The 115343-nt window shown below is 52.6% G+C and carries 107 protein-coding genes, 2 tRNA genes and 1 rRNA gene (1 of these 110 running past the window's edge); 50 read left to right on the top strand and 60 right to left on the bottom strand.

Annotated elements, in window-relative coordinates:
* A protein-coding gene (locus FDW96_RS03680) for a luciferase-like monooxygenase (RefSeq protein ID WP_137365223.1) crosses the window boundary here: on the top strand, nucleotides 1–437 show its end. The gene continues 571 nt to the left of window position 1, outside the view; only the last 437 of its 1008 coding nucleotides appear in the window; its start codon lies off the left edge, out of view; it ends in the stop codon at nucleotides 435–437.
* 87 nt (nucleotides 438–524) lie between these two features.
* Here FDW96_RS03680 and mtr read toward each other — a convergent pair whose 3' ends face one another.
* The 12 genes from mtr to FDW96_RS03620 all read right to left on the bottom strand — a co-directional run bounded on the left by mtr (nucleotide 525) and on the right by FDW96_RS03620 (nucleotide 14392).
* On the bottom strand, nucleotides 525–1769 hold the full coding sequence (gene mtr, locus FDW96_RS03675; RefSeq protein ID WP_061382515.1) for a tryptophan permease: 1245 nt from the start codon (nucleotides 1767–1769) through the stop codon (nucleotides 525–527).
* A gap of 145 nt (nucleotides 1770–1914) precedes the next feature.
* Nucleotides 1915–3831 (bottom strand): ATP-dependent RNA helicase DeaD, encoded by a 1917-nt coding sequence (gene deaD, locus FDW96_RS03670; protein WP_137365222.1) that lies wholly within the window; start codon nucleotides 3829–3831, stop codon nucleotides 1915–1917.
* The gene (yrbN, locus tag FDW96_RS03665) at nucleotides 3824–3904 is read right to left on the bottom strand and encodes a protein YrbN (RefSeq protein ID WP_010723222.1); all 81 of its coding nucleotides are present in this window, start codon (nucleotides 3902–3904) and stop codon (nucleotides 3824–3826) included. Before yrbN ends, deaD begins: the two co-directional genes overlap by 8 nt.
* A 106-nt stretch (nucleotides 3905–4010) precedes the next feature.
* The gene (nlpI, locus tag FDW96_RS03660; protein ID WP_003024982.1) at nucleotides 4011–4895 is read right to left on the bottom strand and encodes a lipoprotein NlpI; all 885 of its coding nucleotides are present in this window, start codon (nucleotides 4893–4895) and stop codon (nucleotides 4011–4013) included.
* 109 nt (nucleotides 4896–5004) lie between these two features.
* Entirely contained in the window at nucleotides 5005–7140 is a 2136-nt protein-coding gene (gene pnp, locus FDW96_RS03655) for a polyribonucleotide nucleotidyltransferase (RefSeq protein ID WP_005131812.1), read from the bottom strand.
* A gap of 246 nt (nucleotides 7141–7386) precedes the next feature.
* Nucleotides 7387–7656 (bottom strand): 30S ribosomal protein S15, encoded by a 270-nt coding sequence (rpsO, locus tag FDW96_RS03650; RefSeq protein ID WP_000059465.1) that lies wholly within the window; start codon nucleotides 7654–7656, stop codon nucleotides 7387–7389.
* Nucleotides 7657–7929: 273 nt separating this feature from the next.
* Nucleotides 7930–8874: a tRNA pseudouridine(55) synthase TruB gene (gene truB / locus FDW96_RS03645; RefSeq protein ID WP_042311264.1), complete on the bottom strand. Its 945-nt coding sequence runs from the start codon at nucleotides 8872–8874 to the stop codon at nucleotides 7930–7932.
* Nucleotides 8874–9278, bottom strand: coding sequence for a 30S ribosome-binding factor RbfA (gene rbfA, locus FDW96_RS03640; RefSeq protein ID WP_003024988.1), 405 nt, complete (start codon nucleotides 9276–9278; stop codon nucleotides 8874–8876). Before rbfA ends, truB begins: the two co-directional genes overlap by 1 nt.
* Nucleotides 9279–9424: 146 nt before the next feature.
* Nucleotides 9425–12115, bottom strand: coding sequence for a translation initiation factor IF-2 (infB, locus tag FDW96_RS03635; RefSeq protein ID WP_042311268.1), 2691 nt, complete (start codon nucleotides 12113–12115; stop codon nucleotides 9425–9427).
* Nucleotides 12116–12139: 24 nt separating this feature from the next.
* On the bottom strand, nucleotides 12140–13627 hold the full coding sequence (gene nusA / locus FDW96_RS03630; RefSeq protein ID WP_042311270.1) for a transcription termination factor NusA: 1488 nt from the start codon (nucleotides 13625–13627) through the stop codon (nucleotides 12140–12142).
* A 28-nt stretch (nucleotides 13628–13655) separates the two neighbouring features.
* Complete coding sequence (gene rimP / locus FDW96_RS03625; RefSeq protein ID WP_042311367.1) at nucleotides 13656–14108, bottom strand: ribosome maturation factor RimP; 453 nt, start codon at nucleotides 14106–14108, stop codon at nucleotides 13656–13658.
* A gap of 207 nt (nucleotides 14109–14315) precedes the next feature.
* A tRNA-Met gene (locus tag FDW96_RS03620) sits at nucleotides 14316–14392 on the bottom strand.
* Nucleotides 14393–14726: 334 nt separating this feature from the next.
* Here FDW96_RS03620 and argG point away from each other — a divergent pair.
* The gene (argG, locus tag FDW96_RS03615) at nucleotides 14727–16070 is read left to right on the top strand and encodes an argininosuccinate synthase (protein WP_042311271.1); all 1344 of its coding nucleotides are present in this window, start codon (nucleotides 14727–14729) and stop codon (nucleotides 16068–16070) included.
* Between the two features lie 196 nt (nucleotides 16071–16266).
* Here argG and FDW96_RS03610 read toward each other — a convergent pair.
* From FDW96_RS03610 to FDW96_RS03600, 3 genes are all read right to left on the bottom strand, one after another.
* Nucleotides 16267–16353, bottom strand: a tRNA-Leu gene (locus FDW96_RS03610).
* Between the two features lie 9 nt (nucleotides 16354–16362).
* Entirely contained in the window at nucleotides 16363–16695 is a 333-nt protein-coding gene (gene secG, locus FDW96_RS03605; RefSeq protein ID WP_006687886.1) for a preprotein translocase subunit SecG, read from the bottom strand.
* Between the two features lie 167 nt (nucleotides 16696–16862).
* Entirely contained in the window at nucleotides 16863–17756 is an 894-nt protein-coding gene (locus FDW96_RS03600) for a LysR family transcriptional regulator (protein WP_061382517.1), read from the bottom strand.
* A 148-nt stretch (nucleotides 17757–17904) separates the two neighbouring features.
* Here FDW96_RS03600 and iadA point away from each other — a divergent pair, with 148 nt between their 5' ends.
* On the top strand, nucleotides 17905–19038 hold the full coding sequence (iadA, locus tag FDW96_RS03595) for a beta-aspartyl-peptidase (RefSeq protein ID WP_061382518.1): 1134 nt from the start codon (nucleotides 17905–17907) through the stop codon (nucleotides 19036–19038).
* Nucleotides 19039–19048: 10 nt separating this feature from the next.
* Complete coding sequence (gene dcuC, locus FDW96_RS03590; protein ID WP_137365221.1) at nucleotides 19049–20512, top strand: C4-dicarboxylate transporter DcuC; 1464 nt, start codon at nucleotides 19049–19051, stop codon at nucleotides 20510–20512.
* Nucleotides 20513–20560: 48 nt separating this feature from the next.
* Here the strand turns inward: dcuC (FDW96_RS03590) and glmM are convergent, their stop codons facing one another.
* From glmM to rlmE, 4 genes are all read right to left on the bottom strand, one after another.
* Nucleotides 20561–21898 (bottom strand): phosphoglucosamine mutase, encoded by a 1338-nt coding sequence (gene glmM / locus FDW96_RS03585; RefSeq protein ID WP_079225931.1) that lies wholly within the window; start codon nucleotides 21896–21898, stop codon nucleotides 20561–20563.
* A complete protein-coding gene (gene folP / locus FDW96_RS03580; RefSeq protein WP_061382519.1) occupies nucleotides 21891–22739 on the bottom strand; it encodes a dihydropteroate synthase in 849 nt (282 codons plus the stop codon). Before folP ends, glmM begins: the two co-directional genes overlap by 8 nt.
* A 99-nt stretch (nucleotides 22740–22838) precedes the next feature.
* Nucleotides 22839–24773: an ATP-dependent zinc metalloprotease FtsH gene (gene ftsH, locus FDW96_RS03575; RefSeq protein WP_003025013.1), complete on the bottom strand. Its 1935-nt coding sequence runs from the start codon at nucleotides 24771–24773 to the stop codon at nucleotides 22839–22841.
* 99 nt (nucleotides 24774–24872) lie between these two features.
* A complete protein-coding gene (rlmE, locus tag FDW96_RS03570; RefSeq protein ID WP_006687879.1) occupies nucleotides 24873–25502 on the bottom strand; it encodes a 23S rRNA (uridine(2552)-2'-O)-methyltransferase RlmE in 630 nt (209 codons plus the stop codon).
* Between the two features lie 125 nt (nucleotides 25503–25627).
* Between rlmE and yhbY the strand changes: the two genes are divergently transcribed.
* Nucleotides 25628–25921 carry a ribosome assembly RNA-binding protein YhbY gene (gene yhbY, locus FDW96_RS03565; protein ID WP_003025016.1) on the top strand — a complete coding sequence of 98 codons (294 nt, stop codon included), beginning with the start codon at nucleotides 25628–25630 and terminating at the stop codon, nucleotides 25919–25921.
* 153 nt (nucleotides 25922–26074) lie between these two features.
* Here the strand turns inward: yhbY and greA are convergent, their stop codons facing one another.
* The gene (gene greA, locus FDW96_RS03555; protein WP_003025019.1) at nucleotides 26075–26551 is read right to left on the bottom strand and encodes a transcription elongation factor GreA; all 477 of its coding nucleotides are present in this window, start codon (nucleotides 26549–26551) and stop codon (nucleotides 26075–26077) included.
* A gap of 248 nt (nucleotides 26552–26799) precedes the next feature.
* Between greA and dacB the strand changes: the two genes are divergently transcribed.
* Nucleotides 26800–28233: a serine-type D-Ala-D-Ala carboxypeptidase gene (gene dacB, locus FDW96_RS03550; RefSeq protein ID WP_042311282.1), complete on the top strand. Its 1434-nt coding sequence runs from the start codon at nucleotides 26800–26802 to the stop codon at nucleotides 28231–28233.
* Between the two features lie 74 nt (nucleotides 28234–28307).
* Here the strand turns inward: dacB and cgtA are convergent, their stop codons facing one another.
* From cgtA to rplU, 4 genes are all read right to left on the bottom strand, one after another.
* The gene (cgtA, locus tag FDW96_RS03545; RefSeq protein WP_038634240.1) at nucleotides 28308–29480 is read right to left on the bottom strand and encodes an Obg family GTPase CgtA; all 1173 of its coding nucleotides are present in this window, start codon (nucleotides 29478–29480) and stop codon (nucleotides 28308–28310) included.
* A 15-nt stretch (nucleotides 29481–29495) separates the two neighbouring features.
* Nucleotides 29496–30461 (bottom strand): DMT family transporter, encoded by a 966-nt coding sequence (locus tag FDW96_RS03540; RefSeq protein WP_006687874.1) that lies wholly within the window; start codon nucleotides 30459–30461, stop codon nucleotides 29496–29498.
* A gap of 127 nt (nucleotides 30462–30588) precedes the next feature.
* Complete coding sequence (gene rpmA / locus FDW96_RS03535; RefSeq protein WP_003025030.1) at nucleotides 30589–30846, bottom strand: 50S ribosomal protein L27; 258 nt, start codon at nucleotides 30844–30846, stop codon at nucleotides 30589–30591.
* A gap of 19 nt (nucleotides 30847–30865) precedes the next feature.
* Nucleotides 30866–31177, bottom strand: coding sequence for a 50S ribosomal protein L21 (rplU, locus tag FDW96_RS03530; protein ID WP_003025032.1), 312 nt, complete (start codon nucleotides 31175–31177; stop codon nucleotides 30866–30868).
* Between the two features lie 258 nt (nucleotides 31178–31435).
* Here rplU and ispB point away from each other — a divergent pair, with 258 nt between their 5' ends.
* Nucleotides 31436–32407 carry an octaprenyl diphosphate synthase gene (gene ispB, locus FDW96_RS03525; RefSeq protein ID WP_003025033.1) on the top strand — a complete coding sequence of 324 codons (972 nt, stop codon included), beginning with the start codon at nucleotides 31436–31438 and terminating at the stop codon, nucleotides 32405–32407.
* A gap of 224 nt (nucleotides 32408–32631) precedes the next feature.
* Nucleotides 32632–32916: a DNA-binding transcriptional regulator SfsB gene (sfsB, locus tag FDW96_RS03520; protein ID WP_042311284.1), complete on the top strand. Its 285-nt coding sequence runs from the start codon at nucleotides 32632–32634 to the stop codon at nucleotides 32914–32916.
* Between the two features lie 56 nt (nucleotides 32917–32972).
* Here sfsB and murA read toward each other — a convergent pair whose 3' ends face one another.
* From murA to mlaF, 7 genes are all read right to left on the bottom strand, one after another.
* The gene (murA, locus tag FDW96_RS03515; protein WP_006687871.1) at nucleotides 32973–34232 is read right to left on the bottom strand and encodes a UDP-N-acetylglucosamine 1-carboxyvinyltransferase; all 1260 of its coding nucleotides are present in this window, start codon (nucleotides 34230–34232) and stop codon (nucleotides 32973–32975) included.
* Nucleotides 34233–34285: 53 nt separating this feature from the next.
* Nucleotides 34286–34540 (bottom strand): BolA family iron metabolism protein IbaG, encoded by a 255-nt coding sequence (ibaG, locus tag FDW96_RS03510; protein WP_032940719.1) that lies wholly within the window; start codon nucleotides 34538–34540, stop codon nucleotides 34286–34288.
* Between the two features lie 169 nt (nucleotides 34541–34709).
* On the bottom strand, nucleotides 34710–35003 hold the full coding sequence (gene mlaB, locus FDW96_RS03505; protein WP_042311286.1) for a lipid asymmetry maintenance protein MlaB: 294 nt from the start codon (nucleotides 35001–35003) through the stop codon (nucleotides 34710–34712).
* A complete protein-coding gene (gene mlaC / locus FDW96_RS03500) occupies nucleotides 35003–35638 on the bottom strand; it encodes a phospholipid-binding protein MlaC (protein WP_038634253.1) in 636 nt (211 codons plus the stop codon). Before mlaC ends, mlaB begins: the two co-directional genes overlap by 1 nt.
* 18 nt (nucleotides 35639–35656) lie before the next feature.
* Nucleotides 35657–36214: an outer membrane lipid asymmetry maintenance protein MlaD gene (mlaD, locus tag FDW96_RS03495; protein WP_047026392.1), complete on the bottom strand. Its 558-nt coding sequence runs from the start codon at nucleotides 36212–36214 to the stop codon at nucleotides 35657–35659.
* A 4-nt stretch (nucleotides 36215–36218) separates the two neighbouring features.
* Complete coding sequence (gene mlaE / locus FDW96_RS03490; RefSeq protein WP_061382521.1) at nucleotides 36219–37001, bottom strand: lipid asymmetry maintenance ABC transporter permease subunit MlaE; 783 nt, start codon at nucleotides 36999–37001, stop codon at nucleotides 36219–36221.
* Nucleotides 37002–37008: 7 nt separating this feature from the next.
* Nucleotides 37009–37821, bottom strand: coding sequence for a phospholipid ABC transporter ATP-binding protein MlaF (gene mlaF / locus FDW96_RS03485; RefSeq protein WP_003828749.1), 813 nt, complete (start codon nucleotides 37819–37821; stop codon nucleotides 37009–37011).
* Between the two features lie 215 nt (nucleotides 37822–38036).
* On the opposite strand from mlaF, the gene FDW96_RS03480 reads away from it, so the two are divergent.
* From FDW96_RS03480 to npr, 11 genes are all read left to right on the top strand, one after another.
* Entirely contained in the window at nucleotides 38037–39014 is a 978-nt protein-coding gene (locus FDW96_RS03480; RefSeq protein ID WP_042311289.1) for a calcium/sodium antiporter, read from the top strand.
* 13 nt (nucleotides 39015–39027) lie between these two features.
* On the top strand, nucleotides 39028–40014 hold the full coding sequence (kdsD, locus tag FDW96_RS03475) for an arabinose-5-phosphate isomerase KdsD (protein WP_038634261.1): 987 nt from the start codon (nucleotides 39028–39030) through the stop codon (nucleotides 40012–40014).
* Nucleotides 40015–40034: 20 nt separating this feature from the next.
* Complete coding sequence (gene kdsC / locus FDW96_RS03470; protein WP_079225927.1) at nucleotides 40035–40601, top strand: 3-deoxy-manno-octulosonate-8-phosphatase KdsC; 567 nt, start codon at nucleotides 40035–40037, stop codon at nucleotides 40599–40601.
* Entirely contained in the window at nucleotides 40598–41173 is a 576-nt protein-coding gene (lptC, locus tag FDW96_RS03465; RefSeq protein ID WP_061382523.1) for an LPS export ABC transporter periplasmic protein LptC, read from the top strand. Before kdsC ends, lptC begins: the two co-directional genes overlap by 4 nt.
* Nucleotides 41142–41690 (top strand): lipopolysaccharide ABC transporter substrate-binding protein LptA, encoded by a 549-nt coding sequence (gene lptA, locus FDW96_RS03460; protein WP_042311295.1) that lies wholly within the window; start codon nucleotides 41142–41144, stop codon nucleotides 41688–41690. The genes lptC and lptA overlap by 32 nt, the downstream gene beginning before the upstream one ends.
* A 6-nt stretch (nucleotides 41691–41696) precedes the next feature.
* A complete protein-coding gene (gene lptB, locus FDW96_RS03455) occupies nucleotides 41697–42422 on the top strand; it encodes an LPS export ABC transporter ATP-binding protein (protein ID WP_003025073.1) in 726 nt (241 codons plus the stop codon).
* Between the two features lie 46 nt (nucleotides 42423–42468).
* Nucleotides 42469–43902, top strand: coding sequence for an RNA polymerase factor sigma-54 (gene rpoN / locus FDW96_RS03450; protein WP_038634272.1), 1434 nt, complete (start codon nucleotides 42469–42471; stop codon nucleotides 43900–43902).
* Between the two features lie 22 nt (nucleotides 43903–43924).
* Nucleotides 43925–44212 carry a ribosome hibernation promoting factor gene (gene hpf, locus FDW96_RS03445; RefSeq protein WP_038634275.1) on the top strand — a complete coding sequence of 96 codons (288 nt, stop codon included), beginning with the start codon at nucleotides 43925–43927 and terminating at the stop codon, nucleotides 44210–44212.
* 83 nt (nucleotides 44213–44295) lie between these two features.
* Nucleotides 44296–44787, top strand: a complete 492-nt coding sequence (ptsN, locus tag FDW96_RS03440) for a PTS IIA-like nitrogen regulatory protein PtsN (RefSeq protein WP_042311297.1) — start codon at nucleotides 44296–44298, stop codon at nucleotides 44785–44787.
* A 45-nt stretch (nucleotides 44788–44832) separates the two neighbouring features.
* Nucleotides 44833–45687 carry an RNase adapter RapZ gene (rapZ, locus tag FDW96_RS03435; RefSeq protein WP_003025085.1) on the top strand — a complete coding sequence of 285 codons (855 nt, stop codon included), beginning with the start codon at nucleotides 44833–44835 and terminating at the stop codon, nucleotides 45685–45687.
* Complete coding sequence (gene npr / locus FDW96_RS03430) at nucleotides 45684–45956, top strand: PTS phosphocarrier protein NPr (RefSeq protein WP_003828770.1); 273 nt, start codon at nucleotides 45684–45686, stop codon at nucleotides 45954–45956. The genes rapZ and npr overlap by 4 nt, the downstream gene beginning before the upstream one ends.
* 66 nt (nucleotides 45957–46022) lie before the next feature.
* Here npr and mtgA read toward each other — a convergent pair whose 3' ends face one another.
* The 4 genes from mtgA to FDW96_RS03410 all read right to left on the bottom strand — a co-directional run bounded on the left by mtgA (nucleotide 46023) and on the right by FDW96_RS03410 (nucleotide 51085).
* On the bottom strand, nucleotides 46023–46742 hold the full coding sequence (gene mtgA, locus FDW96_RS03425; RefSeq protein ID WP_137365220.1) for a monofunctional biosynthetic peptidoglycan transglycosylase: 720 nt from the start codon (nucleotides 46740–46742) through the stop codon (nucleotides 46023–46025).
* Entirely contained in the window at nucleotides 46739–47392 is a 654-nt protein-coding gene (gene elbB / locus FDW96_RS03420; protein WP_137360135.1) for an isoprenoid biosynthesis glyoxalase ElbB, read from the bottom strand. Before elbB ends, mtgA begins: the two co-directional genes overlap by 4 nt.
* A 229-nt stretch (nucleotides 47393–47621) precedes the next feature.
* The gene (gene arcB / locus FDW96_RS03415) at nucleotides 47622–49958 is read right to left on the bottom strand and encodes an aerobic respiration two-component sensor histidine kinase ArcB (protein ID WP_061382525.1); all 2337 of its coding nucleotides are present in this window, start codon (nucleotides 49956–49958) and stop codon (nucleotides 47622–47624) included.
* A 197-nt stretch (nucleotides 49959–50155) separates the two neighbouring features.
* Nucleotides 50156–51085, bottom strand: a complete 930-nt coding sequence (locus FDW96_RS03410; protein ID WP_137365393.1) for a TIGR01212 family radical SAM protein — start codon at nucleotides 51083–51085, stop codon at nucleotides 50156–50158.
* Nucleotides 51086–51769: 684 nt separating this feature from the next.
* Between FDW96_RS03410 and gltB the strand changes: the two genes are divergently transcribed.
* From gltB to FDW96_RS03390, 4 genes are all read left to right on the top strand, one after another.
* Nucleotides 51770–56230: a glutamate synthase large subunit gene (gene gltB, locus FDW96_RS03405; RefSeq protein ID WP_137365219.1), complete on the top strand. Its 4461-nt coding sequence runs from the start codon at nucleotides 51770–51772 to the stop codon at nucleotides 56228–56230.
* 12 nt (nucleotides 56231–56242) lie between these two features.
* Entirely contained in the window at nucleotides 56243–57661 is a 1419-nt protein-coding gene (locus tag FDW96_RS03400; RefSeq protein ID WP_042311309.1) for a glutamate synthase small subunit, read from the top strand.
* A 247-nt stretch (nucleotides 57662–57908) separates the two neighbouring features.
* The gene (gene codB, locus FDW96_RS03395; protein ID WP_042311311.1) at nucleotides 57909–59162 is read left to right on the top strand and encodes a cytosine permease; all 1254 of its coding nucleotides are present in this window, start codon (nucleotides 57909–57911) and stop codon (nucleotides 59160–59162) included.
* A complete protein-coding gene (locus FDW96_RS03390) occupies nucleotides 59149–60429 on the top strand; it encodes a cytosine deaminase (protein ID WP_137349696.1) in 1281 nt (426 codons plus the stop codon). The genes codB and FDW96_RS03390 overlap by 14 nt, the downstream gene beginning before the upstream one ends.
* A 58-nt stretch (nucleotides 60430–60487) precedes the next feature.
* On the opposite strand, the gene nanQ is transcribed toward FDW96_RS03390, so the two are convergent.
* The 5 genes from nanQ to nanR all read right to left on the bottom strand — a co-directional run bounded on the left by nanQ (nucleotide 60488) and on the right by nanR (nucleotide 65352).
* Nucleotides 60488–60955, bottom strand: coding sequence for an N-acetylneuraminate anomerase (gene nanQ, locus FDW96_RS03385; RefSeq protein ID WP_042311371.1), 468 nt, complete (start codon nucleotides 60953–60955; stop codon nucleotides 60488–60490).
* A 2-nt stretch (nucleotides 60956–60957) separates the two neighbouring features.
* On the bottom strand, nucleotides 60958–61827 hold the full coding sequence (gene nanK / locus FDW96_RS03380) for an N-acetylmannosamine kinase (protein WP_137349695.1): 870 nt from the start codon (nucleotides 61825–61827) through the stop codon (nucleotides 60958–60960).
* Nucleotides 61828–61933: 106 nt separating this feature from the next.
* Nucleotides 61934–63424: a sialic acid transporter NanT gene (gene nanT / locus FDW96_RS03375; protein ID WP_038634306.1), complete on the bottom strand. Its 1491-nt coding sequence runs from the start codon at nucleotides 63422–63424 to the stop codon at nucleotides 61934–61936.
* A gap of 108 nt (nucleotides 63425–63532) precedes the next feature.
* Complete coding sequence (nanA, locus tag FDW96_RS03370) at nucleotides 63533–64426, bottom strand: N-acetylneuraminate lyase (RefSeq protein WP_137365218.1); 894 nt, start codon at nucleotides 64424–64426, stop codon at nucleotides 63533–63535.
* A 134-nt stretch (nucleotides 64427–64560) separates the two neighbouring features.
* Nucleotides 64561–65352: a transcriptional regulator NanR gene (gene nanR, locus FDW96_RS03365; RefSeq protein ID WP_094301045.1), complete on the bottom strand. Its 792-nt coding sequence runs from the start codon at nucleotides 65350–65352 to the stop codon at nucleotides 64561–64563.
* Between the two features lie 359 nt (nucleotides 65353–65711).
* Between nanR and dcuC (FDW96_RS03360) the strand changes: the two genes are divergently transcribed.
* Nucleotides 65712–67079 (top strand): anaerobic C4-dicarboxylate transporter DcuC, encoded by a 1368-nt coding sequence (gene dcuC, locus FDW96_RS03360; RefSeq protein WP_137365217.1) that lies wholly within the window; start codon nucleotides 65712–65714, stop codon nucleotides 67077–67079.
* Nucleotides 67080–67135: 56 nt separating this feature from the next.
* Here the strand turns inward: dcuC (FDW96_RS03360) and sspB are convergent, their stop codons facing one another.
* The 5 genes from sspB to zapE form a co-directional block, all read right to left on the bottom strand.
* Nucleotides 67136–67639, bottom strand: coding sequence for a ClpXP protease specificity-enhancing factor (gene sspB, locus FDW96_RS03355; RefSeq protein ID WP_137365216.1), 504 nt, complete (start codon nucleotides 67637–67639; stop codon nucleotides 67136–67138).
* 5 nt (nucleotides 67640–67644) lie between these two features.
* Entirely contained in the window at nucleotides 67645–68283 is a 639-nt protein-coding gene (gene sspA / locus FDW96_RS03350; protein WP_003025132.1) for a stringent starvation protein SspA, read from the bottom strand.
* A 316-nt stretch (nucleotides 68284–68599) separates the two neighbouring features.
* Entirely contained in the window at nucleotides 68600–68992 is a 393-nt protein-coding gene (gene rpsI, locus FDW96_RS03345) for a 30S ribosomal protein S9 (RefSeq protein WP_003025138.1), read from the bottom strand.
* Nucleotides 68993–69007: 15 nt separating this feature from the next.
* Nucleotides 69008–69436, bottom strand: coding sequence for a 50S ribosomal protein L13 (gene rplM / locus FDW96_RS03340; protein ID WP_003025141.1), 429 nt, complete (start codon nucleotides 69434–69436; stop codon nucleotides 69008–69010).
* Between the two features lie 218 nt (nucleotides 69437–69654).
* Nucleotides 69655–70782: a cell division protein ZapE gene (gene zapE, locus FDW96_RS03335; protein ID WP_137365215.1), complete on the bottom strand. Its 1128-nt coding sequence runs from the start codon at nucleotides 70780–70782 to the stop codon at nucleotides 69655–69657.
* 192 nt (nucleotides 70783–70974) lie between these two features.
* Here zapE and zapG point away from each other — a divergent pair, with 192 nt between their 5' ends.
* From zapG to degS, 3 genes are all read left to right on the top strand, one after another.
* Complete coding sequence (gene zapG, locus FDW96_RS03330) at nucleotides 70975–71373, top strand: Z-ring associated protein ZapG (RefSeq protein WP_003025147.1); 399 nt, start codon at nucleotides 70975–70977, stop codon at nucleotides 71371–71373.
* A 168-nt stretch (nucleotides 71374–71541) separates the two neighbouring features.
* Nucleotides 71542–72909, top strand: coding sequence for a serine endoprotease DegQ (gene degQ / locus FDW96_RS03325; protein ID WP_042311323.1), 1368 nt, complete (start codon nucleotides 71542–71544; stop codon nucleotides 72907–72909).
* A gap of 88 nt (nucleotides 72910–72997) precedes the next feature.
* Complete coding sequence (gene degS, locus FDW96_RS03320) at nucleotides 72998–74065, top strand: outer membrane-stress sensor serine endopeptidase DegS (RefSeq protein ID WP_042311325.1); 1068 nt, start codon at nucleotides 72998–73000, stop codon at nucleotides 74063–74065.
* 94 nt (nucleotides 74066–74159) lie between these two features.
* Here the strand turns inward: degS and mdh are convergent, their stop codons facing one another.
* Entirely contained in the window at nucleotides 74160–75095 is a 936-nt protein-coding gene (mdh, locus tag FDW96_RS03315; RefSeq protein ID WP_038634337.1) for a malate dehydrogenase, read from the bottom strand.
* Between the two features lie 436 nt (nucleotides 75096–75531).
* On the opposite strand from mdh, the gene argR reads away from it, so the two are divergent.
* Both argR and yhcN read left to right on the top strand, forming a co-directional pair.
* Nucleotides 75532–76002: a transcriptional regulator ArgR gene (gene argR, locus FDW96_RS03305; protein ID WP_003025162.1), complete on the top strand. Its 471-nt coding sequence runs from the start codon at nucleotides 75532–75534 to the stop codon at nucleotides 76000–76002.
* A gap of 374 nt (nucleotides 76003–76376) precedes the next feature.
* Nucleotides 76377–76643, top strand: a complete 267-nt coding sequence (gene yhcN, locus FDW96_RS03300) for a peroxide/acid stress response protein YhcN (RefSeq protein WP_042311328.1) — start codon at nucleotides 76377–76379, stop codon at nucleotides 76641–76643.
* A gap of 56 nt (nucleotides 76644–76699) precedes the next feature.
* On the opposite strand, the gene FDW96_RS03295 is transcribed toward yhcN, so the two are convergent.
* From FDW96_RS03295 to aaeX, 4 genes are all read right to left on the bottom strand, one after another.
* Nucleotides 76700–76978 (bottom strand): barstar family protein, encoded by a 279-nt coding sequence (locus FDW96_RS03295; RefSeq protein WP_137365214.1) that lies wholly within the window; start codon nucleotides 76976–76978, stop codon nucleotides 76700–76702.
* A 117-nt stretch (nucleotides 76979–77095) separates the two neighbouring features.
* Entirely contained in the window at nucleotides 77096–79063 is a 1968-nt protein-coding gene (gene aaeB / locus FDW96_RS03290; protein WP_137365392.1) for a p-hydroxybenzoic acid efflux pump subunit AaeB, read from the bottom strand.
* Between the two features lie 5 nt (nucleotides 79064–79068).
* Nucleotides 79069–80001 (bottom strand): p-hydroxybenzoic acid efflux pump subunit AaeA, encoded by a 933-nt coding sequence (aaeA, locus tag FDW96_RS03285; RefSeq protein WP_137365213.1) that lies wholly within the window; start codon nucleotides 79999–80001, stop codon nucleotides 79069–79071.
* 7 nt (nucleotides 80002–80008) lie between these two features.
* Nucleotides 80009–80212 (bottom strand): p-hydroxybenzoic acid efflux pump operon protein AaeX, encoded by a 204-nt coding sequence (aaeX, locus tag FDW96_RS03280; RefSeq protein WP_003025177.1) that lies wholly within the window; start codon nucleotides 80210–80212, stop codon nucleotides 80009–80011.
* Nucleotides 80213–80396: 184 nt separating this feature from the next.
* On the opposite strand from aaeX, the gene aaeR reads away from it, so the two are divergent.
* Entirely contained in the window at nucleotides 80397–81326 is a 930-nt protein-coding gene (gene aaeR / locus FDW96_RS03275) for an HTH-type transcriptional activator AaeR (RefSeq protein WP_038634351.1), read from the top strand.
* Nucleotides 81327–81412: 86 nt separating this feature from the next.
* Here the strand turns inward: aaeR and tldD are convergent, their stop codons facing one another.
* The 7 genes from tldD to mreB form a co-directional block, all read right to left on the bottom strand.
* The gene (gene tldD, locus FDW96_RS03270) at nucleotides 81413–82858 is read right to left on the bottom strand and encodes a metalloprotease TldD (protein ID WP_032940819.1); all 1446 of its coding nucleotides are present in this window, start codon (nucleotides 82856–82858) and stop codon (nucleotides 81413–81415) included.
* Between the two features lie 147 nt (nucleotides 82859–83005).
* Nucleotides 83006–86806, bottom strand: a complete 3801-nt coding sequence (gene yhdP / locus FDW96_RS03265; protein ID WP_137365212.1) for an AsmA2 domain-containing protein YhdP — start codon at nucleotides 86804–86806, stop codon at nucleotides 83006–83008.
* Nucleotides 86807–86916: 110 nt separating this feature from the next.
* The gene (gene rng, locus FDW96_RS03260; protein ID WP_003828822.1) at nucleotides 86917–88386 is read right to left on the bottom strand and encodes a ribonuclease G; all 1470 of its coding nucleotides are present in this window, start codon (nucleotides 88384–88386) and stop codon (nucleotides 86917–86919) included.
* On the bottom strand, nucleotides 88376–88969 hold the full coding sequence (locus FDW96_RS03255; protein WP_042311341.1) for a nucleoside triphosphate pyrophosphatase: 594 nt from the start codon (nucleotides 88967–88969) through the stop codon (nucleotides 88376–88378). The genes rng and FDW96_RS03255 overlap by 11 nt, the downstream gene beginning before the upstream one ends.
* Before the next feature lie 7 nt (nucleotides 88970–88976).
* On the bottom strand, nucleotides 88977–89465 hold the full coding sequence (gene mreD / locus FDW96_RS03250; protein ID WP_038634362.1) for a rod shape-determining protein MreD: 489 nt from the start codon (nucleotides 89463–89465) through the stop codon (nucleotides 88977–88979).
* The gene (gene mreC, locus FDW96_RS03245) at nucleotides 89466–90488 is read right to left on the bottom strand and encodes a rod shape-determining protein MreC (RefSeq protein ID WP_042311343.1); all 1023 of its coding nucleotides are present in this window, start codon (nucleotides 90486–90488) and stop codon (nucleotides 89466–89468) included. It abuts the gene before it with no gap.
* 64 nt (nucleotides 90489–90552) lie between these two features.
* Nucleotides 90553–91596: a rod shape-determining protein MreB gene (gene mreB, locus FDW96_RS03240; RefSeq protein ID WP_000913396.1), complete on the bottom strand. Its 1044-nt coding sequence runs from the start codon at nucleotides 91594–91596 to the stop codon at nucleotides 90553–90555.
* On the opposite strand from mreB, the gene FDW96_RS24995 reads away from it, so the two are divergent.
* Complete coding sequence (locus FDW96_RS24995) at nucleotides 91574–91894, top strand: hypothetical protein (protein ID WP_154050627.1); 321 nt, start codon at nucleotides 91574–91576, stop codon at nucleotides 91892–91894. The two genes, mreB and FDW96_RS24995, sit on opposite strands and share 23 nt — an antisense overlap.
* Before the next feature lie 8 nt (nucleotides 91895–91902).
* On the opposite strand, the gene csrD is transcribed toward FDW96_RS24995, so the two are convergent.
* Nucleotides 91903–93843, bottom strand: coding sequence for an RNase E specificity factor CsrD (gene csrD / locus FDW96_RS03235; RefSeq protein WP_137349690.1), 1941 nt, complete (start codon nucleotides 93841–93843; stop codon nucleotides 91903–91905).
* Between the two features lie 225 nt (nucleotides 93844–94068).
* Here csrD and FDW96_RS03230 point away from each other — a divergent pair, with 225 nt between their 5' ends.
* The 12 genes from FDW96_RS03230 to FDW96_RS03175 all read left to right on the top strand — a co-directional run bounded on the left by FDW96_RS03230 (nucleotide 94069) and on the right by FDW96_RS03175 (nucleotide 104542).
* Nucleotides 94069–95043, top strand: a complete 975-nt coding sequence (locus FDW96_RS03230; RefSeq protein ID WP_137365211.1) for an MDR family oxidoreductase — start codon at nucleotides 94069–94071, stop codon at nucleotides 95041–95043.
* A 119-nt stretch (nucleotides 95044–95162) separates the two neighbouring features.
* Nucleotides 95163–96167 (top strand): protein-methionine-sulfoxide reductase catalytic subunit MsrP, encoded by a 1005-nt coding sequence (gene msrP, locus FDW96_RS03225; RefSeq protein WP_042311348.1) that lies wholly within the window; start codon nucleotides 95163–95165, stop codon nucleotides 96165–96167.
* Nucleotides 96168–96767: a protein-methionine-sulfoxide reductase heme-binding subunit MsrQ gene (msrQ, locus tag FDW96_RS03220; RefSeq protein ID WP_042311350.1), complete on the top strand. Its 600-nt coding sequence runs from the start codon at nucleotides 96168–96170 to the stop codon at nucleotides 96765–96767. It begins immediately after the preceding gene.
* Nucleotides 96768–97159: 392 nt separating this feature from the next.
* On the top strand, nucleotides 97160–97630 hold the full coding sequence (gene accB / locus FDW96_RS03215; protein ID WP_003025210.1) for an acetyl-CoA carboxylase biotin carboxyl carrier protein: 471 nt from the start codon (nucleotides 97160–97162) through the stop codon (nucleotides 97628–97630).
* 10 nt (nucleotides 97631–97640) lie between these two features.
* A complete protein-coding gene (accC, locus tag FDW96_RS03210; RefSeq protein ID WP_003828838.1) occupies nucleotides 97641–98990 on the top strand; it encodes an acetyl-CoA carboxylase biotin carboxylase subunit in 1350 nt (449 codons plus the stop codon).
* Between the two features lie 107 nt (nucleotides 98991–99097).
* Nucleotides 99098–99340, top strand: a complete 243-nt coding sequence (locus FDW96_RS03205) for a YhdT family protein (protein ID WP_006687800.1) — start codon at nucleotides 99098–99100, stop codon at nucleotides 99338–99340.
* Nucleotides 99330–100781, top strand: a complete 1452-nt coding sequence (gene panF, locus FDW96_RS03200) for a sodium/pantothenate symporter (protein WP_042311352.1) — start codon at nucleotides 99330–99332, stop codon at nucleotides 100779–100781. The genes FDW96_RS03205 and panF overlap by 11 nt, the downstream gene beginning before the upstream one ends.
* A gap of 11 nt (nucleotides 100782–100792) precedes the next feature.
* The gene (gene prmA, locus FDW96_RS03195) at nucleotides 100793–101674 is read left to right on the top strand and encodes a 50S ribosomal protein L11 methyltransferase (RefSeq protein WP_061382540.1); all 882 of its coding nucleotides are present in this window, start codon (nucleotides 100793–100795) and stop codon (nucleotides 101672–101674) included.
* Between the two features lie 360 nt (nucleotides 101675–102034).
* Nucleotides 102035–103000, top strand: a complete 966-nt coding sequence (gene dusB, locus FDW96_RS03190; protein ID WP_061382541.1) for a tRNA dihydrouridine synthase DusB — start codon at nucleotides 102035–102037, stop codon at nucleotides 102998–103000.
* A 25-nt stretch (nucleotides 103001–103025) separates the two neighbouring features.
* Nucleotides 103026–103322: a DNA-binding transcriptional regulator Fis gene (gene fis, locus FDW96_RS03185; RefSeq protein WP_000462905.1), complete on the top strand. Its 297-nt coding sequence runs from the start codon at nucleotides 103026–103028 to the stop codon at nucleotides 103320–103322.
* A gap of 88 nt (nucleotides 103323–103410) precedes the next feature.
* On the top strand, nucleotides 103411–104295 hold the full coding sequence (gene yhdJ, locus FDW96_RS03180) for an adenine-specific DNA-methyltransferase (RefSeq protein WP_042311358.1): 885 nt from the start codon (nucleotides 103411–103413) through the stop codon (nucleotides 104293–104295).
* Between the two features lie 82 nt (nucleotides 104296–104377).
* Nucleotides 104378–104542, top strand: coding sequence for a DUF2556 family protein (locus FDW96_RS03175; protein ID WP_032940702.1), 165 nt, complete (start codon nucleotides 104378–104380; stop codon nucleotides 104540–104542).
* Nucleotides 104543–104576: 34 nt separating this feature from the next.
* Here FDW96_RS03175 and envR read toward each other — a convergent pair whose 3' ends face one another.
* Entirely contained in the window at nucleotides 104577–105233 is a 657-nt protein-coding gene (envR, locus tag FDW96_RS03170) for an acrEF/envCD operon transcriptional regulator (RefSeq protein ID WP_047026429.1), read from the bottom strand.
* 413 nt (nucleotides 105234–105646) lie between these two features.
* Here envR and FDW96_RS03165 point away from each other — a divergent pair, with 413 nt between their 5' ends.
* The 7 genes from FDW96_RS03165 (at nucleotide 105647) to FDW96_RS03135 (ending at nucleotide 115040) form a co-directional block, all read left to right on the top strand.
* Nucleotides 105647–106807: an efflux RND transporter periplasmic adaptor subunit gene (locus FDW96_RS03165; RefSeq protein ID WP_061382543.1), complete on the top strand. Its 1161-nt coding sequence runs from the start codon at nucleotides 105647–105649 to the stop codon at nucleotides 106805–106807.
* Between the two features lie 11 nt (nucleotides 106808–106818).
* Nucleotides 106819–109932 carry an efflux RND transporter permease subunit gene (locus FDW96_RS03160; protein ID WP_042311363.1) on the top strand — a complete coding sequence of 1038 codons (3114 nt, stop codon included), beginning with the start codon at nucleotides 106819–106821 and terminating at the stop codon, nucleotides 109930–109932.
* 271 nt (nucleotides 109933–110203) lie between these two features.
* A complete protein-coding gene (locus tag FDW96_RS03155) occupies nucleotides 110204–110425 on the top strand; it encodes a lipoprotein (RefSeq protein WP_137365210.1) in 222 nt (73 codons plus the stop codon).
* A gap of 459 nt (nucleotides 110426–110884) precedes the next feature.
* A complete protein-coding gene (locus FDW96_RS03150; RefSeq protein ID WP_038634415.1) occupies nucleotides 110885–111910 on the top strand; it encodes an amino acid ABC transporter substrate-binding protein in 1026 nt (341 codons plus the stop codon).
* A 69-nt stretch (nucleotides 111911–111979) separates the two neighbouring features.
* Entirely contained in the window at nucleotides 111980–113161 is a 1182-nt protein-coding gene (locus FDW96_RS03145) for an amino acid ABC transporter permease (RefSeq protein WP_061382544.1), read from the top strand.
* Nucleotides 113162–113170: 9 nt separating this feature from the next.
* Nucleotides 113171–114274 carry an amino acid ABC transporter permease gene (locus tag FDW96_RS03140; RefSeq protein WP_061382545.1) on the top strand — a complete coding sequence of 368 codons (1104 nt, stop codon included), beginning with the start codon at nucleotides 113171–113173 and terminating at the stop codon, nucleotides 114272–114274.
* A 7-nt stretch (nucleotides 114275–114281) separates the two neighbouring features.
* The gene (locus tag FDW96_RS03135) at nucleotides 114282–115040 is read left to right on the top strand and encodes an amino acid ABC transporter ATP-binding protein (RefSeq protein ID WP_061382546.1); all 759 of its coding nucleotides are present in this window, start codon (nucleotides 114282–114284) and stop codon (nucleotides 115038–115040) included.
* Nucleotides 115041–115144: 104 nt separating this feature from the next.
* On the opposite strand, the gene rrf is transcribed toward FDW96_RS03135, so the two are convergent.
* Nucleotides 115145–115260 (bottom strand): 5S ribosomal RNA (gene rrf, locus FDW96_RS03130).
* Nucleotides 115261–115343 lie beyond the last annotated feature (83 nt).

The raw sequence follows: 115343 nt of genomic DNA, 5'->3' as shown, positions 1-115343 counted from the left end.
CACACTTTGCTCCGGATATGCTGCATCAGGCGCTGCATCTGTATCGCAGCCAGTTCAAGCCCTCAGCGCGGCTGGCAAAGCCCTATGCGATGGTGTGCATCAACATCATAGCCGCCGACAGCAATCGCGACGCCGAGTTTCTTTTCACCTCCATGCAGCAGGCGTTTGTGAAACTGCGTCGTGGCGAAACCGGCCAGCTACCGCCGCCGGTAGAGAATATGCATCAACTGTGGTCCGCTTCTGAACAGTATGGCGTGCAGCAGGCGCTTAGCATGTCGCTGGTCGGTGATAAGGCGAAAGTGCGACACGGGCTGGAGGCTATCTTGCGTGAAACCCAGGCTGATGAAATTATGGTTAACGGCCAGATTTTTGATCACCAGGCGCGGCTACACTCATTTGATTTGGCGATGGATGTGAAGCAGGAATTGTTGGGGTAGTACAATTTGTGCCGGATGGCGGCTGCGCTTACCGGGCCTACGCAATCTCTGTAGGCCCGGTAAGCGTAGCACCACCGGGCAATTGTTCTACTGGTACACTGGCAGCAGGTTAACGCTCGACAGGATATGGATAACCGCGTTGCCGACACCGAAGACCAGAATCAGGGCAATCATTGGTTTACCGCCCCAGACGCGGAATTTCGGGCTGCCGAAACGTTCGCGGGATTTACGTGCCAACAGCGCTGGCACAATGGCAGCCCAGATAGTTGCAGCTAAACCTGCATAACCAATGGCGTACAGAAAACCGTTCGGCCACAGCAGGCCACCGACAATTGGCGGGACAAACGTCAGCAATGCCGTTTTGAAACGACCCATTGCGGAGTCATCAAAACCAAACAGATCCGCCAGATAGTCGAACAGACCGAGCGTCACACCGAGGAATGAACTCGCCACCGCAAAATTAGAGAACACCACCAGCAGCAGGTCCAGGCTACGGCTGTTCAGCACACCGCTCAGCGCCTGGACCAGGACGTCAATATTCCCGCCCTGCTGCGCAATACCAATAAATTCCGGACGCGGAATATTCCCCATCGTACCCAGCAACCATACGGTATACAGCACCAGCGCCAGCAGCGTGCCGTATACCAGGCACTTAACGATGGTCTTCGGATCTTTGCCGTAATACTTCATCAGGCTCGGGACGTTGCCGTGATAGCCGAATGAGGCCAGACAGAACGGCAGCGTCATCAGCAGGTACGGCGTATATGAAGCATTGCTCTGCGCCACGTTAAACAACGTGGCAGGCTGAACGTGTCCCAGCAGGCTGCCGAAGGTCAGGAAAAAGGTAATGACCTTTGCCCCCAGCACAATCGCCGTCATACGGCTAACCGCTTTGGTGCTTAACCACACCACAAACGCGACCAGCAGCGCAAAGCCAAGACCTGCTGCGCGCGCCGGAACGTTCAGCGACATCTCGGCAAAGGTGTGGTGCAGAATCGAACCGCTCGCCGAAATATAGGCATAGGTCAGAATGTAGAGCACAAAGGCAATAGAGATGCCGTTAACAACGTTCCAGCCTTTGCCCAGCAGATCTTTGGTAATGGTGTCGAAGCTGGAACCAATCCGGTAATTGAGGTTGGCTTCAAGGATCATCAGCCCGGAGTGCAGCATGCAGAACCAGGTGAAGATCAGCGCCGCCATTGACCAGAAAAACCACGCCCCGGACATGACCACCGGCAGAGAAAACATCCCCGCGCCAATAATGGTGCCGCCGATGATCACCACGCCGCCAAGCAGCGAAGGTGACGTTTGGGTGGTGGTTAGTGTTGCCATTTAGCCGTCTCTCCAGTCATTTATATTGCGACTACATATCAATGTGCTGCACTGTACCAGTACACGAGTACAATTGAAATAAAAAAAGCCCCGATTGTTGAGATCGGGGCTGTATATTTTACTTTACGCTTTTAAGCCGTTTGGCTTATGCGTCACCGCCGAAACGACGACGACCGGCTGAGTCATCACGACGCGGAGCTGAAGAATCGTCACGGCGCGGGCCACGACCACCTTCACGACGTTCGCCGCTGAAACGACGACCATCACCACGACCGCCTTCACGACGCTCACCGCCAAAACCACGGCCTTCACCGCGACCGCCTTCACGACGCTCGCCGCTGAAGCGACCACCGCCACGACGCTCACCACCGGTGTGCGGTACTGCATCGCCAACCAGCTGCATGTTCATCGGCTTGTTCAGGATGCGGGTACGGGTAAAGTGCTGCAGCACGTCGCCCGGCATACCTTTCGGCAGTTCGATGGTGGAGTGGGAAGCAAACAGCTTGATGTTACCGATGTAACGGCTGCTGATATCACCTTCATTAGCAATCGCGCCAACGATATGGCGGACTTCAACGCCGTCATCACGACCCACTTCAATGCGGTACAGCTGCATAACACCAACGTCACGACGTTCACGACGCGGACGGTCTTCACGGTCGCCACGCGGCCCACGATCGTTGCGGTCACGCGGACCACGATCGTCACGGTCGCGGAATTCGCGTTTCGGACGCATCGGTGCATCTGGCGGCAGGATCAGCGGACGTTCGTCCTGAGCCATTTTCAGCAGTGCGGCTGCCAGCGTTTCGATATCCAGCTCTTCTTCCGGCTGCATTTTCGCCAGCAGAGCACGGTACTGATCCAGATCGCTGCTTTCCAGCTGCTGCTGTACTTTCGCGGCAAATTTTTCCAGACGGCGTTTGCCCAGCAGCTCTGCATTCGGCAGTTCTACTTCTGGAATGGTCAGCTTCATGGTGCGTTCAATGTTACGCAGCAGACGACGCTCGCGGTTCTCAACGAACAGCAGCGCACGGCCAGCACGACCCGCACGACCGGTACGGCCGATACGGTGAACGTAAGATTCGGAGTCCATCGGGATATCGTAGTTAACGACCAGGCTGATACGCTCAACGTCCAGGCCACGGGCCGCAACGTCGGTTGCAATCAGAATATCCAGACGGCCATCTTTCAGACGCTCCAGAGTCTGCTCACGCAGAGACTGGTTCATGTCGCCGTTCAGTGCAGCGCTGCTATAACCGCTACGCTCCAGCGCTTCTGCAACTTCCAGGGTCGCATTTTTGGTACGGACGAAGATAATCGCCGCATCAAAATCTTCTGCTTCCAGGAAACGCACCAGCGCTTCATTTTTACGCATGCCCCATACAGTCCAGTAGCTCTGGCTGATGTCAGGACGGGTAGTGACGCTGGACTGAATACGTACTTCCTGCGGCTCTTTCATAAAGCGGCGGGTAATACGACGAATCGCTTCCGGCATGGTGGCAGAGAACAGAGCGGTCTGATGACCTTCCGGGATCTGCGCCATGATGGTTTCAACGTCTTCGATGAAGCCCATACGCAGCATTTCATCAGCTTCGTCCAGTACCAGACCGCTCAGTTTGGAGAGGTCCAGAGTACCGCGCTTCAGGTGATCCAGCAGACGGCCCGGCGTACCGACGACGATCTGAGGTCCCTGACGCAGGGCACGTAATTGCACGTCATAACGCTGGCCGCCGTACAGGGCTACCACGTTCACGCCGCGCATGTGTTTAGAGAAATCCGTCATGGCTTCTGCAACCTGAACCGCCAGTTCGCGGGTCGGTGCCAGCACCAGAATCTGAGGTGCCTTCAGCTCAGGATCAAGATTGTTGAGCAGCGGTAAAGAGAACGCTGCCGTTTTGCCGCTACCGGTCTGGGCCATACCCAGAACATCGCGACCGCCCAGCAGATGCGGAATGCACTCTGCCTGGATTGGAGATGGTTTTTCGTAACCCAGATCGTTAAGGGCTTCAAGGATAGGAGCCTTCAGGCCCAGATCTGCAAAAGTGGTTTCGAATTCAGCCATGTAGTACGTGTGCCTCAAAATTAATGGCGGCCAGTCTACATAACTCATCATGAAATTGATCTGCAATTTTCATTGAAAAGTGTGAACCGGCTCAAAGTAGGTGTATTAACGAACAACAACGCCCTCACCCGTGAAGGTGATGGCAATCAAAAAAGATTACGGGCTGATGTGTACGTCAGCTATTGCTGGTCCGATTCTGCCAGGTCATCTTGGTCCTGGCCCAGGAGCGATAATTCCAACAATGCGTATCGGTGCTCAACAAAGTTATGAACGTTGTTAGCCACCGCCAGTTTGAACAATGCCGTAGCGTTGTCCAAATCCCCCAGACTTAGGTAGTACTTACCTAAATAGAAGTTGGTTTCACTGAGATGCTCAGCGAGCGAGGTGTTATCCGTTGCGTCCGCCTTCAGGCGTTCCATCAGCGTTGCTTCGCTAATGTTGCCCAGGTAGAACTCGACAATGTTCCATCCCCATTGCTCTTTATCCGATTTTTCGAAGCGTTGTTTTAACGCTTCTTTAGCCTGCTTCTCATCGAGCTTCTGCTCGGCAAGATAAAGCCACAGACTGCGGAAAGGATCATTGGGATCGTCTTGATAAAACGCCAGCAGATCATCTTGCGCTAACTTGTCGCGACCGCCGTAATACAATGCGATACCGCGATTTAAGTGCGCGTAGTTGTAAGTTGGATCAAGCTCAAGTACAGAATCAAACGCTTCATAGGCAGCATCAAAATTGCCTGCCTGCGTTAAATATATACCTAAGTAATTGAATACTTCAGGCATATCTGGTCGGATTGCCAGCGCTTGTGAAAAATCATTTCGCGCAAGTGCCCTCAGACCGAGACTATCATACAACACTCCGCGCTCATATAAAAGCTGTGCGCGTTCGTCATCGGTTAAAGCCCGACTGGCAAGAATTTGTTCCATACGTGCCAGAATCACTTCCTGCTGCAAAGTCGGTTGCAATGGTACTGCGAGGACTTCACTCTTACGCCAGGCGGAATTACTGCATCCAGCCAGCGTGAGTGCTGTCGCAACGAAACACCAGCGCAAAAAAGGCTTCATTTCCCACTCCCGAAGACAACGATTGAATGAACGTCCAGGTTCCCCGGTTGCTAACAAGGCGTCCTGCCGGGTTAAAGGCCCTCCGCTCTCACGGAGGGCAATGGCAACCTTACTCGCCCTGTTGGCTTACCGGAGCTTCCGGTTCGCCTGCAGGCTGAGACTGCTCAGTTGCTTCTTTAATGCTCAGACGTACACGGCCCTGGCGATCAACTTCCAGAACTTTAACCGGTACTTCCTGGCCCATCTGCAGGTAATCGGTCACTTTCTCAACGCGCTTGTCAGCGATCTGAGAAATGTGTACCAGACCTTCTTTACCGCCACCGATGGCCACGAAGGCACCGAAGTCAACGATACGGGTCACTTTACCATTGTAGATACGACCTACTTCGATCTCTGCGGTGATCTCTTCGATACGACGGATAGCATATTTCGCTTTCTCGCCGTCGGTCGCTGCGATCTTCACAGTACCGTCATCTTCGATTTCGATAGTAGTGCCAGTCTCTTCGGTCAGGGCACGGATAACAGAACCGCCTTTACCGATAACGTCTTTAATCTTGTCCGGGCTGATCTTGATGGTGTGGATACGTGGCGCGAATTCAGAGATATCGCCACGCGGCGCGTTAATCGCCTGTTCCATCACACCCAGGATGTGCAGACGCGCACCTTTAGCCTGGTTCAGAGCAACCTGCATGATCTCTTTGGTGATACCTTCAATTTTGATATCCATCTGCAGTGCAGAGATACCGTCGCGGGAACCCGCCACTTTGAAGTCCATATCGCCCAGGTGGTCTTCGTCGCCCAGGATGTCAGACAGAACAACATAGTTGTCGCCTTCTTTCACCAGACCCATCGCGATACCCGCAACGGCGGCTTTGATCGGCACGCCTGCGTCCATCAGCGCAAGGGAAGCGCCGCATACGGAAGCCATGGAAGAAGAACCGTTAGATTCGGTGATTTCAGAAACCACACGCACGGTGTACGGGAATTTATCCAGTTCCGGCATCACTGCCAGCACGCCACGTTTCGCCAGGCGACCATGACCAATCTCACGACGCTTCGGAGAACCGACCATACCGGTTTCGCCTACGCAGTACGGAGGGAAGTTGTAGTGGAACAGGAAGTTGTCAGTACGCTCGCCCATCAGTTCGTCGAGGTTCTGCGCATCACGGGTGGTGCCCAGGGTCGCAGTAACCAGCGCCTGAGTTTCGCCACGGGTGAACAACGCGGAGCCGTGGGTGCGCGGCAGCACGCCGGTGCGCACGTCCAGACCACGGATCATGTCTTTTTCACGGCCATCGATACGCGGCTCGCCTGCCAGTACGCGGCTACGAACAACGTTTTTCTCGATAGCGTGCAGGATTTCGCCCAGTTCGTTAGCGTCCAGGGTTTCATCTTCAGCCACCAGAGTCGCGATGGTTTCAGATTTGATCACGTCAACCTGAGCATAACGCTCTTGTTTGTCAGTGATACGGTAAGCATCGCTCAGACGAGCTTCTGCCAGTGCGGCAACGCGCGCGTTCAGCGCTTCGTTGACGGCTTCTGGCTGCCAGTCCCAACGCGGTTTGCCAGCTTCTTTCGCCAGCTCGTTGATAGCCTGAATAACAACCTGCTGCTGTTCATGACCGAATACTACAGCGCCCAGCATCTGGTCTTCGCTCAGCAGTTCAGCTTCGGATTCAACCATCAGTACGGCAGCTTCGGTACCGGCAACAACCAGGTCCAGCTTGCTTTCTTTCAGTTCATCCTGAGTCGGGTTCAGTACGTACTGGTCATTGATATAACCAACACGTGCAGCACCGATCGGGCCGTTGAATGGGATGCCAGACAGCGTCAGCGCAGCGGATGCGCCGATCATTGCCACGATATCCGGGTTAACCTGTGGGTTAACAGAAACAACGGTCGCGATAACCTGAACTTCGTTAACGAACCCTTCCGGGAACAGCGGGCGAACCGGGCGGTCAATCAGACGCGCGATCAGGGTTTCGCCTTCGCTCGGACGGCCTTCACGACGGAAGAAGCTACCCGGGATACGGCCAGCAGCGTAGGTACGCTCCTGGTAGTTAACGGTCAGCGGGAAAAAGTCCTGGCCTGGTTTCGCTTTTTTCTGGCCAACAACGGTAACGAATACCGCAGTGTCATCCATGCTAACCATAACAGCGGCAGTCGCCTGACGCGCCATCATGCCGGTTTCCAGCGTAACGGTATGCTGACCGTACTGGAATTTACGAACGATCGGATTAAGCAAAATAATATCCTTTCTCTATTTTTTGACGGCACATTTTTGCGCCATCGTTAATACCCGATCTTCTGCGCATCCTCGCGACTAATGACAACCCTAACCCATACGCATGAGTAAAGCCTCTCATTAGCCGCGCGAACCTCTGCAACGGAAGATCATTCATAGCAACAATACATTAGTTTCCAGCGAATTGCTGCCATCTGCTGGAAAAAAGGGGCCATGAAGGCCCCCTCTTTCTGAAACTCGAAAGAATTAGCGACGCAGACCCAGACGCTCGATCAGCGCGGTGTAGCGTGCAACATCTTTACGTTTCAGGTAGTCGAGCAGTTTACGACGCTGAGAAACCATGCGCAGCAGACCACGACGGCTGTGGTGATCTTTTTTGTGCTCTGCAAAGTGGCCCTGCAGGTGGTTAATCTGTGCAGTCAACAGAGCAACCTGAACATCGGTAGAACCGGTGTCGTTTGCATCACGACCAAACTCAGAAACGATTTTAGCGGTAGCTTCAGTACTTAGAGACATTTTAAAACTCCAAAGTGTTAAGAATGAAAGGATGCCGATCTCTAATTCAGCTATCCCAGTGTATACACTTTATCCTTCAAACTGACTCTGCGTTGGCTGCGTCCGCTCACCTCAGTCACTTACCTAAGTAAGCTCATGAGGATTCTCAGACTTGCCGCTTTGATGCAGCTCGAATGATTTTGTGTATACGCCACGCAGATTGTTAAACAATTCACGCGACGTTAAGCGGCAGTATTCTACTCGCAGCGCCCTTTTATCGCAAGACAGAGAGCGTTATGCCGGATATTCAACCACCAAGCGACGGGGGGCGACACGACCTTCATCGTCGATCTCCCCCATGCCGATAAATTTGCCGTCATCGCCTTCCGTCACACGCACCAGGCCTTCCAGCGGGACACCTGTCGTACGTACCGGGTTACCATTTTTAAAGTAAACCGACGATGTTAAAGGCAAATTAACAACAGGATAGTCCGATGCTGGACTGTCCATTGGCATCAGCAAGGGATCAAGCAACTGAGCGGCCGGAATGTTCTGCTGCTCAGCCTGTTCAACCAGCTCGCGCAAGTGTTCCAGCGTCACCATACGATCCACCGGATACTTGCTGACCGTCAAACGACGCAGGTACGTTACGTGCGCACCACAGCCGAGCTTCTCGCCCAGATCGTCGATAATAGTGCGAATATAGGTACCTTTGGAGCAGTGAACTTCCAGCTCCAGCTCGTTACCTTCATGGCGAATAAACAGCAGCTCATAGACGGTAATCGGGCGCGCTTCACGCGGCACTTCAATACCCTGACGCGCATATTCGTACAGCTTTTTACCCTGATACTTCAGCGCCGAATACATTGACGGAATCTGCTCGATATCGCCGCGGAAAGTCTCCAGCGCGCTCGCAAGTTGCTCTGCGCTGAAGGTTACGGGACGTTCCTGCACGATTTGCCCATCGGCATCAGAGGTGTCAGTACGTTGCCCCAGGCGGGCTACTACGCGATAGCGTTTGTCAGAATCCAGTAAATACTGCGAAAACTTCGTCGCTTCACCGAGGCAGATGGGCAGCATGCCCGTCGCCAGCGGATCCAGCGCGCCGGTATGACCCGCACGGTTGGCATTGTAGATGCGCTTTACTTTTTGCAGTACGTCATTGCTGGACATGCCTTGCGGCTTATCCAGCAGCAGGACACCGTGAATGTCGCGACCACGACGACGAGGACGACTCATCAGTCCTCCTTGCTGTCGTCCGCTGGGTTCACACGACGTTCATCGTCATGTTTCACCACGCTGGTCACCAGGTTAGACATACGCATCCCTTCAACCAACGAGTTGTCGTAGAAGAAGGTCAGTTCAGGCACGATACGCAAACGCATCGCTTTCCCCAGCAGGGAGCGGATAAAACCAGATGCTTCCTGCAGGGCCTTAATGCCGTTTTTCACAGCCGCTTCGTCCTGGTCGTTAAGGAAAGTCACGAATACTTTGGCATACGCCAGGTCACGGGACATCTCAACACCCGATACGGTGGTCATCATGCCAACACGCGGGTCTTTGATTTCGCGTTGCAGGATGAGTGCGATTTCTTTCTGCATTTCCTGCGCCACACGCTGCGGGCGACCAAATTCTTTCGCCATAATAAATTCTCCAGAATAAAGACAAAAAAGGGGCCATAAGCCCCTTTTTAAATTTCTTGCCGGGTGGCGCTTCGCTTACCCGGCCAACACCTAATCATCTTCTAAGAATTTTGGGCTGCAAATTGCGGTCCAAAAGACGACGAAGATTATGCGATGGTACGTTTGATCTCGATAATCTCGAACACTTCGATCATATCGCCAACGCGAACGTCGTTGTAGTTCTTAACGCCGATACCACATTCCATACCGTTACGGACTTCGTTAACGTCATCTTTGAAGCGGCGCAGGGATTCCAGCTCGCCTTCATAGATAACCACGTTGTCGCGCAGGACGCGGATTGGGTTGTGACGTTTAATCGTGCCTTCGGTAACCATACAGCCTGCGATAGCGCCGAATTTCGGTGATTTAAACACATCGCGCACTTCAGCCAGACCGATGATCTGCTGTTTCAGTTCCGGAGACAGCATACCGCTCATCGCCGCTTTCACTTCGTCGATCAGATGATAGATGACGGAGTAGTAACGCAGATCCAGACTTTCAGATTCGATCACTTTACGCGCAGAAGCATCAGCACGGACGTTGAAGCCAACCAGAATCGCGTTGGACGCCGCAGCCAGGGTCGCGTCGGTTTCAGTGATACCACCTACGCCGGAACCGATGATCTTCACTTTCACTTCGTCGGTAGACAGTTTCAGTAAGGAGTCGGAGATCGCTTCTACAGAACCCTGTACGTCAGCTTTCAGTACGACGTTCACTTCGTGAACTTCGCCATCGGTCATGTTGGCGAACATGTTCTCAAGTTTAGATTTCTGCTGACGAGCCAGTTTAACTTCACGGAATTTGCCCTGACGATACAGTGCAACTTCACGGGCTTTCTTCTCGTCACGCACCACGGTCACTTCGTCACCGGCAGCCGGAACGCCGGACAGACCGAGGATTTCCACCGGAATGGACGGACCTGCTTCCAGAACTTCCTGACCCAGTTCGTTACGCATCGCACGCACGCGGCCGTATTCGAAGCCACACAGTACGATGTCGCCTTTATGCAGCGTACCTTCGCGTACCAGGACGGTAGCAACCGGACCACGACCTTTATCCAGGAAGGATTCGATTACCGCGCCGCTCGCCATACCTTTACGAACAGCTTTCAGCTCCAGCACTTCGGCCTGCAGCAGGATCGCATCCAGCAGTTCGTCGATACCGGTACCGGCTTTCGCAGAAACGTGAACGAACTGGCTCTCGCCGCCCCACTCTTCCGGCATGATGCCGTACTGGGACAGTTCATTTTTAACGCGATCCGGATCTGCTTCTGGTTTATCGATTTTGTTAACTGCAACCACCACCGGCACACCTGCCGCTTTCGCGTGCTGGATAGCTTCGATGGTCTGCGGCATCACGCCGTCGTCTGCTGCAACAACCAGAACCACGATATCCGTTGCCTGAGCACCACGAGCACGCATGGAGGTAAACGCGGCGTGACCCGGGGTATCCAGGAAGGTGATCATACCGTTGTCAGTTTCAACGTGGTACGCACCGATGTGCTGGGTAATGCCGCCCGCTTCGCCAGAAGCCACTTTCGTGGAACGAATGTAGTCCAGCAGGGAGGTTTTACCGTGGTCAACGTGACCCATGATGGTTACAACCGGTGCGCGCGGTTCAGCCGCAGCGCCGGTGTCACGGTCGCTCATTACTGCTTCTTCCAGCTCGTTTTCACGACGCAGGATAACTTTGTGGCCCATCTCTTCGGCAACCAGCTGTGCGGTTTCCTGGTCGATGACCTGGTTGATGGTCGCCATAGCGCCCAGTTTCATCATCGCTTTGATGACCTGAGAGCCTTTCACCGCCATCTTGTTAGCCAGTTCGCCAACGGTGATGGTTTCGCCGATCACAACGTCACGGTTAACAGCCTGAGCTGGTTTCTGGAAGCCCTGCTGCAGAGCGGAACCTTTACGCTGTTTACCGCCTTTACCACCACGAACTGCGGCGCGCGCTTCTTCACGGTCGGCTTTCGATTCAGCGTGTTTGTTGCCTTTCTTCGCCGGACGCGCGGCTTTCGCGCTGCGAGTACGGCCACGACCGCCTTCTACTTCACGATCGTTTTCGTCTTCCGCCTGGCGAGCGTGCTGAGAAGTCGTGACGTGATAATCGCTGGTATCTTCAACAGGTTCAGCGTTATTCACACCATTTTTCTCGTTTTCTTCCGCCATACGGCGAGCTTCTTCCGCTACGCGGCGAGCTTCTTCTTCAAGCTTGCGACGTGCTTCTTCTTCCGCTTTACGTTTCAGTTCTGCGGCTTCATTTTCACGGCGGGCTTTTTCGGCCTGGGCGGTTTTAGTCATATCGTCGGTCTGTTGATTGCTCACTTTGTCTTTTTCCGCAGCTTCACGTTTCGCTTTATCAGCGGCTTCACGCTTAGCTTGTTCTGCGGCCTCACGTTCGGCTTTTTGTTGCGCCTCGCGTTTGGCAGCTTCTTCTGCCTCACGACGGGCTTGCTCTTCCGCTTCACGCTGCGCCTGCTCTTCCGCGGCCAGGCGTTCAGCCTCTTGCGGATCGCGTTTCACAAAGGTGCGTGTCTTGCGGACTTCGATTTGTACCGATTTGCTTTTCCCACCGGTACCTGGAATATTGAGAGTACTGCGCGTTTTACGCTGCAATGTCAACTTATCCGGCGCTGAGCCGTTCTCACGGTTCAGATGCGCCAGTAAGGTTTGTTTCTCTTGTGCGGATACAGAGTCATCAGCAGACTTCCGGATACCTGCATCAGCAAATTGCTGTACCAGGCGATCCACGGAGGTCTGTATCTCTGCAGCCAGCGTTTTTACGGTTACATCTGTCATACTGTTCCTTCCTGCTACAGTTTATTACGCTTCGTCGCCGAACCAGCAAATATTACGGGCAGCCATAATCAGCTCACCGGCTTTTTCGTCGGTCAACCCTTCGATATCAGCCAGATCATCAATGCCCTGTTCAGCGAGATCTTCCAGCGTACAAACACCACGGGCAGCCAGTTTAAAGGCCATATCGCGATCCAATCCTTCCAGATTCAGCAGATCGTCAGCCGGTTTGTTATCACCGAGGCTTTCTTCCTGGGCCAGTGCCAGAGTGGTCAGTGCGTTTTTAGCACGCTCGCGCAGCGCTTCAACGGTCTGTTCATCGAGGCCGTCAATTTCCAGCAGTTCTTTCATTGGCACGTAGGCCAGTTCTTCCAGCGTCGCAAAACCTTCTTCCACCAGTACTGTCGCGAAATCTTCATCGATATCGAGATATTTGGTGAAGGTATCGATGGCTGCATGTGCTTCAGCCTGATGCTTCGCTTGCAGGTCATCAACGGTCATTACGTTGAGTTCCCAACCGCTCAGTTGTGAAGCCAGGCGGACGTTCTGACCGTTACGTCCAATCGCCTGAGCCAGGTTACCGGCTTCAACCGCGATATCCATGGTGTGTTTGTCTTCATCCACCACGATAGAAGCGACATCTGCTGGCGCCATTGCGTTAATCACGAACTGCGCCGGGTTATCATCCCACAGGACGATATCGATACGCTCGCCGCCCAGTTCGGTAGAGACCGCCTGAACGCGCGCACCGCGCATACCCACACACGCGCCGACCGGATCAATACGCTTGTCGTTGGTCTTAACGGCGATTTTCGCACGAGAGCCAGGATCGCGAGCAGCCGCTTTAATTTCAATCACTTCTTCGCCAATTTCTGGCACTTCAATGCGGAACAGCTCAACCAGCATTTCCGGTTTGGAACGGGTTACGAACAGTTGCGCACCGCGCGCTTCCGGGCGCACAGAGTACAGAACGCCACGAATACGGTCGCCAGGGCGGAAGTTTTCACGCGGCAGCATGTCTTCACGCAGGATCACGGCTTCAGCATTGCTGCCCAGATCCAGGGAAATGTTGTCACGGTTAACTTTTTTCACCACACCCGTAACGATTTCGCCTTCGTGTTCGCGGAACTGATCAACAACCATTGCGCGTTCAGCTTCACGTACTTTCTGTACGATAACCTGTTTCGCAGTCTGGGTGGTGATACGGTCAAAGGTGACAGATTCAATCTGATCTTCAACATAGTCGCCCACGTTCAGGCTTTCGTCTTCGAAGCGTGCCGCTTCCAGCGTAATTTCTTTAGTTGGCTGGGTAACTTCTTCTACGATTACCCAACGACGGAAGGTATCGAAATCACCGCTTTTACGATCGATTTCTACGCGGACGTCGATCTCTTGCTCATATTTTTTCTTTGTTGCTGTAGCCAGCGCACTTTCCAGCGCTTCAAAAATTTTCTCGCGTGGCAGCGCTTTTTCGTTGGATACGGCTTCAACAACAGCCAAAATTTCTTTGTTCATCGCGGGCTTTTCACCTCAATCCAGACTGTTAAAAGTGGGGAACCAGGTTCGCCTTCTGGATATTACTCAGCGCGAACACTTCATCTTTACCTTCGACTGTGACCGTGATCATCTCACCGTCCACCGCTTTGATAACGCCCAGCCATTTACGACGGTTTTGTACCGCCATACGAAGAACCAGCGTGACTTCTTCCCCCAGGAAACGCACGTAGTGTTCAGCAGTGAACAGAGGACGGTCGAGACCCGGCGAGGAAACTTCCAGGTTATAGGCAACGGTGATTGGGTCTTCGACATCCATCACGGCGCTTACCTGATGGCTCACATCAGCACAATCATCAACATTGATGCCATCTTCACTATCAATATAGATGCGCAGTGTGGATGTGCGACCGCGAATAAATTCGATGCCGACCAGTTCGTAGCCCAGGGCTTCAACCGGTGCTGTAATCATCTCTGTTAATTTTTGCTCTAATGTGGACAAGCCCACCCCCAAGACATAAAAAAAGGGCCTAAAGCCCAGTTATTCTGTAGTCAGATAACAAAAAACCCCGATAAATCGGGGCTTTAGATAACTGAACCCTATAACCGCACCTGCGGTTCGGAGAACCTTCCGAAAGAATTTTTTTCAAATCCAGCTACGAAGGCCTAAGTCTTCACAGTATATTTGAAAAAGAACTCTAAGGGAAAGTGGTTGCGGGGGCCGGATTTGAACCGACGACCTTCGGGTTATGAGCCCGACGAGCTACCAGGCTGCTCCACCCCGCGCCTGAAACGTGGCAAATTTTACTCGTTTTGGGTAAAAAATGCAAATACTGCTGGGATTTGGTACCGAGGACGGGACGTAAAATCTGCGCACAGTATATTGATTCACTATGCGTTATGTCAACCTTGTTACGACTATGCAAATCAATGAATGCCTACCAGCGCATCTCCAGCAAGATAAATATGCCATCCGCGCCGCTATTTAACGAAATTGTCACTAAACTCTTCCTGTCATCCAGAAAAGATGATTAAATGAAAACTCATTTATTTTGCATAAAAATGCATTTAGTATAATAAGCCGACCTCTTCACCAGTCTATCAAGCAGGGTTTTATTTTATGACGACGATTCTCAAGCATCTCCCGGTAGGTCAACGTATTGGTATCGCTTTTTCCGGCGGCCTGGACACCAGTGCAGCACTGCTGTGGATGCGACAAAAAGGGGCTGTCCCATATGCATATACTGCGAATTTGGGCCAGCCGGATGAGGATGACTATGACGCCATTCCTCGCCGTGCAATGGAATATGGTGCTGAGAATGCTCGCCTGGTAGATTGCCGCAAGCAGCTGGTTGCCGAAGGGATCGCTGCCATTCAGTGCGGCGCCTTCCACAACACCACCGGTGGCCTGACCTATTTCAACACCACTCCGCTGGGCCGTGCCGTGACCGGCACCATGCTGGTTGCCGCCATGAAAGAAGATGGCGTGAACATCTGGGGTGACGGCAGCACCTATAAAGGCAACGATATTGAACGTTTCTATCGTTACGGCCTGCTGACCAACGCGGAACTGCAGATTTACAAACCATGGCTGGATACCGATTTTATCGATGAACTGGGTGGTCGCCATGAGATGTCCGAATTTATGATCGCCTGCGGTTTCGACTACAAAATGTCTGTCGAGAAAGCGTACTCCACTGACTCCAATATGCTCGGCGCGACCCACGAAGCGAAAGACCTGGAATTCCTGAACTCCAGCGTCAAAATCGTCAACCCGATTATGGGCGTGAAGTTCTGGGATGAGAGCGTGAAGATCCCGGCAGAAGAAGTGACCGTACGCTTTGAACAGGGTCATCCGGTAGCGCTAAACGGTAAAACGTTCAGCGATGATGTAGAAATGATGCTGGAAGCCAACCGCATCGGCGGCCGTCACGGTCTGGGCATGAGCGATCAGATTGAAAACCGTATTATTGAAGCGAAAAGCCGTGGCATCTATGAAGCCCCGGGGATGGCGCTGCTGCACATCGCTTACGAGCGTCTGCTGACCGGTATCCATAACGAAGACACCATTGAGCAATATCACTCTCATGGTCGTCAGTTGGGCAAACTGCTGTATCAGGGCCGTTGGTTCGACTCGCAGGCATTGATGCTGCGTGACGGTCTGCAGCGTTGGGTCGCCAGCCAGATCACCGGCGAAGTGACGCTGGAGCTGCGCCGCGGCAACGACTACTCGATCCTCAATACCGTGTCCGACAACCTGACCTATAAGGCTGAGCGTCTGACCATGGAGAAAGGCGAGTCAGTATTCTCACCTGACGATCGTATCGGCCAGCTGACCATGCGTAATCTGGACATCACCGATACCCGCGAGAAGCTGTTCGGCTACGCGAAAGCCGGTCTGTTGACCGCCTCTTCAACGACCGGCCTGCCGCAGGTTGAGAATCTGGAAAACAAAGCGAAGTAAACATTTAGCATTCTAAGGCCGCGAAAGCGGCCTTTTTTATGCGCGGAATATAAGGTGTCTATAGGCCTGATAAACGTAGCGCCATCAGGCGTTGTAATAATGCCGGATGGCGGCGTAAACGCCTTATCCGACCTACAGACAACCATAAATAACAGACGAAAAAAAAGACGCTTTGCAGCGTCTTTTTTTTGGAATTTGGTACCGAGGATGGGACTCGAACCCACAAGCCCGTTAGGGCACTACCACCTCAAGGTAGCGTGTCTACCAATTCCACCACCTCGGTACAGAATACTTAGTGTGGGATATCGCTGGTCGGCTGAGCCGGAGCAGCTGGCTGAGTTTGCTCGGTTTTCGCCGGTGCGCTCAGATTTTCCCACTCACTTCCTTTATTGGTCTTATTGCTGTTCATGTTACCCAGCACCAGACTGATGATGAAGAACAAGGTTCCCAATACAGCTGTCATACGGGTCATGAAGTTACCAGAACCACTTGAACCAAACAGAGTACCAGAAGCGCCTGCGCCAAAAGAGGCTCCCATATCAGCGCCTTTACCTTGCTGCAGCATGATCAAGCCTACCAGGCCAATTGCCACAATAAGGAAAACTACTAAAAGAGCTTCGTGCATAATCAACCTGTTCCTTGCGGAGTTGCCGCGTACAATGCTTCGACCATTAAAGCGGGAATGTTTACTGTTTCCCACTGAAGCGGGTGTGAATACTAACCAAAGCGAATAACCTTCGCAAGGGCAATTTGTTAGCATTGTATCAACTGCGGAAAAAATCGCCATATCAATCAAAAACGCAGCAATTTCTCCCAGCATCTCTGCATGACTGCGCGTTGATCGTCAAGGTTAGCCCATACCACAACGGGGATTTCACAAATCAGATCGCCATTTTCTGGCCAACAGTGAATAACTTGCTGATTCACCAACTCTTCCGCCACCATTGATTCGGGTAACCATGCCATTCCCATATGGCGCAGCACCATTTCGCGTATCGTTTCACTTAAACCGCTCTCAAAGACTTTTTTCAGGCGCGGACGGACGCGTTGTTCTGCCGGCTCAATAATGCGTCTGACAAAGGTATAGTCGCTGTAGCAGAGCCACGGAATAGACACCTGCGGATCGTCAAGCGTATCCGCCAGCTGTGCAGAAATAACCGGAATAAATCGTTCATATCGCCATAGCGAACGTTTTAATCCGCCGGCGATCTCCAGCCCCGGCTGCGCTAACGGTAAGTCGTATGTCACCAGCAAATCAATCTGCCGGTCAATCAGCGCATTAAAGTGATTGTCTATCCCCTGAATACTGGCATTTACCGTGAAATTGAGCTGTGGTTCACTCTGGCGTAAATAGTTGATCATATCTGGCAGGATATTGACCGACAGCGTATGCAGACTGACCATGACCAGCGTGTTATCCGTTGCGGGCGACATCGCCGATAGCTCGTGGCGCGCCTCTGTTAACGTACTGAGGACGTGTCGGGCATAGGGCTCAAAACGTTCACCATAGCGCGTCAGCGTGACGGGAGTCGTGGTCCGATCAAACAATGGCACGCCAAGCACCTCTTCCAGAGCTTTAATACGCCGACTGAGTGCAGGTTGAGTAATATGCCGCTGCGCAGCGGCTTGAGAGTAATTTCCATGCTGACTCAACGCCAGAAAATCTTCCAGCCACTTACAATCCACGTTTAACTCTCCACCATGCCATAACCGCATCCTCCAATAACAAATCGGTAATAGTCATAGATATAGTAATGGCTTTATGGTGAGCGTCATAACAACAATATTCCGTTTCACCTGCCGACTCTCACCCTCGACGTTTGACAGGACCGATATGTTTACTTTACTGACCAATGCCCGTGTTTTTTCTCCTGAGGATTTAGGCCTCTGCTCCCTGCTCATTCATGCCGACCGAATTGTGGCGGTAGAAAAAGATATTTCGCTCTTTGATGGCGTCAAAGAGGTCATCGATTGTCGGGGTAAATGGGTTATCCCTGGTATCATCGATCAGCATGTCCATCTTACCGGTGGCGGCGGGGAAGCCGGGTTTGCCAGTCGGACGCCAGCCGTCAAGCTGCGCGATCTGATTCAGGCGGGCATTACCACGGTCGTCGGCGTGTTGGGTACCGACGCTATTTCTCGCTCACCGAAAGATCTCTACGCCAAAATGCAGTCCCTTAATCTCGAAGGACTGCGTGCGTTTATGCACACGGGAGCCTACGCGGTACCCAGCCCGACCATTACGCGATCCATCCGCGATGACATGGCATTTATTCCGGCGATTCTTGGCGTAAAAATCGCGCTCGCCGATCACCGCGGTTCGTATCCCTCTTTCCAGGAATTGCTGAGAATAGTCAGCGATATCCGCGTCTCTTCCTTACTGGCCGGGAAAAAAGGGCTGTTGCATGTCCACCTGGGGAATCTACCGGAAGGGATGTCGCAACTGCTTGAGCTGTGTGATGCAGGCATTCCGATTCACCACATTTCGCCGACGCATGTGGCGAGAACAGAACCCTTGTTCGAACAGGCGATTGCTTTCGCCCATCGCGGCGGCCATATCGACGTTACGTCTGGCGGCAGCCGCTTTACACCTCAGGAGCAGGCGATCCTCCACGCCCTGGAAGCGCAGGTTCCGGCGGATCGCATCACGATCAGTTCTGACGGCAATGGCAGCGTGCCGCGCTTTAACGCTCAGGGTATCGTGGAGGGTTTAAGCGCGGCGCCGGTCGCAGGGAACCTTAATCTGCTTCCCCGCCTGATTGATGTGGGAATTCCAGTGTCTCAGGCGATCGCCATGTTGACGGCAAACGTCGCACGCTCGCTGGGTATTTCCGGCGGTGTGCTCAGCGCCGGGGAACGTGCCGATATCTGCGTACTTAATGATGACCTCTCGCTGGCCCATCTGTTTGCTGCGGGTAAACCGTTGCTGCGCGATGGCGAGTGCCTGGTCACCGGCAACTTTGAGTGAGGAGGCGAGAATGTCATTATTACTGGCGCTAATCGCCATTATCTTTGCCGGACGTCTGATTCTCAAAAAGTATCATCCCCAGTCAGTGCTGCTATTGACCGGGATTGTTCTCCTGCTGATCGCACATTTTAGTGGCATGACTACGCTCAGTAGCCTGGTGAAAAAAAGCACCGGCTTTGGCCCCTTCGACGCCTTTGAATTTATTCGCGATACCCTGAGCGTGCGCCTCGGCGGTCTTGGGCTGCAAATTATGTTGATTGGTGGCTTCGCTACCTATATGTCGGCCATTGGCGCAAGCCAGGTGCTGGTTCGGGTGACGTCTCGTCCGTTGCAGCGTCTGAACTCGCCTTATCTGCTGTTGGGACTGGCGCTGCTGCTGGGTCAATTCCTGTCGCTGTTTATCAGCAGCGCTACCGGACTGGGCCTGTTGTTAATGGCGACGCTTTACCCACTGCTGACCCGACTGGGCTGCAGTCGCGCCGCCGTTGCCGCCGTTATCGCCAGTACCTGTGCGGTTGAGTTTGGCCCCGGTTCCGGCAACTCAGTTCTCGCCGCCAAAACCTCAGGTATCGAGGTCGTGAACTATTTCGTACAGGATCAGTTGCCGATCGTTGTCCCCGTTATCCTTTTCATCGCGCTGCTGCATATTGTTGTGCAACGCTTTTTCGATCGTCGGGAAAGCGGTGACAATGCGGCTCAGCAGATGCAGACATTAACGTCGACCGAAGAAGCCGACGCCCCGATCGCCTGGCTGTTTTTGCCCATGCTGCCGCTGGTGTTGATGCTGGTGTGCAGCGATTTAGTGTTCAGCTCGCTCAAAATTACGCTGGATACCGCCGTACTGATAAGTCTGGCCATTACGCTGGTTTGTGAGTACGGACGCCATCGTAAAGCCCGGGAAGTCATGGCTGGCGTACAAAAGGTATTCGACAGCATGGGCAGCGTTTTTGCCACCGTGGTGACGCTGATTATCGCCGGTGAAGTTTTTTCTGCCGGACTGAAAGCCATTGGCGCCGTCGACGCACTGCTGTCGCTTTCCGGTGAATTTGGTCTCAGCGCCGCCTCAATTATCCTGTTGATGACACTTATCACCTTTGCGATTTCAGCGCTGATGGGTTCCGGAAATGCGGCATTTTTCTCCTTCGCCCCAATGGTGCCGGACATCAGCCGCCATATCGGCAGCGATATCGCAGTGATGATGCTACCTATCCAGATATCGGCGGGTATTGGTCGTACGTTATCTCCCATTGCTGGCGTCATCATTGCCATCGCGGGCATTGCCGGCGTATCGCCAGTAGATATTGTCAAGCGCACCGCGATCCCGATGCTCGGGGGTTGGCTACTAATGATTGCGCTGACCTTTGCCCGGTCAGGGCATTTACTGGCGGTTCTGCCGTGGCTGGCAGTCCTTGTACTGCTGATGCTCGGGGGGTATTTTTGGCAACGCCGACGTAAACAGCCGCTGGCGGTATAGTAAAAAAAAGCCGGAGTCTCAGACTCCGGCTCTCACTGTCTTCAGTGTTTACGCCGCTTTCACTGCATCAGCAATACGGTGGGCGAATTCAGTTACCTGCGCCTCGTCTTCACCTTCAACCATCACACGAATTAATGGTTCAGTACCAGACTTACGCAACAGGACGCGTCCACGATTACCCAGCGCCGCTTCCACGTCTGCCATCACCGCTTTCACATTGTCATTTTCCAGCGGATCGCCGCTACCTGCGGTATAACGAACGTTAACCAGCAGCTGCGGGAACATTTTCATGCCGCTGCACAGGTCGTGCAAACTCATATGATTGCGCACCATCGCGGTCAGCACCTGCAGACCTGCCACGATACCGTCACCGGTGGTGGTTTTATCCAGCAGAATCACATGGCCTGAGTTTTCCGCACCGATACTCCAGCCTTTTTCCTGCATTTTTTCCAGGACATAGCGGTCACCGACTTTCGCACGGGCAAACGGAATACCCAACTGTTTCAACGCCAGCTCAAGGCCCATGTTGCTCATCAGCGTACCTACCGCGCCACCGCGGAGTTGTCCCTGACGCAGCGCTTCACGGGCGATGATATACATGATTTGGTCACCGTCGACCTTATTGCCTTCGTGGTCAACCATGATCACGCGGTCTCCGTCGCCGTCCAGCGCGATACCCAGATCGGCTTTTTCTGCGATCACGCGCGCTTGCAGGGCACGGACGTCAGTAGCGCCGACCTCTTCATTGATGTTAACGCCATTTGGCTCACAACCAATGGCAATAACATTGGCGCCCAACTCACGCAGTACATTTGGCGCAATGTGATACGTCGCACCGTTAGCGCAATCCACCACAATTTTAAGCTCGCTCAGGCTCAGTTCATTCGGGAAGGTGCCTTTGCAAAACTCGATATAGCGACCGGCGGCATCGACGATACGGGTGGCTTTACCCAGCTCAGCCGAATCCACGCAAGTGATCGCTTTTTCCATCTCGGCTTCTATGGCCTCTTCAACCGCATCCGGCAGTTTGGTGCCGTCGATAGAGAAAAATTTGATCCCGTTGTCATAGTACGGGTTGTGCGAAGCGGAGATAACGATCCCGGCTTCCGCACGGAAAGCACGCGTCAGATAAGCAACGGCAGGGGTTGGCATTGGGCCAGTGAAAGAGGCAGAAAGACCTGCGGCAGCCAGGCCCGCTTCCAGCGCAGATTCCAGCATATAGCCGGAAATACGCGTATCTTTACCGATGATAATTTTTCGTGAACCATGACGTGCCAGCACTTTTCCTGCCGCCCACCCCAGTTTGAGCACAAAGTCAGGGGTAATTGGGGTGTCGCCTACGCGACCACGGATCCCATCAGTGCCAAAATATTTACGATTACTCATAGCGTTTGTTTTCCTTTGCAGACAATGTGGCTTCCACCACACGCATCGCTTCTACGGTTTCTTTGACGTCATGGACACGAACGATCTGCGCCCCCTGCATTGCGGCAATCACCGCGCACGCAAGACTCCCGCTCAGGCGTTCGGATGGCCCCACATTCAGCAGTTGACCAACCATTGATTTTCGTGACATTCCAACCAGCAGCGGCAGATCAAAATGATGAAACTCAGCCAGGCGCGCCAGTAATGTGTAGTTGTGGGTGAGATTTTTACCGAATCCGAATCCCGGGTCGAGCAACAATTTATCTTTTGTGATTCCGGCTCGTTCACAACGTGCTATTTGCTCAACAAAGTAACGATTTACCTCAGCGAACACATCCTCGTACTTTGGCGCTTCCTGCATGGTTTTCGGTTGCCCCTGCATATGCATCAGACACACCGGCAGTCCGGTTTCCGCGGCGGCTTCCAGCGCCCCGGGTTCCGAGAGTGAACGAATGTCATTAATGATATGTGCGCCGACCCGCGCGCATTCGCGAATCACTTCGGGTTTTGAGGTATCGACGGAAATCCATACTTCAAAACGTTGAGCAATCGCCTCCACCACGGGGATAACTCGTTGCAGCTCTTCTTCCACGCTCACATCAGCAGCGCCCGGACGCGTGGACTCCCCCCCCACATCAATGATAGTCGCCCCAGCGTTAATCATCAGATTTGCGTGTTTTACCGCCTCAACCAGAGAGTTGTGCGCCCCGCCATCGGAAAAAGAATCTGGCGTAACGTTTAAAATCCCCATGACGTGAGGATGGTTGAGATCCAGTGAAGAACCCTGAGCAAAGAGTTTCATAGTTTTATCCCTGGTAAAAATCTTGAGTATGCAGATAAGAAAAACCCCGGAGCAAGCCCCAGGGTTTTCAATTAAAACACGGTCATCATCAACGATAACTTATTTGTCGCCCAGTTGCTCTGACATGGTGCCAGAGTCCGGCGCACGCGGTTCATCAACCGGACGCGGCGCGCTCGGCTTGCCGGTGCTGCCAGAGTTGTTGTTAGAAGAACCTGGTTCTTCCCAACCCGCTGGCGGACGCACGTCGCGGCGAGCCATCAGATCATCAATCTGCGGTGCATCGATGGTCTCATATTTCATGAGCGCATCTTTCATCGAGTGCAGAATGTCCATGTTTTCGTTCAGCAGACGACGCGCACGGTCATAGTTACGCTCAATCAGCAGCTTAACTTCCTGATCGATAATACGAGCCGTTTCATCGGACATATGTTTAGCTTTCGCAACAGAACGTCCCAGGAACACTTCGCCTTCTTCTTCAGCGTACAGCAGCGGACCGAGTTTATCGGAGAAGCCCCACTGAGTAACCATGTTACGTGCCAGGTTAGTCGCGACTTTGATGTCGTTCGACGCACCGGTAGAAACATGTTCAGCACCGTAGATGATCTCTTCCGCCAGACGACCGCCATACAGCGTGGAGATCTGGCTTTCCAGCTTCTGACGGCTGGCGCTAATTGCGTCGCCTTCAGGCAGGAAGAAGGTCACACCCAGCGCACGACCGCGTGGGATAATCGTTACTTTGTGTACCGGATCGTGTTCCGGCACAAGGCGACCGATAATCGCGTGGCCAGCTTCGTGATACGCGGTAGATTCTTTCTGCGCTTCCGTCATCACCATGGAGCGGCGTTCCGCACCCATCATGATTTTGTCTTTCGCTTTCTCGAACTCAACCATCGACACCACGCGCTTGTTGCCGCGAGCAGCAAACAGCGCCGCTTCGTTCACCAGGTTCGCGAGGTCCGCACCGGAGAAGCCAGGGGTACCACGGGCAATGATTGCCGCATCGATATCCGGAGACAGTGGTACGCGACGCATATGCACTTTCAGGATCTGTTCACGACCGCGAACGTCCGGCAGACCAACCACAACCTGACGGTCGAAACGGCCTGGACGCAGCAGCGCAGGGTCAAGAACGTCCGGACGGTTAGTTGCCGCGATAACGATGATACCTTCGTTACCTTCGAAGCCGTCCATCTCAACCAGCATCTGGTTCAGCGTCTGCTCACGTTCATCGTGACCACCGCCCAGACCAGCGCCACGCTGGCGGCCTACGGCGTCGATTTCATCGATGAAGATGATGCACGGTGCCGCTTTCTTGGCCTGTTCGAACATGTCACGCACACGAGATGCACCAACACCCACGAACATTTCCACGAAATCAGAACCGGAAATTGTAAAGAATGGAACCTTCGCTTCACCGGCGATAGCTTTCGCCAACAAGGTTTTACCGGTACCCGGAGGACCGACCATCAGGACGCCTTTCGGGATTTTACCGCCCAACTTCTGGAAACGGCTCGGTTCGCGCAGGTATTCAACCAGCTCAGCAACCTCTTCCTTCGCTTCGTCACAACCCGCAACGTCAGCAAACGTGGTTTTGATCTGATCTTCCGTCAGCATGCGCGCTTTGCTCTTACCGAACGACATGGCGCCTTTGCCACCACCGCCCTGCATTTGACGCATGAAGAAGATCCAGACACCAATCAGCAGCAGCATTGGGAACCAGGAAATGAAGATAGAAGCCAGCAGGCTCGGCTCTTCAGGCGGTTCACCGACAACCTTGACGTTTTTGGTCAGCAGGTTATCAAGCAGCTTCGGATCGTTAACCGGAATGTAGGTCGTGTAACGGTTACTATCTTTCTTGGTAACGTTAATCTCACGTCCGTTGATCTTCGCTTCACGAACCTGGTCCTGATTGACCTCTTGCAGGAAGGTAGAGTAATCAACCTTACGGCCATTAGACTCGCTGGGCCCAAAGCTCTGGAATACTGACATCAGCACAACGGCAATGACCAGCCAGAGAATTAGGTTTTTCGCCATGTCACTCAAGGGATTAACCTCATATTACAACTGTGTTAAAAACAGCGTCAGGATACTCTATATCCAGTTTCTTTCAAACTTTCGTTTGAAATCTACCGGTTATGGTTTACGCCCGGTCGCTACAATATACACTTCACGCGAACGGGCGCGAGAAGAGTCCGGCTTACGAACTTTGACCTTCGTAAACAGGGAGCGAATCTCTCTTAGATACTCATCGAAGCCTTCGCCCTGGAACACCTTCACTACAAAACTACCACCTGGCGCTAAAACATCTCGAGCCATTCCAAGCGCCAGCTCTACCAGATACATGGCCCGGGGAATATCCACCGCCGGTGTTCCACACATATTTGGCGCCATATCAGACATGACAACTTGTACTTTACTGTCACCTACGCGTTCAAGTAACGCTTGCAGGACTAATTCATCACGAAAGTCGCCCTGAAGGAAGTCCACACCAACGATTGGATCCATAGGTAAAAGATCGCAAGCGATAATGCGGCCGCTGTTGCCGATCTGCGTAACCGCATATTGCGACCAGCCACCAGGTGCAGCGCCGAGATCAACAATCGTCATCCCCGGTTTAAAAATTTTGTCACTTTGCTGTATTTCATCAAGTTTAAACCAGGCACGGGAACGTAACCCCTTTTTCTGCGCCTGTTGAACATATTTATCGCTAAAGTGTTCCTGAAGCCAGCGACTCGAGCTGGCAGAACGCTTTTTACCTGTCATTTCACATTCCCAAAGGGCAGTTCATCGTAACCAATGGTGTAAATTTCTACACAGCTATTTGGTGATATATGGGAGATGGCGGTAGAATGACCCGTTTTCAATCCCAACGTAAGCAAAAATATACGATGAATCTGAGTACTAAACAAAAACAGCACCTGAAAGGTCTGGCACATCCGCTCAAGCCGGTAGTTATGCTTGGCAATAATGGTTTGACCGAAGGGGTACTGGCCGAGATTGAACAAGCGCTAGAGCACCATGAACTTATCAAGGTGAAAATCGCCTCGGAAGATCGCGATACCAAAACCTTGATCGTGGAAGCTATCGTACGCGAAACCGGCGCCTGCAATGTACAGGTCATCGGCAAAACGCTGGTACTGTATCGCCCGACTAAAGAACGTAAAATCTCGCTGCCACGCTAAGAATATCCCAAAGTCGCACACGAAGTTTGTGTAAAACGCGGGGTTTTCCGCTAGCAGGAGAGCAAAATGCCACGCTCTCTTCGTTGATAAAAGGCCGCTATGCGGCCTTTTTCCTTTCTTTACAATGTATCAACATCTTAACCAAGATGCGAATTACAGGTATTCGACCTTCGTTACTTCATATTCAACTTCACCGCCCGGCGTTTTGATAACGACGACGTCATCCTGCTCTTTGCCAATCAGGCCACGAGCAATAGGCGAGTTCACTGAAATCAGGTTCTGTTTAAAATCAGCTTCATCATCACCAACAATACGCCAGGTCTGCTCTTCGTCATTATCGAGATTCAGAACGGTAACCGTCGCGCCGAAAACAACACGACCATTGTTCGGCATTTTTGTGACGTCAATCACCTGCGCATTGGACAGTTTAGCTTCGATATCTTTAATGCGTCCTTCGCAGAATCCCTGCTGTTCGCGAGCCGCGTGATACTCCGCGTTCTCTTTCAGGTCACCGTGTTCACGCGCTTCCGCGATAGCGGCGATAATTTCAGGACGGCGCACAGATTTCAGAAAATCCAGCTCTTCGCGCAGTTTTTCAGCACCACGTAAGGTCATCGGGATAGCTTGCATTTGTTATACCTCTTGAACATTCCTGTAGGGGGCGATGGTTCTCACCCCGGCTGCTAAGCCCACCCTGGCATACGCCATGCCAGAGTCAGAAGCAAAAAAATACCGACCCGGGGCTCAAGGTCCCAGGTCAGCTACAATTCTCTATTTGATGATCATTTTACCCTGGAGTTCCCTATGGGTCATCGTTTACTTTTTAGGGCGTTGCGCCGTAGTATGACGGCCTGTTTCCAGGTTGTTAGCGCGAGATTATGCGATTTCCCAGATTTACCATTGGATTGACTGCCAGTATAGCGTTCAGCGTTCAGGCTGCGAATGTCGACGAATACATCAACCAGCTTCCTGCCGGGGCCAACCTCGCCCTTATGGTACAGAAGGTTGGCGCACCTGCACCCGCTATTGATTTTCATAGCCAGCAGATGGCGCTCCCCGCCAGTACCCAGAAAGTGATCACCGCGCTGGCGGCGTTGATTCAGCTCGGGCCTGACTTCCGTTTTACCACCACGCTTGAGACGAAAGGCAACGTGGAAGGCGGCATCTTGAAAGGCGACTTAGTGGCGCGATTTGGTGCCGATCCGACGCTAAAACGCCAGGATATTCGCAATATGGTGACGACCCTGAAAAAATCGGGTGTGACGCAAATTGCCGGAAATGTTCTGATCGACACCTCTATTTTCGCCAGTCATGATAAAGCCCCCGGTTGGCCCTGGAACGACATGACGCAATGTTTTAGCGCCCCGCCAGCCGCAGCCATTGTCGATCGCAACTGTTTCTCGATTTCGCTCTACAGCGCGCAAAAACCGAACGATCTGGCATTTATTCGCGTGGCATCCTACTACCCGGTCACCATGTTCAGCCAGGTGCGAACCCTCGCGCGTGGCTCTGCCGAAGCGCAATATTGTGAACTGGACGTGGTTCCAGGCGATCTCAACCGCTTCACGCTGACCGGATGCCTACCTCAACGCGCCGACCCGCTGCCGCTGGCGTTCGCCATTCAGGACGGTGCCAGCTATGCCGGGGCGATTATTAAAGATGAGCTAAAACAAGCGGGTATCACTTACAGTGGCACGCTGCTGCGCCAGACGCAGGTCAACGAACCGGGAACCGTGGTTGCCAGCAAACAGTCAGCGCCGCTGCATGACCTGCTTAAGATTATGCTGAAAAAATCAGACAACATGATCGCCGATACCGTTTTCCGCATGATTGGCCATGCACGATTTAACGTCCCGGGCACCTGGCGGGCAGGTTCCGATGCCGTACGCCAGATTTTGCGTCAGCAAGCGGGCGTTGATATCGGCAACACCATTATCGCCGACGGTTCTGGCCTCTCCCGCCATAACCTGATTGCCCCAGCGACCATGATGCAGGTGCTGCAATACATCGCACAGCACGATAACGAGCTGAACTTTATTACTATGCTGCCGCTGGCGGGCCATGACGGCTCCCTGCAATACCGTGCGGGCCTGCATCAGGCTGGCGTGGATGGCAAAGTATCGGCGAAGACAGGCTCGCTACAGGGCGTCTACAACCTCGCAGGCTTCATCACCACGGCAAGCGGTCAGCGCATGGCATTTGTGCAGTATCTGTCGGGTTATGCGGTAGAGCCGGCTGATCAGCGTAATCGTCGTATTCCGCTGGTTCGCTTTGAGAGCCGGTTGTACAAGGATATTTATCAGAATAACTGATAGAAAACGGGCCGCAAATGCGGCCCGTTGGCTTTTGTAGGCCGGATAAGCGTAAGCGCCATCCGGTTACGAGATTAACGTTTGTAGATGAACTCAACGCCTTCTTCGTCGTCTTCGTCCCAATCGTCATCCCAGTCATCTTCCGCTTCGTCTTCGACTTCAGCGAGCTGCTGGCGGTGATAATCATCCCACATGAACTCAACTTTCTCTGGCTGTTTTGCTTCTTCAGCCTGAACAATCGGGTTCTCAATGATAAAGGTCATCACATCCCAGCACAGATCCTTCACGCCCAACTGGCTGGCGGCGGAGATCAGGTAATATTTACCTTCCCAGCCCAGCGCTTCAGCGATCGCTTTCGCTTTCTCTTCCGCTTCGGCCTTGTCCAGCAAATCAATTTTGTTGAACACTAACCAGCGAGGTTTAGACGCCAGATCCTGACTGTATTTTTCCAGTTCGCCAATAATGATACGGGCGTTTTCTACCGGATCGGAGCCATCAATTGGATCGATATCGATGAGGTGCAGCAGCACGCGGCAACGTTCCAGGTGTTTCAGGAAGCGAATACCGAGGCCCGCGCCTTCAGCCGCGCCTTCAATCAGCCCCGGAATGTCAGCCACGACGAAGCTCTTTTCGTTATCCATACGTACCACGCCCAGGCTTGGTACCAGGGTGGTGAACGGATAATCGGCAACTTTCGGCTTCGCCGCGGATACCGCACGGATAAACGTCGATTTACCGGCATTTGGCATACCCAGCATACCGACATCCGCCAGCAGCATCAGTTCCAGCAACAGATCGCGCTTATCGCCCGGTGTCCCCATCGTTTTCTGACGCGGAGTACGGTTGACCGAGGATTTGAAACGGGTGTTACCCAGGCCGTGCCAGCCGCCTTTAGCGACCATCAGACGCTGACCATGCTTGGTCATGTCGCCCATGGTTTCGCCGGTGCCCTGATCGATAACGCGCGTACCGACAGGCACTTTAATCGTAACGTCTTTACCGCGTTTACCTGTGCAATCGCGGCTCGCGCCATTCTGACCACGTTCCGCACGGAAAGATTTTTCAAAACGGTAATCGATCAGCGTGTTCAGGTTTTCGTCGGCTTCCATCCATACGTCGCCGCCATCACCGCCATCACCGCCGTCCGGGCCGCCTTTTGGAATATATTTTTCACGGCGGAAGCTCACGCAACCATTACCGCCATCACCTGCAACGACCAGAATCGATGCTTCATCAACAAACTTCATTTTACTCTCCGTAAATCATTCGCCTGAGCGGGGTTGCGAAACCACCGTTTCATGCTTACGTAAACCGCCCCAAATTCGATGACCAATGGCGGAATACATCGCGCCCGCAACCACGATAAACGCACCGAGATAACCTAAAAGGTTTAGCATCGGTCTGGCGAAGAAATCGGGCCAGGCCAGTGATAATAAATCTGAAAATAACAACGTAAACAGCGGGGTAAGCGTAATAATGGCGCTTACCTGTGCAGCCTGCCAACGCGCCATCGCTTCCGCGAGAGCGCCGTATCCCACCAGCGTATTCAGGCCACAGAATACCAGGCAGGCCAGCTGCCAGTCGCTGAGCTGCGTGATGACGCCGGGCTTAGCCAGCGGCAACAACGCTATCGTACATAAAGTGTACAGTAAAAACAGGATCTGCGGTGACGCCAGACGGCGCAATAACACCTTTTGCGCGACCCCATAGCTCACCCAAACCATCGCCGCACCGACACCAAAGATAACGCCCCAGGTGTAATCGGTGAGTCGGGTAAAAATTTCGATTAGACTGGTATTAAAAAACAGAACCAGGCCGCTCAGAAGCATAATGGCGCCAATCACCTGCGTGCCGCGCATCTTTTCTTTCAGGATAAAGACGCTTGCGATCATCATACCAACCGGTGACAGTTGGCCAATAACCTGCGAAGCCGTTGGGCTCAAGTATTGCAAAGATGAACTAAACAGAATGAAGTTACCGAACAGCCCACCGGTGGCTATTGCCAACAGCACCAACCAACGCGCTTTGCGAAAAATGCGCAACGGGGGGAGCTTTTTTTTAACCGCAAGGATAGCGCCAAGGCCAATACTTGCCATTAAAAAACGGTAGAACACCACGGTAGGAGGCTCCATCACCTCCAGCACTTGCTTCATTGCTATTGGCAAAGCGCCCCAACATATTGCAGTCGTGAGTGCTAACAGAATACCAATGCCTGCCTGCTGCTTCATGCCGTATTCCCTGCAAGGGCTCGTTTCCGGTTTATCACGGCGCGACGAGCATATTTACCGGCCGTCGAATGTAAAAAGCCCCGCAACGTGTTGCGGGGCTTTTATCCGTTACCGGGACGCGAAAAACTTATTCAGCAACGATGCTGATGAATTTACGGTTTTTCGGGCCTTTCACTTCAAATTTCACTTTACCGTCTGCTTTAGCAAACAAAGTGTGGTCTTTGCCGCAACCAACGTTGGAGCCAGCGTGGAATTTAGTACCACGTTGACGAACGATGATGCTACCAGCCAGAACTGTTTCACCGCCGAAGCGTTTTACGCCCAGACGTTTAGCTTCTGAATCGCGACCGTTACGAGTCGAGCCGCCAGCCTTTTTATGTGCCATTTAATCTGCTCCCCTTAACTTAAGCGCTGATGCCAGTGATTTTCACATCAGTGAACCACTGACGATGGCCCTGCTGCTTACGGTAGTGTTTACGACGACGAAACTTAACGATTTTAACTTTCTCGCCACGACCGTGAGCAACAACTTCAGCTTTGATAACGCCGCCATCAACGAAAGGAACGCCGATTTTGACTTCTTCACCGTTTGCGATCATCAGAACTTCAGCGAATTCAACAGATTCGCCAGTTGCGATGTCCAGCTTTTCCAGGCGAACGGTCTGACCTTCGCTTACTCGGTGTTGTTTACCACCACTTTGGAAAACCGCGTACATAAAAAACTCCGCTTCCGCGCACACCTTTTTGATGATTCAGAGTGCGCTATAAATATTCACAATAGGGCGCGAATATTACGCAAAACGCGAGCCTTTGACAAGTGCTACCGTCAATACATGAAGAAAAAAAACACAACACGTACGGTAACGTTTATCTACGGCGTTTTTTCAGTACAATCAGCATATATTTATAACCCTGAACCCGACGTTACCTCGCCATACAGTGAGGTAATCGGGGCGAGAAGCCCGGCTTTTGCGATGAATTTAGAAAAAATCAATGAGTTAACCGCGCAAGATATGGCGGGGGTCAATGCGACAATCCTTGAACAGCTCAATTCCGACGTCCAGTTGATCAATCAGTTAGGGTACTACATCGTGAGCGGCGGCGGAAAACGCATTCGCCCAATGATCGCAGTACTTGCAGCACGTGCCGTTGGTTACCAGGAAAATGCGCATGTTACGATTGCGGCTCTCATCGAGTTTATCCACACCGCGACCCTGCTGCATGACGATGTTGTGGATGAGTCTGATATGCGACGCGGAAAAGCCACAGCAAATGCGGCGTTTGGTAATGCGGCCAGCGTGCTGGTCGGCGATTTTATCTATACCCGCGCATTTCAGATGATGACCAGCCTCGGCTCGCTGAAAGTACTGGAAGTTATGTCGAAAGCGGTCAACGTCATCGCAGAAGGTGAAGTTCTGCAGTTGATGAACGTCAACGACCCGGACATCACCGAAGAAAACTATATGCGCGTCATCTACAGCAAGACGGCGCGTTTGTTTGAAGCCGCAGCCCAATGCTCAGGTATTCTGGCTGGCTGCAGCGAAGAACAAGAGAAAGGGTTGCAGGATTATGGCCGTTATCTCGGGACTGCGTTTCAGTTAATTGACGATTTACTGGATTACAGCGCAGATGGCGAGCAACTGGGTAAAAACGTCGGCGATGACCTTAACGAAGGTAAACCGACGCTACCGCTGCTGCATGCCATGCGCCACGGCACTCCAGAACAAGCGCAGATGATCCGCCAGGCCATTGAGCAAGGTAACGGTCGTCACCTTCTGGAGCCGGTTCTGGAAGCGATGAACGCCTGTGGCTCACTGGAGTGGACCCGACAGCGGGCGGAAGAAGAGGCCGATAAAGCCATCGCCGCGTTGCAGGTGTTGCCTGATACGCCATGGAGAGAAGCGCTGATTGGTCTGGCGCATATCGCCGTACAGCGCGACCGCTAATTCCCCTGCCCTCAATCCCCCATCATCCCGTGCCCCGCACGGGATGTTCTTATAAAGTCCGATAAATCTTTTCCACTTCCCATACTGTTACGCACAATCTTGGTATATTCCGAATATACACACACTTTACATGAACATTTTAGAACATTCGTTCTTCGGGCGTTATAGTGTCGGCACAACCGATCGTGAAACCGTAAGCCGTTAACCAAAGGAGAGATGAATTGATGGAAAGCAAGCTGATTGACTGGCATCCGGCCGACATCATCGCCGGACTGCGCAAGAAAGGGACCTCAATGGCCGCTGAATCACGTAAAAATGGATTGAGTTCATCAACGCTGGCCAATGCGTTAACGAGACCATGGCCAAAAGGTGAGTTGATTATCGCCCAGGCACTGGGAACTGACCCTTGGGTGATTTGGCCGTCACGCTATCACGATGCGAAAACGCATGAATTCATCGACAGAACACGGATGATGAGGGGACCGAGAGGGAAAAAGAATCCTGAATGAACATTAAGCAGTAACCCCCGGGCCAAAGACCTGGGGGTTACAATAGGCGTTGATGATTACTCGCCTTTCACACGCTCAATGTTTGCGCCCAGCGCGCGCAGTTTATCTTCGATGCGCTCATAGCCGCGATCGATGTGATAAATACGATCGACCACCGTCGTACCTTCAGCAATACAACCTGCCAGCACTAAACTTGCAGATGCACGCAGATCGGTCGCCATCACCTGTGCGCCAGAGAGCGTTTCCACGCCGTGGCAAATCACGGTGTTGCTTTCAATTTCCGCGTGAGCGCCCATACGGCTCAGCTCAGGCACGTGCATGAAGCGGTTCTCAAACACGGTTTCCGTGATGAAGCCCGTCCCTTCTGCCACCAGGTTCAGCAGCGTGAACTGGGCCTGCATATCGGTCGGGAACGCCGGGTGCGGCGCAGTGCGCACATTGACCGCCTTCGGACGCTTGCCGTGCATGTCGAGGCTAATCCAGTCGTCGCCGACTTCGATATCCGCACCCGCATCACGCAGCTTCGCCAGGACGGCATCCAGCGTGTCCGGCTGTGCATTGCGGCAGATAATTTTGCCGCGAGAAATCGCCGCCGCCACCAGGAAAGTACCGGTTTCAATACGGTCTGGCAGAACGCGATAAACACCACCGCCGAGACGTTCAACGCCTTCGATGGTAATACGATCGGTGCCCTGGCCAGTGATCTTCGCGCCCAGCGTAATCAGGAAGTTCGCGGTATCGACGATCTCTGGCTCGCGCGCGGCGTTTTCGATGATAGTGGTGCCTTCAGCAAGTGTTGCCGCACACATAATAGTGACCGTCGCACCGACGCTCACTTTATCCATGACGATGTGCGCGCCTTTCAGACGACCATCAACGGACGCCTTCACATAGCCTTCTTCCAGCTTGATCGTCGCGCCTAACTGCTCCAGACCGGTAATGTGCAGGTCAACCGGACGCGCGCCGATGGTGCAACCACCCGGCAGTGAAACCTGACCCTGGCCAAAACGAGCAACCAACGGTCCGAGCGCCCAGATAGACGCACGCATGGTTTTTACCAGATCATACGGTGCGCAGAAGACGTTAACGTCACGCGCATCAATGTGCACGGAACCATTACGCTCAACTTTCGCCCCCAACTGGCTCAGTAGCTTCATGGAGGTGTCAACGTCCTTCAGTTTCGGGACGTTTTGGATCTCTACAGGTTCTTCCGCCAGCAGCGCCGCAAAAAGGATCGGCAGTGCAGCGTTTTTAGCGCCTGAAATTGTGACTTCGCCCTGGAGCTTCGTTGGCCCCTGAACACGAAATTTATCCATTATTCTGTTCTCTGTTAAGAATTTATCTTCGCTACCGGCACATCACCCGTAGCTCAAAAACCGTTAAGTTTGCGATCACGCGCCCATTCCGCTGGGGTAAACGCTTTAATCGACAAAGCATGAATGCGATTGTCCGCAATGTATTCCATCAACGGGCCATAGACCGATTGCTGCTTCTTGACCCGGCTCATGCCTTCAAACATCTCACCCACGGCAATAACCTGAAAGTGACTGCCGTCGCCAGAAACGTGGACTTCCTGGAGGGAGAGTGCATTCATCAGCACGCTCTGAATTTCATTATTTTCCATGGGCTCTTCATTCGTCAGATAGTGAAAACAGCCCAACATCTTAGAGCAAAGTGGCGCTGTCATAAATAAGCAAAAAGCCTCGCTGATAAATCAGACAAGGCTTTGGTGGCAGATCCCCTGTGATGGGGGTGCTGAATGTAGGCACAAGGCCTTATCCAGCCTGAAAAAATTAACGCGGAAGGACGTCGTCGGGCAGATTGTAAAGCTGCGCCAGCGTGTAAACTTTATCGTTAACGCCAGCGAGCGAAACGCTGTTCCCCTGCTGCTTGCCCTGATCGATCAAGTGCAGCAGTAACGCCAGACCACCGGTATCCACCCGGGAAACCTGGTTCAGGTCGATGCAAGTTACCCCTTGCATCGCCTCAACTCGTGCATCCCATAATGGATTTAACACGTCCTGATCCAGCTCTCCCACCAGCACCAGCTTGTCAGCTTCACGCATCCAGGTGAGTGACTGCGTCATTATTTTTTCTCTTCCAGGGTAATTTTCTGCTGAGAAATAGATTTCAGCTGTGCCGTCAGGCCATCGATACCTTTGGTACGCAGCAGATCGCTCCACTCATTCTGTTTGGTGGTGATCATACTTACGCCTTCGGCGATCATGTCATACGCCTGCCAGTTACCGGTTTGCGAGTTTTTACGCCACTGGAAATCCAGACGAACCGGAGGACGGCCATTCGGATCGATAATGGTCACGCGGATAGGCACGATGGTCGCATCACCCAGCGGCTGCTCAGGAGCAATCTGGTAGGTCTGACCGTGGTACATTGCCAGCGCCTGACCGTAAGCCTGCTTCAGGTATTCACGAAAGGCGGCGAAATAGGCGTCACGCTGTGCCGGGGTCGCTTCTTTGTAGTAGCGGCCCAGGACCAGCGCACCGGCGTATTTAACCTGTACGTATGGCAACAATTCCTGATCGACAACATCGCGCAGGTAATCCGGGTTTGCGCGGATTTTAGGTTGCTCGTTTTTCAGGCGGTCAAAGGTCTTCTGCGCCGCCTCATTCATCAATTTGTACGGGTTAGTCTGATCCGCTGCGGTTGCCGCGCTAAGGGGGGCAATGATCAGCATTGCCACCATCATCAATCGTTTAAACATACGTCGATTCTCCTGAGATTATTTCGTTGCGCCCGCAGGCGTAGTGGCTTCATTATTGCCTTCAGTTGCGGCTGGCGCATCGCCAGAATTCTTATTGTCATCACCTTTACTGTTGCTGTTGTAAAGGAACTGACCAATCATGTCTTCCAGCACCATCGCGGATTTCGTGTCCTGAATCGTACCGCCATCTTTGAGGATAGACGTTCCCAGCTCAGGATCTTCAAAACCGACGTTCAATGCCAGATACTGCTCGCCCAGCAGGCCGGAAGTACGGATGCTCAGTGAACTGGTGTCTGGAATATGGTTAAAACGCGATTCGATTTCCAGCGTCACGCGCGGCAGATACGTTTTCGGATCTAACGAGATATCCGATACACGTCCAACCACCACCCCGCCAATCCGCACAGGAGAGCGTTCTTTCAGGCCGCCGATATTATCAAAGGTCGCATAAATCGTGTAAGTCGGCTCAGTACGCATTGAGGTAACATTCGCTGCTTTCAGGCAGACAAACAGCGCAGCCAGCAGCGCAACCAGTAAGAATAACCCGACCCAAATTTCATTTTTTTTCGTTTGCATGAACTCAATTCCCAAACATCAGTGCGGTGAGCACAAAATCCAGCCCCAGAACGGCGAGAGAGGCGTGCACAACGGTGCGTGTCGTTGCCCGGCTAATGCCGGCGGAGGTCGGGATCGCATCATAACCATTGAACAATGCAATCCAGGTGACCGTAATGGCGAACACCACGCTTTTAATCAGACAGTTGACCAGGTCCAGACGCCAGTCGACGGCATTTTGCATCGCCGACCAGAAAAAGCCTGCATCAATACCTTTCCAGCTTACTCCAACCAGCGAACCGCCCCAGATCCCTACCGCGACAAAAATAACTGTCAACAGCGGTAATGAAATGACACCAGCCCAAAAACGCGGAGAGATCACCCGACGCAGTGGATCGACGGCCATCATTTCCAGACTGGAGAGCTGTTCGGTCGCCCGCATCAGGCCAATCTCTGCGGTTAAGGCCGATCCGGCGCGCCCGGCAAACAGTAGCGCCGCAACAACCGGCCCCAGCTCACGTAACAATGACAGCGCCACCAGCATGCCAAGGCTGGTTTCCGCGCTGTAGGTCGTCAGAACCAGGTATCCCTGCAACCCCAGCACCATACCGATGAACACACCAGAAACAATAATGATCAGCATCGATAAGACACCGACATTATAGAGTTGGCGTATCAGCAGCGGCGCATGTTTGCGAAACTCCGGCTTGCCAATAACCGCATTGAACAACATTAATCCGGCTCGCCCGAACGTCCTGAGGGTTTTAATCCCTCGATGTCCGAGTGATGCCAGCGCATTTAACAACATGGGTGGCTTAACTCCCTGTTTTGAGTAAATCGATGTGGTAGTCGCCCGCCGGGTAACGGAACGGAACCGGCCCATCAGCAATACCGTCAAGGAACTGACGTACGCGCGGGTCGGCATTTTCTTGCAGAGCCTGAGCACTACCGTAGGCCACTATTTTTTTGTCCGCCATAATATAGGCGTAATCTGCAATACTCAGCACCTCAGGCACATCATGGGACACCACCACACAGGTGACGCCCAGCGCACTGTTCAGTTCCGAAATCAGTTTCACCAGCACGCCCATAGTAATGGGGTCCTGGCCGACGAACGGTTCGTCAAACATAATGAGGTCAGGTTCCAGCGCGATGGCGCGTGCTAACGCGGCGCGGCGTGCCATCCCACCGGATAATTCAGAAGGCATTAATTTTGCCGCGCCCCGCAGACCAACGGCCTCAAGCTTCATCATCACCGTGCTCTTCAGCAATGGCGCCGGCAACGTTGTATGCTCGCGTAGCGGATACGCGACGTTGTCAAACACGTTCATGTCGGTAAACAGCGCACCAGACTGAAACAGCATGCTCATGCGCTTACGTACGGTAAATAAACGCGAACGGGACATTGCCGGGACGTTTTCGCCGTCAAACAGGATCTCGCCCTTATCCGGAGGGATCTGTCCGCCAATCAGACGCAACAGCGTCGTTTTGCCGATGCCTGATGGCCCCATGATCGCCGTCACCTTACCGCGCGGTACCGTCAGGGAAATATTATCAAAGATGCAGCGGTCGCCTCGGGAAAAGCTGACATCGCGCATATCGACTAGATTCGCCACAGACTGCCCCATTGATTCATCCTTTACTATTGCCTCGTTGATCGAAGAGTTTGGCGCTCAATTTAGCCCTGAACCCAACATATTTACAGATTATTGCCTGTCCTGGTTAGCGAAAGCTGGCATTTGTTTTACTTTTTAGCCGCATAAAGTCAAAATTAAGACTTCGTTACGGCTTCCAGAAGATCCTTCAAGTGGACCGGCGAGTATACCTGAAGAAAGGACTTTAGATGCTTTTAGCGACGGCGCTGTTAATAATTGGTTTACTTCTGGTGGTCTACGGTGCCGACCGTCTGGTATTTGCCGCATCCATTTTATGTCGAAATTTCGGTATCCCCCCCATTATTATTGGGATGACCGTCGTCAGCGTAGGGACGTCGTTACCCGAGATCATTGTCTCTGTGGCTGCATCAATAAATGGGCAACTCGATCTGGCCGTCGGTACCGCTATCGGCTCTAACATTACCAACATTCTGCTTATTTTAGGTCTGTCGGCGCTGATTCATCCTTTTACCGTGCATTCTGATGTTCTGCGTCGTGAATTACCGCTAATGTTGCTGGTAAGTCTTTTAGCCGCATCCGTCCTGTATGACGGCCAGTTGAGTCGTAGTGACGGTTTCTTTCTCCTGCTTCTGGCCGTGCTATGGCTGCTATTCATTGTTAAAATCGCTCGTCTGGCTGAGCGACAAGGCAATGACACGCTGACCCGGGAGCAGATAGCGGAGCTTCCGCGCGAAGGCGGATTACCGGTCGCGTTTTTGTGGCTGGGCATTGCGCTGATTATTATGCCAATGGCAACACGGATGGTGGTGGACAATGCCACTGTACTGGCGAACTATTTCGCCATGAGCGAACTCACCATCGGGCTGACGGTAGTCGCTATTGGTACCAGCCTGCCAGAGCTGGCAACGGCCATTGCGGGTCTGCGTAAAGGCGAAAACGACATCGCCGTTGGCAACATCATCGGCGCGAACATTTTTAATATTGTTATCGTCCTCGGACTGCCGGCGCTGATTACGCCGGGTGAAGTCAACCCGATGGCCTTCATCCGTGACTATAGCGTCATGCTGCTGGTGAGCGTAATTTTTGCACTACTCTGCTGGCGACGTCCGCGCCAGATTGGTCGCGGCGCGGGTGCGCTGCTGACCGGCGGTTTTATCATATGGCTGGCGATGCTGTATTGGTTATCGCCACTTCTCGTTGGATAACTGGAAACGCATTATGTCGCACTTAGAGTTGCAACCGGGTTTTGACTTTCAGCAAGCAGGCAAGGAAGTCCTGGCAATTGAACGTGAAGGCCTGGCGGAGCTTGATCAGTACATTAATCAAAACTTTACCCTCGCTTGTGAAAAAATATTCAGCTGCCCGGGAAAAGTGGTGGTGATGGGGATGGGGAAATCCGGACATATCGGACGGAAGATGGCGGCCACATTTGCCAGCACCGGCACCCCCTCATTTTTCGTACATCCTGGCGAAGCCGCGCATGGCGATCTGGGTATGGTCTCGCCGCAGGATGTGGTTATTGCCATCTCAAACTCCGGTGAATCCAATGAGATAGCGGCGTTAATCCCGGTATTAAAACGTCTTCATGTCCCGCTTATTTGCATGACTGGCCGTCCGGAAAGCAGCATGGCGCGTGCGGCAGATGTGCATCTGTGTGTTAAAGTGCCCAAGGAAGCTTGCCCATTAGGCCTGGCGCCGACCAGTAGCACCACTGCAACGCTGGTGATGGGTGATGCTCTTGCCGTGGCGTTATTAAAAGCGCGTGGCTTCACCGCGGAAGATTTTGCGTTATCGCATCCAGGTGGCGCACTGGGCCGTAAGCTTTTGCTGCGAGTTAACGATATTATGCATACGGGCGATGAAATCCCGCATGTGAATAAAAGCGCCAGCCTGCGTGACGCCTTACTTGAGATCACACGTAAAAATCTCGGCATGACCGTCATTTGCGATGATGCAATGAAGATTGACGGTATTTTCACAGATGGCGATTTACGTCGCGTCTTTGATATGGGCGTAGATGTACGCCAGTTAGGCATTGCCGATGTGATGACCCCTGGAGGCATTCGCGTGCGTCCGGGCATTCTTGCCGTTGATGCTCTGAACTTAATGCAGTCCCGCCATATCACTTCGGTAATGGTTGCTGATGGCGACCAGTTACTCGGTGTGTTACATATGCATGATCTGCTGCGTGCAGGTGTAGTGTAAGAAACTCAAGGATAAAGAAAATGAGTAAAGCAGGTGCGTCGCTTGCGACCTGTTATGGACCCGTCAGCGCTGACGTTATCACCCGGGCAGAGAACATCCGTTTGCTGATCCTGGATGTGGATGGCGTACTGTCTGATGGTCTGATTTATATGGGCAACAACGGTGAAGAGCTGAAGGCTTTTAATGTCCGCGATGGCTACGGAATCCGTTGTGCGCTCACTTCCGGTATTGAGGTTGCTATTATTACCGGACGAAAGGCTAAACTTGTAGAAGATCGCTGTGCCACATTGGGGATCACGCATCTGTATCAGGGGCAGTCAGACAAACTGATCGCCTTTGACGATCTGCTTGGAAAACTGGCGATCGCGCCGGAAAATGTGGCCTATGTAGGCGATGACCTGATTGACTGGCCAGTGATGGCAAAAGTGGGATTGAGCGTAGCGGTGGCGGATGCCCATCCATTGCTGATTCCACGTGCCGACTACGTCACCCGTATCGACGGTGGACGCGGCGCTGTACGTGAAGTCTGCGATTTATTACTCCTGGCGCAGGGCAAACTGGACGAGGCCAAAGGGCAATCGATATGAGCAAAACCAGACGTTGGGTTATCATTCTACTGTCGCTGGCTGTCCTTGTGATGATTGGTATTAACCTGGCAGACAAAGACGAGGCCACTCAGGTCGCCGTCAATAACAACGAGCCAACCTATAAAAGCGAACATACCGATACCGTCGTGTATAGTCCGGAAGGCGCGCTGAGCTATCACTTGATCGCCCAACACGTTGAATATTATTCAGAACAAGCGGTTTCGTGGTTTACTCAACCGGTATTAACCACGTTTGATAAGGATAAAGTACCGACCTGGTCAATCAAGGCCGATAAAGCCAAATTGACCAACGATCGGATGCTGTATCTGTACGGCCATGTTGAAGTTAACGCCCTGGTGCCTGACTCTCAACTACGCAGAATTACGACCGATAACGCACAGGTTAACCTGGTGACTCAAGACGTCACTTCTGATGATCTTGTCACGTTATATGGCACAACATTTAACTCCAGCGGACTGAAGATGCGCGGCAACTTACGCAACAAGAACGCCGAGCTGATTGAAAAGGTTAGAACCTCATATGAAATCCAAAACAAACAAACTCAGCCTTAATCTTGTGCTTGCCAGCTCACTTCTGGCCGCCAGCATTCCGGCATTTGCCGTCACCGGCGATACCGAGCAGCCGATTCACATTGAGTCGGACCAGCAGTCCCTGGATATGCAGGGCAACGTGGTGACGTTTACTGGCAACGTGATTGTGACCCAGGGCACCATCAAAATTAACGCCGATAAAGTCGTTGTGACCCGCCCGGGCGGTGAAGACGGTAAAGAAGTGATTGATGGTTACGGTGATCCAGCCACGTTTTACCAGATGCAGGACAACGGTAAGCCAGTGAAAGGCCGCGCCTCACACATGCACTATGAACTGGCGAAAGACTTCGTCGTTCTCACCGGTAAGGCTTACCTGGAACAGCTTGATAGCAACATCACAGGCGATAAGATCACCTATCTGGTAAAAGAGCAGAAAATGCAAGCCTTCAGCGATAAAGGCAAACGCGTCACCACCGTTCTGGTTCCGTCGCAGTTGCAGGACAAAAACAAGGCTCCGGCAGAGAAAAAAGGTAACTGATTCGTTATGGCAACATTAACTGCAAAGAACCTTGCAAAGGCCTATAAGGGCCGCCGTGTGGTGGAAGATGTCAGTCTGACCGTCAACTCCGGGGAGATCGTCGGTCTGCTCGGTCCTAACGGTGCGGGTAAGACAACGACCTTTTACATGGTGGTCGGCATTGTCCCGCGCGATGCGGGCAACATTATCATTGATGACGAAGATATCAGTCTGCTGCCACTGCATGCGCGCGCGCGTCGCGGCATCGGCTACCTGCCGCAGGAAGCGTCGATTTTCCGTCGCCTGAGCGTGTTTGATAACCTGATGGCGGTACTGCAAATTCGTGACGATCTCACCAGCGAGCAGCGGGAAGATCGCGCCAATGAGCTGATGGAAGAATTCCATATCGAACATCTGCGTGACAGCATGGGCCAATCGCTCTCCGGTGGTGAACGACGCCGTGTGGAAATCGCCCGCGCGCTGGCCGCGAATCCGAAATTTATCCTGCTTGATGAACCGTTTGCCGGTGTTGACCCGATTTCCGTTATCGATATCAAACGGATCATCGAACACCTGCGCGACAGCGGGCTTGGGGTGTTGATTACCGACCATAACGTCCGCGAAACGCTGGCAGTGTGTGAGCGCGCCTATATCGTGAGCCAGGGACACCTGATCGCCCACGGCACGCCGACAGAAATACTGCAGGATGAGCACGTTAAGCGCGTATACCTTGGGGAAGACTTCAGACTCTGATAGGGTAGAAGACTTCACGTCACCGCAGGAGAGAACAACTCTGAACATGAAGCAAGGTTTGCAACTCAGGCTTAGCCAACAACTGGCGATGACGCCTCAGCTACAACAGGCGATCCGTCTGTTGCAGCTGTCCACGCTGGAACTTCAGCAAGAACTTCAGCAAGCGCTGGAAAGTAACCCACTGCTCGAGCAAACCGATCTTCACGACGAAATTGATACCCAGGAAAAACAGGACAGCGAATCCCTCGATACCGCAGATGCGCTCGAACAAAAAGAGATGCCAGAGGAACTACCGCTTGACGCCAGTTGGGATGAAATCTACACCGCCGGTACGCCTTCAGGCACCAGCGGAGATTACATCGACGACGAACTGCCTGTGTACCAGGGTGAGACTACGCAATCGCTGCAGGATTACCTGATGTGGCAAGTGGAGCTGACCCCGTTCTCGGATACCGATCGCGCCATTGCGACATCGATTGTTGATGCGGTTGACGAAACCGGTTATCTCACCGTGACACTGGACGATATTCTCGAAAGCATGGGCGATGACGACGTCGGTATGGATGAAATCGAAGCCGTGCTTAAACGCGTTCAGCGCTTTGATCCCGTTGGCGTGGCAGCCAAAGATCTGCGTGACTGCTTACTGATCCAACTTTCGCAATTTGATAAGTCCACGCCATGGCTGGAAGAAGCGCGTCTGATCATCAGCGATCACCTCGATTTGTTAGCCAACCATGACTTTCGCTCGCTGATGCGCGTAACCCGACTGAAAGAAGACGTGCTGAAAGAAGCCGTCAACCTCATCCAGTCGCTCGATCCCCGCCCAGGACAGTCGATCCAGACCGGCGAGCCGGAATACGTCATCCCGGATGTGCTGGTGCGTAAGCATAACGATCGCTGGGTGGTCGAACTCAACGGCGACAGCATTCCACGCTTGCAGATTAACCAGCATTACGCCGCGATGTGCAATAGCGCGCGCAACGATGCTGACAGCCAGTTTATTCGTAGTAATTTGCAGGACGCAAAGTGGCTGATTAAGAGTCTGGAAAGCCGCAATGATACGCTGCTGCGCGTCAGTCGCTGTATCGTTGAACAGCAGCAAGCCTTCTTTGAGCAAGGCGAAGAATTTATGAAACCGATGGTGCTGGCGGATATCGCCCAGGCCGTCGAGATGCACGAATCGACCATTTCCCGAGTGACCACGCAAAAGTATCTGCACAGTCCGCGCGGCATATTTGAACTGAAGTATTTCTTTTCCAGTCACGTTAACACTGAAGGCGGGGGCGAAGCCTCATCCACAGCTATCCGCGCACTGGTGAAGAAATTAATTGCTGCGGAGAACCCCGCGAAACCGCTGAGTGACAGCAAGTTAACCTCTATGCTGTCGGATCAGGGTATCATGGTGGCACGCCGCACCGTTGCGAAGTACCGAGAGTCTTTATCCATTCCGCCGTCTAACCAGCGCAAACAGCTGGTATGACCCAACCGATAAGGAAGACACTATGCAGCTCAACATCACTGGAAACAACGTCGAAATCACGGAAGCTCTGCGCGAGTTTGTTAATACCAAGTTCGCCAAGCTTGAACAATATTTCGACCGGATTAATCAGGTCTATATTGTGTTGAAAGTGGAGAAGGTTACACATATCTCGGATGCAACACTGCATGTAAACGGTGGCGAAATTCATGCCAGCGCGGAAGGTCAGGATATGTACGCCGCCATTGACGGTTTAATTGATAAACTGGCTCGGCAGTTAACAAAACATAAAGATAAACTGAAACAGCACTAACTTGTCCGGGCAGTTAGCGGGTGCAGGACGGCCTGTTGTGCAGCACAACGGGCCATTTGTACGGTTAGCGCTTAGGTGAAATTATGATAAATAACGATACGACTCTACAACTGAGCAATGTTCTTAACCAGGAATGTACGCGTGCAGCCGTTCACTGCCAAAGCAAGAAACGCGCACTGGAAATCATCAGTGAACTGGCGGCAAAACAGCTCAGCCTGCCCTCTCAGGTGGTATTTGAAGCCATTCTGACGCGTGAAAAAATGGGCAGTACCGGCATCGGTAACGGTATTGCCATCCCGCATGGCAAGCTGGAAGAAGACACGATGCGCGCGGTTGGTGTGTTTGTGCAACTCGAAACGCCCATCGCCTTCGACGCCATTGATAATCAACCCGTCGATCTGCTTTTCGCCCTGCTGGTCCCGGCAGACCAAACCAAGACGCATTTGCATACATTGTCGCTGGTCGCCAAACGTCTGGCAGATAAAACCATCTGCCGTCGCCTGCGCGCCGCACAGAGTGACCAGGAGTTGTATCAAATCATCACGGACACCGAAGGTGGACAGGATGAAGCATAACAACCCAATGGCATCCTTTTTTGTCGTTGTGAGGAGAAACAGTACATGGTACTGATGATCGTCAGCGGTCGTTCAGGGTCAGGCAAATCCGTCGCCCTGCGTGCGCTGGAAGATATGGGTTTTTACTGCGTGGATAACCTTCCCGTAGTGCTGTTGCCCGATCTGGCTCGTACACTGGCCGATCGCCAGATTTCTGCGGCCGTCAGCATTGACGTGCGTAACATGCCGGAATCCCCGGAAATTTTTGAGCAGGCAATGAACAATCTGCCTGAAGGCTTCTCACCGCAGCTGCTGTTCCTTGATGCTGACCGTAACACACTGATTCGCCGCTACAGCGACACACGTCGTTTACACCCCCTCTCCAGCAAAAACTTATCGCTGGAAAGCGCTATCGATAAAGAAAGCGATTTGCTGGAGCCGCTGCGTTCCCGCGCAGACCTGATTGTTGATACCTCCGAAATGTCCGTACACGAACTGGCGGAAATGTTGCGTACCCGACTGCTGGGCAAACGCGAACGCGAATTGACGATGGTATTCGAATCCTTTGGTTTCAAACACGGTATCCCGATTGACGCGGACTACGTCTTTGACGTGCGCTTCCTGCCCAACCCACACTGGGATCCGAAGCTGCGCCCGATGACTGGTCTTGACCGTCCCGTCGCCGCCTTCCTCGACAGGCACACAGAAGTACACAATTTTATCTACCAGACCCGCAGCTATCTTGAGCTATGGTTACCCATGCTGGAGACCAACAACCGCAGCTACCTCACCGTAGCCATCGGCTGTACCGGCGGGAAACACCGTTCGGTGTATATTGCAGAGCAGCTGGCAGACTACTTCCGCTCACGCGGTAAAAACGTGCAGTCACGCCATCGTACGCTGGAAAAACGTAAATCATGACCGTGAAGCAAACCGTTGAAATCACCAATAAGCTGGGCATGCATGCCCGGCCAGCAATGAAACTTTTTGAATTGATGCAGGGTTTCGAAGCAGAAGTTTTGCTGCGTAATGATGAAGGAACGGAAGCCGAGGCAAACAGCGTTATCGCGCTGCTGATGCTGGATTCTGCGAAGGGGCGTCAGATAGAAGTTGAAGCTACAGGCCCACAGGAAGTTGAAGCCCTGGCAGCAGTGATCGCCCTGTTTAATTCAGGGTTCGATGAAGATTGATCGAGAGCACAGAACGTAGCCAGTAGGCCGGATAAGGCGTTTACGCCGCATCCGGCAATAACTCCGCTAATACAGCTTATTTTCCCGCATAAACGACTCACCGCCTAACTGGCGCATTTGCCGCATAATCCACGCCTGACGGCTACGTACATAACCAGAAGGCGCATTCGCCTTAAAACGCAAAGGATTGGGTAACACCGCCGCCAGCAAGGCCGCTTCAGACAGGCTCAACCGACTGGCCGGTTTATGAAAATACCGTTGCGCCGCCGCCTCCACGCCAAATATCCCATCGCCAAACTCGGCGATATTCAAATAGACGGTCAGAATACGTTTCTTACTCCAGACGGTTTCCATACCCAGCGTTAGCCCGGCTTCGAGACCTTTACGCACCCAACTACGCCCATCCCACAAAAAGAGGTTTTTCGCCGTCTGTTGCGATAAGGTTGACGCCCCGCGAATACGGTTTTCATTACGTTCATTATGCGCCAGCGCTTTCTCGATGGCGGAGACATCGAACCCCCAATGGTCAGGGAACTTCTGGTCTTCGGCGGCAATCACCGCCAGTCCCATCCACGGTGAGATCTCATCCATACTCACCCAGTCCGAATGCGCCACATACCCGAAATCACCAGACAACCATGCGCCCAGTTGCCGTTCGACCATCACCGCCGAGAACGGTACCGGCATCACGCTGAAAAGGGCGATACCCCCGCCCCAGAATACGGCGAGGACGATCACCGCCCGTAGAAAGATGCGCCGCAGAAAAGCGGTAACGCCTTTTCTCATTCCGCCAGCACCAGCACACGCGAGACCAGTTTATCGATGCCACTCGCGGCCTGAGCGATATCCTGCGCCAGCATATAGGCGGGCGTGGTGACGATTTTGTTGTCTTCATCAACGACAATGTCGTCAACCGGACAAGGCACATGTTCTGCGCCCATCTCTTCCAGTACCTCTGCCGTATCGATATCAGTGCCAATGGTCAGACGCAGCGGAAAATCAAAAATTTTGGGTAACATGGCGGGCGCAATGCACATAAATCCCAGCGGCTTACCCATCTGATGCATGGCAACTGCCAGCGCGGCTAAATCGCTGTCAATCCGGCATTCGCTGCCCTGGCTGGCAAAATTACTCAGATTTTTGGCGGCGCCAAAACCACCCGGCACGATCAACGCATCCAGTTCCGTTGAGATCGCTTGAGCAAGCGGGCGAATCTCGCCGCGAGTGATGCGAGCGGCTTCAATCAGGACATTACGTGTTTCCGGCATCGGTTCGCCGGTCAGATGATTAATCACATCAGCTTGTTGTTTATCCGGTGCGAAGCAGACGGCCTGCGCGCCGTTGCGGGCAATGGCCAGCAGCGTGAGTACGGTTTCATGGATCTCTGCACCGTCATACACACCGCATCCGCTGAGCACGACTCCCACTTTTTTCATCGTGATACTCCTTTCTCAACTGGCTGAAACATATTAGTTATTATGATTTAAATGCTACGCTTCACACATTTAACTGATTCATGTAACAAATTATTTAAGATTTGCTATCTTAACTGCGTGCGGCCTGAAAAATAGGGCTGCGCCTTTGTACACAATGACAATAATTTACGGCGCAGCCACGATTTCCCTGGTGTTGGCGCAGTATTCGCGCACCCCGGTCAAGCCGGGGTCATTTTTTTTCCACGCTCGCCACCCAGGCTTTTAGTACCGCCACGTCGTGCTGCCACTCCTGCTTCATCTCTTCAATCCATTCAGCAACGTTATCTTCCCAGGCAGGAAGATCTGGCGACTGGATTTGCTGACCTAACTGTTGCAGATGACGCAGCCCCACCGAACCTGCCGCACCTTTAATTTTATGACCTTCCTCAACCACGCCTTTTTTATCACGTGCTGTCAGATTGGATTCCAGCACGCTCAAATATCCCGGCATCATTTTCTCAAACACCGCCAGCCCGTCGGTAATTAACTTCGGACCCACCAGCTCGAGGTATTGTTCCAACATAGGAATATCTAACAGCGCTTGCGATTTACTGCTCTCTTCAGATGTCACAGTGCTCTCCTCTTTGTTTCGGGTATCCCAGTATTTTTTGATCATGGCGGTTAAAGCCGGGACTGACAGCGGCTTACTCAGCACGTCGTCCATTCCCGCCTCCAGATACTCTTTTTTATCTTTCAGAACGTTGGCGGTAAGGGCCACCAGCGGCGGCAAGTCTTCACGCGCGTATTTTTGCGTCAACTCGCGGGAGATATCCAGCCCGGTCATATCCGGTAGCTGAATATCCAGTAATACCAGGTCATATTCACCCGGCGTGAACATTTCCAGCGCGGCTTTCCCGGTCATGGCGACATCCACGCTATTACCCAGTTTTTCCAGCACTGAACGCGCGACAATGACGTTCAGTTCAATGTCTTCCACCAGCAGTACATTCAGGGCGGGCAGCGGCATGTCATCATCTTCAAAAGCATCTTCAATCTCTTCCGCTACCGCCGGCGCATGCACGGTCAGCGTAAAGACAGAGCCTTTACCAGCCTGGCTGGAGACCGTAATATCGCCACCCATATTTTTCGCCAGACGCTTTGATACGGCCAGGCCAATCCCGGTTCCCGTTGCCGGTTTGCCGCCGTTACTGTCCTTCACCTGATAATACATGGCGAAGATCTTATCCTGCTCATCCTGCGGAATACCGATCCCGGAATCTTCTACCTCGAAATGCAGCATATTCCCCTGGTCATAGCGCGCCCGCACGGTCACCTGCCCCTGCTGGGTGAACTTCACGGCGTTGCTGATCAGATTCCACAGAATCTGGCGCAAACGCGTGCCGTCGGTAATCACTTTATGCGGCAACGGTAGCGTTGGCTCAAGCACAAACCGCAGCCCTTTTTGCTGTGCCTGCAGGCCAGAGAGGTTTTCCAGATCCGCCATAAAGCTGGTGAAATCGATTGGCTGGTTATCAAGCTGGACTTTACGCCGCTCCATCTTATCCATATCGATAATATCGTTGAAAATATTGCCCAACGTCACGGCAGAGACATGGATAGTTTTCAGGTATTTTTCCTGCTCGGCGGTCAAATCCGTATCCAGCAGGATCCGGCTTAAGCCAACAATGCCGTTCAGCGGGGTACGCAGCTCATGACTGATGGTGGAAATAAACGTGGTCTTATCGCGGCTGGCGCGTTCAAGCGCGTCCTGATAACGCTTACGTTCAGTAATATCGCGACCAAAGCCCATCAGACCATGTCGTTTACCGACGCGGTCGTAGTAAGGCACTTTACGAATTTCAAAGCAGGCTTTGCGTCCATCCGGGTAGTCCAGCCACTGTTCATAAGTGAGCGAGACGTTATGACGAAACACCTTCTCGTCGGTCTCAATAACTTTTTCCGCCGCCTCAGGGGAGTAAACGTCAGCCGGTTTTAAATTCACCAGTTGCTTTTCACTCTTGCCGGTCAGCAGCTCCATGGCGCGGTTACAGCCGGAAAATTCTTTATCTTCATTACGATAAAAGACCAGATCCGGCGAGGCATCAAGGAAAGAGCGTAAAAATGAAGACTGTTGCTCAAGCTGAATCTGCGCCTCTTCGCGCTCTTTGATTTCGACCTTCAGCTGTTCAAACGTTTCCTGGCGCTCCGCTTCGGCTTTTTCACGCTCAACAATTTCCTGATTGAGCTGGGCAATATTATCTTTCAACTGCACATTGAGCTTGAGATCGCGCTCGCGCATCTCTTCCAGCTTTTGCACCAGTCGTGACAGACGCTGCCGGGACTCCTCCAGTTGCTCCACCACCACTGACAAAAAATAGACGGCCCAGGGGGTAATTAACAGACCAAAAAAGATAGAGCGGATGACATCAATGCTTTCTACCTGGCCATGCAGCACCATGGTGACAGCCATTTGCACCACAATTGCCAACACCACCAAAGCCAGCGCTAATAGCAGCGAAAAGCGCACCAGACCTAACTTCATCATCAGGTCGACATAATATTGCGCCAGCATACGAATTTGCTTCATAGAGGGTTCCTTCACGACAACTTGGCACAATAATACTCAATTCTCAGCGTGACGTTGAAGATTGTGCAAGAAATGCGGAGGTTATCGGTGAAATGACTGGGTAGGCGGTAGGCCGGATAAGGCATAGCCGCCATCCGGCAATGTGCGCCGGGCCGCCTGATGGCGCGCAGCTTTCAGGCCTACATGACTACGGATGGTTAGCTCCCCGGCTGAATCCACGGCGTACCCAGCGCCGAGCCTTGCACGCCGTGCTCGTTAAGGTACTTATCCAGTTCGACCATCCCCGTCCAGCGATTTTCACACCATAGCGGCGCCAACAGCGTTGGGCGACGCGCGCTGGCGGAAATACGATGATAAATCACCTCCGGCGGCGTATGGCGGATCATCTCCCCTGCGGTAATCGTGTAGTCGTCCAGTTCAATCCCGTTCAGCCGCCCGGCTTCCCAGGCTTTCGCCATCGTACTGCCTTTCACAATATGCAGCGGATGCAGCTTAATACCGTCAACGCCCGTCTCCACCACACGTTCCAGGGTTTGCAGACATTCTGCCTGCCCTTCTCCCGGCAGACCGACGATCAGATGCGAGCACACTTTCAGCCCGCGCGTGCGCGCCAGCCGTGTGGTGTTTTGGTAGCAGGCGAAATCATGGCCGCGGTTAATTCGGTGTAGGGTTTTGTCATGCGCGGTTTGCAGGCCGAGCTCCAGCCACACTTCATAGCCCAGGTCTTTATACTCACAAAGCAGATCAAGCACCGCTTCCGGCACACAGTCGGGGCGCGTCCCAACGCATAACCCAACGATACTGGCCTGGCTGACCGCCTGTTGATACATCGAACGCAGCACCTGTACTTCAGCAAAGGTGCTGGTGTAAGCCTGGAAATAGGCCAGATAGCGTTTTGCGCGATTGACCAGGTGCGCCTGATGCTCAAGCTGCTCGGCAATGGAATGGTGCTGCTGCGCTTCATCGGCAAACGAGGCGACATTACAGAAAGTACATCCGCCGCGCCCGATGGTGCCATCGCGATTTGGACAGCTAAAACCGCCGTGCAGCGTGAGTTTATGAACCTTTTGTCCATAACGGCGAGAAAGATCCCCACCAAACATATTGACTAATTTCTGTAACTGCATAATCTGGTAGACCGCGCCTTGAAAAGAGGCCAAAGCCTGCCATTTTTTTCCCCAGTCGGCGATGACCTGGATCAATCGCCCTGGCGAGCCTTTATTCATTGCATAACAAATCAAAATAATCGAAATTTCATTCACTAAAAATGTAATTACTTTTCCTTATATTCGACTATTTTTTTTATCTTCTTATACTCTTTGCATAAAAACAGTATCTTTAAGACGCCAAAACTTTAAAAACCAGCATAAAATGCCAGGCATCTCGATAAACAAAGGCAGGACGAGAGATATACAGCCGTTCTGACAGTGAGACAGATCACACTTCCCTGACCGTTCCCCCTACGTTAAACCGATGTAAAAAATCCTTTTATTTCAGCAATTTCATAAAGTTAATCGCCCTATAGCACATTTTTGCATAAATAAGATTGCCATTTGACCTGTGTGTGGATTCCCGATAACGTGGAAATCCGCTGGAAGCTTTCTGGATGAGCAGCCTGCTCATCATATTTATGCAGTAATTGAGATTCCCTCTGAAGCAAGTCCTCAAACTTGTTTGACCTGTGCGAAAAGGATAAAGAGGGCGAATGCGAGGTAAGCGTATGACACGCAAACCCCGTCGCCATGCTCTTGGTGTGCCCGTGCGCAACGGTTCAGATGGGAATCCCGCAGAGCCTGGGGAGGTTCACTCATATGTTGTACGATAAATCCCTTGAGAGGGATAACTGTGGTTTCGGCCTGATCGCCCACATAGAAGGCGAACCTAGCCACAAGGTAGTGCGTACCGCCATACACGCACTGGCCCGCATGCAGCACCGTGGCGCAATTCTTGCCGATGGAAAAACCGGCGATGGTTGCGGCCTGCTGTTACAAAAACCGGATCGCTTTTTCCGCATCGTGGCGCAAGAGCGCGGCTGGCGTTTAGCCAAAAACTACGCCGTCGGCATGATCTTTTTAAATAAAGACGCTGAACTGGCAGCTGCCTCTCGCCGCATAGTTGAAGAAGAATTACAGCAGGAGACCCTGTCAATTGTCGGCTGGCGCGACGTGCCGACCAACGAAGGTGTTCTCGGTGAAATCGCTCTATCCTCCCTGCCTCGTATTGAGCAAATTTTCGTTAACGCCCCTGCGGGTTGGCGTCCGCGTGATATGGAACGACGTCTGTTTATCGCCCGTCGTCGTATTGAAAAACGCCTTCTGCAAGATAAAGACTTCTACGTCTGTAGCCTGTCGAATCTGGTGAATATTTATAAAGGTCTGTGTATGCCGGCGGATCTGCCGCGCTTTTACCTGGACCTCGCGGACCTGCGTCTGGAGTCGGCCATCTGCCTGTTCCACCAACGCTTTTCCACCAACACCGTGCCGCGCTGGCCGCTGGCGCAGCCGTTCCGCTATCTGGCGCACAACGGCGAGATCAACACCATCACCGGCAACCGCCAGTGGGCGCGCGCCCGTACCTATAAATTCCAGACGCCGCTGATCCCTGACCTGCACGACGCCGCGCCGTTCGTGAACGAAACCGGATCCGACTCCAGCTCCATGGATAACATGCTTGAGCTGCTGCTGGCGGGCGGGATGGACATCATCCGCGCCATGCGTTTACTGGTGCCGCCAGCCTGGCAGAACAACCCGGATATGGATCCGGAGCTGCGCGCGTTCTTTGACTTCAACTCTATGCACATGGAACCGTGGGACGGCCCGGCGGGCATCGTCATGTCCGACGGTCGCTTTGCCGCCTGTAACCTCGATCGTAACGGCCTGCGCCCGGCGCGCTACGTCATCACCAAAGACAAGCTGATTACCTGCGCCTCTGAGGTCGGGATCTGGGATTACCAGCCGGATGAAGTGGTGGAAAAAGGCCGCGTCGGCCCTGGCGAGCTGATGGTTATCGACACCCGCAGCGGGCGCATTCTGCACTCTGCCGAAACCGACAATGACCTGAAAAGCCGCCACCCCTACAAAGAGTGGATGGAGAAAAACGTTCGTCGTCTGGTGCCGTTCGAAGAGCTGGCTGACGATCAGGTCGGCAGCCGCGAGCTGGACGATGATACCCTCGCCAGCTACCAGAAACAGTTTAACTACAGCGCCGAAGAGCTGGATTCCGTCATTCGCGTACTCGGTGAAAATGGTCAGGAAGCGGTTGGCTCAATGGGTGACGATACCCCGTTTGCCGTGCTGTCCAGCCAGCCGCGCATCATTTATGACTACTTCCGCCAGCAGTTCGCGCAGGTGACTAACCCGCCTATCGACCCGCTGCGTGAAGCGCACGTTATGTCGCTGGCCACCAGCATCGGTCGCGAGATGAATGTCTTCTGCGAAGCGGAAGGTCAGGCACACCGTCTGAGCTTTAAATCGCCGATCCTGCTGTACTCCGATTTCACCCAGCTCACCACCATGAAAGAGGAGCATTATCGCGCTGACCGTCTGGATATCACCTTCGACGTGACCGAAACCACGCTCGAAGAGACCGTCAAAGCCTTGTGCGATAAAGCGGAACAGATGGTACGTAACGGCACGGTACTGCTGGTGCTCTCTGACCGTAATATCGCAAAAAACCGTCTGCCGGTTCCGGCACCAATGGCCGTGGGCGCAGTGCAAACGCGTCTGGTAGAACAAAGCCTGCGTTGCGACGCCAACATCATCGTTGAAACGGCGAGCGCCCGTGACCCGCACCACTTCGCGGTACTGCTCGGCTTTGGCGCGACGGCCATTTATCCGTATCTGGCGTATGAAACGCTGGGGCGTCTGATCGACACTCAGGCGATTGCCAAAGATTACCGGACCGTGATGCTGAACTACCGTAACGGCATCAACAAAGGTCTGTACAAAATCATGTCCAAAATGGGCATCTCAACCATCGCCTCTTACCGCTGCTCGAAGCTGTTTGAAGCCGTTGGTCTGCATGATGATGTCGTGGCGCTGTGCTTCCAGGGCGTAGTCAGCCGCATCAGCGGCGCAGGGTTTGTCGACTTCCAGCAGGATCTGCTAAACCTCTCGAAACATGCCTGGCTGGCGCGGAAACCTATTAGCCAGGGCGGTTTGCTGAAGTACGTCCACGGCGGCGAATACCACGCTTACAACCCGGACGTGGTGCGCACACTGCAACAGGCAGTACAAAGCGGCGAATACAGCGACTATCAGGAATATGCCAGGCTGGTCAATGAGCGTCCGGCGGCCACGCTGCGCGATCTGCTGGCGATTACGCCCGGCGATGAAGCCGTGAGCATTGACGAGGTAGAACCCGCGAGCGAATTATTTAAACGCTTTGATACCGCAGCCATGTCTATCGGCGCATTGAGCCCGGAAGCACACGAGGCGTTGGCGGAAGCGATGAACAGCATCGGTGGTAACTCTAACTCTGGCGAAGGCGGCGAAGATCCTGCGCGTTATGGCACCAACAAGGTATCGCGTATTAAGCAGGTAGCTTCCGGTCGCTTTGGCGTAACCCCGGCGTACCTGGTCAACGCCGACGTCATTCAGATTAAAGTCGCTCAGGGCGCGAAACCGGGCGAAGGCGGTCAGTTGCCGGGTGATAAAGTTACCCCGTACATCGCTAAATTGCGCTATTCAGTGCCGGGCGTGACGCTGATCTCCCCGCCGCCGCACCACGATATCTACTCTATCGAGGACTTAGCGCAGCTGATTTTCGACCTCAAACAGGTCAACCCGAAAGCGATGATCTCGGTGAAGCTGGTTTCTGAACCAGGCGTCGGCACCATCGCCACCGGCGTGGCAAAAGCCTATGCAGACCTCATCACCATCGCTGGCTACGACGGCGGCACCGGCGCAAGCCCGCTCTCCTCGGTGAAATATGCGGGCTGCCCATGGGAGCTGGGTCTGGTGGAGACCCAGCAGGCGCTGGTCGCCAACGGTCTGCGTCACAAGATTCGTCTGCAGGTCGATGGCGGTCTGAAAACTGGCGTGGATATCATTAAAGCGGCGATTCTCGGCGCGGAAAGCTTCGGTTTCGGCACCGGTCCAATGGTCGCGCTGGGCTGTAAATATCTGCGTATTTGCCATCTGAACAACTGCGCAACCGGCGTGGCAACTCAGGACGACAAACTGCGTAAGAACCACTATCACGGTCTGCCGTTCAAAGTGACCAACTACTTTGAATTTATCGCCCGCGAAGTGCGCGAGCTGATGGCCGAGCTGGGCGTGAAACGTCTGGTGGATCTGATTGGTCGTACCGACCTGCTCAAAGAGCTGGAAGGGTTTACCGCCAAGCAACAGAAACTGGAACTGTCTCGTCTGCTGGAAACCGCCGAGCCGCATCCTGGTAAGGCGTTGTTCTGCACCGAGAACAACCCGCCGTTTGATAACGGCGTACTGAACGCACAGCTCCTGCAACAAGCAAAACCGTATGTCGATGAGCGCCAGAGCAAAACCTTCTGGTTCGATATCCGCAACACCGACCGTTCCGTGGGTGCGTCGCTGTCTGGCTATATTGCCCAGACCCACGGCGATCAGGGGCTGGCATCTGACCCGATTAAAGCGCACTTCAACGGTACTGCGGGCCAGAGCTTTGGCGTGTGGAACGCGGGCGGCGTGGAGCTGTATCTGACCGGCGATGCCAACGACTATGTCGGTAAAGGCATGGCGGGCGGCCTGCTGGCAGTGCGTCCTCCGGTTGGCTCGGCTTTCCGTAGCCATGAGGCGAGCATCATCGGTAACACCTGCCTGTACGGCGCCACCGGCGGTCGTCTGTTTGCAGCAGGCCGTGCGGGCGAGCGCTTTGCGGTGCGTAACTCCGGCGCTATCACCGTGGTGGAAGGTATCGGCGACAACGGCTGCGAGTATATGACCGGCGGCATCGTCTGTATTCTCGGTAAAACGGGCGTCAACTTCGGGGCGGGTATGACGGGCGGATTCGCCTACGTACTGGATGAAGACGGTGATTTCCGCAAGCGCGTGAACCCGGAACTGGTGGAAGTGCTGGACGTTGATTCTCTGGCCATTCATGAGGAACACCTGCGCGGTCTGATTACCGAGCACGTGCAACATACCGGCTCTTCACACGGCGAAGAGATCCTGGCTAACTGGCCAGCATTCTCAGCGAAATTCGCGCTGGTAAAACCAAAATCCAGTGATGTGAAAGCACTGTTGGGTCACCGTAGTCGTAGCGCAGCAGAGCTGCGTGTGCAGGCGCAGTAAGGGGTAGCAGCAATGAGTCAGAACGTATACCAATTTATCGACCTGCAGCGCGTTGATCCGCCGAAGAAACCGCTGAAGATCCGTAAGATCGAGTTTATCGAGATCTACGAGCCGTTTTCCGAAGGTCAGGCCAAAGCGCAGGCAGATCGCTGCCTGTCCTGCGGCAACCCGTACTGCGAGTGGAAGTGCCCGGTGCATAACTACATCCCGAACTGGCTGAAGCTGGCCAACGAGGGGCGTATTTTTGAAGCGGCCGAGCTGTCACACCAGACTAACACCCTGCCGGAAGTTTGCGGGCGCGTCTGCCCGCAGGATCGTCTGTGTGAAGGATCCTGTACCCTGAACGACGAGTTCGGCGCGGTGACCATCGGTAACATCGAGCGCTATATCAACGATAAAGCGTTCGAAATGGGCTGGCGTCCGGATATGACCGGTGTACGCCAGACGGACAAACGCGTGGCGATTATCGGTGCGGGTCCGGCGGGCCTGGCCTGCGCTGATGTGCTAACCCGCAACGGCGTGAAGGCGGTGGTGTTTGATCGTCATCCGGAGATCGGTGGTCTGCTGACCTTCGGCATCCCGGCTTTCAAGCTGGAGAAAGAGGTCATGACCCGCCGCCGTGAAATCTTCACCGGCATGGGTATTGAGTTCAAACTCAATACCGAAGTGGGTCGCGACGTACAGCTCGACGACCTGCTGAAGGATTACGACGCGGTGTTCCTCGGCGTGGGTACTTACCAATCCATGCGCGGTGGGCTGGAAAACGAAGACGCTTCCGGCGTATTCGACGCCCTGCCGTTCCTGATCGCTAATACCAAACAGTTGATGGGCTTTGGCGAAAGCAGCGACGAGCCGTACATCAGCATGGAAGGCAAACGCGTCGTCGTTCTCGGCGGTGGCGATACGGCAATGGACTGCGTGCGCACCTCGGTTCGCCAGAACGCAGCGCACGTAATCTGCGCCTATCGCCGCGACGAAGAGAACATGCCGGGCTCCAAACGCGAGGTGAAAAACGCGCGTGAAGAAGGCGTGGAATTCCAGTTCAACGTCCAACCGTTAGGTGTGGAAGTGAATGCCAACGGTAAAGTATGCGGCGTGAAAATGGCGCGTACCGAAATGGGCGAACCTGATGCGAAGGGGCGTCGCCGCGCGGAGATCGTCGCCGGTTCCGAGCACGTTGTACCGGCGGATGCGGTGGTACTGGCGTTTGGTTTCCGTCCGCACAGTATGGAATGGTTGGCAAAACACAGCGTCGAACTGGATTCTCAGGGCCGGATTATCGCTCCGGAACGCAGTGACATCGCCTTCCAGACCAGCAACCCGAAAATCTTCGCCGGTGGCGACATCGTGCGCGGTTCGGATCTGGTGGTCACCGCGATTGCCGAAGGTCGTAAAGCGGCTGACGGGATTCTGAATTATCTGGAAGTGTAATTCAGCCTCTTCAGGCATCTCATCTGCCCTGGTAGATGAGATGCCAAACTCCTGCCGCAATACCGCCAAATCTGCCAATTAAGCCAGTCTGACAACACGTTTTGTAAACAGGGCAAAAAACCTTAACATCCGAAACACATCAGCACCATGAATAATAGCCATGTAAAAATCATACGGAAACGTTTGCTTTATTTTAAGAACTGTATATTATGCGGCGGATTTTTTGGGCAAAATTCATGGAGGCGTTGTGTCGCAGGACAACAATTATAGCCAGGGCCCCGTCCCTCTGGCGGCGCGGAAAGGCGTGATACCACTAACGTTTGTTATGTTGGGGCTCACATTTTTTTCCGCCAGTATGTGGACCGGTGGCACACTCGGTACCGGTCTTTCTTATAATGATTTCTTCCTGGCAGTTCTCTTCGGTAATCTTCTCCTCGGTATTTACACTGCATTTCTCGGTTTCATCGGCGCAAAAACAGGGCTCTCGACCCACCTTCTGGCGCGTTATTCATTTGGGGTGAAAGGCTCCTGGCTTCCTTCACTGCTATTAGGCGGTACCCAGGTGGGTTGGTTTGGCGTGGGTGTGGCCATGTTTGCCATTCCGGTTGGCAAAGCGACGGGAATTGACGTCAATATCCTGATTGCGGTTTCCGGTCTGCTGATGACGATGACCATCTTTTTTGGCATCTCGGCACTGACCATTTTATCTATCATCGCCGTACCCGCCATCGTCATTCTTGGCAGCTACTCCGTCTGGCTGGCGGTAAGCGATGTCGGCGGTTTAGACCATTTAAAAGCGATTGTGCCGCAAACGCCGCTTAATTTCTCCACCGCTCTGGCGCTGGTGGTAGGCTCGTTTGTCAGCGCCGGGACGTTAACCGCCGACTTCGTTCGCTTTGGCCGCAATGCCAAAGGCGCGGTGCTGATTGCGATGGTGGCGTTTTTCCTCGGCAACTCGCTGATGTTTATCTTCGGCGCAGCGGGTGCCGCCGCTGTTGGACAGGCAGATATCTCTGACGTGATGATTGCCCAGGGACTGCTGCTGCCCGCGATTGTGGTACTCGGCCTGAATATCTGGACCACTAACGACAATGCGCTGTACGCATCGGGTCTGGGATTTGCCAATATTACCGGCCTTTCCAGCCGTACGCTGTCGGTGGCTAACGGCATTATTGGCACACTCTGCGCGCTGTGGCTTTACAATAACTTTGTTGGCTGGCTAACATTTCTGTCGGCAGCGATTCCGCCGATTGGCGGGGTGATTATCGCCGACTATCTGCTGAACCATCGCCGATATGCCGATTTCAGCAAAGCACGATTTATGACCGTCAACTGGATAGCTATTTTGTCCGTTGCACTGGGCATCGCCGCCGGTCACTATATTCCCGGTATTGTGCCAGTCAACGCCGTACTCGGCGGCGTATTCAGCTATATCCTGCTGAATCCACTTTTCAATCGCAGCCTTGCTAAATCACCAGAGGTCAGCCATGCAGAACAATAACATCACCATCCGTCAGGCGCGTTTACAGGGACGCGAAGGATTGTGGCAGCTCACGATTGAAAACGGGCGCTTCAGCCGGATTGAGCCTCAGGACGCAGCTGCATTGCCGCAAGGCGAAGTACTTGATGCCGAGGGCGGTCTGGCAATCCCACCGTTCGTTGAGCCACATATTCATCTGGATACCACGCAAACCGCGGGTGAGCCGAGCTGGAACCAGTCTGGTACGTTGTTTGAGGGCATTGAGCGCTGGGCCGAGCGTAAGGCAATGCTGACTCACGAAGACGTCAAAGCGCGCGCGATGCAGACCCTGAAATGGCAGATGGCTAACGGTATCCAGTATGTCCGTACCCACGTTGACGTTTCCGATCCTACGCTAACGGCTTTGAAAGCCATGCTGGAAGTGAAACAAGAGGTCGCGCCGTGGGTAGAGCTGCAAATTGTCGCATTCCCGCAAGAAGGTATTCTGTCTTATCCCAACGGTGAAGCGCTGTTAGAAGAGGCCGTGCGTTTGGGGGCCGACGTCATCGGCGCGATTCCCCACTTTGAATTTACGCGTGAATATGGCGTGGAGTCGCTGCACAAAATCTTCGCCCTGGCGCAAAAATACGACCGACTTATCGATGTGCACTGCGACGAAATTGACGATGAGCAATCACGCTTTGTTGAAACCGTCGCGGCGCTGGCGCATCGCTACAATATGGGCGAGCGCGTGACTGCCAGTCATACCACGGCAATGCACTCCTATAACGGCGCATATGCTTCCCGTCTTTTCCGCCTGTTGAAAATGTCCGGTATTAACTTCGTCGCCAATCCACTGGTGAATATTCACCTGCAGGGACGCTTTGACACTTATCCTAAACGCCGCGGCGTCACGCGCGTCAAAGAGATGCTGGAAGCGGAGATCAACGTCTGCTTCGGTCATGATGACGTCTTCGATCCGTGGTATCCATTAGGTACGGCAAATATGTTACAGGTGCTGCATATGGGTTTACACGTGTGCCAGTTGATGGGATACGGGCAGATAAATGATGGACTGAATCTGATCACTACCCACAGCGCGAAAACTTTGCACCTGCAGGACTATGGCCTGAGCGTGGGGAACTCTGCGAATCTGGTGATTTTACCGGCTGAAAATGGATTTGACGCGGTTCGTCGCCAGACGCCTGCACGATATTCTATTCGTCACGGGCGAGTCATTGCCGAGACGCTCCCCAGCCAAACCACGCTGCATTTGACGCAGCCGGAAGCGGTAACGTTTAAGCGCTAAATTTATATCCCGTGTCGGATGGCGCAAACCTTGTCATCCGACACCGTCTCTCTCATCGTCAGGCGTGTAATAAGCTGGCGCGCACCTTAATCACGACTTTTTTGATTTCCCCTGGCTCCTCCACCGCACAACCCGGTTTATGCGGCTCACCCGGCATAAAAATTGCGAATCTTCCCGGCTTTAAGGTGAGCGCCTGCTCATCGGTAATGTGATTGCACAGCTGATAATCGTCCTCAGCATGCATTTCTTCGCACTGGCGAGCAGAATCGGTCATCCCGAACAGAATGCGTTCTTCACCGGACAACAGCACCTGAATGTCAATGTACTGCTGATGCAGCTCCGCTTTCTTTTGCTCCGGGCTCTGCGTGGCGAACTGCATAACGTTCATAAAAATATTATCGCCCTGCAGCTCATAGCGTCCTGGTGGTTTCTCCTGCGGTCTTGCCGCAACGGCCAGCGTTAGTGCTTCCTGTAATACCGGATGTAATCCGGAAGAAGGCAGTGAACGCAATTCATCTGTGATCATCATTATTCTCCCCGGGCCAACAGCGCGGCCCCCAATAATCCAGCGTCATGACGGTAATGCGCCGCCAGTAATTCCACGTGATAGGCCGCAGGCTCTTGTGCCAGATAATGTTCCACCAGCGCCAGGTATCCTTCAGCCAACCCAACGCTGCCGCCAATGACCGCGCACTGGCAATCGGTCATGGCCTTCACATCGGCGACAAGCCTTGCCAATGTTCGCGCTGAGCGATGGATCAACCGGCTTGCCTGCTCATCCCCCTGCCCGGCACGGCTAAAAATAGTTTTGGCGTCGCATCCGGCAAGCGCGCCTTCGGCAGCCGCCGCGATCCCTCGACCGGATGCGATCGCCTCAACGCAGCCCACCCGCCCGCAGCCGCACACGGGGCCATGCGGATCGGCCAGCGTGTGTCCCAGATGCCCGGCCAGACCGCCGACTCCGGTCAGCAGTTTCCCTGCACTCACGACTCCGCCGCCCACGCCAGTGGAAACGGTAATAAACACCATATCGTGGTACTCGCCGCCAAGCGCATGATACTCAGCCCACGCCGCGGCCTGAGCGTCATTGACCGCCAGCGTCGGCAAACCAGTGAGATCTTTTAGCGTTTGCAGCAGCGGAAAATGCAGCAACCCGCCGAGGTTATGCGGATTCAGCGCCAGCAGAGAACCCTCACGGATAATCCCCGTCGAGGCGATCGCCACCCGCTTCACCTGCTCTTGTAGCGGCGCAATCAGTGCCTGTAACGCGGCGCGCAGCGCATCCGGCGTTTTGCTGGCAGGTGTTGGCAATTCGCGCCGTTCGCGGATTCGCAGGTTGCTGTCCACCAGCGCTGCAGCCAGTTTGGTGCCACCGATATCAATCGCCAGCGTAGTCATGACGCAGCCTTCTGCTTCGCGGTGATAATCTTTTTATCCCGTTGCTTAAATAACGACATCGTTCTTCCCTTTCGCTAGTTGCCCGGTTTAGCGCCGGGCAACCCGATTAACTTTTGGATTTCACCATGGTGCTTTTGTCACCGCCGAACGGCACGGCCCCGCTAAACGGTCGACCATCGATGGCGTCATGCGTACGTAACGCTTCAGGACGCAGCCAGCGCTGTACGCGGGACGGCATATCGAGACCAATTAGCAGGATCACCACAAATGTCAGGCCGAAGGAGAGCGATCCCAACGCGGTTCCGAGATCCAGACGTTGTGCAATCAGTGCGCCGATGATCGGTGCCAGTGCCCCGCCAAGCGCCCCAACGTTGTAGGTGAAGCCCAGACCCGCAGCTCGCTGGTCGGTATCGAAATAGCCACCAATTAATTTCGGTAAGATCCCGGAGATCCCTTGACCGAGCATTTGCTGGAAAAACAGCAGCAAACCGAGTACCCAGACGTTTGAACCACCGATCGCAAACACCGGAATAATCAGCAACTGCGAGGCCAGGAGACTGCAGACATAGGCTTTACGGGTGCCCAGCCAGTCGCCAAGAAACCCACCGACGCAACAGCCGACCGCCGCGCCAAAGCCGCTAAAGAAGAGCACTCTGGCAACCGTTGAGGGGTCATACATGAGTTCGGTTTTCAGATACGTGGGCAGCAGCGCCTGAATCGGCCACGAGTAAAGGAAGGCGAACAGCACGACGACCATTAGCATGACGCCCGTGGGCCAACGCTTACCGCTGCTTTGCACCATAAAGCTAATGAAGATAAATGCGCATATCAGCCCGAGTATCGCCACGATAGCCGCATTTTGCAGATTGCCCGCAAAGCAGAACCACAGCGCGGTTGCGGCAGCGAGAGTCATCAGAATATTGATAACCCGATGTTCGCCCCGATAGAGAATGTCCACCATCGTACGCACCGGCGCTTTGCCTTCGTGTTTCTCTTTCCAGTCTTCCGCTTCCGGAATATTTTTACGCAGCCAGAGGGCGAAGATAATCGGCAGAATGCCGATGAAGAACAGCGCGCGCCATCCCCAGACCGGGACCACCAGGCTGTAAACCTGGGCGGCGACCACTGCGCCAACGGAGAAGCCGGAGATCAGGAAACCACTGGCTTTGTTACGCAGGTGTTTAGGCCAGCTTTCAATGACATAGGTGGCGCTGGAGCCGTACTCGCCAGCCATCCCCATCCCGATAACCAGGCGAGCGATAAACATGGTGGTGTAGCCTGGCGCGAAGCCGCAAGCCAGCGTCCCGACAGAGAACAGAATGATGCTGGTGACCATCGCCAGACGGCGTCCGTAACGGTCGCCCATGGCCCCCAACATTAACCCGCCAAACCAGCGGGAGATAAAGGCGGCTGAAATCAAACTGGCAGCCTGCACCGTCGTCAGGCCGAATTCGCCTTGTACTTCCGTCAGCACAAGGGCGATTAACACAAAATCAAAACCATCAAGTAAATATCCCAGCCAGGCGGCGGAAAATGCCCGCCATTGCGCCCGATTGAGATGGCGATACCACGGGATGCTCTGGGTAGAAGTACTCATTTTACTCTCCCGACGATTTTTGTTGTTGTGCCGGATAGCGGCTTTGCCTTATCCGGCCTACGGTCGAAAATCCAGGCCGGGCGAGCAAAGCTCCCCGGCGACCCGCGATTACGCCTTTTCCGCCAGCAGTTGGTTAGCCAGCGCTTTCAGTTCTGGCAGATAGCGTTCATCTACCGGGGCAAACGGCTTACGACACAGAGGAACAGAAACCACGTCCATATAGTGCAGTACCGTTTTCAGGCCGCGGAACACGCCAACCTTAATGAGCAGATCGATAACCTTATTGCACTCAGTTTGCAGCTTTTGTGCCGTCCGAATGTCGCCTTCTTTGAGTGCTTTCACAATTCCCTGATAACGCCATCCCATGATGTTGTAAGTGCTACCGATACCGCCATCTGCACCCGCCAGCAAACCAGAAGCGAAGATCTCGTCATAACCGTTATAAAGCACCAGATCGGGATGAGCACGGCGGATCTGCTCCATCTGATAGAGATCGCCGGAAGTTTGCTTCAGCGCGCCAACGCCTGGTAGCGTCACCAGCGTGTTGATCTGATCCAGCGTCAGTTTTACGCCGCTCAGCGCCGGGATGTTATAGACCACCATCGGCAATCCATTCGCCGAATCAATGATTGCGCGGTAGTGATCGCAGTGTTCTTCAAAACTGAACGGATAGTAAAACGGCGTGACGGCTGAAACCGCATCAAAGCCGTAGCGATGCGCGGCGCTCGCCAGTTGCTGACTCTCTTCGGTACTCACTGTGCCAACATGGGCGATAAGCGTCACCTTGCCTTTCGCTTCTTCGGCAACAATTTCCAGCACCTGCTCTCTTTCAACGCGATTTTGGACAAAGGCCTCGCCCGTAGAGCCACCGACATAGAGCCCATCAATACCCTGGCCAATGTTGAAACGCACCAGCCGGCGCAGACTCTCAACATCCAGCCGCTGTTGGTTATCGAATGGGGTTAACAACGCTGGCATTACGCCTTTTAGTTCTCTTGCCATAACTACCTCTGTCGATGATTAGTGTTATCTGATTGCATACCTTTATACCTGTTATACCAGATCAAATAAGCAGCAATACAATACAGAACGCTTATAGTGCGATCTGCTTCACTAAACGATCGTCAGGATCGCGATCACTTACGCAATTTTTTACTTTTGCTGAAGGCGTGCCAGGTCGCGGAAACGCTGTTGAGGTGTTCTTGCAGTGCGCGGTCAGCTTCCTCAGGATCGCGCTGACGAATAGCCTCTACAATCGCGATATGCTGCTGATAACTCACGTTGTTGTGCTCATACAACTCTTGATCGGCAACGGTCGGGCGGGCGGCAATAAGCCAGTCTAATAGCGCAACATGGATCGCCATAAAGATGGGATTGCCCGGGATCTCCGCCAGCACACGGTGAAAATCAACGTCCGAGCGAATGAATAGCGTATTGTCATCCAGCGACTGGCTGTTGATTTCCAGTGCTTTCGCCAGTCTGGCGATTTGCTCGTCAGTAGCGTGTTCTGCGGCGTATCGTACCAGGCTGGATTCAAAGAACAGTCGCAACTGCTCGAAGTGGGCTATGCCGCCGGGATGCGCGAGGAAATCTTTCGCCATACCGGACAGCTCGCTGATAATGGTATCAGCCGAAGGACGCGAAACGCGGGCGCGCTCGCCGTTGTTGATTTGTACCAGGCCTTTGCGTTTTAACGCTGCCAGCGCTTCTCGTACAGAAGGACGGCCCACATTAAAAAAGGCCATCAGCTCCCGCTCAGACGGCAGCTGTTCTCCCTCGCCAAATTCCCGGCGACGAATCATCTGCTCCAGTTCTTCTTCAACCATCTCAGACAGTTTTTTACGCGCCAGCGGGCGATTGCGTAAGCTACGGCCAATGGTGGATGGAGAGTCTTCAGCTTGCGAATCAAATGCGTTCATAGGGCCTATTCAGCTAAGTCGTGGTGACAAACAACAGCGGGTTTATCCTAACACAGGATCGAAAGCAGGGTGAAATGATGGTCATCCAGACAGGCTGACTTATGAATAATATATTTATTATTCATATTATATTTAGCTTGAACATGCCGATTACCTTTAATTAAACAAGGCTATATCGGCTTCGTGAAATTTCCGAATATGAATGTGAGAATTTATCATAACCCACTATTTTATAACATAAAATAAATTAACCATTGCGTTAAAAATAAGATATCCACTCCATAAAAAGTGTCCAGAAAAATATAACATCCGTTTTGACAACAGCATTATTACCGGATTTATCATCTTCCCTGGCATGGAGTGAAACAATGTTCGGCATCATTATCTCTGTCATCGTTTTATTAACGATGGGTTACTTGATCCTCAAAAACTACAAACCCCAGGTCGTGCTGGCAGCAGCCGGGATCTTCCTGATGATCTGCGGCGTCTGGCTGGGTTACGGCGCGCTGGTCGCTGACGATAAATGTAGCGGCTATCTACTGGTCGATATTTACAACGAAATTCTGCGTATGCTCTCAAATCGGGCGGCAGGGCTGGGTTTATCTATCATGGCGGTGGGTGGTTATGCCCGTTATATGGACAGGATGGGGGCCAGCAGAGCGATGGTTAGCCTGTTAAGCCGACCGCTTAAGCTGATCCGTTCCCCCTATGTCGTGCTGGCCGCCACCTATGTGATTGGTCAGATCATGGCGCAGTTCATTACCAGCGCTTCCGGGTTAGGCATGCTACTGATGGTGACGCTTTTCCCAACGCTGGTCAGTCTTGGCGTGAGTCGATTATCCGCGGTTGCGGTCATTGCCACCTCGATGTCGATTGAATGGGGCATTCTGGAAACCAACTCTATTTTTGCCGCGCAGGTCGCGGGCATGAAAATCGCCACCTACTTCTTCCATTACCAGCTCCCCGTCGCTTCATGCGTCATTATCGCTGTCGCCATTGCGCATTTTTTCGTACAGCGCCGATTTGATAAAAAAACGTTACCGGAAAACAACGGGTTCGCTGAACAAAAGACGCTGGAAGATGTACCCCCGCTGTATTACGCCATTTTACCGGTGATGCCGCTGATCCTGATGTTGGGTTCGCTGTTGCTGGCACATATGGGATTAATGCAGGCAGAACTGAATCTGGTAGTGGTGATGCTCATGAGCATGACGCTGACCATGTTTGTCGAATTCCTGCATAAACATAATCTGCGCGAAACAATGGATGATGTGCAGGCTTTTTTTGACGGCATGGGGACACAGTTTGCCAACGTTGTCACACTGGTGGTCGCCGGTGAGATCTTTGCCAAAGGGTTGACGACTATCGGGACAGTGGACGCAGTGATTAAAGGCGCGGAACACTCGGGCCTTGGCGGCATCGGCGTGATGATCATCATGGCCGTGGTCATCGCCGCCTGTGCGATCGTCATGGGCTCAGGCAACGCACCGTTTATGTCTTTTGCCAGCCTGATCCCGGATATTGCCGCCGGGCTGCATATTCCGGCAGTAGTGATGATTATGCCGATGCATTTTGCCACTACGCTGGCTCGCGCGGTATCACCGATTACCGCAGTGATCGTCGTGACTTCAGGTATTGCCGGCGTGTCGCCCTTTGAGGTGGTAAAGCGCACCGCTATTCCGATGGCAGTGGGGTTTGTGGTGAATATGATAGTCACCATCGCGCTGTTTTATTGATTGCAGAGCCAGAAAACAGAACAGGCCCGAAAGGGCCTGTTTTCTTATTTTACTCTTTATTTCACTACGCGTAGCGCTGGGCGCCCGCCGCGGGGCGGCGGAGGAGTGTCATCCGGATCGTTGTCGTCGCTGTTGTCAGGCTTATCGCCATCAATGACCGACATGACCGTTTCACTCTCAAAACCAGACGCTTCGTTGTCGTCATCATTTAAGCTGGCGACATCTTCGTCGTAGGCGGCTTCCGGTTCAAACATCGTACCGGCGCCGTTTTCACGAGCATAAATAGCCAGAACTGCAGCCAGCGGGACGGAAACCTGACGCGGCACACCACCGAAGCGCGCGTTAAAGCGTACTTCGTCATTTGTCAGTTCCAGGTTCCCCACCGCGCGCGGTGCAATATTCAGAACTATTTGCCCGTCACGTGCGTATTCCATCGGAACCCGCACGTCCTGGAGCGTCACATCCACCACCAGATGCGGCGTGAGCTGGTTGTCTAACAACCACTCATAGAATGCGCGCAGCAGATACGGACGGCGTGGTGTTAGCTGTGGCAAATCCATACAGGTTAACCCCGGCCCAGACGCATTTCACGTTCAGGCTCAGTCAGAGAAGCCAGGAAAGAATCACGTTCAAAGACGCGAGTCATATAACCTTTCAGTTCTTTCGAACCGGCACCGTTGAATTCAATACCCAGCTGCGGTAAACGCCACAGCAGCGGTGCCAGGTAGCAGTCTACCAGGCTGAACTCATCGCTAAGGAAGTAAGGTTTCTGACCGAATACTGGCGCGATTGCCAGCAGCTCTTCGCGCAGACGCTTACGCGCGACCTCAGCTTCAGAAGCGGAACCGTTCACGATGACGTTCATCAGCGTGTACCAGTCTTTTTCGATACGCTGCATGTACAGGCGGCTTTCACCACGCGCAACCGGGTAAACCGGCATCAGCGGCGGATGCGGGAAGCGCTCATCCAGGTATTCCATAATGATGCGAGATTCCCACAGGGTCAGCTCACGATCCACCAGTGTCGGTACGCTCTGATTCGGGTTGAGGTCGATCAGATCCTGAGGTGGATTGTCCTTCTCCACGTGCTCAATCTCGAAACTAACACCTTTTTCAGCCAGCACGATGCGGACCTGATGGCTATAGATGTCAGTAGGACCAGAAAACAGCGTCATTACCGAACGTTTGTTGGCAGCGACAGCCATGAAAACCTCCAGGTATATTCAGAATTTTTACTGCTACCAGCCACTCAGTGGCCAGCCAGAAGTGATGTCACCCAGACTCAGGAAAGCCATTACTGTTCAAAATACAAACAAAAAATGAGCGATACCTGACATTTGGGCAGAAAATTGGATGATAGTTTACCAGATTTTGTGACCTTTGTGGTGAGTCGATTCTTGAAATGGGGAAAAAGAGGTGGCAATCAGCGGATTACCGTGCTTCCACGGGGAGCAATAGTGATAAAAAAACCCGCCGAAGCGGGTTTTTTCGCAAATTGTTGTCTGCCGAAGCAGAAAGCAATTAACGTTTGGAGAACTGCGGACGACGACGTGCTTTACGCAGACCGACTTTCTTACGTTCAACCTGACGAGCATCACGGGTAACGAAGCCAGCTTTACGCAGTTCGCCACGCAGGGATTCGTCGTACTCCATCAGAGCGCGGGTGATACCGTGACGGATCGCACCAGCCTGACCAGAGATACCACCACCTTTAACAGTGATGTACAGATCCAGTTTCTCAACCATGTCGACCAGTTCCAGCGGCTGACGAACTACCATGCGGGCAGTTTCACGACCGAAGTACTGTTCCAGAGAACGTTGGTTGATTACGATTTTACCACTACCCGGTTTGATGAAAACGCGAGCTGCGGAACTTTTGCGGCGACCAGTGCCGTAGTATTGATTTTCAGCCATTGCCTATAATCCCGATTAGATGTCAAGAACTTGCGGTTGCTGTGCCGCGTGGTTGTGCTCGTTGCCAGCGTAAACTTTCAGTTTACGGAACATAGCACGACCCAGCGGGCCTTTTGGCAGCATGCCTTTAACCGCGATTTCAAGCACACGCTCAGGACGGCGAGCAATCATCTCTTCAAAGGTCGCTTGTTTGATACCACCGATGTGACCGGTGTGGTGATAGTACACTTTGTCAGTACGCTTGTTGCCGGTTACAGCAACTTTGTCAGCGTTCAGAACGATGATGTAATCACCAGTATCTACGTGCGGAGTATATTCCGCTTTGTGCTTACCGCGCAGGCGCAGAGCCAGTTCGGAAGCCAGACGGCCCAGAGTTTTACCGGTCGCGTCAACAACATACCAGTCGCGTTTTACGGTTTCTGGTTTAGCTGTAAAAGTTTTCATTAAAAGCTTACCCAAATAAATAAGTTACACGTTGGTGAACACCCAAACGTTTTGTCAGTTGAGGTTCACACGACATTGTCCAGCAAACCTACCCCTTCGAATAGCCTATGCCGGCGCATAGAAAGTTTTGGGAAAAAAACTCTCTCGTAACGTGGGGTCGCAAGATTATAGAGAAGTCAGGGTCAAAGATCGACCCCTTTATGTGATTTGCGGCAGGTTTAACCGGCTAAATGTTCCCGCTTCAAATACTCCTCGCTTTGCATCTCCTGCAGACGCGACAAACAACGCTGGAATTCAAACTTCAGACGCTCGCCCTGGTAGATCTCATATAAGGGAGAGGCCGCACTCACCACCAACTTGACGTGGCGTTCGTAGAATTCATCCACCAGCGCGATAAAGCGTCGCGCCTCGCTTTCCATCAGCGGGGTCATGACCGGCACATCAAACAACAGCACCGTGTGGAACAGACGCGACAGCGCAATATAGTCATGCTGACTACGGGCATCGACGCAGAGCGTGGTGAACGACACCGCCAGCGTTTGGTTTTCGACGGCCAGCGTCGGCAACGGACGATGGTTAATCTCCAGCGTCGGCGCATGCTCACTTTTGGTTCCCGCTAGTGCCAGCCACAGCTTATCCATCTGCTGGCTGGTTTCATCATTCAGAGGCGACAACCACAAATGCGCCTGAGTTAAGGTGCGCAGACGATAATCGACGCCGGCATCAACATTCATGATGTCGCAATGCTGCTTGATGGCATCAATGGCAGGAAGAAAACGCGTGCGTTGCAAACCGTTGCGATACAGGTCGTCCGGCGGAATATTGGAGGTCGCCACCAGCGTAATGCCTCGGGCAAACAGCGCCTTCATTAAGCCGCCAAGCAGCATGGCGTCGGTGATATCAGAAACAAAAAATTCGTCGAAGCACAGCACGTCCGTTTCGGCCTTAAAGCGGTCGGCAATGATTTCCAGCGGATCGCTCTGCCCCTGCAGGGCGGTAAGCTCTTCATGGACGCGCAACATAAAGCGGTGAAAGTGCAAACGCTGTTTACGCCCGCCCGGCAGGCTATGGTAGAACAGATCCATCAGCCAGGTCTTCCCGCGTCCGACGCCGCCCCACATATACAAACCACGCACTGGCGGGTTGGTCGGCGACTCACGCTTGCCCAGCAATTTGCCAAAACGCGCCATCAGACCATTCTCCTGCGGGGCAGGACGAGCTGGCGTCGTTAACGCCTGGAAAATGGTTTCCAGTCGATTCACGGCTTCTTGTTGTACGCTGTCGGGCTGATGAGTGCCGTCTGTAAGGGCTTGTTGGTAACGCGATGTCGGGGAAAGGCTTTGCATGATGTTATTGTTATTCCTTGAGAATCGATGTGCCGTCGCTCACGGTTGACGAAAAAAAGGCCGTTCTACATTACGTGATATAAACACGGGATTCCACTTCTACGGGATTAGCGGTTATAGTGGCATAATCAGGCGCAGGCATGGAGCCTACAGCCAACACCCTACGGAAACACAAGACAACGGGAGATGTTCATGACCTGGGAATATGCGCTAATTGGGTTAGTCGTCGGTATCATTATTGGTGCTGTAGCCATGCGTTTTGGTAATCGTAAATTACGCCAACAGCAGGCATTGCAGTACGAACTGGAAAAAAATAAAGCTGAGCTGGAAGAGTACCGCGAAGAGCTGGTAAGCCACTTTGCCCGCAGCGCTGAATTGCTGGATAACATGGCGGACGATTATCGTCAGATCTACCAGCATATGGCGAAAAGCTCGAGCAACCTGCTGCCGGGTATGTCGCCGGAAAACAACCCGTTCCGTAATCGTCTGGCAGAGTCCGAAGCTGGCAACGATCAGGCGCCGGTTCAGATGCCGCGTGACTATTCTGAAGGAGCCTCCGGCCTGCTGCGTAGTGGCGCAAAGCGCGACTAAACGCACATCGTTAAGAAATTTATTGGGCGCAGTAATTGCGCCCTCCGCTTCTCTTCCCGTCCCAGCTATTATTTAGTCGTTAGCCTCATTGTGACCAAACCGAAAATTCAATAACATCAAACTGTTTTGAATCATCTTCCGTTTACTCAAGGTACGAGAGCAGGATCCATGAAAAAACAAACCCAGCTGTTGAGTGCATTAGCGTTAAGTGTCGGGTTAACTCTCTCGGCGCCATTCCCGGCCGTTGCGTCGATTCCCGGCCAGGTTCCCGGTCAGGCTGCGCTTCCCAGCCTTGCCCCGATGCTGGAGAAAGTGTTACCTGCCGTGGTGAGCGTTAGGGTCGAAGGCACCGCTGTTCAAGGACAAAAAGTCCCGGAAGAGTTTAAAAAATTTTTTGGTGATGAGCTTCCCGACCAACCTTCACAACCTTTTGAAGGGCTGGGTTCAGGGGTCATTATTGATGCCGCAAAAGGCTACGTCCTGACCAATAACCACGTCATTAATCAGGCGCAAAAAATCAGCGTTCAGCTTAATGATGGCCGAGAGTTCGACGCGAAGCTGATCGGCAGTGACGATCAGAGCGATATCGCCCTGCTGCAAATTCAACACCCCAGTAACCTGACGCAAATCGCCATTGCCGACTCCGACAAACTCCGCGTGGGTGATTTCGCGGTGGCCGTAGGTAACCCGTTCGGTCTCGGGCAAACCGCCACCTCCGGCATCGTATCGGCATTAGGCCGCAGCGGGCTGAACCTGGAGGGTCTGGAAAACTTTATTCAGACCGATGCGTCCATCAACCGGGGTAACTCCGGCGGCGCGTTACTTAATCTCAACGGTGAGTTGATTGGCATTAACACCGCGATTCTGGCGCCCGGCGGCGGCAGCATCGGGATTGGCTTCGCGATCCCAAGCAACATGGCGCGCACGCTGGCCCAACAGTTGATGCAGTTTGGCGAAATCAAACGCGGTCTGTTAGGGATTAAAGGTACCGAAATGACCGCCGACATCGCGAAAGCGTTCAATCTGAATGTGCAGCGCGGGGCGTTTGTCAGCGAGGTTCTGCCCAACTCAGGTTCTGCCAAGGCGGGGGTGAAATCCGGTGACGTCATTACCAGTCTCAACGGTAAACCACTCAGCAGCTTTGCCGAACTGCGTTCACGCATTGCGACAACTGAACCAGGAACCAAGGTCAAACTGGGGCTGCTGCGTAACGGTAAACCGCTGGAGGTTGAAGTCACCCTGGATACCAGCACATCATCGTCCGCCAGTGCGGAAATGATCGCCCCTGCGTTGCAAGGCGCTACGCTCAGCGATGGTCAGTTAAAAGATGGCACCAAAGGCATCAAAATAGATAACGTTGAAAAAAGTAGTCCAGCCGCACAGGCTGGTCTGCATAAAGATGACGTTATCATTGGCGTTAACCGCGATCGCGTAAACTCGATTGCCGAAATGCGTAAGGTGCTGGAAGCGAAACCGGCGATTATCGCTCTGCAAGTGGTTCGCGGTAACGACAGTATTTACCTGCTCCTGCGGTAATGCATTAAACCGGACATCAGCCCCCGTGTGATGTCCGGTTAACTCGTGATATGCTGCTGCCGTTCCCTTTTTTAATGACGCCGCCATCATGTTTGTGAAGCTTTTACGTTCGGTCGCGATTGGTTTAATCGTCGGCGCCATTCTGCTGGCGGCGATGCCCTCTCTGCGCAAAATTAATACTCTTACTACACCGCAGTTCGACAGTGCAGATGAAACGCCCGCCAGCTATAACTCGGCGGTTCGCCGTGCTGCTCCTGCCGTCGTTAACGTTTATAACCGCAGTATGAACAGCACAGCACATAACCAGCTTGAGATCCGTACGCTCGGCTCAGGCGTTATCATGGATCAGCGCGGCTATATCATTACCAATAAGCACGTCATTAATGATGCCGACCAAATCATCGTCGCATTACAGGATGGGCGTGTATTTGAAGCGCTGCTAGTGGGTTCTGATACGTTAACCGACCTTGCGGTGCTGAAAATCAACGCAACTGGCGGCCTGCCGACCATCCCCATTAATAACAAGCGTGTGCCGCACATCGGCGATGTGGTTCTCGCCATTGGCAACCCGTACAACCTTGGGCAAACCATCACCCAGGGGATTATCAGCGCCACCGGCCGTATTGGCCTGAACCCAACTGGGCGGCAAAACTTCCTGCAAACGGATGCCTCCATCAACCACGGTAACTCCGGCGGTGCGCTGGTCAACTCGCTGGGTGAGCTGATGGGCATTAATACGCTGTCATTTGATAAGAGCAACGACGGCGAAACCCCGGAAGGTATTGGCTTCGCCATTCCGTTTCAGTTGGCAACTAAAATTATGGATAAGCTGATTCGTGACGGGCGCGTGATTCGCGGCTACATCGGCATCAGCGGTCGTGAAATTGCGCCACTGCATGCGCAGGGCGGCGGAATGGATCAAATTCAGGGGATCGTGGTTAACGAAGTGGCTCCGGACGGTCCGGCTGCACAGGCCGGTATTCAGGTCAACGACTTGATTATTTCGGTCAATAATAAACCGGCGGTATCCGCGCTTGAGACCATGGACCAGGTTGCCGAAATTCGCCCAGGTTCGGTCATCTCCGTCGTCGTGATGCGCGATGACAAACAGCTGACGCTGCAGGTGACGATTCAGGAATACCCTGCGACAAACTGACGTTAGCACCGGATAACGTACTTTATCCGGCTATAAAAGTGTGGTGCATAAAAAAACCGGAGCCAGGCTCCGGTTTTTTATTTTCTGGCAGTTCTTACTTAACGAACTCTTCGCCCAGAGTGATATCTTTCTTCAACGTGTCCAGCATGCCTTCCAGCGCGCTTTGCTCAAACGCACTCAGCTTACCGATAGACTGACGTTCTTCTACGCCGTTTTTACCCAGCAGCAGCGGCTGAGAGAAGAAACGAGCATACTGGCCGTCGCCTTCAACGTAAGCACATTCAACCACGCCTTTTTCGCCGCTCAGTGCGCGAACCAGTGACAGGCCGAAACGTGCTGCGGCCTGACCCATGGACAGGGTAGCAGATCCGCCACCGGCTTTAGCTTCCACAACTTCAGTACCCGCGTTCTGGATACGTTTGGTCAGGTCAGCCGCTTCTTGCTCGGTGAAGCTTACGCCAGGAATTTGTGACAGCAATGGCAGAATGGTCACGCCAGAGTGGCCGCCAATAACCGGGACTTCAACGTCGCCAGGCTGTTTGCCTTTCAGTTCCGCAACAAAGGTATTGGAGCGGATAATGTCCAGCGTGGTCACGCCAAACAGTTTGTTCTTATCGTATACGCCTGCTTTTTTCAGCACTTCTGCAGCGATAGCAACGGTCGTGTTCACCGGGTTGGTGATAATACCGATACATGCTTTCGGACAGGTTTTAGCAACCTGCTGCACCAGGTTCTTCACGATACCGGCGTTGACGTTGAACAGGTCGGAACGATCCATACCCGGTTTACGCGCGACACCCGCAGAGATCAGTACTACATCAGCACCTTCCAGTGCAGGGGTAGCGTCTTCACCGCTGAAGCCTTTGATTTTCACAGCAGTAGGGATATGGCTCAAATCAACGGCCACACCAGGCGTTACTGGAGCGATGTCGTACAGGGAGAGTTCTGAACCTGAAGGCAGTTGGGTTTTTAACAGTAATGCTAGCGCCTGACCGATACCACCAGCAGCGCCGAGGACTGCAACTTTCATCCTAAACTCCTTATTATATTGATAAGCAAAGTGTCTATTGCTCCGCGGCGGCGACCTTAATCCACAAATCCAACGAATACAACAACCACGCGTCAAGAATGCGTAGTCACGCAAATTTGGCTTTTATGCATTTAACTTACGTAAAATAAAACCTAAGTTACGTAATTCAAAAGCACCCGCACAGTAGAGCAACTTTCCAACAGGTGCTGACAATATACCCTACCCGCCTCTCAAAACAACATCAATTTGATAACAATTAATTTACTTTTAACCTTATTTGCGCGCCGTGACACAGGCATGTTTCTTGATAACGAAATTTGATAAAATTCCGCTCTTTCATAACATTATTTCAGCCTTTACCAGGGCAGACCGTTTGCATAAAAATTCATCTGTATGCACAATAATGTTGTTTCTACCGCCATATTACGGGTGACTTATGCGAAGCTCGGCAAAACAAGAAGAATTAGTGAAGGCGTTTAAAGCGCTACTTAAAGAAGAAAAGTTCAGCTCTCAGGGCGAAATCGTCCTCGCATTGCAGGATCAGGGCTTTGATAATATCAATCAGTCCAAGGTTTCACGCATGCTGACCAAGTTTGGCGCGGTGCGTACCCGCAATGCGAAAATGGAAATGGTGTACTGCCTGCCGGCAGAGTTGGGGGTGCCTACAACCTCCAGCCCGCTGAAGAATTTGGTACTGGATATCGACTACAACGATGCGGTCGTGGTTATTCACACCAGCCCCGGCGCTGCTCAGTTGATTGCCCGTCTGCTGGATTCGTTGGGTAAAGCGGAAGGTATTTTGGGAACGATTGCCGGTGACGATACCATCTTCACCACACCAGCTAAGGGTTTTACGGTAAAAGATCTGTACGAAGCCATTCTGGAGCTGTTCGAACAAGAACTGTAATGCCTCCTCCCCGTCGTCTCCCGGCGGGGAAAAACCTCTACTTTCCCCTCTTTGTTCTATTTTCCACTGCCATTCATTTAACAAATGGTGCGTTTAACCGCTAAAACTCATTCACACAGTGAATATGAAGGCTGAAAAACGCACATTTTGCAAAATCCAATATCCCATTGATTTTAATTAATTTATTTCTATATGGTAGTTAAAAAGGCTGATTTTAATTCCTTTTAGTTATAAAAAAGAATCTCTTTAAAACTTAATAACCACAGAAACAATTAGCGTGGTATTAATTTATCGCGTTATTAGTGTATACTTGATTTTGTGATGAGGGTCACGAAACAAGACCCACAATAAAAGAATTCGACGAGGTAAATATCATGAAAATCAAAACTACTGTTGCAGCTTTAAGCCTTCTTTCTGTTCTCTCTTTCGGTGCAAGCGCCGCGGTTACTCAGGTGAACTCACAAGAAGCACAGAACCTGCAATCCATGGGTAGCATCTCCGTATCTCAAATCGGTAGCTCACCAATGGATATGCGTCAGGCTATCGCCGCTAAAGCTGAAAAAGCGGGTGCCAGCAGCTATCGCGTCACTGAACTCCGTGAAGGTGCTCACTGGCACGCGACTGCAGAACTGTACAAATAAACCCTCGTCGTCTAAACCGACGACTTGCCCCCGCCTGCCGGGGGCTTTTTTATGTATTACATTGAGTGACGAACATTAAAACGTAACTGCCCTTCCAGCTCTTCTTCCGCTTCATCGAACAGTAATATTAATGCGCCGTATCGCCTGCGTAGTTTGTCCGGCAAATGGATAAATTCAATCTCCACCGGCAGCGGCAAGACTTCTCCGGTAACGACCTCCCACAGAGAATCTAAATCGACCACTTTTTCCCGGGGCAGACCAAATGCGCGCGTGAACTCGCGGTAGAAATCCCCCTGGTCTTCAATCTCGTCAAAATCAAACGTATAGATGTTCATCTATAGCCACCATCCCGACGCCAGTCACTCTACGGACCACCAATATGCAGGGCCTCCCGCATTTCAGGTAAGTATAGTCATAAAAAAACCGACGCTTCTGGCATCGGTTTCTTGTGCTTAATTGCTGGTCAGCGCGTGCTGGTATTTGTGTAGCATCCCGCTGAGTCGTTTTACCGGTTCCGTCACCTGTGGAGGGGCTTGCCAGATGATTAACTTCTCCTGATAGATCTCAAGCTCTTCCAGCAACTGGCTAAAGTAGCGTCGGCGTTTATCGTCATTTCCTGCTGAAATCACATGATCGGCGGTGCGACGCAGCTGGCGATGGAACGCAGATAAATCCTCATTTACCGGTATCGGCGCATCGCGCAGACGCTGATGCGCGATAATCATTGTCAGCGCCAGACGAAACTTCGCCAGGTCGCCGGGGAATTTGTTCATCAGTAAAAACAGCTGCTGATAAAGCGCCGGAAGGTGGTTTTCTTTACGACGAACCACGTTGGTGGTCATTGCCGCAACCGCCGCGGAGACAAACTGGTTGAGCAACACGCGACCGGTTCTGTCACGCGAGTTATCACGCACCAGCAGAATGACGAGAAACGCCAGCACACAACCAACAATCTGTCCCAACGCACTGTCAAGAAACTGGCTAAAGTGGAAGGTCATTGGGTTATCCAGCACGATAATATTAATAGTACTGGCCAGCGCCCCCATCGATCCCAGTCGCCGTTTCTGCACCTCAATTCCCAGAAAGAATCCCAGCACTGCCAGGCTCAGACACAACAACAGCATACTTTGCTGCGTGTTGGGGATAATTACCAGAAAATAGAGCGCGCCGAGCGGTAATGCCGCCAGCGTACCGTAGATAAAGTCTATCGCCACCATCCGGGGGTTGGGTAAGCGCATTGCCAACGAGGTGACGACCGCAATCATCACCATCGCGCCGCTGCCGGATGTCCAGCCGGTCCACAGCCAGAACAAGGTTCCCAGCACACAGGAAAGGGTGGTGCGCCAGAAGTTGACCATCGCATGGTGACGTTCGGCTGATTCAACTTTAACCACCGGCTCGCCCTGCAGGATCTCTTCTTCCGTCGCGCTAATTTTTGTATTACTCACCACACCGCGCTTCAGTAACAGGTAGCGCGTCGCCGCACCTGCCCAGCTATAAATCGTTACCGGTGTTTCACGTTCGCCGGTCCAGACAATTACCTGACGCATCCGCTTCAACTGTTTATGGACATCCTGCACCGTTTCAACCGGTGTGTCGAACAACTCGCGGAAGGTGTCAGTGATCAGTTCCGGGCGGGTATTTTGAATAAGGTAAGTTTCACAGGACTGAGTAATAAGCGTGAGCGACAGCGTGTTTAATGCTTTGAGCCTGCGATTAGCACGCACCCAACGTGAAGACTCCATATTGAGGTTGCTGCGCATCCCCTCCAGCGCCGCCGTGCGACGGACTAAATCGCCCCAGGCTTTGTCCACTTCTTCACTGTCGCCATGCTTTATACACAACTGCATAAGCTGATACTGCGCCACCAGCAGGCTGTCCAGTTCGACATCAATTTCCTGTTTCACCGAGCGGGGTGAAAAGAGCAGATCGGCAACAATGGCGCAGACAATCCCCATCACAATCTCGCTACAACGTTCGAGCGCAAATTGCGGCGTCAACAGCGGTTCAGCCTGGATAGTAATGACGATGATCAGCGCCGTATAGCCCGAAAGCCCCCACGCATAGGAATTCTCGATCTTCACTAGCGACGAGATCCAGGTACAAAAACCGGCCCAGATACAACATACCAGGATCATCAATAACGGGGCGCGGATCATGCTGATAATAATGATCAGTGCGGCAATGCAGCCAATAAATGTCCCGACGATACGCAGCATCCCGCGATAGCGGATAGCGCCTGAATAGGGTTCTCCACCGGCGGCAAAAGCCGGACCAGCTGCCACAATTGCCGCGGTCAACACCGCCCAGCGCGGGGTCTCAAGCTGAAAGTGAAAACCAACGAACAGCGCCAGGACAATCGCGCACGCCAGTTTTACCGCGAAGCGGATATGCTGGTTGGCAATAAAAAAAATACCCATCACAGTTAACCGAACTCGCGCAGGCGGTGCGCCATTTTACGGAAGAAGGATTCCTGGCTGGCATCGCGATCCTGCTTACCGGTGATAACAACGGTAGCCGTCGTCCCGGCTGGCCACAGGCTTCCCTGCTGCTCATCAAGACGAATGCGCACCGGCACACGCTGTGCCAGACGGACCCATTCAAGATTGGAATCAATGGTCGCCATACCTTTTGCGTCCCGCGTGCTGCTGGCATTCGTTACGCCAGCCGCCACGCTATCAACGGTACCTTTCAACACATTATTGCTACCAAGCGGGGTAATTTCAGCGCGATATCCAGGGCGTACGCCTTCCAGCTTGGTTTCTTCCATATACGCCAGGACATAGAACGAATGCTGTTTTACCAACGCCACCGCCGTGGAGCCACGGGTAATAAATTCGCCGCTGTAGACATTCAGGTTAGTCACCCAACCATCCGCTGGCGCACGAATAACGGTACGTTCAAGATCCAATTTTGCCAGATCGCGGGTCGCTTGCGCCTTCGCCAACTGGTGTAATACGGTTTGCAGTACGTTGTTAGACTGATCAATCTCTTCACGAGACATGGCCTGCACGCCCAGACGGTTACGACGACCGGCTTCCTGACGTTTTTCCTGCGCCAGAACCTGGTAATAAGAGACGTCGGCTTCGGCCTGTTCGAGGGCTTTTTTATAGCGCGGCTGGTCGATGGTAAACAGGACCTGATCCTTTTTCACCAGTTGGTTATCATGGACGTTAACGTTGGAAATAAGACCCGCAACGTCCGGCGCAATGGCAACGACATCTGCGCTGAAACGCGCGTCACGCGTCCACGGCGACTCGGTGTAGAACACCCATGCGCGGAAAATAGCGATGAAGGCCAGAATGACCAGTACGAGAGTCATGGCCGTACGGGAGAGTTTTTTTGTTAGTGTTTTCACTTCAACCTCAAACGAACAGGCGCGTTATTAAATAGAACAGGCAGCAATACAGCGCGGTGTTAAACAGAGCCGGATGCCAGACAAAATCATAAATGCCAGTGGGAACCAGCACCCGGCGCACCAGCCAGAAAATCGCCAGTGACAAAAGCAATTCGAAAAAAATCGGTGGGAAGGACAAACCAAACACCACGATAACGGGAAACAGACTCATGTTGACCTTGGTAGCTTAAGAGAGTGCAGGTGATAGATTTTCTAGCGTATGTCACCGCAGAGAAGGGCAAGGATGAGCCAGGCGAGAGCGACATAGCCGTTATTTGAATAATAATATATTAACGTAACTGTTATGCTGTTATCTATATTATGTGATCTAAATCACTTTTAAGCCAGAGTGAATAATGGAACGATTAAAACGTATGTCGGTGTTCGCCAAAGTTGTCGAACTGGGCTCCTTCACCGCCGCCGCAAGACAGCTACAAATGAGCGTTTCATCGATAAGCCAGACGGTCTCTAAACTGGAAGATGAGCTACAGGTCAAGCTGCTAAACCGCAGTACGCGCAGCATTGGGCTAACCGAAGCCGGTAAAATTTATTATCAGGGCTGCCGTCGAATGCTGCACGAAGCGCAGGATGTGCATGAGCAGCTGTATGCCTTTAATAACACTCCTATCGGCACGTTGCGTATTGGCTGTTCTTCAACCATGGCACAAAATGTCCTCGCCGGGCTGACGGCGAAAATGCTGAAAGAGTACCCCGGCCTGACGGTAAATCTGGTCACCGGCATCCCGGCACCGGATTTAATTGCTGATGGCCTGGATGTGGTTATCCGCGTCGGCGCTTTACAAGACTCCAGCCTGTTTTCACGTCGTCTGGGAGCCATGCCGATGGTGGTCTGCGCCGCTAAAAGTTATCTCGCCCAGTTTGGCGTCCCGGAAAAACCTGCCGATCTCAGCAATCACTCATGGCTGGAATACAGCGTTCGCCCGGATAATGAATTCGAGCTTATCGCCCCGGAAGGGATCTCCACCCGCCTGATTCCAGAGGGGCGCTTCGTCACTAACGATCCGATGACGCTGGTGCGCTGGCTGGCCGCAGGCGCGGGCATTGCTTATGTACCATTGATGTGGGTGATCAATGAGATCAATCGCGGCGAAGTGGAGATCCTGCTTCCCCGCTACCAGTCGGATCCGCGTCCGGTCTATGCGCTGTATACCGAAAAAGACAAACTGCCGCTTAAGGTTCAGGTAGTGATTAACTATCTGACGGATTATTTTGTCGATGTGGCGCAGCTGTTCCAGGGAATGTATGGTCGAGGGAAAGAGAAATAAGAAGAGTCCAGGCCGGATAAGGCGTTAACGCCGCATCCGGCAAGATGCCCGATGGCACTGACGCTTATCGGGCCTGGATCATGATGTTATGCGGTGCCGCCGACCGTCAAATTATCGACCTTCAGCGTCGGCTGACCCACGCCAACCGGCAGGCTCTGGCCTTCTTTCCCACAAACGCCTACGCCGTTATCCAGTTTCAGATCGTTACCCACCATCGAAATTTGCTGCATCGCTTCGATACCGGAGCCAATCAGCGTCGCGCCTTTCACCGGTTTGGTCACTTTACCGTTTTCAATCAGATACGCTTCGGACGTCGAAAACACAAATTTCCCGGAGGTGATATCCACCTGGCCGCCGCCAAAGTTAGGCGCATAAATACCGTATTCGACAGATTCGATAATTTCCTGCGGCGTAGACTTCCCTGGCAACATATAGGTGTTGGTCATACGAGGCATCGGCAGATGCGCGTAAGATTCACGGCGTCCGTTCCCCGTAGGTGCCACGCCCATCAGGCGCGCATTCAGTTTGTCCTGCATGTAGCCTTTCAGAATACCGTTTTCGATCAGCACGTTATACTGGCCCGGCGTACCTTCGTCATCAATAGCCACGGAACCACGACGGTCCGCCATGGTGCCATCATCCACAACGGTACACAGTTCTGACGCGACCAGTTCACCCATATGGCCGCTAAATACGGAGGTGCCACGGCGGTTAAAGTCGCCTTCCAGACCATGACCGACCGCTTCGTGCAGCAGAACGCCAGGCCAGCCAGCGCCGAGTACCACCGGTAACGTACCGGCCGGCGCAGCTACCGCCGAGAGATTGACCAGCGCCATGCGTACAGCCTCTTTCGCCCACGCGTCGGCACGAACGTCACCATCAAGATCGCCAAGGAAATAGTCATAGCCAAAGCGACCGCCGCCACCGCTCGCGCCGCGCTCACGTTTACCGTCTTCTTCGACCTGTACGCTGACCGACAAACGCACCAGTGGACGGACATCCGCGGCCAACGTACCGTCGGTCGCCGCCACCAGAATCAGCTCATAAACACCGGTCAGGCTGGCGGTTACTTCCTGAACGCGCTTGTCGGCAGCACGCGCAACGCTGTCAACGCGACGCAGAATATCCAGCTTCTCTTCGCGGCTCATGCTCTGTAATGGATCGACCGAAGTGTAAAGCGCCTGATGCTCTACCGCACCCAGCGTTTTTACTTTGCCATCGCCGCTGTCGCGCACAATAGTCCGGGCAGCATGCGCACTTTGCTCCAGCGCCAGCAGGCTAATCTGGTCTGCATAGGCAAACCCCGTTTTTTCGCCGCTGATGGCACGCACGCCAACACCCTGATCGATATTGTAAGAACCATCTTTAATGATGCGGTCTTCTAAAACCCAGGATTCGTGATAGCTCGACTGAAAATAGAGATCGCCGTAATCAAGACGGCGTTCGGCCAGTTGGCCCAGGATGGCAAACAGATCCTGATGTTTCAGGCCATTCGCCGCTAGCAATTGTTCACTTACCAGGTTCAGACTCATCGTTTTGGTTACTCATTTAATTCTGCCGGATGGCGGCAAAAACGCCTTATCCGGCCTACGTTGTTAGGCTACTGTAGGCCGGATAAGCGCTGCTCCATCCGGCAATACTATGTACTGAGATTGGGGCAATTACTTGCCCCCGTCAAATCATTGCTGGCTTTCTTTGCGCGGCTGACGCAGAACTTCGTTAATCTGCGGCTTATCAACCGGACCGGTGATACGGTAACGCAGAATCGAAACTTTACTCCACAGCGGTCCCAGAACCTTACTGGCGGCAAACACCGCCGCGCCGACAATCGGGTTAACGGCGAACGCGGCGGCAACCCCAACGGTGGCAGAAATTTCAGGTGCGACAACCGCTTCCATATCCAGTTCACGGCGTACCAGATTCACCGAGCCTTTCATCGCGATGTCGGCTTCCAGACCGTCCACCAGCGTGTCGTCGGTATGCATCACGCCATCTTTAATCCACGCCGTGCTGCGAATAGAGTCGAAATAGAAGCCTTCACTGAAGGTATCGCTAAAATCAAAGCGCAGTTTACGTAGCAACGCATCAAAGCTTAACAAGCGTAACAGCTGCCCCGCATGTCCGGTACTAAGTTCGGTAAGTTCACCTTTGCCCAACCGGGTGCGCAAAATCCCATTCAGCGACGCTTCATCCGGATCCCACGGTGGATTACGCCAGTGCAGGTCGTACTCCACATTGAATGAAGAGTTACGAATCGGCGTCGATACGCCAAAGAAACCGGCGGCAGAGTCAATTTTTTTGCCGTTCAGTTTTCCCTTCAGTGACGTACGCTCTTTACCCGGCACATTCACCCATTCGCCGTCGGCTGTCAGTCTGGCAAAGCCGGTATCCAACAGACCGTTGCTCAACGTGAGCGTATCGCCTTTGATCGCCACATCGGCATCAATACGTCCATATTTCTGTCCCCACAGCCAACACTCTGCACAGCGGAGCTGAACATCCGGCCAGCCACGGAAGCTGACGTTATTGATGGTAGAGAAAGGCGACGCTGGCGCTGTACCGGGAGACGTCTTTGCAGCGCTCGGGTTGTAATAAAGATATTTAATGTTCGCCAGCCACGGGGCGTTATTGCGCATAGCCAGCGTGGCGTTAATCTCACGCCCCTGCGCCTGCACGCTGGAACCGCTGCCCGAAGGCTCAGACACAATACTCAAATTATTCCACTGCTGCCCCCCCAGAGACAACGATGGCGTACGTACCGTGATACGCTGTGGGAAGTTGGCGTTCGAGCCAACGTTATCCGCAGCGCCTTTCTGGAACAATGCCAGCCATTGCGCGCCATCCATAGGGGGAAGATTGAGTTCAATGCCTTGCTGATCGGGTAATGCGGGCACGGTGCGGCTTTCCGACGTCCAGATAGCGCGGTCAAGGGTCAGCTTCTGATTCAGCAGCCAGTGACTGTTAAAGTGATTCTTGCTCCCTGCATTGCCGGTGAGATCAAAGCTACGCAGATTGCCGTTGGCCTTCACGTTTACCGGCAGAGCCTCGCCGGCCGCCTTATTCAGTGGAGCGGGTAAGTGACTACTTACATTCTTCAGGTCACTCTTTAACGCAATGTCGTAGGTCGCCCCGGCATGGTACGGAAGATTGATGCCCACCTTGCCATTCCACGCCATACTGCCGCTTAACGCATCGTTCACCTGCGGCGGCAAAATCCCCATACGGTTTGGCTGCCAGTCGCCTTGCAGATTCACCGCCACCTGATAGGCTTTAGCCCCTTCGGTAGTGGAAAAGTCGACGTTCAGCGGCTGATTAAACCAGTTTGCCGTCATCGGCTCGCTCTGCAGATCGCCGTTCACAAAGCTGAATTTACCGGTCAAATTCTTCAACGTGCTGTCGAGCGGTTTAATAAACAGACTGTTATTACGCAGATTGACGTCACCTTTGGCCGTAACCAGCGAGCCATCCAACGGGATATCGAGATGTAAGCGAGCATTCACATCGCCATCAATCTGCAACTGTTCAAGCGTGGCGCCAAGAGAATCTTTTAGCGGCGTATCATCAAAATAAGGTCCAACCGCTTTGCCCGGCCCGTTGATGTCGGCATCAATCAGCAGCTTTTCTTTTGCATAGTCGGGAATATTGGCCGTCAGGTTACTGGCTTTTACGCCGCCTAAATTAACGCCATCCGTTTTCATCCACAGACCGTCGTTAATGAAGTTCAGTTCAATATTGAGGTCAGTCAACGCAGGCCAGTCGGGCTGGAAGGCGAATTTAGCATTGCGTAGCGGCACCAGGACCTGAAATTGCCCTTCATTGTGCAGATACGGGAACAAATGCGGGTTGCCGCCATACACCAGCGTGGCATTATCCGCTTCGCCACCCTGAATCGCGCCGCTGAGGTAGTCAACCAGCTCTTTGCCCATCAGATTTTCCGGGAAGTAGCGCCAGGCCTGAGAGCCGTCATCAGTACTGATCCCCGCCAGAATGCCTAACCATGGCTCGTCACCGGTCGGTTGCAGATAGCGAAAACCTCCGCGCGCATGTACCGCTTTCGCTTTGACATCAATGTTGCGCCCATCTAACTGAAAACCTTTATCATTTTTCAGCCAGCTTAGCGTCGCCACGCCGTTCTCTATTTCCAATGGTGCGCGAAAGACGGTTTCATACGGCATTTTGGCTTGCTTCATGTAAGCGGTTAGCGCCCCATCTTCAACGCTTCCCGCAAGCGTACCGGAGAAGTGTTCTGCCCCTGGCAGCAGCTTCCACTGTTTCCAGGCCAGATTGGTCCACGAGGACTGGAAACGGGTTTTTTCTGTCGCCTGTAACGGGATATCCAGCGCCAGCACATCTATTTTGCCGCTCGGCTGCGTGGCGCGCCAAATATCACCCAGCGCAGGCGATAACCTTGAGGCCATCGGGCGCAACCCTTCTAATCCAGCCAGTTCCAGATTACTGGCACGAATACGAAGCTCGTCGCTGCGCTTGTTATTCTCACCACCGACTTCCTGCTCCGGGATCCAGGCCAGCGTTAACGCCCCGCTCGGCCAGGGTTTATCATCCATGGTGATACGGGTATCGGGAATAGAGAATTGCCAGCCCGGTTGTTCCCGGCTGATGTGCGCCGTCAGATTATCAACAGAGAGCGTATGCGTGCGGTTTTCACCCAGCCAGCTGGCACCGCCTTTTTTCAGCCAGACATCCCCCCCGGAGACGACGCCTTTATTGATCGTCATCCATGCTTCCAGGCTAAAACGCGCGGTTTGCAGCGCGACATTATCCTGCATCCATTTGCCCAGCCACGGTTTGACGTCAATGTCGTCGGCCTGCAACCAGACCCGACCATTATTCAATAGCCCATTATCGTCGCGCAGATCCATGCGCACCTGCATAACGCCATGCTGCCCAGTCAGACTGGAAAGACTGACCTGACCCTCAGCACGATGCCGGTTTTTACCGTTCAGCCAGGTAAGCTGAGGAATCGCCAGTTCCGCGCGCTGGCCTGAGAGGGTTAAAAAGCTAATTTGACTGTCGCGGAGATCGAAATGATCAAACTGACGCAGGAAGAGATCGCTGAGGTGACCCGCTTCAATTCCATCTCCGCTTTCACTACTCTGGATGGGGGTATTGGTGCGCAACTGCAGTTGCCAGAAGGTGAGATCGCGAAACTGCCAGCGCATGTGCAACAAACTTTGCCAGACATCCAGCGCTAACGTGACGCGTTTTACCGAAAACTCACCGCCGTCTTTGAGCTGCGCGTGGATATCACGCGCCTCAAGCGTAGGGCCGAAATTTTGCCAGTTGGCGGAAAGTTGGCTGGCAGAAACGGGCAAACCGGTCGCGGATTCAATCTTACTGAGAATGGCCGGACGCCAGCTATCAAGATGAGGTAGCGCAAGGCGTAGTCCACTGACCAGCAGCGCTGCAATGACAACGAATGCGGCTCCAGTGAGCAGTAATATCCCCGGCAATCGCCTCACGCGCCTCTCCTTGTCTGCAAAAAAATGTGACTCACACCCCTTGAGTGTATATTGCCGGATGGCTGCGCTTGCGCCTTATCCGGCCTACATGCGCTGGTGCTACTACTCAATTACATCATTACGACGTCGAACTGCTCCTGGTTATAGAGCGGTTCAACCTGGACTTTGACCTGTTTACCCACAAAGATTTCGACTTCTGCCAGCGCATGCGACTCTTCGCCTTTCAGGGTTTCCGCCACTGCCGGAGATGCATAAACCAGGAAGCGATCGGAGTCGTATGCATGGTGTACGCGGACAATTTCGCGCATGATTTCATAGCATACTGTTTCCACCGTTTTCACGGTACCGCGTCCATGGCAGGTAGGGCACTCATTGCACAGCACATGCTCCACGCTTTCACGCGTGCGCTTGCGCGTCATCTCTACCAGGCCCAGCTGTGAAAAACCGTTAATACTGGTTTTTACGCGGTCCTTGCTCAGAGCCTGCTCCAGAGAGTGCAACACCCGGCGCCGATGGTCTTCATTATTCATGTCGATAAAATCGATAATGATAATGCCGCCCAGATTACGCAAACGCAGCTGACGCGCAATGGCCTGCGTTGCTTCAATATTAGTATTAAAAATAGTGTCGTCGAGATTACGATGTCCAACAAACGCGCCGGTATTGATATCCACGGTGGTCATCGCTTCGGTTTGATCGATGATCAAATAGCCGCCGGATTTCAGCTCAACTTTGCGTTCAAGCGCGCGCTGGATTTCATTCTCAACGTCAAAGAGATCGAAAATGGGCTGACGTCCGCTGTAATGCTCCAGCTTGCTGGTCATCTCGGGAATGTACTCCGCCGTAAATTCCAGCAACGCCTCATAGGTCAGGCGAGAGTCGACGCGGATCCGATCAAGCTGGGCATCGGCAAAATCACGCAAAACGCGCTGCGCCAGCGCCAGTTCGCCATACATCTGATAGCGCGTTTGCGGGCGTTTTTTGCGCTCCATGACTTTCGTCCAGACGCGCTTCAGGTAGGCAGCATCCGAGGCCAGATCCTCTTCGCATACGCCTTCCGCCGCCGTACGAATGATAAATCCGCCCTGCTCATCACAGTAATCGGCAACCACTTTTTTCAGGCGTTCGCGTTCGGTTTCGCTTTCGATACGTTGGGAAACGCCAACGTGCGATGCACCCGGCATAAATACAAGATAACGGGAAGGTAGCGTAATGTCCGTCGTCAGGCGGGCGCCCTTAGTTCCCAGTGGATCTTTTACCACCTGCACCATCAAATCCTGGCCCTGGCGAACCAGTTCAGAAATGTCGCGTACGGTGAACTGTTTTTGTTCTTCACCGGCCACGCATTCGGTATGCGGCATGATGTCTGAAGCGTGAAGAAATGCGGCTTTATCCAGTCCAATATCTACAAAAGCCGCCTGCATACCCGGAAGCACACGACTTACACGACCTTTGTAGATATTGCCTACGATTCCACGTCGCGCCTCACGTTCAATATGAATTTCCTGCAGAATACCGCCATCAATGTAAGCCACCCGAGTTTCCGATGGCGTTACGTTTACCAACAATTCAGCCGTCATGTTTATCCCTTTGCTCACGCAGTGCGTTAAAATTGGTCAGCAACTCATACGTTTCTACCAGCGGTAAGCCGACTACGGCGTGATAGCTGCCATTTATCTTCCTGACAAAACAGCCACCCAACCCTTGAATACCGTATGCACCTGCTTTATCCATTGGTTCACCGCTGGCAACATAACCCGCGATGTCCTCATCGGTGAGTGCTCTGAACGTCACTTCCGTCACTACCAGACAGTCCAGACTGTGCTGGCGATCGGCTAATGCCACGGCGGTCATGACCTGATGCGTGTTGCCCGACAGTTTACGCAGCATTGCGGCGGCATGGGCGGCGTCGTGCGGTTTTTCCAACACTTCGCCGTTAAGAATAACAATGGTATCCGCACCCAATACCGGCAAATCGCGCTGCGCCAGCGCAACGCCAGCCTGCGCTTTTTCGCGCGCCAGACGAGAAACGTACTGCTGCGCGCTTTCCTGCGGGTGCCGCTGTTCTTCAATCCCAGGAATCAGCCGTTCAAACGTAACACCAAGTTGAGCGAGCAGTTCCTGACGACGTGGAGAACCTGAAGCAAGATACAGAGTATTCATATCAACCTTATTGCACCGCAAACTGCTGACGGATTTTACGCATCAGTAAGAATAGCCATGGCCAGAGCACACCATTCACTACACTACTCCAGAACACTTCGGGTCTGAAAGAGACATTGATCACTAAAAACTCGGCCCAGAAAACAATAATATCCACGACCAGTGATAACAACACGACCACCAGCGCCTGTTGCCAGAGCGCGAGGTTGCGGAATAGCTGGAATTTCAGTGCAACCAGATAGGCAATGATACTCATCGACAAGGCCCGCACGCCAAGCGTGGAACCGCTAATGAGATCCAGTATTGCACCTACCACGAACCCTGTGCCCACATTGACGCGATGCGGCAGCGCCAGAATCCAATACAACAAGATGAGCAGCACCCAATTTGGCCGGAAAACAAGAATGTCATCCGGCCAGGGCATAACTTGCAGCAACAGTGCAATAAGGAACGAAAGCCAAATAACCCAACGCCCCTGGCTACGATAGCTTGCCACTTACTGTCCTCCCGGCTTACGCGGAGCAGGTTGTGGCGGCGTGGTGTCCGTAGGCGCTGTAGTGACGCCTGTCGCAGGTGCCGGTACTGGCGCTGGTGGCCCCATAGCATCTGGCGCAGGCAGAACTTGCGGCATCATTTGCATCAAACGTTCATTGGCAACACGGTGTACTTCTTCCGGCGTCATCGGATTGGCGCCGTTACGATCGGCTCCCCACAACAGCAGCAGATAGCGCAAACGCTGCAAACCCGCGGTCGGACGTGCCTGAATGACGGTATAAGCACGCTGAGTGTCCAGCTTAACGGAAGAAACAACAGCAACCGGATAACCTTCCGGGAAGCGTCCACCCAAACCGGAAGTCACCAGCACATCGCCAACGCGAATATCGGTGTTCGCCGGCAGATGTTCGAGCTGAAGATCGTCCGTACAACCGTTGCCCGCAGCAATGACGCGAATATCGTTACGCAGAACCTGGATTGGCAGAGCATGTGTCGCATCGCAAATCAACAGCACGCGGCTGGTCAGTTTTGCTACCGCAACGACCTGACCCACTACACCTTTGTCGCTAATAACTGGCTGACCTTCGTAGACGCCGTTAACGCTCCCTTTGTCGATCACGACCTGATCGCTGTAAGGGTCATTAACCGTTGAGATGACCTGCGTCACCATCTTTTGTTCGTCCTGACGCAATGGCGATCCCAGCAGCTCGCGCAAACGCGCGTTCTCCTGTTTATATTGCCCCAGCATCAGCAGCTCGCTATTTTTCAGCAGCAGTTCCTGACGCAGCGCCCGGTTTTCAAGTTCGAGTTGGTCACGCGAAGCCAGCGTTTGCGACACGCCGTCGAGTAATTCACGAGGACCATTAGAGATAAAGTAGAAAGGACTGACGGCGGTATCCATGTACGTTCGGATTTGACTAAACGTACCCAGGCGGCTGTCGGCAATAATAACGCCGAGCGCCACCAGCACCGCCAGAATAAGGCGAATCTGTAGCGACGGGCCACGGCTAAAAATTGGCTTCATAGTCTATGCGTATTCTCGTATCAGAGCGGTAGGGCAACCCGCGGGTCACCCTACCTGCGTCCGATTACTCTTCGCTGAACAGGTCGCCGCCGTGCATATCGATCATTTCCAGTGCTTTGCCGCCACCGCGCGCCACGCAGGTCAGCGGATCTTCAGCAACAACAACTGGAATACCGGTTTCTTCCATTAACAGACGGTCAAGGTTACGCAGCAGCGCACCGCCACCGGTCAGCACCATACCGCGCTCGGAGATGTCTGAAGCCAGCTCTGGCGGGCACTGTTCCAGTGCAACCATTACCGCGCTCACGATACCGGTCAGCGGTTCCTGCAGCGCTTCCAGAATCTCGTTGGAGTTCAGGGTAAAGCCGCGTGGAACACCCTCAGCCAGGTTACGGCCGCGAACTTCGATCTCGCGGACTTCGTCGCCCGGATAAGCGGAACCGATTTCGTGTTTAATACGTTCTGCGGTGGCTTCACCGATCAGAGAACCGTAGTTACGACGAACGTAATTAATGATGGCTTCGTCGAAACGGTCACCACCAATACGTACGGAAGAAGAGTAAACCACACCGTTCAGGGAGATAACGGCAACTTCAGTGGTACCACCACCGATATCCACAACCATTGAACCGGTTGCTTCAGAAACTGGCAAACCCGCACCGATCGCGGCCGCCATCGGCTCTTCGATCAAAAAGACTTCACGGGCGCCTGCGCCCTGAGCGGATTCACGGATCGCACGGCGTTCAACCTGGGTTGCGCCAACCGGTACACACACCAGTACGCGCGGGCTTGGGCGCATGAAGCTATTGCTGTGCACTTGTTTGATAAAGTGCTGGAGCATTTTTTCAGTCACGAAGAAGTCAGCGATAACGCCGTCTTTCATTGGGCGAATTGCAGCGATATTGCCCGGTGTACGACCCAGCATCTGCTTCGCATCATGACCTACTGCAGCCACGCTTTTCGGCGAACCGGCACGATCCTGACGAATGGCCACAACAGAAGGCTCATTCAATACGATGCCTTGTCCTTTTACATAAATAAGGGTATTCGCGGTACCCAGGTCAATGGACAGGTCATTGGAAAACATGCCACGAAATTTTTTCAACATACTAAGGGATAATCCTGAAAGCTGGGGCGGAAAACAAAATCCGCTTACTTTACCAACCACACGCAGCAGCGACAAGGCGCAAAAATCATCTGCTACGGTGAAAATTAGTGCAGTTCGTTTCCTTTGTTACAAAACCGGCCTGAGTCCATCAGGGCTGAAAAAATCAGCAGCATTCCTCGCTTTTGTTTGCAACCTGTCAAAGGTCATTCACCTGCATGTTTGCTGTTACAACCTGGCGAGCAGACAAGCACACCCCCAGAAGGCACAGCGCGCGTTATTCTACGTGAAAACGAATTAAACGGCAGGTTAAACCGAATATCTTTGCGAATATTTTTTCACGTTAGTGTCAAGTGGCTGTGATGCGGCAAAAAAATCCCCTTGCCCACCAGCAACTCCGCGTTCCGTGAGCGTATGCCACTCGCTACGCGAACGAACGCCCGTGGCGTAAACCTGCGTTGGCGTGCCTGAACAGGCCTCCGCCAGGCTTTGAACCAACAGTTGGTTTTCGGTTCGCTTATCAATATTCCTTACCAGGCTTGGATGCAGCTTCAATAACTCAACGTTAAGCTCTTTAATCCAACTGGTGCTTACCAGCGTTAAACCGGCCTGCGTAACGGCGATTCGTACCCCTAGCGCATCCATCAATCGGATGACGGGCTGTAATCGGCTGATATGTTGACAGACATCTGCCTCAGCAAGTTCAATAATTATGCGTTTGCGTAGTGATTTTTCGCACTGCATCAACGTATCACGCAACCAGCGCTGAAAACGTGGGCGAATTAGCGATTCAACCGTTATCTGCATCGCCAGGCTTTCCTGCGGCCAGTAGCCCAAAAGCAAGATCAGACGGCTTAACTGCAAACGGTCATACTCTTCAGCCAGGCCAAATTGCAGCACCATCGGCATATATTCCGCTGAGATAACCTCTTCGCTGCCATCAAAAATACGACACATCAGTTCCCGGTGGTGTACCCGTCCTTCACGCGTTACCGCAGGTTTTTGATATATTCTCGGCCCGCCCCGGCTGAGCATCTGTTCAATCAGTGTTCGCCAACGCACGTTGCCCCGGCCTTTTTCCGGCAGGGAGTCATCATAGACCGACCAGCTGTTCCCGCCCTGCAGGACCGAATTCCGGGTGGCGGCCTCAGCATGATCCATCACCTGTTCCGTCGACTGCCCACTGCGACAAACGCAAATGCCAATATGAACCATATCGGCACGATCGATCATTTTATTAGTCGGAAGCGCATCGACCGCTTTTAATAATTGCCCGGCGATGCTTTCGGCTTCTTTCAGCGTGCGATGTGGCAGCAGGATGGCAAAATCGCTACGGTGGTAGCGCGCCAGCAATGCCCCCGGATAACGCGTCATAAACGTCGACAACAAATTGATTAGCGTTGAAATTTGCTCTTCCGCCTGGGTGATTCCCCAGCTATCTCGCAGCAGAGTAAAGTCCGGCAGGCGCACCATCATCACGACGCCATGCGATCCTACCTTTTCCTGATCTTCCAGCAGCGTGGCCAATTGGTTATCAAAAAACAGACGGTTACTCAGCCCGGTTTTTGTATCCTGCGCAACATAGGAACGAATCAGGGTGTCCAGTCGACTGCGTTGCTCGCGGGCATTTTGAATTTCAGTCAGCAACATATCGAGCGCACTGCTGGTGCGCGCTGGCCATTCATAGACCGTTCCTCGTACATTCGGCCCGCGTTCACCGTTCAGAATACGCGTGGAACGAATCTCCAGTAGCTCCTGGCCTGAAAGCTGACGCTGAAGCCAGCGTACCGACAAAAAGAGCATCAGAATAATAAATGCAATGGCCAGCGTGAGCGGCGCGGTAGTCAGGAGCGAGTGGAAATAGTTGCCCATCGGATCCTGATAAACCAGTCGCACTGACATTCCCGGATGCTTGACCAACGGTACGGTGATGTCGCGGTAGAGGTTGTTCGTTCCTGCCGGGCGGTAGCTGCTGGTTCGGGAGTGGTCATACACTGTATGCTCCCCTTGCAGCAACTCGATACGCACGATATCAACAGAAACCATCAGTTCATCGATTTGCGGTGTCAGCGAAACGAAATCGTGGGAGACAAGATGTGTATCAATCGCCGTCGCCACCGCCTGCACTCGCGTAGTGAACTTATATTGAATAGCGTTGTAGAAACTCAGCGAGCAGCCAATCAGAGTCACAAAGATCGTTAACCCAGTAAGCAGCGTGACAAAAGCTGAGAATTTCGTCGTTAATCGCATCCTTGTGTTAACTCCGACAGTTATGAAACAGGTGTAAAAGAGATAAAGCGACTCGAAAATGCAAAACTGAACGCAAAATCCGCCAATTTATGCAAACTGTGGGGGCATACTACCAAATCAGGTATATCTGGCAATTTATTGCGCAGAATCGGCATCATGTTTTGATTAGCGAGTATAGTCTTCATTAACAATTTTCCAATCCACTATATGAATTGAGGACAGGTTATGCAGGCTTTGATCTTAGAACAGCAGGACGGAAAAACCCTCGCATCCGTTCAACCCCTCGACGAAAACCAGCTCCCGGAAGGCGATGTAACGGTGGATGTCCACTGGTCGAGCCTGAACTATAAAGACGCCCTTGCTATCACCGGCAAGGGTAAAATCATTCGCAACTTTCCGATGATTCCTGGCATTGATTTCGCCGGAACCGTTCGCGCCAGCGAAGATCCCCGTTTTCATACAGGTCAGGAAGTTTTACTGACCGGCTGGGGTGTAGGTGAAAACCATTGGGGCGGGCTGGCGGAACGTGCGCGCGTCAAAGGCGACTGGCTGGTAGCGCTGCCGCAAGGGCTGGACGGGCGTAAAGCGATGGTCATCGGCACCGCCGGCTTTACCGCTATGCTGTGCGTCATGGCGCTTGAAGATGCAGGTATTCGCCCACAAGACGGTGAGATTGTCGTCACTGGCGCCAGCGGCGGCGTGGGCAGCACTGCCGTTGCATTACTGCATAAGCTGGGCTATCAGGTTGCGGCAGTATCAGGCCGCGAAAGCACCCACGACTACCTGAAGAGCCTGGGCGCTAACCGTATTCTTGGCCGCGATGAGTTTGCTGAATCTCGCCCGTTGGAAAAACAACTGTGGGCCGGTGCAATTGATACCATTGGCGATAAAGTGCTGGCGAAAGTCCTAGCACAGATGAACTACGGTGGCTGCGTAGCTGCCTGCGGCCTGGCAGGCGGTTTCGCGCTGCCGACCACCGTTATGCCATTCATTCTGCGTAACGTTCGTCTGCAAGGGGTGGACTCGGTGATGACCCCGCCGGCACGCCGCGCGGAAGCCTGGGCGCGTTTAGTTAAAGATCTGCCGGAATCGTTCTATGCTCAGGCCGCCACGGAGATTACGCTGGGGGATGCGCCGAAGTTCGCCGATGCCATCATCAATAACCAGGTGCAAGGCCGTACCCTGGTGAAGGTGAAATAACAGGCACCAGCGCAGAAATTTACACTTAACTAACGAAATTTCGCGGCATATATAGAGACTCCCTGCCATATTAACTACGCATCCCCTGTCTGTCATGATGCGTAAGCCGGGAGTCTGTTATGAAGAAATTACGTCCATTTACAGAAGCCGACGTCACCGCCGAGTCGGCTTTTTTTATGCAGCGCCGTCAGGTACTGCAAGCATTAGGGATCAGCGCAGCCGCGTTATCTTTGCCCCTCTCTGCGCAGGCCGACCTTCTTAGCTGGTTTAAGGGTAATGACCGCCCTCCGGCACCTGCGGGTAAGCCGCTTAATTTCAGCAAGCCCACCGCCTGGCAAAATTCGCTTCCTTTAACGCCAGCGGATAAGGTTTCTGGCTACAACAACTTCTATGAGTTTGGTCTCGACAAAGCGGATCCAGCGGCCAACGCCGGCAGTCTGAAAACCGATCCGTGGACCTTGAAAATCACTGGCGAAGTCGCAAAACCACTCACTCTCGATCATGATGCGCTGACCACCCGTTTCCCATTGGAGGAGCGGATTTATCGGATGCGCTGCGTGGAAGCCTGGTCAATGGTGGTGCCGTGGATTGGCTTTCCATTACATAAACTGCTGGCGCAGGTTGAACCCACCAGCAACGCAAAATATGTCGCTTTCGAAACGCGCTACGCGCCGGATGAAATGCCAGGACAGAAAGATCGTTTTATTGGCGGCGGGCTGAAGTATCCCTATGTTGAAGGGTTACGCCTGGATGAAGCGATGCATCCACTCACTCTGCTTACCGTAGGGGTTTATGGTAAGGCCCTTCCGCCGCAAAATGGCGCCCCCATCCGCTTAATTGTGCCGTGGAAATACGGATTTAAGGGCATAAAGTCGATCGTGAGTATCAAATTAACCCGCGAACGCCCGCCGACAACCTGGAACCTGGCCGCGCCCAATGAATATGGGTTTTATGCCAACGTGAATCCGCATGTCGATCACCCCCGCTGGTCCCAGGCCACCGAACGCTTTATTGGCGCTGGCGGTATTCTGGATGTACAGCGTCAACCCACACAGCTGTTTAACGGTTACGCCGAAGAGGTTGCTTCCCTGTATCGTGGCCTTAATCTGCAGGAGAACTTTTAAGTGCGTCTGACTGCAAAGCACATTACCGGGCTGAAAGTTTGCCTGCATCTTGCCGGCTTTTTGCCGTTCATCTGGCTCTTTTGGGCGGTAAATCATGGCGGTTTGAGCGCCGATCCGGTCAAAGATATCCAGCACTTTACCGGTAGGACAGCTCTGAAATTCTTACTGGCGACCTTGCTGGTCTCTCCCCTCGCGCGCTACGCTAAACAGCCATTATTGATACGCATTCGTCGCCTGTTAGGGCTATGGTGTTTCGCCTGGGCGACGCTGCATTTAACCAGCTACGCGTTACTGGAATTGGGTATTCATAATCTGGCGCTGTTGGGGCGGGAATTAATCTCGCGACCGTATTTGATGTTGGGCATTGTCAGTTGGGTCATATTATTTGCTCTCACCTTAACGTCCACGCAATCTGCACAGCGAAAGCTGGGTAAGAATTGGCAATTTCTGCACAACTTCGTCTATCTTGTGGCGATCCTGGCACCCATACATTATCTGTGGTCGGTTAAAATTATCTCCCCTCAACCGATTATTTATGCCGCACTTGCTGCGCTACTGTTAGCCTGCCGCTACAGGAAGTTTCGCCAGTGGTGGCGGTAGTTTCACGATATGTGCAGTGCGTTGCAAAACACGGACGATCCGATTTTCTTTACATGTTAACGGTTGATTATCTTCCCTGATAAGACCAGTATTTAGCTGCCAATTGCTACGAAATAGTTATAATGTGCGCCTTTGCTATCCCCGGTAGCGTTTTTACGGCGCGGAAAGGGTGACAATCGGATATTGAAGGTATATTTTGTCTTTTACCCGAAAATGGCAGAAGATAGCCGCACAATGACGAACAAGTCTGGCAATCTCACTTAAAGGCAACGGCACCCAGTGCAACGCCTGAGATGCGTGGCATCTTGTCACTCACTGTTATAAAAATGCTATACAGACGGCGGTAAAACGCCTGTCACAATCTCACTAAACAAAGAGTACGGAACCCACTCATGGATATTCGTAAGATTAAAAAACTGATCGAGCTGGTTGAAGAATCAGGCATCTCCGAACTGGAAATTTCTGAAGGCGAAGAGTCTGTACGCATCAGCCGTGCGGCGCCAGCTGCAAGTTTTCCAATGATGCAACAGGCTTATGCTGCACCAGTGATGCAGCAGCCAGCTCTGTCTAACGCTGTCGCACAAACTGCCTCTCCAAGTATGGAAGCTCCGGCAGCAGCGGAAATCAGTGGTCACATCGTACGCTCCCCAATGGTTGGTACGTTCTACCGCACCCCGAGCCCGGATGCGAAAGCGTTCATCGAAATCGGCCAGAAAGTGAATGCGGGCGATACCCTGTGCATCGTTGAAGCCATGAAAATGATGAACCAGATCGAAGCCGACAAATCCGGCGTCGTTAAAGCGATTCTGGTAGAAAGTGGTCAACCGGTAGAATTTGACGAGCCGCTGGTCGTCATCGAATAACGAGGCGAACATGTTGGATAAAATTGTCATCGCTAACCGCGGCGAGATTGCCTTGCGTATTCTTCGTGCCTGTAAAGAACTGGGCATCAAGACTGTCGCTGTGCATTCAAGCGCGGATCGCGATTTAAAACACGTATTGCTGGCGGATGAGACGGTCTGTATTGGCCCGGCTCCGTCCGTAAAAAGCTATCTGAACATCCCGGCTATCATTAGCGCCGCTGAAATCACCGGCGCGGTGGCAATTCATCCGGGTTATGGCTTCCTCTCTGAGAACGCCAACTTTGCTGAGCAGGTAGAACGTTCTGGCTTTATCTTCATCGGCCCGAAAGCCGACACCATCCGCCTGATGGGCGACAAAGTGTCCGCGATTACCGCGATGAAGAAAGCTGGCGTACCGACTGTTCCTGGCTCTGACGGTCCGTTGGGCGATGACATGGACGCTAACCGCGCTCATGCTAAACGCATCGGCTACCCGGTTATCATCAAAGCCTCCGGCGGCGGCGGCGGTCGCGGTATGCGCGTCGTGCGCAGCGATGCCGAACTGGCGCAATCCATCTCCATGACCAAAGCGGAAGCGAAAGCGGCTTTCAATAACGACATGGTCTACATGGAGAAATACCTGGAAAACCCACGCCACATCGAAATTCAGGTGCTGGCAGACGGTCAGGGTAACGCGATTTATCTGGCAGAGCGTGACTGCTCCATGCAGCGTCGTCACCAGAAAGTTGTCGAAGAAGCACCAGCGCCGGGCATTACTCCGGAACTGCGTCGCTACATCGGCGAGCGTTGCGCTAAAGCGTGCGTTGATATCGGCTATCGTGGCGCGGGTACTTTCGAGTTCCTGTTCGAAAACGGTGAGTTCTACTTCATTGAAATGAACACCCGTATTCAGGTTGAACACCCGGTAACCGAAATGATCACCGGTGTTGACCTGATCAAAGAACAGCTGCGCATCGCTGCGGGTCAACCGCTGTCCATCAAGCAGGACGAAGTTGTGGTTAAAGGTCATGCGGTAGAGTGCCGTATCAACGCCGAAGACCCGAATACCTTCCTGCCGAGCCCGGGTAAAATCACGCGTTTCCACGCGCCGGGTGGCTTTGGTGTGCGCTGGGAGTCTCATATTTACGCAGGTTACACAGTACCTCCGTACTATGACTCAATGATCGGTAAGCTGATTTGCTATGGCGAAAACCGCGACGTCGCTATCGCACGCATGAAAAACGCCTTGCAGGAACTGATCATCGACGGCATCAAAACCAACGTTGATCTGCAGATCCGTATCATGAATGACGAGCACTTCCAGCATGGTGGAACCAATATCCACTACCTGGAGAAAAAACTCGGACTTCAGGAAAAGTAAGCAAGCGTTAACCGAAAAGGCCGGAAATTCCGGCCTTTTGTTTTTCTCCCCTCCCATACGTGCCATAAGGTACAATCCCCGCTTTCTTTATCCACAAGGGACAAAAAATGGACGCTCGTTTTGTTCAGGCCCATAAAGAGGCGCGCTGGGCGCTGTGGCTGACCCTTTTATATCTTGCCGCATGGTTAGTGGCCGCTTACTTACCAGACTCCACTCTGGGTTTTACTGGCCTGCCGCACTGGTTTGAAATGGCCTGTCTGCTGACGCCATTGGTTTTCATCGTACTGTGCTGGGCGATGGTGAAGTTTATTTATCGCGACATTCCTCTGGAGGATGATGATGCAGCTTGAAGTTATTTTGCCGCTGGTCGCCTATCTTCTGGTGGTTTTCGGCCTCTCTGTTTACGCCATGCGCAAAAGGTCGACTGGCACCTTCCTGAATGAATATTTCCTCGGCAGCCGCTCTATGGGCGGGGTCGTGTTAGCCATGACGCTAACGGCAACCTACATTAGCGCCAGCTCGTTTATCGGCGGCCCAGGTGCCGCTTACAAATACGGACTGGGATGGGTTTTGTTAGCGATGATCCAACTGCCCGCCGTCTGGTTGTCGTTGGGTATTCTCGGCAAAAAATTCGCCATTCTTGCACGCCGTTATAATGCGGTTACCCTCAACGATATGCTGTTTGCCCGCTACCAAAGCCGCCTGCTGGTATGGCTGGCGAGCCTCAGCCTGCTGGTCGCGTTTGTCGGTGCAATGACCGTACAGTTTATTGGCGGCGCGCGTTTGCTGGAAACGGCAGCGGGTATACCTTACGAAACCGGCCTGCTGATTTTTGGCGTCAGTATCGCGTTATACACGGCGTTTGGCGGATTTCGCGCCAGCGTGTTGAACGACACGATGCAGGGCATGGTGATGCTGATTGGGACTATCGTACTGCTGGTCGGTGTCGTCCATGCCGCCGGTGGTCTCAGCAATGCGGTGGTCACCCTGCAAACCATCGATCCTAAACTGGTCTCGCCGCAGGGCGCTGATGACATTCTGTCCCCCACGTTTATGACCTCGTTCTGGGTACTGGTATGCTTTGGCGTGATTGGCCTGCCGCATACGGCGGTGCGCTGCATCTCCTATAAGGACAGCAAAGCGGTACACCGTGGAATTATCATTGGCACTATCGTAGTGGCTGTCCTGATGTTTGGTATGCATCTGGCCGGCGCGTTGGGCCGGGCGGTGATCCCTAACCTGACGGTACCGGATCTGGTTATTCCCACGCTAATGGTAAAAGTCTTGCCGCCGGTAGCAGCCGGGATCTTCCTCGCCGCGCCCATGGCCGCGATCATGTCGACGATCAATGCCCAATTGCTGCAAAGTTCCGCTACGATCATTAAAGATCTCTATCTGAACCTTCGCCCGGAACAACTGCAAAATGAAACACGGTTGAAACGCATGTCGGCAGTGATCACTCTGCTGCTGGGCGCGTTACTGTTGCTGGCCGCGTGGAAGCCGCCAGAAATGATTATCTGGCTTAACCTGCTGGCGTTTGGCGGGTTGGAAGCCGTCTTCCTGTGGCCGTTGGTGCTGGGCCTTTACTGGGAGCGGGCAAACGCGGCTGGCGCACTGAGCGCAATGATTGTCGGCGGCGTACTTTATGCCGTACTCGCTACCTTTAACATTCAGTACCTGGGCTTTCATCCGATTGTGCCCTCGTTACTGATAAGTTTGCTGGCTTTCCTGATCGGCAACCGTTTCGGTTCTGCCGTTCCGCAAGCCGCCATATTGACTACTGATAAATAAAGAGTTTTGCCATGCCATGGATTCAACTGAAACTGAACACGACCGGTGCAAACGCTGAAGAGTTGAGCGACGCACTGATGGAAGCGGGCTCCGTTTCCATTACCTTCCAGGATACGCATGATACGCCGGTATTTGAACCACTGCCGGGCGAGACTCGCCTGTGGGGCGATACCGACGTTATCGGCTTGTTCGATGCAGAAACCGACATGAAAGAGGTCGTTGCTATTCTGGAGCAGCATCCGCTGCTGGGTGCTGGCTTCGCGCATAAAATCGAACAGCTTGAAGACAAAGACTGGGAACGCGAATGGATGGATAACTTCCACCCAATGCGCTTTGGTGAACGTCTGTGGATTTGCCCAAGCTGGCGCGATGTCCCGGATGAGAACGCCGTCAACGTGATGCTCGACCCGGGACTGGCGTTTGGTACTGGCACTCACCCAACCACCTCTCTGTGCCTGCAATGGCTGGATGGTCTCGATCTTAACGGTAAAACGGTTATCGACTTTGGCTGCGGCTCCGGCATTCTTGCCATTGCGGCACTGAAGCTGGGTGCGGCGAAAGCGATTGGTGTGGATATCGATCCGCAAGCGATTCAGGCCAGCCGTGATAACGCCCAGCGTAATGGCGTTTCTGAGCGTCTGGAACTTTATCTGCCTAAAGACCAGCCAGAGGCGATGAAAGCCGATGTGGTGGTCGCCAACATCCTTGCAGGCCCATTACGTGAACTGGCGCCGTTAATCAGCGTGCTGCCCGTTGAGGGCGGTTTACTGGGGCTTTCTGGTATTCTTGCCAGCCAGGCGGAAAGCGTCTGTGAAGCCTATGCCGATCTCTTTACGCTCGATCCGGTTATCGAGAAAGAAGAGTGGTGTCGCATTACCGGACAGAAAAAATAATCCCTTCTCGTTACCGTTGGTAACGCAAAAATCGCTCTTTTTTTCGCAAAAGGATTTGCGGAAATGAGAGCGAGATCGCATTACAAAGTCACTATTTGCTCACAAAAACAGCTTTTTATCCTGATAACCTAAGGCTGGCCATAATAAAAAAAGAGAAGTTTTCGGAATTTATAAACGGATGACAAATTAACACAACCACGTATCCAAATGATTATTAAAGATTTTAATTTGAAACTGTGTACTTAACCAGCAATTCATTGATCCACCTCAGTGGATTGGTCAAAGTTTGGCCTTTCATCTCGTGCGAAAAATGCGTAATATACGCCGCCTTGCAGTCACAGTATGGTCATTTCTTAACTCATGCGCATCGGACAATACCAGCTCAGAAATCGCCTGATCGCAGCACCTATGGCTGGCATCACTGACAGACCATTCAGGACGCTGTGCTATGAGATGGGAGCCGGATTGACGGTATCCGAGATGATGTCTTCTAACCCGCAGGTTTGGGAAAGCGACAAGTCTCGTTTACGGATGGTGCACGTTGATGAGCCAGGAATTCGCACGGTGCAAATTGCCGGTAGCGATCCTGTTGAGATGGCCGATGCCGCACGTATTAACGTGGAAAGCGGCGCCCAGATTATTGATATCAATATGGGGTGTCCGGCTAAAAAAGTGAATCGCAAGCTCGCAGGTTCAGCCCTCTTGCAGTACCCGGATTTAGTGAAATCAATACTAACCGAGGTCGTCAATGCAGTGGACGTTCCTGTCACACTCAAGATTCGCACCGGCTGGGCTCCGGAACACCGTAACTGCGTAGAGATTGCCCAACTGGCTGAAGACTGTGGCATTCAGGCTCTGACCATTCATGGACGCACCCGCGCCTGTTTGTTCAATGGAGATGCTGAGTACGACAGTATTCGGGCAGTTAAGCAGAAAGTTTCCATTCCGATTATCGCGAATGGCGACATTACTGACCCGCTTAAAGCCAGAGCTGTACTCGACTATACGGGGGCGGATGCCCTGATGATAGGCCGTGCAGCTCAGGGAAGACCCTGGATCTTTCGGGAAATCCAGCATTATCTGGACACTGGGGAGCTGCTGCCCCCACTGCCACTGGCAGAGGTGAAGCGCTTGCTTTGTGCGCATGTTCGGGAACTGCATGACTTTTATGGTCAGGCAAAAGGGTACCGAATTGCGCGTAAACACGTATCCTGGTATCTCCAGGAACACGCTCCGGATGACCAGTTTCGGCGCACATTCAACGCCATTGAAGATTCCAGCGAACAGCTGGCGGCGTTGGAGGCATACTTCGAAAATTTTGCGTAAACAGAAATAAAGAGCTGACAGAACTATGTTCGAACAACGCGTAAATTCTGACGTACTGACCGTTTCTACCGTTAACTCTCAGGACCAGGTAACTCAAAAGCCCCTGCGTGACTCGGTTAAACAGGCACTGAAGAACTATTTTGCTCAATTGAATGGTCAAGACGTTAATGATCTCTATGAGCTGGTACTGGCTGAAGTAGAACAGCCCCTGTTGGACATGGTGATGCAATACACCCGCGGTAACCAGACCCGTGCTGCCCTGATGATGGGCATCAACCGTGGTACGCTGCGTAAAAAACTGAAAAAATACGGCATGAACTGATACTAATCAGTTAAATGTTTGTTTTAAAAGGCGCTACTCGGCATGGGGAAGCGCCTTTTTTATTAACGTCACACGGGAGGCTTTGGCGATGAACGCAAGATGTGAACCTGTCTACTTTGGCGATGAATCTAAAAAGATAATCCTGGGTGACGCGCTGACTGAGCTAAAAAAGCTACCCGCTGAAAGCATCGATCTCATTTTTGCCGACCCACCTTATAACATCGGCAAAGACTTTGACGGGATGGTGGAATCCTGGGACGAAGAGACCTTTCTGGCGTGGCTGTTTGAATGCATTGACGAGTGCCATCGCATTCTCAAACCACACGGTAGCATGTACATCATGAACAGTACGGAGAACATGCCGTACATCGACCTCAAATGTCGCCAGCTTTTTACCATCAAAAGCCGTATCGTGTGGTCATATGATAGCTCAGGGGTACAGGCTAAAAACTACTTTGGTTCGATGTATGAACCGATCCTGATGATGGTCAAAGATCAGAAAAACTACACGTTTAATCGTAATGATGTTCTGGTTGAAGCTAAAACGGGCGCTAAACGTGCGCTAATAGACTACAGAAAGAATCCGCCCCAACCTTACAATCAGAAAAAAGTACCTGGCAATGTCTGGGATTTTCCCCGCGTTCGCTATCTGATGGACGAATACGAAAATCACCCCACTCAAAAACCCAAAGCCCTCCTGGAACGCATCATTCTGGCTTCCTCCAACCCGGATGACAAAGTGCTGGATCCGTTTGCCGGCAGCTTTACAACCGGCGCTACCGCAGTGGAATTAGGTCGCAAATTTGTCGGTATTGAAATCAATGCTGAGTACGTAAAAATGGGGCTCAGAAGACTGAGTATCGGTTCTCATTTTTCAGAGACTGAACTTGCAAAAGTGAAAAAACGTAAGACAAAAAACCTGTCCAAAAAGAGCCGATTAACGGCAAACAGTGGCGCTCTTTCGGCAAAGTAAAGGCATTGTAAGTCTGCTTTTCAGCTTACTGATTTCGTGTATATTCCCTGCAAGCTTGGGCATGAATACACAGGATTTAGCAATGATTCGCAAGTATTGGTGGCTGGTTGTTTTTGCGGTCTTCGTTTTTCTTTTTGATGCGCTGCTCATCCAGTGGATAGAACTGATGACAACAGAGCACGACAAGTGTCGGAATATGAACTCAGTAAATCCCCTAAAACTGGTCAACTGCGCCGATCTCGACTAGCACCGTCGACAGCCGTCAGGCCCTGGCGGCTAGACTACCCAACCTGGTTTTCACTCTGCATTAATTGCATTACGCAGCCGTCCGGGCTTAACATTTTTAATACATTATCAACTAATGCTGGCGCTTGCCCATACAGATCATAACTCTCTGGATTCATTAACCAGTTTTTTATTATTCCGCTAAAGCTACCATGCAAAATAATGATGATAACGTCTAAATCCAAGCTGGTGGCAATCAAATTTTCATCTATGCACCGTTGGAGAGAATCGCGAATACTTTGGTGGCTGAGACCTATTTTATCGCGAATGGCCTGCTCTGATATCATATCTTTATGGAATTCGCATTTATGATATAAAATCTGCATTAATGCCTGCTGACGAGGGTTCTCCGCAATATATTGTAATCCCACCACAAATTTTTCACGCAGTCGCTGTAAAGGGTTATCACCCCAACGACCAATAAGCTTGTCCTGAATAAGATCGCGTAAAGGAGGTTGTTGTAACCATAACTCATTAAACAATTGAGTTTTATTTTCGAAATGCCAATAAAGTGCACCCCGTGTCACATTGGCGGCATCCGCTATGTCGTTTAGCGTCGTATTACCTACGCCACGTGCGGCAAACTGTACAATCGCCGTTTCCATCAGGTGCTGTCGCGTTTTGAGGGCATCCGCTTTCGTTTTTCTGGCCATGATTCCGACTATCTGGATTGGAGTAGAGAATGATTAACTTTCTTATCTAATATTTTCGATCTGGAACAAATGTATCACTTAGCGTTTATTTAGACGAGGTCTAAAGTATTTAATTGTGGACATTACACACGAATAGATAAAACAAATAACAAAAACAAATATATTCACCATTCAGATGATCATTTCAAAATGTATTTATCAGCATCATGGTGTTGCTATAAATATCACAATGAAACGGTAGCTGATTAATCTTTTTTTGCTTTTATGTGCCGTGAACCCCGCCCATAAATAAGTATTGCTTACATCGCAAGCTAATAATTTGTAGGATAGCCAACTATTATTTTTCTTGTGCGCGTTATCACCTCCGCTGTTACCCGGTTAATAACGAGCGTTCGGTTTTTTAAGGAATAGAAATGACGAAAAATGCCAGGTTTTCACTCCTGCCCTCATTCATCATCATCTCCGCTGCATTACTCGCCGGTTGTAACGATCAGGGAGAAACACAAGCACATCCCGCAGAGCCGCAGGTGACTGTCCATGTCGTCGAAAAGGCCCCCTTAGCCGTGACGACCGAATTACCCGGGCGCACCACAGCATTTCGTATTGCAGAAGTCCGCCCCCAGGTGAGCGGAATTGTACTTAAACGAAATTTCACCGAGGGTAGCGATGTTGAAGCCGGTCAATCGCTTTATCAGATCGATCCAGCGACTTACCAGGCTGACTATGACAGCGCCAAAGGCGAACTGGCAAAGAGTGAAGCGGCGGCCGCTATCGCGCATTTAACGGTAAAACGTTATGTGCCGCTGGTTGGCACCAAGTACATCAGCCAGCAAGAGTACGATCAGGCAATTGCTGATGCCCGCCAGGCCGATGCCTCCGTAATCGCGGCCAAAGCGGCAGTCGAAAGCGCACGTATCAACCTGGCCTACACCAAAGTGACATCGCCCATTAGCGGACGTATCGGTAAATCTAACGTCACCGAAGGCGCATTAGTCACGAATGGTCAGGCAACTGAGCTTGCTACTGTGCAACAGCTCGATCCCATCTATGTTGACGTGACGCAGTCCAGTAACGACTTTATGCGCCTCAAGCAGTCTATTGAACAAGGCAGTCTGCATAAAGACAGCGCCAGCAGTACCGTCGAGCTGGTGATGGAAAATGGTCAGGCATACCCACTCAAGGGTTCATTGCAATTTTCTGATGTGACGGTTGATGAAAGCACCGGATCAATCACTCTCAGAGCCGTATTCCCTAACCCACAGCACACGCTGCTGCCAGGCATGTTTGTGCGTGCTCGCATTGATGAAGGCGTCCAGCCGAATGCCATTCTCGTTCCGCAGCAGGGGGTGACACGTACACCTCGTGGCGATGCCACCGTGATGGTCGTTAACGACAAGAGCCAGGTTGAAGCGCGGGCAGTTGTCGCCGCTCAAGCGATTGGCGACAAATGGCTCATCAGCGAAGGTCTGCAACCCGGTGACAAAGTTATCGTGAGCGGCTTACAAAAAGCACGCCCTGGCGTTCAGGTTAAAGCAACCGCCGATAACGAACCCCCTGCGACGAAAGCCCAATAAGGTAACCGGACATGGCTAACTTTTTTATCAGGCGTCCTATCTTTGCCTGGGTACTGGCCATCATTCTGATGATGGCGGGTGCTCTGGCAATTATGCAACTGCCCGTGGCGCAGTACCCGACCATCGCGCCTCCTGCCGTATCGGTTTCCGCCACCTACCCAGGTGCGGATGCGCAAACGGTACAGGATACCGTCACGCAGGTTATCGAACAGAATATGAACGGTATCGATAACCTGATGTATATGTCCTCCACCAGCGATTCAGCCGGGAGTGTGACCATCACGCTGACCTTCCAGTCCGGTACCGACCCCGATATCGCGCAGGTTCAGGTACAAAACAAGCTGCAGCTCGCCACTCCCTTACTGCCGCAAGAAGTTCAGCAGCAGGGGATCAGCGTCGAGAAATCCAGTAGCAGCTTTTTGATGGTCGCGGGTTTTGTTTCTGACAACCCACAAACCACTCAGGATGACATTTCCGACTACGTCGCCTCGAACGTTAAAGACTCAATCAGCCGTCTGAATGGCGTGGGTGACGTGCAGCTGTTTGGTGCGCAGTACGCTATGCGTATCTGGCTGGATGCAAACTTGTTGAATAAGTACCAGCTCACGCCGGTTGATGTGATCAATCAGTTGAAGGTGCAGAACGATCAGATTGCTGCCGGTCAGTTAGGCGGTACGCCTGCGTTGCCTAATCAGCAGCTTAATGCCTCTATCATTGCGCAAACGCGACTGAAAGACCCTGAAGAGTTCGGCAAAGTAACTTTACGCGTGAATAGCGATGGTTCGGTCGTTCACCTGAAAGACGTTGCACGCATCGAGTTGGGTGGTGAGAACTACAACGTAGTCGCGCGTATTAACGGGAAACCAGCATCCGGTCTCGGGATCAAACTGGCAACCGGGGCAAACGCGCTGGATACCGCAAACGCTATCAAAGCCAAGCTGGTTGAACTGCAACCGTTCTTCCCGCAGGGAATGAAGGTGGTCTATCCGTACGACACCACCCCGTTTGTAACCATCTCCATTCATGAAGTGGTAAAAACGCTGTTTGAAGCGATCGTACTGGTGTTCCTGGTCATGTATTTGTTCCTGCAAAACATCCGGGCTACGCTCATTCCAACCATTGCCGTACCTGTTGTATTGTTGGGCACATTTGCCGTACTTGCCGCGTTTGGCTACTCAATAAACACCCTGACGATGTTCGGCATGGTACTCGCCATCGGCCTATTGGTTGATGATGCGATAGTGGTGGTGGAAAACGTGGAACGTGTGATGATGGAAGATAATCTGCCGCCCAAAGAGGCGACAGAAAAATCCATGTCACAAATTCAGGGCGCGCTGGTCGGTATCGCCATGGTGCTGTCTGCGGTATTTATCCCGATGGCCTTCTTCGGCGGCTCAACCGGGGCTATCTATCGGCAGTTCTCTATCACCATCGTTTCTGCAATGGCGCTTTCAGTGCTGGTAGCGCTGATCCTGACTCCCGCGCTTTGTGCAACGCTGTTGAAGCCGGTATCGGCTGAACATCACGAGAATAAAAGCGGTTTCTTTGGCTGGTTTAATGCCAAATTCGATCACAGCGTCAATCATTACACCAATAGCGTCAGCGGTATTGTGCGTAAAACCGGGCGTTACCTGGTCGTCTACCTGATTATCGTGATTGGGATGGCGGTGTTGTTTATGCGCCTTCCAACCTCCTTCTTGCCAGAAGAAGATCAGGGCGTATTCCTGACAATGATTCAGCTTCCGGCCGGTGCAACGCAAGAGCGAACCCAGAAAGTGCTGGATCAGGTTACGCATTACTACCTGAACAACGAGAAAGCCAACGTCGAAAGCGTCTTTACGGTTAACGGCTTTAGCTTCAGCGGGCAAGGGCAAAACTCAGGGATGGCGTTTGTCAGCCTCAAGCCCTGGGAAGAACGCAGTGGCGACGAGAACAACGTTGAATCGATTATCGCCAGAGCAACCCGTGCGTTTAGCCAGATTCGTGACGGCTTAGTGTTCCCTTTCAACATGCCAGCCATTGTTGAACTGGGTACCGCAACCGGCTTCGACTTCGAGCTGATTGACCAGGGCGGGCTGGGGCATACCGCGTTAACACAAGCGCGTAACCAACTGCTGGGTATGGTTGCTAAACACCCTGACCTGCTGGTTCGCGTGCGTCCAAACGGTCTCGAGGATACCGCCCAGTTCAAGCTGGATGTCGATCAGGAAAAAGCTCAGGCCCTTGGTGTCTCGCTGTCCGATATTAATGAAACCATCTCCGCTGCGCTGGGTGGCTATTACGTCAATGACTTCATTGACCGTGGCCGCGTGAAAAAAGTGTACGTACAGGCCGATGCCAAATTCCGTATGTTGCCGGAAGACATCAATAATCTGTATGTTCGTAGCGCCAATGGCGAAATGGTACCGTTCTCCACGTTCAGTTCCGCACATTGGATCTACGGTTCACCACGTCTGGAACGTTACAACGGTATGCCTTCTATGGAACTGTTAGGAGAAGCTGCGCCAGGCCGAAGCACCGGTGAAGCGATGGCGCTGATGGAAAGCCTGGCGGAGAAACTGCCTAACGGTATCGGCCATGACTGGACGGGTATGTCCTATCAGGAACGACTCTCAGGGAACCAGGCGCCTGCGCTGTATGCTATCTCGCTCATCGTTGTCTTCCTTTGCCTTGCCGCATTGTATGAGAGCTGGTCAATTCCGTTCTCGGTGATGTTGGTTGTACCGCTTGGCGTGGTTGGCGCTCTGTTGGCAGCATCGTTACGTGGGATGAATAACGACGTGTACTTCCAGGTTGGGTTGCTAACCACTATCGGCCTCTCGGCTAAAAACGCCATCCTGATCGTCGAGTTTGCCAAAGACCTGATGGATAAAGAGGGCAAAGGACTGATCGAAGCGACGCTGGAGGCATCCCGCATGCGTCTTCGCCCTATCCTGATGACATCCCTGGCATTTATCCTGGGGGTTATGCCTCTGGTTATCAGCCACGGCGCAGGTAGCGGTGCGCAGAATGCGGTCGGTACCGGCGTAATGGGGGGAATGCTAACCGCAACATTGTTAGCGATCTTCTTCGTTCCCGTCTTCTTCGTTGTCGTCAGACGGCGTTTTAGTCGGCACACTGATTAATTTGTAAAATAAAGGCGTCTACGGACGCCTTTTTCATCGGTACACTCTCTCTTTGTTTATTAATAAGATAGCCATTTATTTCATTTAAGTCGTTCCTTAAAGCCTGCCCGCAACCTTTCTTTTTATCCATTATTTTTACAATCCACATGAATTGAGATTATTCCTCCTGTCAGTCTTTTTTTAAGAAGTGGTAAAATAATGACCGAGTTCGCAGATGGCTTAGCGTTTGTCTTTGCTCAATTAGCGAAACGCTTATTTTTGAGGTAACACCATGAAAAGATTAATATCCGTTGCATTGTTTACCGCGTTTCTTGCCGGTTGTGCACACGATTCTCCTTGCGTACCTGTATACGACGATCAGGGACGCCTGGTCCATACCAATACCTGTATGAAAGGCACCACGCAGGATAACTGGGAAACAGCCGGTGCCATCGCCGGTGGCGCAGCCGCCGTTGCCGGATTGACGCTTGGGATAGTTGCCCTGACCAAATAACTCTTCTTAAAAGCGCGGTAGCTACCGCGCTTTTAGCAATAAAAATGAAATTCACATATAAGACAAAACGTTGGTTTATCGCCCTTTCTAAATAATAAAATTGTTATAGATATCCCTCACATATCCACGATTTGAAATTAGCATTTTTCCTGTTCTTGGTTACACCACGTTTTCTTTTCATTATTCTCACGCGATCAATATTAACGTCCGAAATCGTTATCACGCGTCCTGTCTAATTTTAAAATTTTTGCGCTGAAATGTGGCTTACGTTTCAATTTTGCACCACTTCAGGGCGCTGCATTTATTTTTTCCTGTCTACACTCTGCATATTGCGTCGAATAATCGTGCGCAAAAACCTGGCACTACCTTTGCTTAAAAGAGTATGGCCAAAGCCACAGACCGGTAAAAGACGTTTTCAGAACGTTTTCATAACAATAATTCCTCCACACAGGATGCTCTATGAAAAAGATGATAATAGCCAGCCTGGCTGCGGCCGGCGTGCTCCTTGCGATAGCAAATCAGGCGCATGCCGGCGCAACACTTGATGCCGTAAAGAAAAAAGGGTTTGTGCAATGCGGGATCAGTGACGGGTTGCCTGGCTTCTCTTACGCCGATGCGAGCGGTAAGTTTTCAGGTATTGATGTCGACGTATGCCGAGGCGTTGCCTCCGCCGTATTTGGTGATGATACCAAAGTAAAATATACCCCACTCACCGCCAAGGAACGTTTTACCGCGTTACAGTCTGGCGAAGTCGACATGCTCTCGCGTAATACCACATGGACCTCCTCTCGTGATGCAGGTATGGGCATGTCTTTCACTGGCGTAACCTATTACGATGGCATTGGTTTTCTTACCCACAATAAAGCCGGCCTGAAGAGCGCGAAAGAACTGGATGGCGCAACGGTATGTATTCAGGCAGGAACCGATACCGAACTGAACGTGGCTGACTACTTTAAAGCCAATAATATGAAGTACACCCCTGTCACGTTTGACCGCTCGGATGAATCAGCCAAGGCTCTGGAATCAGGACGTTGTGATACGCTGGCCTCCGACCAGTCTCAGCTGTATGCCCTGCGCATCAAGCTGAGCAATCCTGCAGAATGGATTGTCCTGCCAGAAGTTATTTCTAAAGAACCGTTAGGTCCGGTTGTACGTCGTGGCGACGATGAATGGTTCTCCATTGTTCGCTGGACGCTGTTCGCCATGCTGAACGCGGAAGAGATGGGGGTTAACTCGAAAAACGTTGATGAAAAAGCGGCTAATCCTGCAACGCCGGATATGGCGCATCTGCTAGGTAAAGAAGGGGATTATGGCAAGGATCTGAAGCTTGATAACAAATGGGCTTATAACATTATTAAGCAGGTAGGTAACTACTCGGAGATCTTTGAACGTAACGTTGGATCGGAAAGTCCGTTGAAGATCAAACGTGGACAGAACAACCTCTGGAACAACGGTGGCATTCAATATGCGCCACCGGTGCGCTAATGCAAAGTGATGTAACGGGCGCCGCAGCTGCGGCGCTCAGCCCAGAGCCATTGTTACCGAGGTTTTCTTATGCTTCATCGCCGCTCAACCGTAAAAGGATCGCTATCCTTTTCTAACCCTGCGGTCCGCGCCTGGTTATTCCAAATACTCGCCGTCATTGCGGTCATTAGCATTGCGGTCTATCTCATTCATAACACGATTAATAACCTGAGCAGTCGCGGTATTACCTCGGGATTTTCTTTTCTCGACCGCAGCGCCGGATTTGGTATCGTCCAGCATCTGATTGATTACGAGCAAGGCGATACCTATGGCCGCGTGTTCCTGGTCGGCCTGCTTAATACGCTGTTAGTTTCCGCACTATGTATCGTCTTCGCTTCATTTCTCGGTTTCTTTCTCGGGCTGGCACGCCTGTCAGATAACTGGTTATTGCGAAAGCTCTCCACGGTCTATATCGAAACGTTCCGCAATATCCCGCCGCTATTGCAGATCTTCTTTTGGTATTTTGCCGTATTACGTAACCTACCCGGCCCACGTCAGGCCGTAAACGCGCTGGATTTGATGTTTCTGAGCAACCGGGGGCTGTATATTCCGGCACCGCAAATGGGAGAAGGTCTTTTTGCCTTTTGTACTGCGGTCCTTATTGCCATCGCTGTCACCTTCGGGCTATTTCGCTTCAACAGAATGCACCAGATCAAAACCGGTCAGTTACGCCGTACCTGGCCCACAGCTCTGGCATTATTCGTGTTTTTACCGATGATTTCACAATGGTTTTTTGGCGCGGCCCTTCACTGGGATATCCCCGAGCTACGTGGTTTTAACTTCCGTGGCGGGATGGTGCTTATACCTGAACTAGCGGCTCTGACGCTGGCGCTTTCAGTGTATACCTCAGCGTTTATTGCAGAAATTATTCGGGCAGGAATTCAGGCTGTTCCTTATGGCCAACATGAGGCAGCACGCTCTCTGGGTTTGCCAAACCCGGTGACGCTCCGCCAGGTCATCATCCCACAGGCGCTGCGCGTCATCATTCCTCCACTAACCAGTCAGTACCTGAATATCGTTAAAAATTCATCGCTCGCTGCCGCCATTGGCTACCCGGATATGGTTTCCCTGTTTGCTGGCACGGTACTCAATCAAACGGGACAAGCCATTGAAACTATTGCCATCACGATGTCGGTATACCTGATCATCAGCCTGAGCATTTCTCTACTGATGAATATTTATAACCGTCGTATCGCACTGATCGAGCGCTAAGGAGCCATGATGACAAAAGCACTACTGTCTCACCCCTCGCGCCAGAGCAGTAACCCGGCAAGCCGCTGTCTGTTCTGGGTTCGCAAAAACCTGTTCTCCACTTGGTCAAATAGCCTGCTCACGCTGCTATGCGTGTGGCTAATTTGGTCCTTCCTTCCACCGCTGTTGAACTGGGTATTTTTTCAGGCCAACTGGATAGGCTCTACCAGAGCTGACTGTACCAAAGCGGGGGCCTGCTGGGTGTTCATTCATGAACGCTTCGGACAATTCATGTATGGGCTTTACCCACACGATCAGCGCTGGCGCATAAATCTGGCCCTGCTGATTGGCCTTGTTTCAATCGTTCCCATGTTCTGGAAAATCATTCCCCACCGTGGTCGTTATATCGCCGTTTGGGCAGTTGTTTATCCTTTGGTGGTCTGGTGGTTGATGTACGGTGGTTTTCTCGGACTTGAGCGGGTAGAGACCCGGCAGTGGGGCGGGTTAACGCTGACGCTTATCATCGCATCCGTCGGTATTGCGGGTGCACTCCCGTGGGGGATTCTACTGGCATTGGGACGTCGTTCTCATATGCCAATCGTTCGGATTTTGTCCGTCATTTTTATTGAGTTCTGGCGCGGCGTACCGTTGATCACCGTCCTGTTTATGTCCTCTGTCATGCTCCCTCTGTTTATGTCGGAGGGGACCAGCATCGACAAGCTTATCCGGGCCCTGGTCGGCGTCATTCTTTTCCAGTCAGCCTATGTCGCGGAGGTGGTTCGTGGGGGATTACAGGCCTTGCCAAAAGGTCAGTATGAAGCGGCTGAATCACTGGCGCTAGGGTACTGGAAAACCCAAGGGTTGGTCATTCTTCCACAAGCTCTCAAGCTGGTTATTCCTGGTTTGGTTAATACGATTATTGCCCTGTTCAAGGATACCAGTTTGGTCATCATCATCGGCCTGTTTGATCTCTTCAGCAGCGTGCAGCAAGCAACCGTGGATCCTACATGGCTGGGTATGTCGACTGAAGGATATGTTTTTGCCGCACTAATTTACTGGATCTTTTGTTTCAGTATGTCGCGTTACAGCCAACATCTGGAAAAACGTTTTAATACCGGGCGTACACCGCACTGAGGAATTTATGAACCAATTATTAATGCCGTCTACTGACGCGATGATTACGCTGGAAAACGTCAACAAATGGTACGGACAGTTCCACGTTTTGAAAAACATCAATCTGCAGGTAAAACAAGGAGAGCGTATCGTCTTATGCGGTCCTTCCGGCTCGGGTAAATCGACAACTATCCGTTGTATTAACCATCTGGAAGAGCATCAGCAAGGACGTATTGTGGTGGATGGGATTGAACTCAATGAAGACATTCGCAATATTGAGCGCGTCAGGCAAGAAGTTGGCATGGTCTTTCAACACTTCAATCTCTTTCCTCATTTGACGGTCCTGCAAAACTGTACGCTGGCACCAGTCTGGGTGCAAAAAATGCCGAAAAAAGAGGCTGAAGTGTTGGCAATGCACTACCTTGAACGGGTTCGCATTGCCGAACATGCGCATAAATATCCAGGGCAAATCTCTGGCGGGCAACAGCAGCGTGTGGCCATTGCACGTTCGTTATGTATGAAACCTAAAATTATGTTGTTTGATGAACCCACATCAGCGCTGGATCCAGAAATGGTGAAAGAGGTGCTTGATACCATGATCGGTCTGGCGCAATCGGGTATGACTATGCTGTGCGTTACCCATGAAATGGGATTTGCCCGCACGGTGGCCGACCGCGTGATCTTCATGGATCTTGGCGAGATTGTGGAGCAGGCGCCGCCAGATGAGTTTTTTGCCAATCCCAGATCAGAACGTACCCGGGCATTCCTGTCGCAGGTGATTCATTAATCTTCTGTTTTGCCCGGTGGCGTTGCGCATACCGGGCTTACAGGTTAGCAAGAAGCATAACGCAAAAAGGCCATCCTTTCGGATGGCCTTTTCACTTGTTTGATGCCTGGCAGTTCCCTACTCTCGCATGGGGAGACCCCACACTACCATCGGCGCTACGGCGTTTCACTTCTGAGTTCGGCATGGGGTCAGGTGGGACCACCGCGCTACAGCCGCCAGACAAATTCTTTTCTAAGCGCCGAACTTTAACCGAAAAACTGGTGCTGATACCCAGAGTCGAACTGGGGACCTCACCCTTACCAA

It is taken from the genome of Citrobacter sp. TBCS-15 (assembly GCF_005280815.1).
Classification (GTDB): domain Bacteria; phylum Pseudomonadota; class Gammaproteobacteria; order Enterobacterales; family Enterobacteriaceae; genus Citrobacter; species Citrobacter werkmanii.
This window is presented reverse-complemented; position numbering and strand designations above follow the sequence as displayed.

Coding starts and splice junctions, on each gene's coding strand:
- FDW96_RS03155 (WP_137365210.1), top strand. CDS start 110,204: ATGAAAAGATTAATATCCGTTGCATTGTTTACCGCGTTTCTTGCCGGT.
- rplU (WP_003025032.1), bottom strand. CDS start 31,177: ATGTACGCGGTTTTCCAAAGTGGTGGTAAACAACACCGAGTAAGCGAA.
- csrD (WP_137349690.1), bottom strand. CDS start 93,843: ATGCGATTAACGACGAAATTCTCAGCTTTTGTCACGCTGCTTACTGGG.
- murA (WP_006687871.1), bottom strand. CDS start 34,232: ATGGATAAATTTCGTGTTCAGGGGCCAACGAAGCTCCAGGGCGAAGTC.
- argR (WP_003025162.1), top strand. CDS start 75,532: ATGCGAAGCTCGGCAAAACAAGAAGAATTAGTGAAGGCGTTTAAAGCG.
- npr (WP_003828770.1), top strand. CDS start 45,684: ATGACCGTGAAGCAAACCGTTGAAATCACCAATAAGCTGGGCATGCAT.
- dusB (WP_061382541.1), top strand. CDS start 102,035: ATGCGCATCGGACAATACCAGCTCAGAAATCGCCTGATCGCAGCACCT.
- mlaD (WP_047026392.1), bottom strand. CDS start 36,214: ATGCAAACGAAAAAAAATGAAATTTGGGTCGGGTTATTCTTACTGGTT.
- dcuC (WP_137365217.1), top strand. CDS start 65,712: ATGTTCGGCATCATTATCTCTGTCATCGTTTTATTAACGATGGGTTAC.
- gltB (WP_137365219.1), top strand. CDS start 51,770: ATGTTGTACGATAAATCCCTTGAGAGGGATAACTGTGGTTTCGGCCTG.
- mtr (WP_061382515.1), bottom strand. CDS start 1,769: ATGGCAACACTAACCACCACCCAAACGTCACCTTCGCTGCTTGGCGGC.
- deaD (WP_137365222.1), bottom strand. CDS start 3,831: ATGGCTGAATTCGAAACCACTTTTGCAGATCTGGGCCTGAAGGCTCCT.
- rpsI (WP_003025138.1), bottom strand. CDS start 68,992: ATGGCTGAAAATCAATACTACGGCACTGGTCGCCGCAAAAGTTCCGCA.
- ftsH (WP_003025013.1), bottom strand. CDS start 24,773: ATGGCGAAAAACCTAATTCTCTGGCTGGTCATTGCCGTTGTGCTGATG.
- FDW96_RS03160 (WP_042311363.1), top strand. CDS start 106,819: ATGGCTAACTTTTTTATCAGGCGTCCTATCTTTGCCTGGGTACTGGCC.
- FDW96_RS03255 (WP_042311341.1), bottom strand. CDS start 88,969: ATGAATACTCTGTATCTTGCTTCAGGTTCTCCACGTCGTCAGGAACTG.
- yhbY (WP_003025016.1), top strand. CDS start 25,628: ATGAATCTGAGTACTAAACAAAAACAGCACCTGAAAGGTCTGGCACAT.
- FDW96_RS03150 (WP_038634415.1), top strand. CDS start 110,885: ATGAAAAAGATGATAATAGCCAGCCTGGCTGCGGCCGGCGTGCTCCTT.
- FDW96_RS03230 (WP_137365211.1), top strand. CDS start 94,069: ATGCAGGCTTTGATCTTAGAACAGCAGGACGGAAAAACCCTCGCATCC.
- greA (WP_003025019.1), bottom strand. CDS start 26,551: ATGCAAGCTATCCCGATGACCTTACGTGGTGCTGAAAAACTGCGCGAA.
- ptsN (WP_042311297.1), top strand. CDS start 44,296: ATGATAAATAACGATACGACTCTACAACTGAGCAATGTTCTTAACCAG.
- folP (WP_061382519.1), bottom strand. CDS start 22,739: ATGAAACTCTTTGCTCAGGGTTCTTCACTGGATCTCAACCATCCTCAC.
- FDW96_RS03205 (WP_006687800.1), top strand. CDS start 99,098: ATGGACGCTCGTTTTGTTCAGGCCCATAAAGAGGCGCGCTGGGCGCTG.
- nanT (WP_038634306.1), bottom strand. CDS start 63,424: ATGAGTACTTCTACCCAGAGCATCCCGTGGTATCGCCATCTCAATCGG.
- FDW96_RS03145 (WP_061382544.1), top strand. CDS start 111,980: ATGCTTCATCGCCGCTCAACCGTAAAAGGATCGCTATCCTTTTCTAAC.
- FDW96_RS03410 (WP_137365393.1), bottom strand. CDS start 51,085: ATGCAGTTACAGAAATTAGTCAATATGTTTGGTGGGGATCTTTCTCGC.
- argG (WP_042311271.1), top strand. CDS start 14,727: ATGACGACGATTCTCAAGCATCTCCCGGTAGGTCAACGTATTGGTATC.
- FDW96_RS03480 (WP_042311289.1), top strand. CDS start 38,037: ATGCTTTTAGCGACGGCGCTGTTAATAATTGGTTTACTTCTGGTGGTC.
- lptB (WP_003025073.1), top strand. CDS start 41,697: ATGGCAACATTAACTGCAAAGAACCTTGCAAAGGCCTATAAGGGCCGC.
- yhcN (WP_042311328.1), top strand. CDS start 76,377: ATGAAAATCAAAACTACTGTTGCAGCTTTAAGCCTTCTTTCTGTTCTC.
- yrbN (WP_010723222.1), bottom strand. CDS start 3,904: ATGAAAATTGCAGATCAATTTCATGATGAGTTATGTAGACTGGCCGCC.
- FDW96_RS24995 (WP_154050627.1), top strand. CDS start 91,574: ATGCCACGAAATTTTTTCAACATACTAAGGGATAATCCTGAAAGCTGG.
- secG (WP_006687886.1), bottom strand. CDS start 16,695: ATGCACGAAGCTCTTTTAGTAGTTTTCCTTATTGTGGCAATTGGCCTG.
- elbB (WP_137360135.1), bottom strand. CDS start 47,392: ATGAAAAAAGTGGGAGTCGTGCTCAGCGGATGCGGTGTGTATGACGGT.
- rpoN (WP_038634272.1), top strand. CDS start 42,469: ATGAAGCAAGGTTTGCAACTCAGGCTTAGCCAACAACTGGCGATGACG.
- lptA (WP_042311295.1), top strand. CDS start 41,142: ATGAAATCCAAAACAAACAAACTCAGCCTTAATCTTGTGCTTGCCAGC.
- rplM (WP_003025141.1), bottom strand. CDS start 69,436: ATGAAAACTTTTACAGCTAAACCAGAAACCGTAAAACGCGACTGGTAT.
- FDW96_RS03175 (WP_032940702.1), top strand. CDS start 104,378: ATGATTCGCAAGTATTGGTGGCTGGTTGTTTTTGCGGTCTTCGTTTTT.
- dcuC (WP_137365221.1), top strand. CDS start 19,049: ATGTCATTATTACTGGCGCTAATCGCCATTATCTTTGCCGGACGTCTG.
- rpsO (WP_000059465.1), bottom strand. CDS start 7,656: ATGTCTCTAAGTACTGAAGCTACCGCTAAAATCGTTTCTGAGTTTGGT.
- sspB (WP_137365216.1), bottom strand. CDS start 67,639: ATGGATTTGCCACAGCTAACACCACGCCGTCCGTATCTGCTGCGCGCA.
- FDW96_RS03165 (WP_061382543.1), top strand. CDS start 105,647: ATGACGAAAAATGCCAGGTTTTCACTCCTGCCCTCATTCATCATCATC.
- kdsC (WP_079225927.1), top strand. CDS start 40,035: ATGAGTAAAGCAGGTGCGTCGCTTGCGACCTGTTATGGACCCGTCAGC.
- mreB (WP_000913396.1), bottom strand. CDS start 91,596: ATGTTGAAAAAATTTCGTGGCATGTTTTCCAATGACCTGTCCATTGAC.
- nanA (WP_137365218.1), bottom strand. CDS start 64,426: ATGGCAAGAGAACTAAAAGGCGTAATGCCAGCGTTGTTAACCCCATTC.
- nanQ (WP_042311371.1), bottom strand. CDS start 60,955: ATGATCACAGATGAATTGCGTTCACTGCCTTCTTCCGGATTACATCCG.
- aaeX (WP_003025177.1), bottom strand. CDS start 80,212: ATGAGTCTGTTTCCCGTTATCGTGGTGTTTGGTTTGTCCTTCCCACCG.
- prmA (WP_061382540.1), top strand. CDS start 100,793: ATGCCATGGATTCAACTGAAACTGAACACGACCGGTGCAAACGCTGAA.
- arcB (WP_061382525.1), bottom strand. CDS start 49,958: ATGAAGCAAATTCGTATGCTGGCGCAATATTATGTCGACCTGATGATG.
- sspA (WP_003025132.1), bottom strand. CDS start 68,283: ATGGCTGTCGCTGCCAACAAACGTTCGGTAATGACGCTGTTTTCTGGT.
- rbfA (WP_003024988.1), bottom strand. CDS start 9,278: ATGGCGAAAGAATTTGGTCGCCCGCAGCGTGTGGCGCAGGAAATGCAG.
- panF (WP_042311352.1), top strand. CDS start 99,330: ATGCAGCTTGAAGTTATTTTGCCGCTGGTCGCCTATCTTCTGGTGGTT.
- accC (WP_003828838.1), top strand. CDS start 97,641: ATGTTGGATAAAATTGTCATCGCTAACCGCGGCGAGATTGCCTTGCGT.
- FDW96_RS03400 (WP_042311309.1), top strand. CDS start 56,243: ATGAGTCAGAACGTATACCAATTTATCGACCTGCAGCGCGTTGATCCG.
- nanK (WP_137349695.1), bottom strand. CDS start 61,827: ATGACTACGCTGGCGATTGATATCGGTGGCACCAAACTGGCTGCAGCG.
- degQ (WP_042311323.1), top strand. CDS start 71,542: ATGAAAAAACAAACCCAGCTGTTGAGTGCATTAGCGTTAAGTGTCGGG.
- dacB (WP_042311282.1), top strand. CDS start 26,800: ATGCGATTTCCCAGATTTACCATTGGATTGACTGCCAGTATAGCGTTC.
- FDW96_RS03140 (WP_061382545.1), top strand. CDS start 113,171: ATGACAAAAGCACTACTGTCTCACCCCTCGCGCCAGAGCAGTAACCCG.
- rpmA (WP_003025030.1), bottom strand. CDS start 30,846: ATGGCACATAAAAAGGCTGGCGGCTCGACTCGTAACGGTCGCGATTCA.
- aaeB (WP_137365392.1), bottom strand. CDS start 79,063: ATGGGTATTTTTTTTATTGCCAACCAGCATATCCGCTTCGCGGTAAAA.
- zapE (WP_137365215.1), bottom strand. CDS start 70,782: ATGCAAAGCCTTTCCCCGACATCGCGTTACCAACAAGCCCTTACAGAC.
- FDW96_RS03295 (WP_137365214.1), bottom strand. CDS start 76,978: ATGAACATCTATACGTTTGATTTTGACGAGATTGAAGACCAGGGGGAT.
- rapZ (WP_003025085.1), top strand. CDS start 44,833: ATGGTACTGATGATCGTCAGCGGTCGTTCAGGGTCAGGCAAATCCGTC.
- mlaB (WP_042311286.1), bottom strand. CDS start 35,003: ATGACGCAGTCACTCACCTGGATGCGTGAAGCTGACAAGCTGGTGCTG.
- mlaC (WP_038634253.1), bottom strand. CDS start 35,638: ATGTTTAAACGATTGATGATGGTGGCAATGCTGATCATTGCCCCCCTT.
- hpf (WP_038634275.1), top strand. CDS start 43,925: ATGCAGCTCAACATCACTGGAAACAACGTCGAAATCACGGAAGCTCTG.
- FDW96_RS03135 (WP_061382546.1), top strand. CDS start 114,282: ATGAACCAATTATTAATGCCGTCTACTGACGCGATGATTACGCTGGAA.
- nusA (WP_042311270.1), bottom strand. CDS start 13,627: ATGAACAAAGAAATTTTGGCTGTTGTTGAAGCCGTATCCAACGAAAAA.
- ispB (WP_003025033.1), top strand. CDS start 31,436: ATGAATTTAGAAAAAATCAATGAGTTAACCGCGCAAGATATGGCGGGG.
- rlmE (WP_006687879.1), bottom strand. CDS start 25,502: ATGACAGGTAAAAAGCGTTCTGCCAGCTCGAGTCGCTGGCTTCAGGAA.
- aaeR (WP_038634351.1), top strand. CDS start 80,397: ATGGAACGATTAAAACGTATGTCGGTGTTCGCCAAAGTTGTCGAACTG.
- mtgA (WP_137365220.1), bottom strand. CDS start 46,742: ATGAGAAAAGGCGTTACCGCTTTTCTGCGGCGCATCTTTCTACGGGCG.
- mreC (WP_042311343.1), bottom strand. CDS start 90,488: ATGAAGCCAATTTTTAGCCGTGGCCCGTCGCTACAGATTCGCCTTATT.
- ibaG (WP_032940719.1), bottom strand. CDS start 34,540: ATGGAAAATAATGAAATTCAGAGCGTGCTGATGAATGCACTCTCCCTC.
- truB (WP_042311264.1), bottom strand. CDS start 8,874: ATGAGTCGTCCTCGTCGTCGTGGTCGCGACATTCACGGTGTCCTGCTG.
- mlaF (WP_003828749.1), bottom strand. CDS start 37,821: ATGGGGCAGTCTGTGGCGAATCTAGTCGATATGCGCGATGTCAGCTTT.
- mlaE (WP_061382521.1), bottom strand. CDS start 37,001: ATGTTGTTAAATGCGCTGGCATCACTCGGACATCGAGGGATTAAAACC.
- nlpI (WP_003024982.1), bottom strand. CDS start 4,895: ATGAAGCCTTTTTTGCGCTGGTGTTTCGTTGCGACAGCACTCACGCTG.
- fis (WP_000462905.1), top strand. CDS start 103,026: ATGTTCGAACAACGCGTAAATTCTGACGTACTGACCGTTTCTACCGTT.
- kdsD (WP_038634261.1), top strand. CDS start 39,028: ATGTCGCACTTAGAGTTGCAACCGGGTTTTGACTTTCAGCAAGCAGGC.
- yhdJ (WP_042311358.1), top strand. CDS start 103,411: ATGAACGCAAGATGTGAACCTGTCTACTTTGGCGATGAATCTAAAAAG.
- cgtA (WP_038634240.1), bottom strand. CDS start 29,480: ATGAAGTTTGTTGATGAAGCATCGATTCTGGTCGTTGCAGGTGATGGC.
- zapG (WP_003025147.1), top strand. CDS start 70,975: ATGACCTGGGAATATGCGCTAATTGGGTTAGTCGTCGGTATCATTATT.
- infB (WP_042311268.1), bottom strand. CDS start 12,115: ATGACAGATGTAACCGTAAAAACGCTGGCTGCAGAGATACAGACCTCC.
- sfsB (WP_042311284.1), top strand. CDS start 32,632: ATGGAAAGCAAGCTGATTGACTGGCATCCGGCCGACATCATCGCCGGA.
- msrP (WP_042311348.1), top strand. CDS start 95,163: ATGAAGAAATTACGTCCATTTACAGAAGCCGACGTCACCGCCGAGTCG.
- glmM (WP_079225931.1), bottom strand. CDS start 21,898: ATGAGTAATCGTAAATATTTTGGCACTGATGGGATCCGTGGTCGCGTA.
- lptC (WP_061382523.1), top strand. CDS start 40,598: ATGAGCAAAACCAGACGTTGGGTTATCATTCTACTGTCGCTGGCTGTC.
- degS (WP_042311325.1), top strand. CDS start 72,998: ATGTTTGTGAAGCTTTTACGTTCGGTCGCGATTGGTTTAATCGTCGGC.
- tldD (WP_032940819.1), bottom strand. CDS start 82,858: ATGAGTCTGAACCTGGTAAGTGAACAATTGCTAGCGGCGAATGGCCTG.
- FDW96_RS03540 (WP_006687874.1), bottom strand. CDS start 30,461: ATGAAGCAGCAGGCAGGCATTGGTATTCTGTTAGCACTCACGACTGCA.
- accB (WP_003025210.1), top strand. CDS start 97,160: ATGGATATTCGTAAGATTAAAAAACTGATCGAGCTGGTTGAAGAATCA.
- rng (WP_003828822.1), bottom strand. CDS start 88,386: ATGACGGCTGAATTGTTGGTAAACGTAACGCCATCGGAAACTCGGGTG.
- mdh (WP_038634337.1), bottom strand. CDS start 75,095: ATGAAAGTTGCAGTCCTCGGCGCTGCTGGTGGTATCGGTCAGGCGCTA.
- iadA (WP_061382518.1), top strand. CDS start 17,905: ATGTTTACTTTACTGACCAATGCCCGTGTTTTTTCTCCTGAGGATTTA.
- FDW96_RS03390 (WP_137349696.1), top strand. CDS start 59,149: ATGCAGAACAATAACATCACCATCCGTCAGGCGCGTTTACAGGGACGC.
- envR (WP_047026429.1), bottom strand. CDS start 105,233: ATGGCCAGAAAAACGAAAGCGGATGCCCTCAAAACGCGACAGCACCTG.